At 58.4% G+C, this 98,451-nt stretch carries 97 protein-coding genes and 1 pseudogene (1 of these 98 only partly in view); 48 read left to right on the top strand and 50 right to left on the bottom strand.

Annotation, left to right across the window (positions count from 1 at the left end):
* Positions 1–784: porin (locus PVA19_RS18590; RefSeq protein WP_274103798.1), on the top strand; the 784-nt coding region annotated here is incomplete at its 5' end.
* A gap of 262 nt (positions 785–1,046) precedes the next feature.
* Complete coding sequence (locus PVA19_RS18585; protein ID WP_274103797.1) at positions 1,047–2,081, top strand: porin; 1,035 nt, start codon at positions 1,047–1,049, stop codon at positions 2,079–2,081.
* A 296-nt stretch (positions 2,082–2,377) separates the two neighbouring features.
* Here the strand turns inward: PVA19_RS18585 and PVA19_RS18580 are convergent, their stop codons facing one another.
* On the bottom strand, positions 2,378–4,453 hold the full coding sequence (locus PVA19_RS18580) for a lytic transglycosylase domain-containing protein (RefSeq protein ID WP_274103796.1): 2,076 nt from the start codon (positions 4,451–4,453) through the stop codon (positions 2,378–2,380).
* Between the two features lie 505 nt (positions 4,454–4,958).
* Here PVA19_RS18580 and dapA point away from each other — a divergent pair.
* From dapA to PVA19_RS18555, 5 genes and pseudogenes are all read left to right on the top strand, one after another.
* Positions 4,959–5,843, top strand: a complete 885-nt coding sequence (gene dapA, locus PVA19_RS18575) for a 4-hydroxy-tetrahydrodipicolinate synthase (RefSeq protein WP_062438982.1) — start codon at positions 4,959–4,961, stop codon at positions 5,841–5,843.
* 138 nt (positions 5,844–5,981) lie between these two features.
* Complete coding sequence (gene smpB, locus PVA19_RS18570; protein ID WP_062425680.1) at positions 5,982–6,461, top strand: SsrA-binding protein SmpB; 480 nt, start codon at positions 5,982–5,984, stop codon at positions 6,459–6,461.
* Positions 6,462–6,827: 366 nt separating this feature from the next.
* On the top strand, positions 6,828–7,334 hold the full coding sequence (locus PVA19_RS18565) for an oxidoreductase (RefSeq protein WP_274103795.1): 507 nt from the start codon (positions 6,828–6,830) through the stop codon (positions 7,332–7,334).
* Between the two features lie 9 nt (positions 7,335–7,343).
* Positions 7,344–9,279: pseudogene (locus PVA19_RS18560) on the top strand (putative bifunctional diguanylate cyclase/phosphodiesterase).
* A 72-nt stretch (positions 9,280–9,351) separates the two neighbouring features.
* Complete coding sequence (locus tag PVA19_RS18555; protein WP_112952318.1) at positions 9,352–10,047, top strand: FkbM family methyltransferase; 696 nt, start codon at positions 9,352–9,354, stop codon at positions 10,045–10,047.
* A 124-nt stretch (positions 10,048–10,171) separates the two neighbouring features.
* Here the strand turns inward: PVA19_RS18555 and PVA19_RS18550 are convergent, their stop codons facing one another.
* Positions 10,172–11,662 carry a globin-coupled sensor protein gene (locus PVA19_RS18550; protein WP_274103794.1) on the bottom strand — a complete coding sequence of 497 codons (1,491 nt, stop codon included), beginning with the start codon at positions 11,660–11,662 and terminating at the stop codon, positions 10,172–10,174.
* 182 nt (positions 11,663–11,844) lie between these two features.
* Complete coding sequence (locus PVA19_RS18545; RefSeq protein WP_144620989.1) at positions 11,845–12,420, bottom strand: LabA-like NYN domain-containing protein; 576 nt, start codon at positions 12,418–12,420, stop codon at positions 11,845–11,847.
* Between the two features lie 280 nt (positions 12,421–12,700).
* On the opposite strand from PVA19_RS18545, the gene rpoZ reads away from it, so the two are divergent.
* The 11 genes from rpoZ to recO all read left to right on the top strand — a co-directional run bounded on the left by rpoZ (position 12,701) and on the right by recO (position 22,295).
* Positions 12,701–13,093, top strand: a complete 393-nt coding sequence (gene rpoZ, locus PVA19_RS18540) for a DNA-directed RNA polymerase subunit omega (protein ID WP_062425674.1) — start codon at positions 12,701–12,703, stop codon at positions 13,091–13,093.
* A 146-nt stretch (positions 13,094–13,239) separates the two neighbouring features.
* Positions 13,240–15,474: a RelA/SpoT family protein gene (locus tag PVA19_RS18535; protein ID WP_274103793.1), complete on the top strand. Its 2,235-nt coding sequence runs from the start codon at positions 13,240–13,242 to the stop codon at positions 15,472–15,474.
* A gap of 191 nt (positions 15,475–15,665) precedes the next feature.
* On the top strand, positions 15,666–15,812 hold the full coding sequence (locus PVA19_RS18530; protein ID WP_082447229.1) for a DUF3563 domain-containing protein: 147 nt from the start codon (positions 15,666–15,668) through the stop codon (positions 15,810–15,812).
* Positions 15,813–16,031: 219 nt separating this feature from the next.
* Positions 16,032–16,610, top strand: a complete 579-nt coding sequence (locus tag PVA19_RS18525) for a DUF2062 domain-containing protein (protein ID WP_062425673.1) — start codon at positions 16,032–16,034, stop codon at positions 16,608–16,610.
* Entirely contained in the window at positions 16,607–17,011 is a 405-nt protein-coding gene (acpS, locus tag PVA19_RS18520) for a holo-ACP synthase (protein ID WP_274103792.1), read from the top strand. The genes PVA19_RS18525 and acpS overlap by 4 nt, the downstream gene beginning before the upstream one ends.
* A 138-nt stretch (positions 17,012–17,149) precedes the next feature.
* On the top strand, positions 17,150–17,896 hold the full coding sequence (lepB, locus tag PVA19_RS18515; protein WP_274103791.1) for a signal peptidase I: 747 nt from the start codon (positions 17,150–17,152) through the stop codon (positions 17,894–17,896).
* The gene (rnc, locus tag PVA19_RS18510) at positions 17,893–18,612 is read left to right on the top strand and encodes a ribonuclease III (RefSeq protein WP_062425670.1); all 720 of its coding nucleotides are present in this window, start codon (positions 17,893–17,895) and stop codon (positions 18,610–18,612) included. The genes lepB and rnc overlap by 4 nt, the downstream gene beginning before the upstream one ends.
* A gap of 10 nt (positions 18,613–18,622) precedes the next feature.
* Positions 18,623–19,582, top strand: a complete 960-nt coding sequence (gene era / locus PVA19_RS18505; RefSeq protein WP_062425669.1) for a GTPase Era — start codon at positions 18,623–18,625, stop codon at positions 19,580–19,582.
* A 209-nt stretch (positions 19,583–19,791) separates the two neighbouring features.
* Positions 19,792–20,544 (top strand): Crp/Fnr family transcriptional regulator, encoded by a 753-nt coding sequence (locus tag PVA19_RS18500; protein WP_062425668.1) that lies wholly within the window; start codon positions 19,792–19,794, stop codon positions 20,542–20,544.
* A 319-nt stretch (positions 20,545–20,863) separates the two neighbouring features.
* A complete protein-coding gene (locus PVA19_RS18495; RefSeq protein ID WP_062426149.1) occupies positions 20,864–21,217 on the top strand; it encodes a response regulator in 354 nt (117 codons plus the stop codon).
* 298 nt (positions 21,218–21,515) lie between these two features.
* Positions 21,516–22,295 carry a DNA repair protein RecO gene (gene recO / locus PVA19_RS18490; protein WP_112359575.1) on the top strand — a complete coding sequence of 260 codons (780 nt, stop codon included), beginning with the start codon at positions 21,516–21,518 and terminating at the stop codon, positions 22,293–22,295.
* An 18-nt stretch (positions 22,296–22,313) separates the two neighbouring features.
* On the opposite strand, the gene PVA19_RS18485 is transcribed toward recO, so the two are convergent.
* Positions 22,314–23,546 (bottom strand): MFS transporter, encoded by a 1,233-nt coding sequence (locus PVA19_RS18485; RefSeq protein WP_274103790.1) that lies wholly within the window; start codon positions 23,544–23,546, stop codon positions 22,314–22,316.
* 131 nt (positions 23,547–23,677) lie between these two features.
* Here PVA19_RS18485 and PVA19_RS18480 point away from each other — a divergent pair, with 131 nt between their 5' ends.
* Positions 23,678–24,412, top strand: coding sequence for a class I SAM-dependent methyltransferase (locus PVA19_RS18480; protein ID WP_274103789.1), 735 nt, complete (start codon positions 23,678–23,680; stop codon positions 24,410–24,412).
* On the opposite strand, the gene PVA19_RS18475 is transcribed toward PVA19_RS18480, so the two are convergent.
* The 4 genes from PVA19_RS18475 to PVA19_RS18460 all read right to left on the bottom strand — a co-directional run bounded on the left by PVA19_RS18475 (position 24,409) and on the right by PVA19_RS18460 (position 30,417).
* The gene (locus PVA19_RS18475) at positions 24,409–25,254 is read right to left on the bottom strand and encodes an MOSC domain-containing protein (RefSeq protein WP_274103788.1); all 846 of its coding nucleotides are present in this window, start codon (positions 25,252–25,254) and stop codon (positions 24,409–24,411) included. The genes PVA19_RS18480 and PVA19_RS18475 overlap by 4 nt on opposite strands.
* Positions 25,255–25,264: 10 nt before the next feature.
* Complete coding sequence (locus PVA19_RS18470; RefSeq protein ID WP_274103787.1) at positions 25,265–25,906, bottom strand: HD domain-containing protein; 642 nt, start codon at positions 25,904–25,906, stop codon at positions 25,265–25,267.
* Between the two features lie 57 nt (positions 25,907–25,963).
* Positions 25,964–28,753 carry a DUF2339 domain-containing protein gene (locus PVA19_RS18465; RefSeq protein ID WP_274103786.1) on the bottom strand — a complete coding sequence of 930 codons (2,790 nt, stop codon included), beginning with the start codon at positions 28,751–28,753 and terminating at the stop codon, positions 25,964–25,966.
* Positions 28,754–28,851: 98 nt separating this feature from the next.
* On the bottom strand, positions 28,852–30,417 hold the full coding sequence (locus tag PVA19_RS18460) for a VOC family protein (RefSeq protein ID WP_274103785.1): 1,566 nt from the start codon (positions 30,415–30,417) through the stop codon (positions 28,852–28,854).
* Positions 30,418–30,752: 335 nt separating this feature from the next.
* On the opposite strand from PVA19_RS18460, the gene PVA19_RS18455 reads away from it, so the two are divergent.
* From PVA19_RS18455 to PVA19_RS18445, 3 genes are all read left to right on the top strand, one after another.
* On the top strand, positions 30,753–31,742 hold the full coding sequence (locus PVA19_RS18455; RefSeq protein ID WP_440598709.1) for an ABC transporter substrate-binding protein: 990 nt from the start codon (positions 30,753–30,755) through the stop codon (positions 31,740–31,742).
* A gap of 249 nt (positions 31,743–31,991) precedes the next feature.
* The gene (locus PVA19_RS18450; RefSeq protein ID WP_165807482.1) at positions 31,992–32,780 is read left to right on the top strand and encodes an ABC transporter ATP-binding protein; all 789 of its coding nucleotides are present in this window, start codon (positions 31,992–31,994) and stop codon (positions 32,778–32,780) included.
* Complete coding sequence (locus PVA19_RS18445; RefSeq protein WP_062437994.1) at positions 32,777–33,595, top strand: ABC transporter permease; 819 nt, start codon at positions 32,777–32,779, stop codon at positions 33,593–33,595. Before PVA19_RS18450 ends, PVA19_RS18445 begins: the two co-directional genes overlap by 4 nt.
* Positions 33,596–33,634: 39 nt before the next feature.
* Here the strand turns inward: PVA19_RS18445 and PVA19_RS18440 are convergent, their stop codons facing one another.
* The 10 genes from PVA19_RS18440 to PVA19_RS18395 form a co-directional block, all read right to left on the bottom strand.
* Positions 33,635–34,576, bottom strand: coding sequence for a bifunctional helix-turn-helix transcriptional regulator/GNAT family N-acetyltransferase (locus PVA19_RS18440; RefSeq protein ID WP_274103783.1), 942 nt, complete (start codon positions 34,574–34,576; stop codon positions 33,635–33,637).
* Positions 34,577–34,640: 64 nt separating this feature from the next.
* Positions 34,641–35,477, bottom strand: coding sequence for a mechanosensitive ion channel family protein (locus tag PVA19_RS18435; protein WP_112359583.1), 837 nt, complete (start codon positions 35,475–35,477; stop codon positions 34,641–34,643).
* A 65-nt stretch (positions 35,478–35,542) separates the two neighbouring features.
* On the bottom strand, positions 35,543–36,073 hold the full coding sequence (locus PVA19_RS18430) for a tyrosine phosphatase family protein (RefSeq protein ID WP_112359584.1): 531 nt from the start codon (positions 36,071–36,073) through the stop codon (positions 35,543–35,545).
* Positions 36,070–36,681, bottom strand: a complete 612-nt coding sequence (locus PVA19_RS18425; RefSeq protein WP_112359585.1) for an HD domain-containing protein — start codon at positions 36,679–36,681, stop codon at positions 36,070–36,072. The genes PVA19_RS18430 and PVA19_RS18425 overlap by 4 nt, the downstream gene beginning before the upstream one ends.
* Positions 36,682–36,684: 3 nt before the next feature.
* Complete coding sequence (ygfZ, locus tag PVA19_RS18420) at positions 36,685–37,533, bottom strand: CAF17-like 4Fe-4S cluster assembly/insertion protein YgfZ (RefSeq protein WP_274103782.1); 849 nt, start codon at positions 37,531–37,533, stop codon at positions 36,685–36,687.
* Between the two features lie 191 nt (positions 37,534–37,724).
* On the bottom strand, positions 37,725–38,474 hold the full coding sequence (locus PVA19_RS18415; RefSeq protein WP_274103781.1) for a hypothetical protein: 750 nt from the start codon (positions 38,472–38,474) through the stop codon (positions 37,725–37,727).
* A 14-nt stretch (positions 38,475–38,488) separates the two neighbouring features.
* The gene (locus tag PVA19_RS18410) at positions 38,489–38,746 is read right to left on the bottom strand and encodes a hypothetical protein (RefSeq protein ID WP_062425653.1); all 258 of its coding nucleotides are present in this window, start codon (positions 38,744–38,746) and stop codon (positions 38,489–38,491) included.
* A gap of 105 nt (positions 38,747–38,851) precedes the next feature.
* Positions 38,852–39,277 (bottom strand): TIGR02301 family protein, encoded by a 426-nt coding sequence (locus PVA19_RS18405; RefSeq protein WP_274103780.1) that lies wholly within the window; start codon positions 39,275–39,277, stop codon positions 38,852–38,854.
* Positions 39,278–39,335: 58 nt separating this feature from the next.
* Positions 39,336–39,758, bottom strand: coding sequence for an NUDIX hydrolase (locus PVA19_RS18400; RefSeq protein WP_274103779.1), 423 nt, complete (start codon positions 39,756–39,758; stop codon positions 39,336–39,338).
* A gap of 36 nt (positions 39,759–39,794) precedes the next feature.
* Positions 39,795–40,475 carry a glutathione S-transferase family protein gene (locus PVA19_RS18395; protein WP_274103778.1) on the bottom strand — a complete coding sequence of 227 codons (681 nt, stop codon included), beginning with the start codon at positions 40,473–40,475 and terminating at the stop codon, positions 39,795–39,797.
* 148 nt (positions 40,476–40,623) lie between these two features.
* Here PVA19_RS18395 and PVA19_RS18390 point away from each other — a divergent pair, with 148 nt between their 5' ends.
* Together PVA19_RS18390 and PVA19_RS18385 are read left to right on the top strand one after the other, a co-directional pair.
* Positions 40,624–40,947 carry a YnfA family protein gene (locus PVA19_RS18390; RefSeq protein WP_274103777.1) on the top strand — a complete coding sequence of 108 codons (324 nt, stop codon included), beginning with the start codon at positions 40,624–40,626 and terminating at the stop codon, positions 40,945–40,947.
* Positions 40,948–40,951: 4 nt separating this feature from the next.
* Positions 40,952–41,707, top strand: a complete 756-nt coding sequence (locus tag PVA19_RS18385) for an SOS response-associated peptidase (RefSeq protein ID WP_274103776.1) — start codon at positions 40,952–40,954, stop codon at positions 41,705–41,707.
* A 113-nt stretch (positions 41,708–41,820) separates the two neighbouring features.
* On the opposite strand, the gene PVA19_RS18380 is transcribed toward PVA19_RS18385, so the two are convergent.
* The 5 genes from PVA19_RS18380 to PVA19_RS18360 form a co-directional block, all read right to left on the bottom strand.
* Positions 41,821–41,955, bottom strand: coding sequence for a hypothetical protein (locus PVA19_RS18380; RefSeq protein WP_272865808.1), 135 nt, complete (start codon positions 41,953–41,955; stop codon positions 41,821–41,823).
* Positions 41,956–42,159: 204 nt separating this feature from the next.
* Positions 42,160–43,020, bottom strand: coding sequence for a CDP-diacylglycerol--serine O-phosphatidyltransferase (gene pssA / locus PVA19_RS18375; protein WP_116494047.1), 861 nt, complete (start codon positions 43,018–43,020; stop codon positions 42,160–42,162).
* 23 nt (positions 43,021–43,043) lie between these two features.
* Positions 43,044–43,742 carry a phosphatidylserine decarboxylase gene (locus PVA19_RS18370; RefSeq protein ID WP_062437972.1) on the bottom strand — a complete coding sequence of 233 codons (699 nt, stop codon included), beginning with the start codon at positions 43,740–43,742 and terminating at the stop codon, positions 43,044–43,046.
* Between the two features lie 247 nt (positions 43,743–43,989).
* Complete coding sequence (locus tag PVA19_RS18365; protein WP_274103775.1) at positions 43,990–45,876, bottom strand: ABCB family ABC transporter ATP-binding protein/permease; 1,887 nt, start codon at positions 45,874–45,876, stop codon at positions 43,990–43,992.
* A 116-nt stretch (positions 45,877–45,992) separates the two neighbouring features.
* Positions 45,993–48,044 (bottom strand): LysM peptidoglycan-binding domain-containing protein, encoded by a 2,052-nt coding sequence (locus tag PVA19_RS18360; RefSeq protein ID WP_274103774.1) that lies wholly within the window; start codon positions 48,042–48,044, stop codon positions 45,993–45,995.
* Between the two features lie 155 nt (positions 48,045–48,199).
* On the opposite strand from PVA19_RS18360, the gene PVA19_RS18355 reads away from it, so the two are divergent.
* Positions 48,200–48,820: a TIGR00730 family Rossman fold protein gene (locus tag PVA19_RS18355; protein ID WP_112519243.1), complete on the top strand. Its 621-nt coding sequence runs from the start codon at positions 48,200–48,202 to the stop codon at positions 48,818–48,820.
* A gap of 16 nt (positions 48,821–48,836) precedes the next feature.
* Here PVA19_RS18355 and rarD read toward each other — a convergent pair whose 3' ends face one another.
* From rarD to cysS, 6 genes are all read right to left on the bottom strand, one after another.
* The gene (gene rarD / locus PVA19_RS18350; protein ID WP_112952340.1) at positions 48,837–49,751 is read right to left on the bottom strand and encodes an EamA family transporter RarD; all 915 of its coding nucleotides are present in this window, start codon (positions 49,749–49,751) and stop codon (positions 48,837–48,839) included.
* A 241-nt stretch (positions 49,752–49,992) separates the two neighbouring features.
* The gene (gene pip, locus PVA19_RS18345) at positions 49,993–50,949 is read right to left on the bottom strand and encodes a prolyl aminopeptidase (RefSeq protein WP_274103773.1); all 957 of its coding nucleotides are present in this window, start codon (positions 50,947–50,949) and stop codon (positions 49,993–49,995) included.
* 18 nt (positions 50,950–50,967) lie between these two features.
* Complete coding sequence (locus PVA19_RS18340) at positions 50,968–51,438, bottom strand: GFA family protein (RefSeq protein ID WP_062437963.1); 471 nt, start codon at positions 51,436–51,438, stop codon at positions 50,968–50,970.
* Entirely contained in the window at positions 51,438–51,911 is a 474-nt protein-coding gene (locus PVA19_RS18335) for a GFA family protein (protein WP_274103772.1), read from the bottom strand. Before PVA19_RS18335 ends, PVA19_RS18340 begins: the two co-directional genes overlap by 1 nt.
* Positions 51,908–52,276: an endonuclease domain-containing protein gene (locus PVA19_RS18330; RefSeq protein ID WP_274103771.1), complete on the bottom strand. Its 369-nt coding sequence runs from the start codon at positions 52,274–52,276 to the stop codon at positions 51,908–51,910. The genes PVA19_RS18335 and PVA19_RS18330 overlap by 4 nt, the downstream gene beginning before the upstream one ends.
* Positions 52,277–52,564: 288 nt before the next feature.
* Positions 52,565–53,950, bottom strand: coding sequence for a cysteine--tRNA ligase (cysS, locus tag PVA19_RS18325; protein ID WP_274103770.1), 1,386 nt, complete (start codon positions 53,948–53,950; stop codon positions 52,565–52,567).
* Between cysS and PVA19_RS18320 the strand changes: the two genes are divergently transcribed.
* Positions 53,949–54,182, top strand: a complete 234-nt coding sequence (locus PVA19_RS18320) for a hypothetical protein (RefSeq protein ID WP_274103769.1) — start codon at positions 53,949–53,951, stop codon at positions 54,180–54,182. The two genes, cysS and PVA19_RS18320, sit on opposite strands and share 2 nt — an antisense overlap.
* On the opposite strand, the gene PVA19_RS18315 is transcribed toward PVA19_RS18320, so the two are convergent.
* The 5 genes from PVA19_RS18315 to alr form a co-directional block, all read right to left on the bottom strand.
* On the bottom strand, positions 54,160–54,900 hold the full coding sequence (locus PVA19_RS18315) for an SDR family NAD(P)-dependent oxidoreductase (RefSeq protein WP_274103768.1): 741 nt from the start codon (positions 54,898–54,900) through the stop codon (positions 54,160–54,162). The two genes, PVA19_RS18320 and PVA19_RS18315, sit on opposite strands and share 23 nt — an antisense overlap.
* A gap of 127 nt (positions 54,901–55,027) precedes the next feature.
* Complete coding sequence (gene purF, locus PVA19_RS18310; protein WP_062425637.1) at positions 55,028–56,521, bottom strand: amidophosphoribosyltransferase; 1,494 nt, start codon at positions 56,519–56,521, stop codon at positions 55,028–55,030.
* Between the two features lie 138 nt (positions 56,522–56,659).
* The gene (locus PVA19_RS18305) at positions 56,660–57,247 is read right to left on the bottom strand and encodes a CvpA family protein (RefSeq protein ID WP_062437952.1); all 588 of its coding nucleotides are present in this window, start codon (positions 57,245–57,247) and stop codon (positions 56,660–56,662) included.
* A gap of 93 nt (positions 57,248–57,340) precedes the next feature.
* Positions 57,341–58,744, bottom strand: coding sequence for a DNA repair protein RadA (radA, locus tag PVA19_RS18300; protein WP_274103767.1), 1,404 nt, complete (start codon positions 58,742–58,744; stop codon positions 57,341–57,343).
* A 111-nt stretch (positions 58,745–58,855) separates the two neighbouring features.
* On the bottom strand, positions 58,856–60,031 hold the full coding sequence (alr, locus tag PVA19_RS18295; protein WP_274103766.1) for an alanine racemase: 1,176 nt from the start codon (positions 60,029–60,031) through the stop codon (positions 58,856–58,858).
* Between the two features lie 79 nt (positions 60,032–60,110).
* Here alr and PVA19_RS18290 point away from each other — a divergent pair, with 79 nt between their 5' ends.
* The 3 genes from PVA19_RS18290 (at position 60,111) to PVA19_RS18280 (ending at position 62,051) form a co-directional block, all read left to right on the top strand.
* Positions 60,111–60,968: an AraC family transcriptional regulator gene (locus tag PVA19_RS18290; protein ID WP_274103765.1), complete on the top strand. Its 858-nt coding sequence runs from the start codon at positions 60,111–60,113 to the stop codon at positions 60,966–60,968.
* 73 nt (positions 60,969–61,041) lie between these two features.
* A complete protein-coding gene (locus PVA19_RS18285; protein ID WP_274103764.1) occupies positions 61,042–61,752 on the top strand; it encodes an AzlC family ABC transporter permease in 711 nt (236 codons plus the stop codon).
* Entirely contained in the window at positions 61,749–62,051 is a 303-nt protein-coding gene (locus PVA19_RS18280) for an AzlD family protein (protein ID WP_113179442.1), read from the top strand. The genes PVA19_RS18285 and PVA19_RS18280 overlap by 4 nt, the downstream gene beginning before the upstream one ends.
* Before the next feature lie 67 nt (positions 62,052–62,118).
* Here PVA19_RS18280 and PVA19_RS18275 read toward each other — a convergent pair whose 3' ends face one another.
* The gene (locus PVA19_RS18275; protein WP_062425631.1) at positions 62,119–63,615 is read right to left on the bottom strand and encodes a replicative DNA helicase; all 1,497 of its coding nucleotides are present in this window, start codon (positions 63,613–63,615) and stop codon (positions 62,119–62,121) included.
* A gap of 320 nt (positions 63,616–63,935) precedes the next feature.
* Here PVA19_RS18275 and PVA19_RS18270 point away from each other — a divergent pair, with 320 nt between their 5' ends.
* The 3 genes from PVA19_RS18270 to PVA19_RS18260 all read left to right on the top strand — a co-directional run bounded on the left by PVA19_RS18270 (position 63,936) and on the right by PVA19_RS18260 (position 67,180).
* Positions 63,936–64,391, top strand: a complete 456-nt coding sequence (locus tag PVA19_RS18270) for a MarR family winged helix-turn-helix transcriptional regulator (protein WP_113179443.1) — start codon at positions 63,936–63,938, stop codon at positions 64,389–64,391.
* A 146-nt stretch (positions 64,392–64,537) separates the two neighbouring features.
* A complete protein-coding gene (locus PVA19_RS18265) occupies positions 64,538–66,094 on the top strand; it encodes an MFS transporter (protein WP_113179790.1) in 1,557 nt (518 codons plus the stop codon).
* Positions 66,095–66,112: 18 nt separating this feature from the next.
* Complete coding sequence (locus PVA19_RS18260) at positions 66,113–67,180, top strand: HlyD family secretion protein (protein ID WP_112359598.1); 1,068 nt, start codon at positions 66,113–66,115, stop codon at positions 67,178–67,180.
* 84 nt (positions 67,181–67,264) lie between these two features.
* On the opposite strand, the gene PVA19_RS18255 is transcribed toward PVA19_RS18260, so the two are convergent.
* A complete protein-coding gene (locus PVA19_RS18255) occupies positions 67,265–67,975 on the bottom strand; it encodes an ArsR/SmtB family transcription factor (RefSeq protein ID WP_274103763.1) in 711 nt (236 codons plus the stop codon).
* Between the two features lie 121 nt (positions 67,976–68,096).
* Between PVA19_RS18255 and PVA19_RS18250 the strand changes: the two genes are divergently transcribed.
* On the top strand, positions 68,097–69,020 hold the full coding sequence (locus tag PVA19_RS18250) for a DMT family transporter (RefSeq protein WP_274103762.1): 924 nt from the start codon (positions 68,097–68,099) through the stop codon (positions 69,018–69,020).
* Between the two features lie 76 nt (positions 69,021–69,096).
* On the opposite strand, the gene rplI is transcribed toward PVA19_RS18250, so the two are convergent.
* From rplI to PVA19_RS18225, 5 genes are all read right to left on the bottom strand, one after another.
* Entirely contained in the window at positions 69,097–69,672 is a 576-nt protein-coding gene (rplI, locus tag PVA19_RS18245) for a 50S ribosomal protein L9 (RefSeq protein WP_062425627.1), read from the bottom strand.
* A gap of 15 nt (positions 69,673–69,687) precedes the next feature.
* Positions 69,688–70,665, bottom strand: a complete 978-nt coding sequence (locus tag PVA19_RS18240) for a DUF2232 domain-containing protein (protein WP_274103761.1) — start codon at positions 70,663–70,665, stop codon at positions 69,688–69,690.
* Positions 70,666–70,854: 189 nt separating this feature from the next.
* Entirely contained in the window at positions 70,855–71,103 is a 249-nt protein-coding gene (gene rpsR / locus PVA19_RS18235; protein WP_274103760.1) for a 30S ribosomal protein S18, read from the bottom strand.
* 12 nt (positions 71,104–71,115) lie between these two features.
* Positions 71,116–71,553 carry a 30S ribosomal protein S6 gene (gene rpsF / locus PVA19_RS18230; RefSeq protein ID WP_274103759.1) on the bottom strand — a complete coding sequence of 146 codons (438 nt, stop codon included), beginning with the start codon at positions 71,551–71,553 and terminating at the stop codon, positions 71,116–71,118.
* 288 nt (positions 71,554–71,841) lie between these two features.
* Positions 71,842–72,885: an aldo/keto reductase gene (locus PVA19_RS18225; protein WP_274103758.1), complete on the bottom strand. Its 1,044-nt coding sequence runs from the start codon at positions 72,883–72,885 to the stop codon at positions 71,842–71,844.
* Between the two features lie 226 nt (positions 72,886–73,111).
* On the opposite strand from PVA19_RS18225, the gene fabD reads away from it, so the two are divergent.
* The 7 genes from fabD (at position 73,112) to gmk (ending at position 80,014) form a co-directional block, all read left to right on the top strand.
* On the top strand, positions 73,112–74,056 hold the full coding sequence (gene fabD / locus PVA19_RS18220) for an ACP S-malonyltransferase (RefSeq protein ID WP_113225465.1): 945 nt from the start codon (positions 73,112–73,114) through the stop codon (positions 74,054–74,056).
* 30 nt (positions 74,057–74,086) lie between these two features.
* The gene (gene fabG / locus PVA19_RS18215; RefSeq protein ID WP_274103757.1) at positions 74,087–74,824 is read left to right on the top strand and encodes a 3-oxoacyl-[acyl-carrier-protein] reductase; all 738 of its coding nucleotides are present in this window, start codon (positions 74,087–74,089) and stop codon (positions 74,822–74,824) included.
* 383 nt (positions 74,825–75,207) lie between these two features.
* Positions 75,208–75,444, top strand: coding sequence for an acyl carrier protein (locus tag PVA19_RS18210; protein ID WP_027675866.1), 237 nt, complete (start codon positions 75,208–75,210; stop codon positions 75,442–75,444).
* Between the two features lie 165 nt (positions 75,445–75,609).
* Positions 75,610–76,872, top strand: coding sequence for a beta-ketoacyl-ACP synthase II (fabF, locus tag PVA19_RS18205; RefSeq protein WP_062425622.1), 1,263 nt, complete (start codon positions 75,610–75,612; stop codon positions 76,870–76,872).
* 310 nt (positions 76,873–77,182) lie between these two features.
* Positions 77,183–78,400 (top strand): endolytic transglycosylase MltG, encoded by a 1,218-nt coding sequence (mltG, locus tag PVA19_RS18200; RefSeq protein ID WP_113225403.1) that lies wholly within the window; start codon positions 77,183–77,185, stop codon positions 78,398–78,400.
* A gap of 58 nt (positions 78,401–78,458) precedes the next feature.
* Complete coding sequence (locus tag PVA19_RS18195; RefSeq protein ID WP_274103756.1) at positions 78,459–79,346, top strand: YicC/YloC family endoribonuclease; 888 nt, start codon at positions 78,459–78,461, stop codon at positions 79,344–79,346.
* A gap of 5 nt (positions 79,347–79,351) precedes the next feature.
* Positions 79,352–80,014 (top strand): guanylate kinase, encoded by a 663-nt coding sequence (gene gmk, locus PVA19_RS18190; RefSeq protein ID WP_062425619.1) that lies wholly within the window; start codon positions 79,352–79,354, stop codon positions 80,012–80,014.
* Here the strand turns inward: gmk and PVA19_RS18185 are convergent, their stop codons facing one another.
* The 7 genes from PVA19_RS18185 to lptF form a co-directional block, all read right to left on the bottom strand.
* Complete coding sequence (locus tag PVA19_RS18185) at positions 80,015–80,638, bottom strand: alpha/beta hydrolase (protein ID WP_274103755.1); 624 nt, start codon at positions 80,636–80,638, stop codon at positions 80,015–80,017. It abuts the gene before it with no gap.
* Between the two features lie 63 nt (positions 80,639–80,701).
* Positions 80,702–81,532 carry a 16S rRNA (adenine(1518)-N(6)/adenine(1519)-N(6))-dimethyltransferase RsmA gene (rsmA, locus tag PVA19_RS18180; protein ID WP_113225406.1) on the bottom strand — a complete coding sequence of 277 codons (831 nt, stop codon included), beginning with the start codon at positions 81,530–81,532 and terminating at the stop codon, positions 80,702–80,704.
* Positions 81,532–82,548, bottom strand: a complete 1,017-nt coding sequence (gene pdxA, locus PVA19_RS18175; protein WP_274103806.1) for a 4-hydroxythreonine-4-phosphate dehydrogenase PdxA — start codon at positions 82,546–82,548, stop codon at positions 81,532–81,534. Before pdxA ends, rsmA begins: the two co-directional genes overlap by 1 nt.
* A gap of 115 nt (positions 82,549–82,663) precedes the next feature.
* Positions 82,664–83,605, bottom strand: coding sequence for a SurA N-terminal domain-containing protein (locus tag PVA19_RS18170; RefSeq protein WP_062598224.1), 942 nt, complete (start codon positions 83,603–83,605; stop codon positions 82,664–82,666).
* Positions 83,606–83,929: 324 nt separating this feature from the next.
* Positions 83,930–86,290: an LPS-assembly protein LptD gene (locus PVA19_RS18165; protein ID WP_274103754.1), complete on the bottom strand. Its 2,361-nt coding sequence runs from the start codon at positions 86,288–86,290 to the stop codon at positions 83,930–83,932.
* Positions 86,290–87,378, bottom strand: a complete 1,089-nt coding sequence (lptG, locus tag PVA19_RS18160) for an LPS export ABC transporter permease LptG (RefSeq protein WP_062425614.1) — start codon at positions 87,376–87,378, stop codon at positions 86,290–86,292. Before lptG ends, PVA19_RS18165 begins: the two co-directional genes overlap by 1 nt.
* Positions 87,375–88,544, bottom strand: coding sequence for an LPS export ABC transporter permease LptF (gene lptF, locus PVA19_RS18155; RefSeq protein WP_274103753.1), 1,170 nt, complete (start codon positions 88,542–88,544; stop codon positions 87,375–87,377). The genes lptG and lptF overlap by 4 nt, the downstream gene beginning before the upstream one ends.
* A 295-nt stretch (positions 88,545–88,839) precedes the next feature.
* Here lptF and PVA19_RS18150 point away from each other — a divergent pair, with 295 nt between their 5' ends.
* Together PVA19_RS18150 and PVA19_RS18145 are read left to right on the top strand one after the other, a co-directional pair.
* On the top strand, positions 88,840–90,330 hold the full coding sequence (locus PVA19_RS18150) for a leucyl aminopeptidase (protein ID WP_274103752.1): 1,491 nt from the start codon (positions 88,840–88,842) through the stop codon (positions 90,328–90,330).
* A 29-nt stretch (positions 90,331–90,359) separates the two neighbouring features.
* Entirely contained in the window at positions 90,360–90,809 is a 450-nt protein-coding gene (locus PVA19_RS18145; protein ID WP_062425612.1) for a DNA polymerase III subunit chi, read from the top strand.
* 12 nt (positions 90,810–90,821) lie between these two features.
* Here the strand turns inward: PVA19_RS18145 and PVA19_RS18140 are convergent, their stop codons facing one another.
* Positions 90,822–91,748 (bottom strand): SMP-30/gluconolactonase/LRE family protein, encoded by a 927-nt coding sequence (locus PVA19_RS18140; protein WP_111847821.1) that lies wholly within the window; start codon positions 91,746–91,748, stop codon positions 90,822–90,824.
* A gap of 33 nt (positions 91,749–91,781) precedes the next feature.
* Entirely contained in the window at positions 91,782–92,495 is a 714-nt protein-coding gene (locus PVA19_RS18135; protein WP_062425610.1) for a GntR family transcriptional regulator, read from the bottom strand.
* Between the two features lie 105 nt (positions 92,496–92,600).
* On the opposite strand from PVA19_RS18135, the gene PVA19_RS18130 reads away from it, so the two are divergent.
* From PVA19_RS18130 to PVA19_RS18105, 6 genes are all read left to right on the top strand, one after another.
* Positions 92,601–93,650: a Gfo/Idh/MocA family protein gene (locus PVA19_RS18130; protein WP_274103751.1), complete on the top strand. Its 1,050-nt coding sequence runs from the start codon at positions 92,601–92,603 to the stop codon at positions 93,648–93,650.
* Complete coding sequence (locus tag PVA19_RS18125) at positions 93,647–94,663, top strand: Gfo/Idh/MocA family protein (protein WP_274103750.1); 1,017 nt, start codon at positions 93,647–93,649, stop codon at positions 94,661–94,663. Before PVA19_RS18130 ends, PVA19_RS18125 begins: the two co-directional genes overlap by 4 nt.
* Complete coding sequence (locus PVA19_RS18120) at positions 94,660–95,739, top strand: Gfo/Idh/MocA family protein (RefSeq protein ID WP_274103749.1); 1,080 nt, start codon at positions 94,660–94,662, stop codon at positions 95,737–95,739. The genes PVA19_RS18125 and PVA19_RS18120 overlap by 4 nt, the downstream gene beginning before the upstream one ends.
* Before the next feature lie 117 nt (positions 95,740–95,856).
* Positions 95,857–97,131: an ABC transporter substrate-binding protein gene (locus PVA19_RS18115; protein WP_111847825.1), complete on the top strand. Its 1,275-nt coding sequence runs from the start codon at positions 95,857–95,859 to the stop codon at positions 97,129–97,131.
* A 57-nt stretch (positions 97,132–97,188) separates the two neighbouring features.
* Positions 97,189–98,157, top strand: coding sequence for a carbohydrate ABC transporter permease (locus PVA19_RS18110; RefSeq protein ID WP_274103748.1), 969 nt, complete (start codon positions 97,189–97,191; stop codon positions 98,155–98,157).
* Positions 98,150–98,451, top strand: partial view of a carbohydrate ABC transporter permease gene (locus PVA19_RS18105; protein ID WP_274103747.1) — the beginning only. 742 nt of this gene lie beyond the right edge of the window; the window shows 302 of its 1,044 coding nt (coding positions 1–302); the start codon lies at positions 98,150–98,152; its stop codon lies off the right edge, out of view. Before PVA19_RS18110 ends, PVA19_RS18105 begins: the two co-directional genes overlap by 8 nt.

The raw sequence follows: 98,451 nt of genomic DNA, 5'->3' as shown, positions 1-98,451 counted from the left end.
TGATACTCGCACAGACACCGAGCTCGGCGCTCTGCGCGGCTTCATCGGCTTCCGCGGCAATGCTGACAACGGTTCTTCCGCTTCTTCGTCGGTATTCGTTGATCAGGCCTTCATCGAACTTGGTGGCCTGAAGGTCGGTAAGTTCTACAACTGGTGGGACGACGATCTCTCCGGCGAGACCGATCTGCTTTCTTCTAACACCCTGTTCAACTCCATTCGTTACTCCTACGACACCGGTGCATTCGCAGTTGGTCTCTCGGTTGACGAGCTGGAAGGCATCTCCTTCGGCAACGATGTCGCTCTTGGCAACGTTGACAACAACGTTGGCATCTCGGGCAGCATCGCCGGCAAGATCGGTGGCGCAACGGCTTCGCTCATTGGCGGCTACGATGTTGACCGTGAAGAAGGCGCTGTCCGTCTGATCGCAACCGCCGACATCGGTCCTGGTACCCTGGGTCTTGCTGGCGTGTATGCTTCTGGCGTGAACTCCTACTACGCTCTGTCCGAGTGGGCAGTTGCTGTTGAGTACGCGATCAAGGCAACCGATCGTCTGACGATCACCCCCGGCGCGCAGTGGCTCGGCAATGTCGCCGTCAAGAACCCAGCTGACGGCTACTCGATCGTCAATGCTGATTGGTCTAACAACGATGCTTGGACTGCTGGCTTGACCGTTGACTACAAGATCACCGAAGGTCTTTCGACAAAGGTTACCGCGAACTACTACGACGAAGACAATCGTCCTGACTTCTGGACCGGTTTTGTTCGCCTACAGCGTTCGTTCTAATCTGACCTGACTAGGTCAATTATGAAAACCCGGCTTTCGAGCCGGGTTTTTTGTTTTGATTGGAGCTGTGCCGCCTATGCAATTAAGGATGATCACATTTTGTTGTGCGCGGGCCACAGTTCCAAAGGAAGCAGATCGTAAGGTTTCCGAATTAACTCAATGCTTGTTGCATGGCCGTACGTCTTTGCATCTAATCAAGCTCAAGAAGCAACGCATGTTTGCAATTTGCCCGCTGCTTCTCCTGATTCGCTTGGAGATCGATATGCACATCAAGAGCTTTTTGTTTGGTGCCGCTGCTGCACTAGCAACCATGTCTAACGCGCATGCCGCCGACGCCATCGTCGCTGCTGAGCCTGAGCCTCTGGAATACGTACGGGTTTGCGACGCCTTCGGCGCTGGTTTCTTCTACATTCCAGGCACAGAGACCTGCCTGAAGTTCGGCGGTTACATCCGCTTCGAAACAGATTTTGGCCCTAACGAATCGGGACCGTCGGATTGGGATAGCTTCACACGCGCTCAGTTTGAAATGGACGTGCGGTCGGATACCGAACTGGGGGCGCTGCGAGGCTTCATCGGCTTCCGAGGCAATGCTGACAACGGTTCTGCTGCCTCTTCGTCAGCCTTTGTCGATCAGGCTTTCATCGAACTCGGCGGCCTGAAGGTCGGTAAGTTCTACAGCTGGTGGGATGACGATCTCTCCGGCGAGACGGATCTTCTCTCATCCAACACGCTGTTCAACTCCATCCGCTATTCCTACGATGCCGGCGCCTTCACGGCTGGTATCTCGGTTGATGAGCTGGAAGGTATCACTTTTGTTGGTGACACCAACAGCGACAATAACGTCGGTATCGCTGGAAGCCTTGCTGGGAAATTTGGTGGTGGCAGCCTGTCGCTCATCGGCGGCTACGATACCGATCGCGAGGACGGCGCTGTCCGCCTGATCGGTGCTTTCGATGTCGGCCCCGGCGCATTTAGCTTTGCTGGCGTCTACGCTTCCGGCGTCAATGCCTATTACGCGCTTTCGGAGTGGGCGGTTGTTGCAGAATACGCATATAAAGTCACCGACAAGCTGACCATCACACCTGGCGTTCAATGGCTTGGCAACGTAGCGACGAAGGATGCGGCATTCGACATCGTCAACACCGGCTGGTCCAACAATGATGCCTGGACCGCAGGTCTGACGGTTGATTACAAGGTCGTGGAAGGCTTCACCACCAAGGTAACGGCAAACTACTACGACGAAGAAAACCGTCCGGAATTCTGGACAGGCTTCGTTCGTCTTCAGCGCGACTTCTAATTTTAGGTACGACGCTATGACAAAGCCCGGCCTCGCGCCGGGCTTTTTGTTTTGGGAGGCTTGAATAGTTGGCCATTAATGGCCGGGCGGCGGATCAGCGTGTGTTTGCGGATATGAAAGCCGTCACGCTCCTCTTCGTCATATTGCGCTGAATGGCTCACAGGTTCATCGATTTGACGGGCGCCAGAATACGAAGCTCGTGTGCGCATCACGAATTACAATTGCAATGCGCTTCATTCCCTACGCAAGCGGCGGAATCATCGTCGGATGATGCGCGGATCAGGAATCCTCCACCCTCAACCTGCTCGGCCGTTGCGCAAATCGTTGACGATGTCCGCTTGCTGACCAAGCCGAGTTTTATAGACCTGATAGTTTTCCATCACCCGCTGAACGTAGTTGCGCGTCTCGGGGAACGGGATGCGTTCGATCCAATCCACAACCTCATCGATCGGTTTTCCGCGCGGATCCCCGTAGCGGGCGATCCATTCCGGCACGCGCTTCGGCCCGGCATTATAGGCGATGAAGGTGAGGATGTAGGAGCCGCCGAAGCTATCGATCTGCTCACCGAGATAGTGAGCGCCGAGCGTGGCGTTATATCCGGCGTCCGTGGTCAGTTTCGCTTGTGTGTAGGCCATGCCGTGGCGGCTCGCGACACCCTTGGCCGTTCCCGGCAGAAGTTGAAGAAGACCGCGCGCATTGGCAGGCGAAACGGCCGCCGGGTTGAAGGCGCTTTCCTGTCTGGCAATGGCGTAGGCAAGGGCCTTGCCCGATCCGGAAATATTGGCGCTCACCGGTATGACGCCGATGGGGTAGGCGAGGGCGGCGGCATCAATGCCGCGGCTGAAAGCCGTTTTGCCGATCTGTAAAGAGACCTGGTGATTGTTGTTACGCTCGGCGCGTGACGCAAGGATTGCCAATTCACCGGGGCTGTCGATCTGCTCCGCGAGCGCGCGGTAAATCCCGTCTGCGCGCCAGCTATAGCCCGCCGCCTCCAGCCGCTCGATGGCACGCACCGCTTCGCGGCCAGCAAAGCGATCGCGATCGGCAGCACTTGGCGAGGGGTAGGTGACGTTGAGGGTCGTCACGCCGATGCGTGCGGCGGCAAGCTGGCCGTAAAAAGTACCGGGATGAGATGCGGCCTTGGAGAAATAGTCGCGCGCCTGGCCTGGTCCGCCGGCCTCGGCAGCACGTCCAAGCCAATAATAGGCGCGGGAGGCGGAAAGAGGTCGATTGGACGCGGCAAGAAGGGCGTTGAAGTGCCGTGCGGCAAGTGCCGGGTCGTGCATCGCGCGTAGAGCGTACCACCCAGCATGGAACTCCGCATCTGCAACATCGACGGGCGAGGCTGCGGAATGATTGGCCACCACACGATAAGCGCCTTGGAAATCACCGAGATCTGCAAGTCCCCGGGCAATGATCCGGCGTTCGTTCCACCACTCTCCAGGATTGACAAGCTTGCCGCTCTCCTTCGGCGCGCGCGCCAGAAGCTTTGCAGCATCGTCGTATTTTTGCTGATGACGGAGGTTTTCGATCTGGGCGAAGAGATAGACAGGATCGTTGCGCCAGGAGGCTTCGACGGCATTCAACAAGGCCGGCGCATTGTTGGCGCGTTGAAGAACGGCAGCCCAGGCTTTGTACAGCGACTGCGCCTTGCCGAGATCGCCAAACCGCTTGGCCTGGCTCACACGGCTGCGATACATGAGGTAGTCCATCCGGGCCTTATGATCGGCGGGCGACAGGACGCCACCGAATTCGGCGATCACCCGATCTTCCAGATCGGTATCCATGCCTTCGCTCACCCACAGCTGGCGAATGAGTTGCTGGGCACGCTGGGCGTTGCCGGATGAGGTGAGCGCCTGAGCCAGCGCAATTGTGCCCTCCGGCGTTTCGGGTCTGGACGAAGCAAATGCGGTCAGCACCTGCGCAGCGGAGGGATTTTCCCGCAGCATCGCGCGTTCAGAATTGGCTCTTAGCGTAAAAAGGCCCGGCCAGCCTTCAAGCTCCCGTTGAGCGGCCGTAATTTCCGCCGAGGAAACGTCCCTCTGGCCGGATATGGCGATAGCCCAGGTCAGGATGTGGCGATCAAGACTGGTGGCCGGCAGGCTGTTGCGAATAGCAATTGCCCCACTGGCGTTTCTGTTGGACAGCGCGTCGAGGCCCGCTTTCAGTTGGGAAACGTCAACCGGGTTCGCGGGCCGGATGATCGAGCCTGTTACCTCAGGCGAAGCGGGCAGGAAGGCCGGAACGGCAGGGGCGTTGGGACGCGCGAAGGGCAGGGGGACGACACCTTCTGACGCCGGTCCCGCCCACGCGCCCCAAACGGTTGCGACCACGCCCGCTGCCATCAAACCAAAAACTGCTGTTTTCTTCATCCCTTACTCACCAGCGGACCATACCGAACACGATTGCAGCTCTATCTCAAAAGACACGAAGCTGTGCCTCAGAGCGCCGTGCGTCCTTTTGTATGCACTAAGGACGCTCCAACTCTTCGAAACGACGCATCGTGTTTTTTGCGAAAAGCGATTCCGATTTTCGGGCCGATGCTGTAGCGCCATCCGCGTTTCCTATCGCCCATGCGCGTGAAGCTCCGCAGAATGTCGCCCTTGTATCCATTAGCTGCTTGCAGCCTTAACGAAACCTTAAGCGAAGGCCTCGCATTCGATCAAATTTCGGTAACGCTGCGCTCACCAAACGCTCCAAACCAATCATCTGTGTGATGACGCTGGATGCCGGTCCAGGCCAAGAAACTATTTACGTTTCCTAGACGAAAGCCTCGGTTAAACGCTTGTGGGGCGACTGGCTCCCAACTAATGTGACAACCGTTTTAACCACGGAATGCGGCTGAAGCATGGACTGGCTTACCGCAAGGAGTTTTGCATGTTCAAGGGATCTATTCCCGCCCTGATTACGCCGTTCACCGCCGATGGCGCAGTGGACGAAACGGCTTTCGCCGCCCATGTGGAGTGGCAGATTGCCGAAGGCAGCAGCGGCCTTGTGCCCGTCGGCACCACGGGAGAGTCACCGACCCTGTCGCATGACGAGCATAAACGTGTGGTCGAGCTGTGCGTCGAGGTCGCGGCGAAGAGGGTTCCGGTGATTGCCGGTGCTGGCTCCAACAATACCAGTGAGGCCATCGAGCTTGCACTGCACGCGCAGGAAGTCGGCGCAGATGCGCTTCTGGTCGTCACGCCCTATTACAACAAGCCGACGCAGAAGGGGCTCTTCGCGCACTTCTCCGCTGTCGCGGAAGCGGTCGATCTCCCGATCATCATCTATAACATCCCGCCACGCTCGGTGATCGATATGACGCCGGAGACGATGGGTGCGCTCGTCAAAGCGCACAAAAATATCGTGGGCGTCAAGGATGCCACCGGCAAGCTTGATCGCGTTTCCGAGCAGCGCATCCATTGCGGCAAAGACTTTGTTCAATTGTCGGGAGAAGATGGCACGGCGCTGGGTTTCAACGCCCATGGCGGCGTCGGCTGTATCTCGGTCACTGCCAACGTTGCGCCCCGCCTCTGTGCCGAGTTCCAGGCAGCCATGGCTGCTGGCGACTACGCACTGGCGCTCGACTATCAGGACCGTCTCATGCCGCTCCATAGGGCCATCTTCATGGAGCCCGGCGTCTGTGGCACCAAATATGCGATCTCCCGGACGCGCAATGGAAGCCGCAAGGTCCGCTCGCCACTGATGGACACGTTGGAGCCATCGACAGAAGCGGCAATCGATGCAGCCCTCAAGCATGCAGGCTTGTTGAACTGAGCACGGCAAAGCGCCTGTGTGGATGTGATAAGACTGATGCGCGCAAGCCGCGCATCTTCACTTTCGGCCCTGGTTTGATTACATAAGCGCCGAAAGCCGCACATTACTCAATGTGCGGGCAGAGAAGTGGATCAGGATATGGCCCCCAAAGGCAGCCAGCGCATCGTAAACAAGGTCGTCGCGGAAAACCGCAAGGCGCGCTTCAATTACGAGATACTCGACACCTATGAGGCGGGGCTGGTGCTGACCGGCACCGAGGTTAAGTCGCTGCGCGAGGGCAAGGCCAACATTGCCGAATCCTATGCGTCCGACGAAGGCGATGAGATCTGGCTGATCAACTCGCACCTGCCTGAGTATCTCCAGGCGAACCGCTTCAATCACGAGCCCCGCCGCCGTCGTAAGCTGCTCCTCAACAAGCGGGAGATCAATCGTCTGCGTGCCGGGATCAACCGTGATGGCATGACCCTTGTACCTTTGAAGATCTACTTCAACGACAAGGGGCGCGCGAAGCTCGAACTGGCCTTGGCGAAGGGCAAAAAGCTCCATGACAAGCGCGAGACGGAGAGGGAGCGCGACTGGAACCGGCAAAAATCCAGGCTGCTGAAAACAGGCGGTTGAGGACAGCGTGCGGCTAACGTTGAGGCCGCGCCGATCGAGTCGCAGCCTCGCAGCTCGGCGTCTGTTTGTTAATAGATCATTATCTATGGCCGAAAGTTTAAAGTCGGCTGATCAAATTCATTGTTACCATTGGAAAAGGAAACGCTAGGAGAGAGTGCCTCAAGGCTTCTCGCATAGGATGATTCTTTTCCCGGTGTCTAAGTAATGTAAAGACGCGTATTATGAGCCATACGACCATTCGCCTTGTCTCTATGGATCGAAACTGCGCGAAGATAGTTCAATACAATCTAATTTATAATCATCTAAAAACGGAGGCTGTGGAGCGGTCTCGCCTCCGTCTCAATCCGGCTAGAAGGGCGTGCTCCAATGACTATCATTCGCTTCATTCTCTGCCTCCTGCTGTTCGGTGTCTCCTCTGCGGGCGTATATGCCAAAGACTTTCCGGCGCCCAAGGGAAAGCCGATCCTCACCATCTCAGGCAATATCGCCAACACCAACGTCAACGGCACGGCGCAGTTCGATCGGGACGCTCTGGAAGAGATGGGGCTGGTTATCGTGGAAACACAGACTCCATGGTACGAGACGCGTGTTCGTTTTGAAGGTGTTTCCATGGCGAAGCTCATGGAGTTCGTAGGCGCCAAGGGAGAAACCGTCAAGGCCGTGGCGCTGAACGACTATGTCAGCACGATTCCTGTTAAGGATTTCACCCAGTACAATGTCATTCTTGCCATGAAGCGAGACGGGGAATATATGCAGGTCAGGGATAAGGGACCGCTCTTCATCATATATCCCTATGATAGCATGCAAGAACTTCAGTCACAGATCTACTACACGCGCTCCGCTTGGCAAGTGGCCAAACTCATAGTTGAATAAAGGTGACATTTGCGAAAGGCGCTGGCAGTCGTTGTTTGCTGCTTCATACTCGCCACCGGCTACATCGCTTATGTGATAGCTGAGCGGCAGAACGCGCTCCAGAAATTTGCTCGCTACAACGACTCATGGGCTGTCAGCCAGACCGTGGGGGAATATGTCCGTTTTGAAAGCCTGCTTGCCGAATATGCTCTTGGCATAGAGGGATTTGACAAGGACGAGCTGCGACTTCGCCTTGATATCGTGCTTGGCAGAATGAACTCTCTAAGGGAAGGGAGCCTAGCCGCCTTCATCGATGCAAAGCCGGACATGCGGAAGGTCATTGGAGAAGTTGACCAGCTCCTTGAGGACGTCGATAAAAGGCTGGACGACTTGAGCCCCACGGAGGCAAGGGCGCTGCTTCCGGTGATCAGCGGCCACGTTCCACAGCTTACGTCGGTTGCTGCGGAATCCGTCGCCAATGACGTCGAGATCATCGACGCCGCCCACGCAGAGGTCCGCAAGCTCCACATTATTTATACCGGACTTGCCGGAGGTTTGATCCTTTGCGGCATGGCGCTGATCTTTCTTCTCTTGCGGCACAACCAGTTGCTCGATCGCGCCCAGACAAAGCTCACACTTTTGACGGAAGAATTACAGACTGCAACGTTAGAGTTGCAGTCTAACAACCTTCGCCTTGAGTATGATGCCTACCATGACGCACTGACAAATCTTCCCAACCGCGCACTTTTCCGGCGTGAACTCGTGCGCCGGCTCGACCCCCCCATCCGGCATCGATAAGGTTGCGCTGCTTCTCCTCGATCTCGACGGGTTTAAGGAGATCAATGACACGCTCGGCCATGACGTCGGCGATAGCCTCCTCCAGGCCGTGGCTGCGCGCATACTACCGATCAGAAAAAACCACGAGCTGATCTGTCGGTTGGGGGGCGACGAGTTTGCCCTAGTGGCGGACAATCTTGACGAAGACCAAGCGCTCGATCTTGCTCGCTGCCTGGTCGAAAGGATCGCGAGCCCATACCATATCGGGGACATGGATATTAAGATCGGCACCTGTGTCGGCATTGCGATCTCCCACCGGCAATCCCATGCCGATGAGTTGCTGAAGCACGCGGATCTCGCGCTCTATGAGGCCAAACGCGAGGGGGCGGGCAGCCTCAGCGTTTACAGACCCTATATGCAGAGCCAGCTGGCAGAAAAGCGATCTTTCGAAGCTGACCTGCAGGCGGCTCTCCAGAACAACGAAATGGATGTGTTCTACCAGCCGCAAGTATCGACAGAGACGCGCGCTGTCTGCGGATTTGAAGCGCTCTTACGCTGGACGCACCCTGTGCGCGGACGCGTGCCACCGGCGGAATTCATTCCTGTTGCGGAAAGAACCGGCTTTATCAACGCGCTTGGAAAATGGGTCATGGAGACGGCCTGCAAAGAGGCGGCACTCTGGAAGCCGAATATCAAGATTGCCATCAACCTTTCGCCTGTCCAGCTTCACAGCAGCAATCTCATTCAAAACGTCGTCGAAGCCCTGGAAAAGAGCAATCTCGATCCCGCGCGTCTCGAGCTGGAAATCACCGAATCCGTGCTTCTCGGCAACAGCGACCAGACGCTTGCCATTCTCGACAACCTCAAGGCGGTCGGCATTAGCATGGCAATGGACGATTTTGGCACGGGTTACTCATCGCTTGGAAATCTGCGCCGCGTTCCATTTGACAAGCTTAAGATCGACCAGTCCTTTCTGTCTGATATCACCAGCAGTCAGGACGCGCTGGCCATCGTCGAATTCGTTGTGGGGCTCGGCCGTAAGTTGCGCATGACGATGATTGCCGAAGGTGTTGAGACGGAAGAACAGTTCGCCCACATGCGCCAACTCGGCTGCGACCAAATCCAAGGCTATCTGATCGGCAAGCCTGTTCCTGCAAGCGAACTCACGGCCTATGGCATCTATGCTTGAAAGTTCTCAAGCGGCCTGCCAATCCACTCCAACAAGCTGAGCTCTCCCTAAAGGACTATGAAAGGACGCAATATGGAAGCGTTTGAGATACACGGCGTCCTGTTACGTTTGTCGTCAGACGAAGTCTCGCCGGTAATCTGGCAGGCTCTCAAGGATGGCAGTTATGAAGCGAAGGAAGCCAGAAGCGTGGCGCGGGCTGTAAGACCCGGAGACCGTGTGCTGGAGCTTGGCTCAGGCATCGGTGTCATTACCTCTGTCATTGCCCGCATTCCGGACGTGTCGGTCTTTGCTTTCGAGGCAAACCCATCGACGGCACGTCTTGCCGAACGAATTCTGGAAGCCAATGGCGCAAGAAATGTGCGGTTCTCTCAGGGACTTTTGACCGCAGGGGATCCAGACACGCATATCTTCTACGTTCGGCGCGATCTGTGGATGTCATCCATGGACGAGAAGCAAGGCCCCTATGAAAGCCGCATCGAAATCGGCTCGGAGAATATCGACGCCTTCATCCAGCAGCATGACGTCAACGTACTGGTGATGGATATCGAAGGGGCGGAGCGCGATCTTTTGCGCGATGCCAAGCTTAAGGGCGTGGAGCGGATTTTCGTCGAGCTCCACGACCATCTCTATGGCCTTTCGGGTGTTCGCGATATCACCCAGGCGCTGGCGGAAAAAGGATTTGCCTATGATCCTCGGGGATCTCGCGGCCCCTGCGTCCTCTTCGCCAAGGACGATGGACCGCGCGAATATGATCCGGACGTGGACTGAAAAGCGGGCCTACAGCATCTGCCCGAAAATCGGAAGCGATTTTCAGAAAGCACGATGCCTCGATCAAAGAAGATCGAGCGCCGTGCGTCCAGTAGGACGCAGGGCGCTCTAAAGGCCTTCTGCGTTACGCGGCGCGATGCTGCTGATAGGTTATCGATTTTTCGACCTGGAAGCGCGAAATCAGCGCTGCCAGATTGCTGCTGATGTCGCTCAAGCCGTGCGTAGAGGCATTGGTCTCTTCCACCATCGCCGCGTTCTGTTGGGTCAGCTGGTCCATGCTGTTGATGGCCATGTTGATTTCCTGGATTCCGACGGCCTGTTCGCGCACCGCTTGGGTAATCGCGCCGATGTGTTCGTGAATATCGTCGACCTTGCCGCCAATGGAGTTCAGCGCCTCACCGGTGCGGTTGACGAGGGAAACGCCTTGAGCCACGTCCTGAGACGACTTGTCGATCAGTGTGCGAATCTCCCTGGCGGCGGAAGCCGAGCGCTGGGCCAATTCGCGAACTTCCTGTGCGACGACCGCAAAGCCCTTGCCCGCCTCACCAGCGCGTGCGGCCTCGACGCCGGCATTCAACGCCAGAAGGTTGGTCTGGAAAGAGATTTCATCGATCACGCTGATGATCTGCGTGATCTTCTGCGATGAGCCCTCGATTGCGCTCATCGCCTCGACAGCTTCGCTGACGATATGACGGGAGCGGGCGGCTTCGTCCGCCGAACTCTTGACGATCGCCTGCGCTTCTTCCGTCCTTGATGCCGATTGCTTGGAGATGGTGGTGATCTGGTCGATGGCAGCGGCTGTCTCTTCCAGCGAGGCAGCTTGCTGCTCGGTGCGGCGCGCCATATCGTCGGTTGCCGATGTCAATTCCCGCGTATTGTTGGCGATCTTGTGGGATTCGTCGACGATCTCGGCGAAAGCCCCAGAAAGACGGCTGATCGCAGCGTTGAAGTTTTCCTTGAGACCGGCGAATTCTGCGGGCAGGGCACCATCGATGCGCGAGGTAAGATCACCCTGCGCCATCCGGTCAAGTGCGCTGTTGAGCAGCGCCAGAACGTGGTCCTGCTCTGCCTTCATGCGCTTCTGCTCTGCTTCTATCTTCGCACGTTCGTCGGCGAGCACGTCGAGATAGACGGAGATCGAGTAATCCATGTCCAGCATCGCGGCCTTGACCGTTGCACTGATACCTTTGACAACCTTCTTGCCTTTTTTCTCGACCAGGAAGCCCTTCAGTTCGGATTCGACGATAGCCTTGATGATGCCTTCCAGCACAAGGGCGTAGCCGCCGATATACCAGCGCGGCTCAAGCCCCAATCGCGCGTGGGTGCGCCCGATGGCACTCACCGCCTTGGTATAATCAGCGTCGAAGACGCCAGATGATATGCGCGTCCAGTGGCTGACCTGCATGCTCTTGGCGTGCTGGATATGGGCTTCGCTGGAAAAGAACTTCGCTGTATCTGGAACGGCTCGCGCCTTCTTGTAGAAGGCATCGAGCGAGCTGCTGAGCGTACCGGTGATGGTTGTCTTCACAGAGGCGAGATCTTGCCTTTGCTCCGCGTTGAGACCGAGAAAATCGAGTCTCTCGGTCAATTGAGAATTGTTGTGCAGCCCCGTCATGTAAAACAGCCCCTACTGTTCGTGCGCGTTCCCCAACTGCACGTAAAAAATCAATAAGGACAGAAAAACACAACCATGGTTAATTATTTGCTAAAGTAATAAATCAACCTTTGGTAGGGGTAGTGTTAAGGCGCCAGGAGCGATCCTGAGCGCCTGGCACAAGCAAAACAACGCGTAAGTCTTCAGTCGACAGTTTCTGCGGTCTCGACCGGCGGGCGAGGCGCACGTTCGCTGGGATCACGCCCAATCTCTGCCTTGAGAGACAGGAGATCGATAAAATGGTCGGCTTGGCGGCGCAGATCGTCGGCAATCATAGGCGGCTGCGTCGACATGGTTGAAATGACGGAGACCTTGCGGCCCTTGCGCTGCAGAGCATCCACCAGTGTCGTGAAGTCGCCATCGCCTGAGAAGAGAACGAGATGGTCCACTGTCTCGGACTGTTCCATGGCATCGACGGCAAGCTCGATATCCATGTTGCCCTTGATCTTGCGGCGGCCCATCGCGTCGGTAAATTCCTTGGCAGGCTTGGTGACGACCTTGTAGCCATTATAGTCAAGCCAGTCGATCAACGGCCGAATGGAGGAATATTCCTGATCTTCGATGAGGGCAGTGTAATAATAGGCGCGCAACAGGTAGCCGCGCTTCTGAAAGGCCTTCAGCAGTTTGCGGTAATCAATGTCGAAACCAAGGCTTTTCGATGCAGCGTAGAGGTTCGCCCCATCAATAAAGAGCGCAATTTTCTCACGTGGGTCGAACATAAAGTGGGCTTCCTCCAAAGCGGCTCCCAGCCGCGAATATAATAAGAGTATCGGATATCAGCTAATATCTCGGTCTGCGATACATTATTAAGCATTCATATAAGCTCGTTCGGCCCGCAGTCCAGACCTGCCGCTACAATTTGCACTAACTAATAAAAGGGCGGGTGGTTGCGTCTCTTGTGAGACAAACCACGTGAAATGAGGAAAAACTTGAAATTCTCGGACAATGTCTGTATCGGGACCATTAATCAGCGACATCACGACCCGCAAAGGACAGGCAATGGCCCGTGTCACAGTAGAAGATTGCATTGACAAAGTAGACAACCGTTTCGAGCTCGTTCTCCTGGCAAGCCACCGCGCGCGCCAGATTTCGCAAGGCTCTCAGATCACGGTTGATCGCGACAACGACAAGAACCCGGTCGTTGCTCTGCGCGAGATTGCCGATGAAACGCTTTCGCCCGACGACCTGAAGGAAGATCTGATTCACTCGCTGCAGAAGCATGTGGAAGTGGATGAGCCGGAACCCGATCCGGTTACGATTGCCGCCAACGCGACAACCGAGAACGAAGACGACGACGCACCGGAAACCATCACTTTCGACCAGATGTCGGAAGAGGAGCTTCTGGCCGGTATCGAAGGTCTCGTTCCGCCGGAAAAGAACGACGACTACTAAGCTTAGCGTGAGACCGGCGTTTTTCCGGTTGCGCTTAGGAGTTGATTGTCGTCATAATCTGATCCTGGATTATGTATCATCGTGCGCCAGTCCGACGGGGTCGTCCCCGTCAGTTGGCGCGCTTTCTTTTTCGGGGCATCCCATTCATGATGCGACAATACGAACTCGTGGAGCGGGTTCAGACATACAAGCCTGATGTGAATGAGGCCTTGTTGAACAAGGCCTATGTTTACGCGATGCAGAAGCATGGCCAGCAAAAGCGGGCCAATGGCGACCCCTATATCTCCCATCCTCTGGAGGTCGCGGCCATTCTCACCGAAATGCATCTGGATGAGTCGACCATAGCCGTCGCTCTCCTGCATGACACGATCGAAGACACCAGCGCGACGCGTGCCGAAATCGACGAGATGTTCGGTGAAGATATCGGCCGGCTGGTCGAGGGCCTGACGAAGCTCAAGAAGCTCGATCTGGTCAGCAAGAAGGCCAAGCAGGCGGAGAATCTGCGCAAGCTGCTGCTTGCCATCTCAGACGACGTTCGTGTGCTTTTGGTCAAGCTTGCCGACCGCCTGCACAATATGCGCACCATGGAGCATATGCCGGCGGATAAGCGCAGCCGCATCTCCGAAGAGACGATGGAAATCTATGCACCGCTTGCCGGTCGCATGGGTATGCAGGATATGCGCGACGAGCTTGAGAATCTCTCGTTTCGCTATCTCAACCCCGATGCCTTCGAGACCGTCACCAAGCGACTGCAGGAGTTGGAAGAGCGCAATGAGGGCCTGATCAAGAAGATCGAGGACGAGCTGCGCGAATTGCTGCTGGCCAATGGCGTCGAAGGTGCCATGGTCAAGGGGCGGCAGAAGAAGCCCTATTCGGTTTTCCGTAAGATGCAGTCCAAGTCGCTGTCCTTCGAGCAATTGTCGGATGTCTATGGCTTCCGCCTTCTTGTGCAGGATATTCCCTCTTGCTACCGCGCGCTCGGTATCGTGCATACGCGTTGGCGTGTAGTACCCGGTCGCTTTAAGGACTATATCTCGACGCCGAAGCAGAACGATTATCGTTCGATCCACACGACCATCGTTGGCCCGTCTCGCCAGCGTATCGAGCTGCAGATCCGCACCCGCCGCATGCACGAGATTGCCGAATACGGTATTGCGGCGCATTCGCTCTACAAGGATGGCGAAACGGGCGACACGGAACAGCTTTCGACCGAAACCAACGCCTATTCCTGGCTGCGCCATACGATCGAATCGCTTGCCGAAGGCGACAACCCCGAAGAATTTCTCGAGCACACCAAGCTCGAGCTGTTTCAGGATCAGGTCTTCTGTTTCACGCCCAAGGGCAAGCTCATTGCCCTGCCGCGTGGTGCGACTCCCATCGACTTCGCCTACGCCGTACACACCAACATTGGCGATACCACCGTCGGTGCGAAGATCAACGGCCGCATCATGCCGCTCGTCACACGCCTCAACAATGGTGATGAAGTGGAAATCATTCGCTCCGGCGTCCAGGTGCCGCCTGCCGCCTGGGAAGAGGTCGTCGTCACCGGCAAGGCGCGCTCGGCGATCCGCCGTGCAACCCGCATGGCGATCCGCAAGCAATATGCGGGTCTGGGCTATCGCATTCTGGAGCGCACCTTCGAACGGGCCGGCAAGAGCTTCTCGCGAGAGGCGCTGAAGCCCGTGTTGCACCGTCTGGCTCAGAAGGATGCGGAGGATGCGATTGCGGCGGTCGGTCGCGGCGAGGTGTCGTCTCTCGATGTGCTGCGCGCAGTCTTCCCGGATTATCAGGACGAGCGCGTGACCGTGAAGATGACGGGCGACGATGGCTGGTTCAATATGCGCAGCGCTTCCGGCATGATCTTCAAGATCCCCGGAAAATCACGTTCCGCACTCGAAGATGATGGCGCCACCGAAGTGCTGGATGGCCCCGATCCGATGCCGATCCGCGGTCTTTCTGATAATGTCGAAGTCCATTTCGGCGCGACAGGGGCAGTGCCGGGTGACCGGATCGTCGGCATCATGGAAAAGGGTAAGGGGATTACCATCTACCCGATCCAATCTCCTGCGCTTCAACGGTTTGACGATGAACCGGAACGCTGGATCGATGTGCGCTGGGATCTCGATGAGGCGAACAAGTCCCGCTTCATGGCGCGGCTGTTGATCAACGCGCTGAATGAGCCGGGCACGCTGGCCTCCGTGGCTCAATCCATCGCGACGCTGGATGTGAACATACGGGCGCTCAACATGGTGCGGATCGGCACCGACTTTTCCGAACTGTCGCTCGACGTGGAAGTGTGGGATCTGCGCCAACTGAACCAGCTTCTGTCTCAATTGAAGGACCTCGACTGCGTTTCAACGGTGAAACGTGCCTTCGATTGATGCACCTATTGCTTAAATAAATGCCTTCGAGGCCGTTGCTATGCGTCCAATGCATGGCAGCGGCCTTGTCTTATCCGTAGTCATTGCGCGGCCATGCAGCTATCTTCAGTCCAGAAATAATGAGCAACAGAGGTTTCCTCCGGCAATCCTGTCGTTGAAGACAAAGCCTCACGTCTGGAAAGGAAATGCAAATGTTTGCACCGCTTCGTAAGATCGCCCGCGCCGTTCGTGGCAAGTCGGTTCAGGAACGCGAATTCGATTACCTCAGCGGCTCGGTCTCCACTGTGGATCTCGAACTGCGTCAGCGTGAAGTCGACCGCGGCATGTTCCGTAGATAAGACAGAAATGCATGGCGGCCATGCCGCCACGCTCATGCGGAGCCAAATGGGGCTCCGTTAACGCACGCCACGGAACATCGTTCATGGGTTCTGGATAACGCGTGCGAGAGAATTGATAGTTGAAGCGCAGGAAGCAAGTCCAACGGATCGTGATGCGCTTCCGGTACGGCGCCTTTTTCGCCACTTGGCGGAATGCAGGCGATGACATAAAGTCCGCACATGCCATTTCGCCGTCGCCGTCCTGCAAAACTCTCTGAAAGACTCCTCGCTGCGCTGTGGCCGCGTATGGGGCTGCGCCGTTCTCTTCGCTATATGAAGTTGAAGCTGGTCCGCCTTTCGGCGTCGCCCTATGCGGTGGCCGCAGGGGCGGCGACAGGCGTGGCTGTTGCCTGGACACCCTTTCTTGGCATCCATATTCTGATAGCCATGATGATCGGTTTTGTTCTGCGCGCAAATCTCGTTGCCGCAGCGCTCGGAACGACTTTTGCCAACCCACTGACGTTTCCGTTGATATGGGCGTCCACCTGGGAGCTTGGTCATTTCATCCTCGGTCGCAATGGCGGCGAGGTGGCGGCGCGCGTGGATTTCGTAGAAATATTCGCGCACATGAACTTCCTGCAGCTGTGGAAGCCGGTTTTGGAGCCGATGACGATCGGTTCGCTGATTCCCGCTGCTATTTCCGCCGTCGTTACCTACGCTGTGGTCTATGCAGTCATCAGTGGTTTTCGTCAGCGCAAGCATCAAAAGATTGCCGCGCGTGCCGCAAACCGTAACGCTATCATGGACGTGGTTGAATGATTATCGGGCTGGGCAGCGATCTCATCGATATCCGCAGGGTGGAGGCCTCCATCGAACGCTTTGGCGACAGATTCACCCACCGCTGTTTCACCGATATCGAGCGAGAAAAATCCGACCGGCGCAAGAACCGCGCCGCGTCCTATGCTAAGCGGTTCGCCGCCAAGGAAGCCTGCTCGAAGGCGCTGGGGACCGGTTTGGCACAGGGCGTGTTCTGGAAGGACATGGGCGTCATTAACCTGCCAAGTGGCAAGCCGACAATGCGTCTGACCAACGGCGCAGGTGAGCGGCTCCAGTCCATGCTGCCGGCTGGGCATGGGGCGGTGATCCACCTGACGATTACCGATGACTTTCCCTATGCGCAGGCCTTCGTCATAATCGAGGCGCTTCCCCTTTCCAGATGACGTCAGAGCAGCAACGGGCTGACCGGTACGCATGTCGATAGAAAAGCTTCCCTTTGGTCTTGAAAGGCACTAAAGCATCTCAGAAGACCGTTGAGCGGTTTTATGACAACGACGAAGAACGAGCAGACAGGTCTCTAAGTGTCCGAAAAAGCAGAAAAGAAGCAGAACGCCCTCTGGGAAAACGTCAAGGTCATCGTTCAGGCTCTTCTGCTGGCGATGGTTATTCGCACCGTGTTGTTTCAGCCTTTCACCATTCCGTCTGGCTCAATGATGCCGACGCTCTTGGTCGGGGACTATTTGTTCGTCAACAAGTTTTCCTACGGCTATTCCAAGTACTCGCTGCCTTTCTCGCCCGACCTGTTTTCCGGTCGTATTCTGGAGTTCAGCCAGCCGAAACGCGGCGACGTGGTGGTCTTCCGCCTGCCGCCGAACCCGGAGGTGGATTACATCAAGCGGCTCGTCGGTCTGCCCGGTGACCGCATTCAGGTGACGAACGGCGTGCTCTATATCAATGGCAATCCCGTTCCGAAGGAGCCGGACGGCTTCTTCACGTCGGATTACCGAGCTGATCCGGGCACCGATGTGCCAGTCTTCCGCGAAACACTCCCGGATGGCGTCAGCTATGACACGCTTGATCAGTCGCCGGATAGCCGTGGCGATAATACCCGCGAGTTCATCGTCCCTGAAGGTCACTACTTCATGATGGGCGATAACCGTGACAACTCGCTCGACAGCCGTTTCGACGTCGGTTACGTGCCCGCTGAAAACCTCATCGGTCGTGCCAACCTCATCTTCTTCTCGCTCGGCAACGACACGCCGTTCAGCCATATCTGGGAATGGCCCGCAAATATGCGCTGGGATCGCATCTTCAAGGTTGTTAAATGAGTAAGGCCAAGCCGCTCCAGACGGACGAGATCGCCCGTCTGGAAGCGTTGATCGGATATGAATTCAAGGAAAAGGCCCGGCTTGACCGGGCCTTGACACATGCAAGTGCCCGCTCCGCAAAAGCCGGTAACTATGAGCGTCTTGAGTTTCTGGGCGACCGGGTTCTCGGGCTCTGTGTCGCTGAGTTGCTGTTCTCCACCTTCCGCAACGCGACGGAAGGCGAGCTTTCCGTTCGCTTGAACCAGCTTGTCAGCGCCGATTCCTGTGCAGCAATTGCCGATGAAATGGGACTGCATCTCTTCATCCGCACGGGCTCCGACGTCAAGAAATTGACCGGCAAAGCCATGCTGAACGTGCGTGCCGATGTTGTAGAAAGTCTCATTGCTACCATCTATCTGGATGGCGGCCTGGAGGCTGCGCGCAGCTTCATTCTGAAGTACTGGCAAGGCCGCGCCAACGGTGCGGATGCCGGTCGTCGCGATGCAAAGACCGAACTACAGGAATGGGCGCACGCGAAGTTCGCTGCGACCCCCAACTACCGGGTTGACGATCGCTCCGGACCGGATCACGATCCGCGCTTTACAGTGACCGTGGAAATTCCAGGCGTTGCGCCGGAAACAGGCGTCGATCGCTCGAAACGTGCGGCAGAACAGGTCGCTGCGACAAAACTATTGGAACGCGAAGGCGTCTGGCAGAAACCATCTGCCGCAAACTGATTGGACACCCATGACTGAGAATGATTTCGCCGCAGCGCCCGGTGAGGGCAATGATGATGATGCCAAGGCAGTTGCCCCGACGCGCTCGGGTTTCGTTGCGCTGATCGGGCCGACCAATGCCGGTAAGTCGACGCTGGTCAATCGGCTGGTGGGCGCCAAGGTCTCGATCGTCAGCCACAAGGTGCAGACGACGCGTGCGGTAATGCGCGGGATCGCCATTCATGACAATGCGCAGATCGTCTTCATGGATACTCCAGGCATCTTTAAGCCACGCCGCAGGCTGGACCGCGCGATGGTCACCTCCGCTTGGGGTGGCGCCAAGGACGCAGACATTATTTTGCTGCTGATCGACAGCGAGCGCGGTCTAAAGGGTGACGCAGAAACCATTCTGCAAGGCCTGAAGGACGTTCGCCAGAAGAAGATCCTGTGCCTCAACAAGATCGACCAGGTGAAGCGCGAAGACCTGCTGAAGCTTGCGGCTGCAGCAAACGACATCGTTGCCTTCGATCGCACCTTCATGATTTCCGCCACCAACGGCTCCGGCTGCGATGACCTGATGAACTACCTGTCGAGCGAACTGCCGCAGGGCCCATGGTACTACCCGGAAGATCAGATTTCCGATCTGCCGATGCGCCAGCTCGCGGCGGAAATCACGCGTGAAAAGCTCTTCCTGCGTCTGCATCAGGAACTGCCCTACGCCTCCCATGTGGAGACGGAAAAATGGGAAGAGCGCAAGGATGGCTCTGTGCGTATCGAGCAGGTCATCTATGTCGAGCGCGACAGCCAGAAGAAGATTGCGCTTGGCAAGGGAGGGGAGGCGATCAAGGCCATCTCATCCGCATCGCGCAAGGAGCTTTCGGAAATTCTAGAACAGCCGGTTCACCTTTTCCTCTTCGTCAAGGTAAGAGAGAACTGGGGCGACGATCCGGAGCGCTTCCGCGAGATGGGCTTGGAATTCCCGCGCAATTGAGCGTAACGAAAGCGAAGCGGATAACCGCTTCGCGAATGAGACATGCATAAAAACAAGCAGTAAGGTGGGCAGGCGATGGATCAAGTCGCGAAAGCTCACCATCGTGTCATGCCTTTGTGAGACTGGTCGCAAGAATGCGGAAAGAGGTCTTGTGATAGGACTGATACGTCTGATACCTCGACCCCATTTCTTGCCTCTAACGGATTGTCATGTCTCCAAAAAAGCCGAGCGGCGTTTCCACTACGCCATGTGAAGAGTGCCCGCTTCGCGACATGCCGCATTTCCGTGATTTCACTCCGCCGGAGCTTGATTTCGTTTCGCACTTCAAGACGGGTGAACTGAGCGTCGAAAGCGGCGCACTGATCCTGATGGAGGGGTCGCACAGCGCCCATCTCTTCACGGTGTTGGAAGGCTGGGGCTTTCGCTACAAGACACTGGAGGACGGGCGGCGGCAGATCTTGAACTATCTGATGCCGGGAGACCTCGTCGGTCTGCAGGGCACTGTAATGGGAGAGATGCAGCACTCAGTAGAGGCCTTGTCGCCTGTAACGCTTTGCGTCTTCGAGCGCGGGCGCCTCCACAGCCTTTTCACCGATCACCCCTCGCTTGCCTTCGACCTCACCTGGATCGCTGCAAGCGAAGAGCGCATGCTCGATAGTCATCTGTTGAGTGTCGGCCGGCGAACGGCCATCGAACGCGCGGCCTATCTTCTGGCATTCCTGCATCAAAGGGCGACACGCGTCGGACTGCTGCAAAAGGGCGTGCCCATTCCCGTCACACAACAACATGTGGCAGATACGCTCGGGCTTTCCATCGTGCACACGAACAAGACGCTGAAAAAACTTGCGGAACGAAACTTCATCCGCTGGATCGACAAGGGCTGTCTCGTGCTGGATCAGGAGGGCCTTGCGAACCTTGCGAGATGGGATCTCGATTCGCGCAGCAAGCGCCCCTTCATCTAAAGCATGGTCCGAGCAAAACTGTGCCGCGGTTCTGCGATAGCAACATGCGATCAAACAAAGACTCAAAGCGTGGGGAGCGAATCTGAAACATCGCGACGCGCATTTGGGTGAAGAGACACACATCACACAAGGGTGTGCACGACGCTACGAGCGTGCTCTCACCGAGTTTTGAATCATGATTTCTGGGGCTTCACCCGGTATCCTGATATGTCTTTTTTAAATGACGCAGCGAAGCTGATCTGCGATGTCAGGAACACGTAAAGCTAATTTAATGAAATCGGCCTTCGATTTGAGGCCCGGCCCGGAGAATATAATAAACATGGTGCCTCAACGGGTTCTCATCATCGAGGACGAGTATCTGGTTGCGATGGACGCCGAAGCCTGCCTCCAGTCTATGGGGGTCGAAACTGTCGACATCGTGACCACTCTTGCCCAAGCCCAGGAAGCGCTGGAGCGTGCGCGTCCGGACTGCGTCCTGTTGGATGTGAATCTCTCGGACGGGATGAGCTATGAATTGGCGAGACGATTGAAAGATCACGCCATTCCGTTCGGTTTTGTCAGCGGATATGGGGATACCAGCGGGTTCCCCGAGGATTTCGTCGATACGCCGCTTCTCGACAAGCCTTTCGCTGAGCCTGAACTCAAGTCATTCGTCGCACGCCTGATGGCGTAAACATTGGACCTGAACCACTTGCGCAGACTATGGTGCTTTGATGCATGGTCGAAGCAAAAGTGTGCATCGGTTTTGCGACAACGACATGCGATAAAACAAAGACCTGGAGCGCCGTGCGTCCGTTGAACGCCCAAATGACGCTCTATCTTCTTTGATCTACGCATCGTGCTTTCCGAAAAACGATTCCGATTTTCGGGCCGATGCTGTAAAGCGTAAGGAGCGAATCTGAAAGATCGCGACACGCTTTAGTCATGCGACGATTATCTGTCGTGGCGTTTGAGCTCTGGGCGATATCTTCATGCAGTGGCAGGACGAGGCAATTATTCTTGGCGTCAAGCGCCATGGCGAGACGAGCGTCATTGCCGAGGTGATGACGAGCGCCCGCGGGCGCCATCTCGGAATGGTACGGGGTGGCCGGTCCAGATCCATGCAGCCCGTCCTACAGGCCGGCAATCGCGTCGATGTCACCTGGCGCGCCCGCCTTGATGATCACTTGGGTGAATACCGGATCGAGCCGCTTCAATTGCGCGCCGCGCAACTGATGGAAACGGCGACTGCCGTTTATGGCGTACAGGCCATGGGGGCGTTGCTGCGGCTCTTGCCGGAGCGCGATCCGCACCCGCATCTCTATCGAGCGCTCGATGTCATTCTCGACAATCTCTCCGACCCGGCTGATGCGGGCGAATTGTTCGTGCGCTTCGAACTGGCCGTGCTCAACGATCTCGGCTTCGGTCTCGATCTCACCGAGTGTGCAGCGACTGGAATTCGCAGCGACCTTGTCTATGTTTCTCCAAAGACAGGCAGAGCCGTCTCTCGTGCCGCTGGCGCGCCCTATGCGCAGCGTATGCTGGCGCTGCCTCCCTTTCTTGGCGAGGCACATGCACCGTCGGCGGATTGCCAAAGCCTGTCTGCGGCCTTTCGCCTGACGAATCATTTTCTCAACAGACACGTCTATGAGCCGAGAGGGATTCAAGAAAATGCCGCCCGCGACGGTTTCGTCCAGGCGGCTCTGAAGGCCTTGGAGCGGAAGTTGAATGAGCCGGCAGGCGGGGCAGGACCAGTCGGTCAACCCGGTTGATCAACTCGTCTCTTGGCTTTAAGCCGCCGCAGCCGCAGGCCGCGTGACGGGTCGTTCTTCAATCGGCCAATGCACGATGGCAGCAAATAGTCCCATCACAACACCCAGCCACCAGACGAGATCGTAAGAGCCAAGCTTGTCGTAGAGGAAGCCGCCGAGCCATACGCCAAGGAACGAGCCCACCTGATGCGACAGGAACACCACGCCACCCAGCATGCCGAGGTGACGGGTGCCGAACATGATCGCGACAAGGCCATTTGTAGGCGGCACCGTGGAAAGCCATAGGATTCCCATCACTGCGGCAAAGATGACGACGGAGACGGGTGTCTGCGGCAGAAGGAGAAAGGCGGTCACCGCAATCGAACGGCCGATATAGATATAGGCCAGAAAAGGCGGCTTCGAATAGCGCTGCCCGATGAAGCCGGCCGCAAGTGATCCGCCGATATTGAAGAAGCCGATCAGCGCCATGGCGATCACCGCATAGCGCGGTTCGATACCGATATCGCCGAGATAGGCGGGAAAATGTGCGGTGATGAAAGCTACCTGAAAGCCGCAAACAAAGAAGCCGGTGGTCAGTAACAGGTAGCTCTTGTGACCAAGCGCCTCCTTCAAAGCAGCACCGACGGTCTGCTGAAATTGGGCCTGCGACTGCGAGCCCGACGACGAGTCACCGCGCAGCGGAAATGCCAGAAGCGGTACCAAAAGCATCATGACGCTGAGAAAGACGAGACTGTCCGACCAGCCATAATTGGAAATCAATCCCTGGCTGATGGGCGCGAAGATGAACATGCCCGCCGATCCCGCAGCCGTGCCGATCCCGAAGGCCATTGAGCGCTGTTCAGGCGTCACATGCCGGGCAAAGGCCGACAGGATGACGCTGAAGGAACCTGCTGCAATGCCAAGCCCGACGAGAACGCCACCGCCGAAATGCAGCCAGAAGGGCGAGGTGCCGAAGGACATGCACAGGAGCCCCAGCGCATAGAGGATGCCAGAGAGAACAAGCACCCGCCCGGTGCCGTACTTGTCAGCCATTGCGCCGAAGAAAGGTTGTCCCAGACCCCAGAAGAGGTTCTGCAGCGCCATGGCGAGCCCGAATGTCGAGCGATCCCAGCCCGTATCTGCCAGCATCGGCAGCTGGAAAAAACCCATGGCCGAGCGCGGCCCAAAGGTCATCACGGCGATCAGCGATCCAGCCAGAATGATCAGCCACGGCATGGGCCGGCTGGTAGACGCGCTGGATAATGTGGCCATGATGTTCCTCCGGATAGGAGAATAACAGTATTCATCCGCACGTGAGGACACCAGCGACTTTTCTTGACAGGTGCATCAGCGAGGTTGATGGACCATCGCGATAAGCGATCATCGATAAACTGGAGCCTGCGATGAAACAGAACATTTATGACGATGAGGGTTTCTACGAAAGCTACAGCGCCATGCCCCGTTCGGAAGGCGGATTGGCACAAGCTGGCGAATGGCACGAGTTCCGTGCGCTCTTGCCGCCGCTGGAGGGGAAATTGGTTCTGGATCTCGGCTGCGGCTTTGGCTGGCATTGCCGCTACGCGGTTGAGCAAGGCGCGGCAAACGTCGTCGGCCTCGATCTGTCAGAGAAGATGCTGGAGAGGGCGGAACGGATCAATGCCCATCCCAGGATCAGCTACCGGCGCGAGGCGATCGAAGATGCGACCTTCGAAGCGGATAGCTTCGATGTCGTGTTGAGTTCGCTGGCTCTCCATTATGTCGCGTCGCTCGAGCCGGTCTTTGCGCGAGTCTTTAAGCTGCTGAAGACGGGGGGTTCCTTCGTCTTCTCGATCGAACATCCCGTGTTTACTGCACTTGAGCAGCAGGACTGGTTTTACGGAGAAGCCGGCGACATTCTTCATTGGCCGCTCGACAATTATCAACAGGAGGGCGAGCGCCATTCGAACTGGATGGCGGATGACGTCATCAAGTATCACCGCACCTTGTCGAGCATCATCAACTCGCTGATCGATGCGGGCTTTGCGGTCGAGCGGCTATCGGAACCGAAGCCGGATCCTGCTCTTCTCACCGAGCGCCCGGAACTCGTGCACGAGAACCGCCGCCCGATCTTCCTCATCGTGGCTGCGCGTAAGATCTAGCCGCGTCGCTTAATCGGCCAAGCCTCGTCGCGCCACTCCACGACCGTGGCGACATCCCCGAGGCTGATCGTCCCTGCACCGCGAGGGGTCAGGTTCCAGCCGAAGAGCACGCCGGGAACGCGACGATCTGCGGACATGCGGATACGGCCCATGGCCTTCATCGGGGAGGGAACATCACGTGAGCCCGTTTTCTGGTCTTGCGTGGTCATGATGCAGCGGGCGCATGGTTTTACGAGATCGAAGCGAATACCGTTGATATCGATCGCCGCCCAGCGATCTTCCGCCCATGCTTCATCCGTCTCCAGCACGATGTTGGGGCGGAAACGCTCCATGCCGATGCTGTCTTCGCCATTGGCCATCATGTCCGCGTTGAGAGCCTCAAGCGAGGCAGTGGTCGCAACGAGGATCTGGTAGCCATCTGCAAAGGTGACGGGCGTCTCGTTGCCGGTCCACTCCACATTGGCAAGGCGCGTTGAGCGGTCATCGAAGAAGGCGAGTTTCATCTCTTTCCCGAGCCACTGCGACAGCGTGCCGTTGACGTCATCCGTCGCCAGAGCGGCATCCACGTTTGATTTCCAGACGGTAACCTCGAGCCGCGCGGGCGACGGAACGGCGAGGATTTCGCCCTTGCCATCGATGGAAAGGCGATAGCCGCCGGCTTCAGGCACCACGTTCAAGCTGGCGATTGCAGGAAGTTCGCGTTGGGTGATGAAATAACCGGAGGGGTCAACCAGCATGGCGCGGCGGTCGCCTGGCAGGCCTTCAGCGGAAATGGCGCTCTGCGAAAGTGCAATGCCTCTGGCACTCTTCACAGGGTAGATATTCAATTGGGTGATCTGCATCGCCGTTCCCTCAGATTTCGTCCAGAAACATATCGAGCACCTGTTGAAGACGCTCATGTCGCTCTTTTGCAAGCTGTCGCCCGGTTTCGGTTTGAAAGCCATTGGCCAACTTGAAAAGCTTGTTTTCAAAATGGTCGATGGCAAAGCGGCGATCATCGAGCGGACGGTCTTTCGCCAGTGGGTCGGCTGGATCGTATAGTGCCGAGCCCAGGCGCCCGGCAATGTAGAAGCAGCGGGCTGCACCCACCATGCCGATGGCATCCAGCCTGTCCGCATCCTGCAGGATCTTCGCCTCAAGCGATTCCGGCGTCAGATTGGCGGAAAAGCTGTGCGTCAGAATGGCGTGGGCCACGGCTTCGATATCCGGTTCCGTCCAGCCGAGACCGCCAAGAATGACACTCGCCTTCTCGGCAGCCAGACGTGAGGCCTGTGAACGCAGTGGCGAATTCTTCTCCACCGCCACGCAATCATGCAGCAGCACGCTTGCGGCCAGCACCGTGCCGTTCCCGCCCTCTTGCGCATGAATACGCATGGCGTTGCGGAAGACGCGGTGAATATGCGCGAGATCATGCGATCCATCATCGCCTTCCGCCGCATGCGGTATCAGCGTTTCGGCAAGCGCTTCATACGGCGCTAAGGACCCAGCATGCATTCGCGATTCCCCACTCTCATGACATCGCGTTTTAGAGCGGGTGAGGCAGCGGCGCAATCACTGCTGCGCCGCGGCATCCTTCGGCTTGGCCGTCAGGATCTTCTGGTAGAAGAGGCCGATGCCGATCAGCACGACGCCAAGTCCGATGAAGGAGAGGGCGCGCAACACGCCTTCCAGATTGCTCATGTCGATGAGGAACGCCTTGGCGACGGCAAGCAGCACCAGCGCAGCGGAGGCGAGACGCAGGCTCTTGGCATCGAAGCGCGAGCCGAGCGCCAGGAGCAGCACGCCGATGGCGAGCCAGACGACGGAATAGCTGTAGGTCTCTCCCTGCAGGAAGCCTTTCCAGTCCGCAATGTTTTCTCCTTGCCAAAAGCGGCGCACCGATAACGTTGCCCAGGCAAAGCCAAGGACTGCGCCCGCAAGCGCGAGCAAGGCAACATAAGGCTGAGGGCGTTTGCCTCGGGCATAAAAAGCAAGTCCCGCATAGGCCGCGCCCGGCAGCAGGTAGCCGATGAGAAGCAGGTTGAAGAACGGCCAGCGTCCGGTGTTCTCGCCGGTAAAGTAGGGGTTCAGCACAAAGAAATGCGCAACCAGCACATTGACGATCGCAAGGCAGCCAGCGAGCATCGAGCCGTAACGGAAGATCGGGCTTGGGCTTTTCATGTCGAGCGTCATCAGCACACCGGACATGCCGATCGTCAGCAGCGTGTAGATCGACTGTTCGCCGAGTGTCGGCACCGCGTCGTTCAACACGCCGCCATTCATCGCGTGCCGCACGAGGATCGCCAGCGTCAACAACACCATCAGGCTTGCAAGAGCCTGCAGGAAGTTTCGGACGCGGAGATCGGGTGAGTGGCGCAACAGCCATGCCGAGACCACGGCAAGCAGGGCAGGAACGCCATAGCCTGCAAGAAGCGCATTGAAGACGGGCGTGGTACCGAGGTTCTGCGGACCGACGATCGTCGGCTCCCAGGCAATCCTGCCAAGCACGATCACAAGTGCAAGCGCCATGACCCAGGCGAGAGCCGGCCAGGAACGACGCCGCGTTCCAAGAACGTCGATAAAGCCGAGAAGCGGGATAAGGATGGTGGTCGCGAGCCCGTTTGTCAGGGCATGGATCGTCAACAGGAAGCCGAGGAACGAGCCGACAACGAGAATATTGACGGGCCGCTGGAAGGCAGGCTCAGAGCTTCTGTCGAAACGATAGGCAGCGCCAAAGAGAACAATACCGATCGCCAGGCCATAGGCCGCGTGCAGCCAGTCCCGCGTCAGATTGCCGTATTCCACGAAACTGATGACGCCGAGTCCGACGGGAACGATGGAGCCGATCAACGCCCAGAGTGTGCCAAAACCCGCGGCCCTCGGTGTTCTGCGCCGTATGGCTTCCACGGCAAACAGGAGGAAGACGATGCCCATGATGCGGGTGATCGAAGCCTGAAGGCTTTGATCGACGGCGATGGAGGCAGGTGTTGCGACGCTGCCAAAGGTCGACAGGAATTCGAGGTTGTTTTGCGCCAGGATATTGGCGCAGCCAAGTGCTGCGAGCGAAGCGAAGATGGCGGGCCACACCGCATTGAGGCGGCCGGCACCCAGCGCCGCAAGCCCGATGATGAGCACAGCAACGACGACAGCCGGGTGCATGCTGATGCCGGCGCTGCTGGCCAGCATGGCAAGTGCGGTGAGAACGATCGCAAGCGAGGCGGTGAGATTGATCGCGAGCGGCGGCCTTGCCAGGAATGCAAGAAGATGGTTTGCGGGTTTCGCAGCATCCCCCTCGGTCACAAGCGGTTTTTTATCTGCGACATGCTCGTAGACTTTGCCAGGCCAGATCCAGATCAAGCCCGCGATCATCGCGAGAAGCGCGAACATGACAGGCTCGGCAAGAACCGTGTTCGACGCCATGGTGTAGCCGACAGCCCAAAGGCCAAGGCCAATATCGGCGAGAGCGGGCACGACCTTCCATCGCTGGTACCGCGCTGCTAGCGCCGTTGCCACCCTTGAGACGGTGAGGAAGCCGAAGAGCGCCCAGATGTTCGGCGTCTCGGTAACAATAAGAGCGGGCGTGATCATCGAGCCGAAGAGCCCGAGCCCTGCGAGCGCTTGCCCGTGAAGCAGCGACAGTCCGAGTGTGGCGAAAGCCACCAGCGCAAGCAGGACGAAAGCCGTCGTCGGTCCGATATACTCGTAGATGCCATAGGCGGCAAAGACCACACCGAAGAGGGTCAGAGAGGCGGCGGCTGTCAATACGCCAGGGATCATGGCGTTGGAATAGGCGGCCGCAATGCCTGGAACGGCCCGGCGGCGGATGGCTTCGCCAGCAGCAGCAAGCAGAAGGCCGAAGAGGGCCGCCATGGCAAGCCGCACAGCGGGGCTCAGCAGGCCGTTTTCGATGGAGTATTTGACTAGCAATATGCCGCCGAGCCCAAGCGTGATGCCTCCGAGCCAGACAGCCCAACGCGCACCAAGTCTGCTTTCGAAGCTTTCCTTCGGGGTCGCCTGGGTGGTTGTAGCGTGGGCGGAAACAGCGTCTTCCTGTCTAAGGTCCTTTGTCTTTGACGGAATTGGCAGCGGCGGCGGTATGACGTTTTGCTCCGCTTCAGCAGCTTCAGTTTGCAAAGCTGGTGGCGCCGCGCTTTCAGCGGCCACGTCTACTGCTTCCTGCAGTTGCTCGTCAGCCTCGGCGGAACTGGCAACCGGCACGACACCCGCCGCCATCTGGGCCTTGAGGCTGGACATTTCCTTTTCAAGCTCTGCGAGGCGTCGGGAGTTCTTGATGCTGGCGCTCAGCGTGTAGAAAAACGCAACGACATAGCCGACGATAAGAAGCAGCAGGAAAGATGTCATAAGCACTCCGCGTATAGCTCTGTTTTTTAAAGCCTTTTATTGCGGCATCTGCAAGCGTCTTGGCGTCTTTTGGTTCCCACCGCGGTCGTTCTAGGCGCCTAATTGGCCGCGTGCGCCGCGATCCATTCCTTGGCCAGTTCGACGTCTTCAAATCCAAGGTCGTGATTGTTCGGCAGAACCCTGACCTCCACCTCGGCGCCGCTGCCTTTCAGAATGTCGGCAAGCGCATGGGCCTTGTCGCGATGGCGATCTGTCTCCCCGGCAGCCAGCAGGAAGTGTTTGGAGGCTAAATCCACGACAGGCCAATGTTCCAGAACCGGCATCGGTCTAAGCAGCAAGGCATCGGCCGCCCAATCGGGATGGAGGGCAAAGAAGGCGGCGAGGAAGTTTGCCCCGTTGGAATGGCCGATGAAGCGCAGCTTGGCGCGATCAATGCCATAAGACTTGGCCGCGCCTTCCATGAATGCGGCGAAGGCTTCGGCTTCAGCAGCAATATCTTTCTGGTCGAAGTTGAGATCGCCAAAGCGCCGGAACCAGCGTGCCACATCTTCTTCCGTGCTCCGGCCGCGAACGCCGAGCAGCGTGGCGTTGGGATTGGCCCGATGTGCCAGTGCCATCAAGCTGGTCTCGCTGCCGCCCGTACCGTGAAGCAGGACAATGGTGCTGCCATCAGGGTCCGCAGGCGTGTGAAAACGATGGATGAAGGGCAGGTCGCGGTAGATGACGCGCTCCTCTCCCGGCATGGAAAATTGCGGCAGCGCCACGCGCACGTCTTCCTCGTCGCGCATGAAAAGCGGCGGAATGAACAGTTCCTCGCCGAGCCTTTCCAGCGGCTCGTCGATGGTCATGCCCGGCGCGTCGGTCGCCATCTCGATCAGCACGCCGCCCGGCTCGCGGACATAGAGCGAGTGAAAATATTTTCGGTCATGCGCATTGGTGGTGGAAGAGTTCAGGGACTTCAGCCGCTTGAGCGTCTCGTCCAGTTCATCCATGTCCTTGGCACGAAAGGCGATGTGGTCCACGGTGCCTGTGCCCGGCGCACTGGACCAGAAGCCCGTTGCATCGCGGACGTCAATAATGTCGCCGGCTTCGGACGACATGCGGCGGATTGCGCCCTGTTTGTCCTGGCGCGCGTAGCCGAAATAGTTGGAGAGGAAGCTTTCGGTCTCTTCCGGTACCTCGCTCAGGACGGTAGCGCCACGAATGCGACGGATGGCGTGTTCCAGCGGAATGCCGGGCGCATCATGCGGCTGGGCTTCAGGAAAGGCGCCGGTGCCGACAAGCTTGATGATGATGCCGTCCGGATCCTTCAACCGGATGACAGGCTCGCCGAACTCCTCCATCGGTCCTTCGGTATGGACGCCCGCCTGCAAGGCGCGCGTGAGCCAGAAGCCGATGCTCGCGGGATCGATGGCCAGAGACACCTCCAGCGTCTGTCCGTAGCCGACGCGCCCCTGTCCGCCATCCTCCCAGACAAGGAAGGTCATCAGTGATCCGGGGGAGGCGGCATAGTCGCCGTAAAGCAGGTGGAGTTGCATGGCGTCTTCGAAGCCGGCTGTTCGCTTGACAAGTCGCAGTCCGAGGAAACCCGCATAGAAATCCACATTTGCCTGAACTTTCCGCGTGATCATGGTGATGTGGTGGATGCCAAGGGCCGATGTCATGCGTCTCTCCGGACTGTCGTTGATGCTGCCATTTTCATCGTCTCGGTGGATTCCGCAATCCATGAGCGGAAGAACGATGTGTTCATATCCTTAGCACTGCCAGTACGACATCTATGTTTCGCCTATTCAATCGGCGAGATGCCTCAAGCCCAAGCCTAAAAAGATTAAAAAATAGTCAGAATAAAATTTGCGCAATTTATAAGCTATTAGTTCTTGCCATTAGGAATGAAATTGGTTTGTATGACGGCAACGACACAAAAAAACCTCCAGAGGAAAATTTCTGAATGTTCACGCGAAGGCTGTTTTCAAAGACAGCGGCTTTAGCCGCTCTATCCATGTTCGCTGGCATCTCCGTCGCACCCATTGCAGCTTTCGCCGATACGCCGATCAAATTCACGCTCGACTGGAAATTCGAAGGCCCGTCCGCAGGCTTTCTGCTCGCGCTCGATAAGGGATATTTCAAGGCCGAGGGCCTGGATGTCACCATCGATAGCGGCAACGGCTCCGTCGAAGCCATTCCACGGGTTGCAACCGGCGCCTACCAGATGGGCTTCGGCGATATCAATTCCATCATGAAGTTTCTCGACGGAGATCCAACGCAGAAGGTGAAGGCCGTTTACATGGTCTATGAGCGGCCGACCTTCGCAGTTGTCGGGCGCAAGTCCTTGGGCGTCACGGAAGACCCGAAGTCGCTGGAAGGCAAGAAGCTTGGCGCACCACCGCCGGATGGCGCCTTCGCCCAGTGGAAGGCGTTCAAGGAAGTCGCCAAGATCGATGATAGCAAGATCACCATCCAGTCCATCGGCTTTCCGGTGCGCGAACCGATGTTGGCAAAGGGTGATGTCGATGCCGTCTTCGGTTTCGCCTTCTCGGTGATCCTGAACCTGAAGGCGCAAGGCATCTCCGACGACGATATCGCCACGATCCTGATGGCAGAGCATGGCTTGAATCTGTATGGCAACGCCGTGCTGGTAAACACTGATTTTGCAAAAGAAAATCCGGAAGCGGTGAAAGGCTTCCTCAAGGCGCTTGCCAAGGGCTTTGCCGATGCCGTCAAGAACCCGGAAGAAGGCGTTGCTGCAGTTCTGAAGCGCAACGAAACGCTGAACCCTGACATCGAATTGCAGCGCCTCAACATGGCAAATTCGATGAACATCAAGACGCCCTACGTGATCGAAAACGGCATGGGTGGCGTCGATCCGGCACGCCTTGCGGCATCCATGGAGACGCTGAAGGTTTCAATCGGCCTCAAGGGCAACGTCAAGGCTGAACAGGTTTTCGACGCAAGCTACCTGCCGCCCAAGGAAGAGCGCATGCTGCCATAACGGCGGCCTGATGCATAGCTTACGCAAAACTGTGCATCGGTTTTGCGATGACGACCGCGATAAACAAGGACCTAAAGCGCGAGCAGCGACTCTGAAAGATCGCGACGCGCTTTAGAATAAGACGACTTAACGTTCGTCATGCTCGGGCGCGCCCCGGAGCATCCATCCATGGGGCCGATCGCTCCATGGAGTTCGTCCCTCGCATGGGCGGCCATCACGCATTTTGAAATATAACAGGAACTTGGAGATATGGCTCATCTGGTGGAAATCGACGGCGTCGACATGCGCTATGGCGGCGCTTCGGGAACGCTCGCCGTTTCGAACCTGGCGCTGACGGTGGATCGCGGAGAATTCGCAGCCGTGGTCGGCCCATCGGGCTGCGGAAAATCGACGCTGATGAAACTCGTGACCGGGCTGCACATTCCCCAGCGTGGCAATGTGATCGTCGGCGGCAAACAGGTGACCGAACCCGTCTCCATCGTCGGCATGGCCTTCCAGAACCCCACCATGCTGCCGTGGCGCACCACGCTTGAAAACATCCTTCTGCCGCTTGAGATCGTCGAGAAGCACCGCCGCAGGCTGCGCGCCCATAAGGCGGAGTATGTCGCCAAAGCCGAACGGCTGCTAGAGATCGTCGGGCTGAAAGGCTTCGGATCGAAGTACCCGTGGCAGCTTTCCGGCGGTATGCAGCAGCGCGCCAATCTTTGCCGCGCGCTCATCCATGAGCCGGAACTTTTGATGTTGGACGAGCCGTTCGGCGCTCTCGATGCCTTCACCCGTGAGGAACTGTGGTGCGTCATCCGCGATCTTCATGCGGTCCAGCGCGTGACGATCATTCTCGTCACCCATGATTTGCGCGAGGCAGTCTTCCTGGCCGACAAGATTTTCGTGATGAGCGCAAGGCCGGGCAGGGTGCTGGCGGAACACCGCGTACCATTCGAGCGGCCGCGCCAACTGTCCCTCATGTATGAAAAAGGCTTCAACGACATGGTTCAGGAACTGCACGGCGAAATCGCTCAGGCGAGGGTAGCGGCATGAGTGCGGTTGTCGAAGGCCAGGTCGTAGCAACGCCACCAAAGCCATTGATCGCCCGCGTCAATTGGGTCAAGGCAGCGCCATGGCTCTATACGCTGGCGCTCTTCGTCGCCTGGGAACTGCTGGTCTATGCGCTGAAGATGCCGCAGACCGTGCTGCCATCACCCACCCGGGTGGGGCAGGCCGTGGTCCAATACTGGTCGCCGATCTGGAAAAACTCGCTGCAGACGCTCTATACGACGACGCTCGGCTTCGCCATTGCGGTGGTCGCGGGCCTTGGCATTGGCCTCTTCATAGGCTGGTCGAAAACCATCTATGCAGGTCTCTATCCATTGATGATCGGCTTCAATGCCATCCCCAAAGTGGCGCTTGTTCCAGTGCTCGTCATCTGGTTCGGCATCGGAACGGTGCCAGCCGTGCTGACGGCCTTTCTGATTTCCTTCTTCCCCATCGTCGTCAATGTCGCGACCGGTCTTGCCACCATCGAGCCGGAAACCGAGGATGTGCTGCGCGCGCTCGGTGCCAAGAAGATGGACATCATGCTGAAAGTCGGCATTCCGCGCTGCATGCCCTATTTCTTCGGCTCACTGAAGATCGCCATCACGCTTGCCTTCGTCGGCTCCGTCGTGTCCGAGACTGTGGCGTCCAACTATGGCCTCGGCAACATGATGAGTTCGGCCCAGAGCCAGTTCAACGTACCACTGGTGTTCGCCGGCCTGCTCATGCTCGCGGTCGAAGGCATCGTCATGTATGCCATCATGGCTTGGGTGGAAAAACGCATGACCGGATGGGCGCACCGCTCCACTATGGGGCAGTGAGGCAGGAAGAGAGAAGAGGCGCGGGCGGGCGGTGTTGGTTTACCGTCCCTCAGGTTTCGCTGGTCTGACGAACCTCTGCTCCAAAACCTTGCTGCCCCATTGCGATCCAGGGCGCTCCTCGGCAAGACTGAAGCTGCGGCTCTCATAGAGATGGCGGGCAGCCTCCAGGCCGGAAAAGGTCCAAAGATGCGTCTCTGTAAAGCTCTGAGCGTCCACAAAGGCGAGAGCGGTGTCGAGAAGCTGTTTTCCAACGCCGCTGCCTCGCGCTGAATCATCGACGATGAACCAGCGCAAATGCGCTTTTCCCGACCCCATATCGTCACCATCGATCGCGATGGAACCAATGATCTGGCCGTCTCGAACGGCCGTCCAGATAGCGTTTTTCGGATTGCCGAGACGATATCCGAATTCGGCCAGACCGGCGGCGACCACAGACTCGAATGCCTGTCCAAAGCCGGCTGTTCTGGCGTAAAAAAGCGCGTGCAATTCAGTGATGCGCGCCATGATCCCGGGCCTGTAGCCCGACTGGATGGAAATGGCGGCAGGCGTGTGTGTCTGGGCCAACGCTTCGCCATAAAGGCGCAAACCGTTCGAGACGATGTGGCGCTGCTCCGGGGTCAGTCGCTCGATTGCAGCTCGCACCTGTTGCCGGGCAAAATGATTGATCTGGCCAACCTGACGTTTTCCGGCGGATGTCAGAGAGAGACGTTTGACCCGATTGTCTGTCTCGCCGGGGTCTTCTGCCACCCAGCCCGCATCGATCAGCTTGCGAAGCATTCTGCTGACGCTCGATTTATCCATATGCAGAGCATCGCCAATGTCACGCGCTGCCACATCGCCTTTATCGATCTCCAGAAGAGCGTGAACGGATGACGGTGACAGGTCGGTACCTGCAAAGCCCCGACCGGTAAAACCAAGCTCCCGCACCATCTTGCGGGAGTGGATACGGATTTCATCAACAATCAGTTCGGATGACGCCATGACAGAAAACCGGGATTAGTTGCAATATGCAACCTTATTCTGATTGTCTGGACAGTGTCAAGGATCAGGGCGTAGGGGTAGATCCCTCTTCCGCCTGGACCTTTGCAGCGCGCTCATCGAAAGCGAGCTTCAATGCCTTCGTCATATCCCGTGTTGTCGCAAACCAGTTTGAGCTCTGCGCCCAATAACGCAATTTGACAGTCGCGCTATCGGCACTGGCTGTATCGACGAAGGTTGCGGGTGCCGGGTCTAGCAGCACGCGGCTGTCACCCCGAGCAATTTGCAGCAGCATGTCCTGCGTCTCGGCAATGCTCTCACCCTTTGGCACCGTCACGCTCAATTCGTGGCGACGGGTTGGGAAACGGCTGTGATTGGTGATTGGCACGTTCCAAAGCGTCGAATTTGGCGCAAGGCGATAGAGGCCGTCGCTGGTCTTGAGCTCAGTAGCAAAGAGACCGATTTCGATGATGCTGCCGGAGACAGCACTCGTTTCGATATACTCGCCGACGCGAAACGGACGAAGGACAAGCAGCATGATGCCAGCTGCGATATTCTGCAACGTGCCCTGCAGTGCCAGACCGATGGCAAGACCTGCGGCACCGAGTGCTGCGAGAATGGAAGCGGTCTGAACGCCGAACTGGCCAAGCACCATGACCATGACCAGAATGAGCACCACATAGCGGATGGCGCCAGCGAAGAAGCCGGCAAGCGTCGCGTCGAAGCCGCGAATGCGGGAAAGACCCTGGAACGCCCAGCGCTGAAGAAATGCCGCGGCCAGCCAGCCAATGATGAGAAGAATGAGTGCGCCGATGACGGAGAAGGAATATTGCACCGCCAAGGCGCTCGCCTGCCTGAGCGCGGCCTGTGATGCCACGATGATATCCGTTGCCTGTTGTTCCATGGATCGTCCCTTGATGATCTTTCCGTTTCAGGATTGGTAACGATGGGTCCCGGCTCGGGTTCCCGCTAAATCGAGCCCATGTCGGTCACCGGCAGGACGAAGGGGACGTTCCCATCGGTATCGGCACCACGGCCGATCGCCTTGATTGCGCTCACCAATCGACCCTTTCGGTCAAGCAGCCTGTCGCCGATTTCGATGATGCGGGCATTGGGCGTGGCATAAGGCGACACGGTTCGAAGCCGCCGTGCAAGCGCCGTTTCATCCTGATCCGGATAGAGCGCAAGTGCGGCAACAACCGCCGCTGCAGGCGACCGGGACACGCCCATCCAGCAATGGATCAGAAGCGGCACGGACTGATCCCATTCCCGGGCAAATTCGATCAGCCGCAGAACATGGGCGTCATCCGGCGCGATCAGCGTATCGTTCCCCTTGAAGGCGATGTCGTTCATCTGAAGCGTCAGATGCCGCTCGGCAGCTATCACGGCTGGGCGATGAAAGGCCTGCTCCTTCGCAATCAGAGTGATCATTTCACGCGCCTTGTGGCGCACGGCCATTTCTCCGATGCGGGAGAGGGGCGAGACGACGATTGCAGTCATGATGAAGCCTTGCGCAGTGCTTCGATGGCCTCGAAGCGTTCGATGAAACGGCGTTGCGCCTCAAGTGCCGGAACCGGATCGATCGCGATCATGTCACGGCTGATGCCGCGCGGCAGGCCGAAGAATTTCTGGGCTTCCGCGAGCGAAAAGCCAGCAAGCTCCGTCGCCTCGAAGAAGGCCGCGACCGTGTCCGCCTTCTTGATGCGGTCTTTCAGCTCTCGTGTGGGGTGAGGCGGCAGCGAAAAGCGCAGGTGGATGGCGGCTTCCAGCCGGGCTTCCACACTCTTGTAGCCGCCGCCGACAACGGATTTGAAAGGAGAGATCATGTCGCCGATCACATATTCCGGCGCATCGTGCAGCAGTGCCATCAGCATATCGTCCGGCGAAGCGGAGGCGTTCAGATGATAGAAAATCGCTTCGACGATGAGACTATGCTGCGCCACAGAGAACGCATGGTCGCCACGCGTCTGCCCGTTCCAACGCGCCACGCGCGCCAGACCATGAGCGATATCGGCAAGTTCGACATCGAGAGGAGAGGGATCGAGAAGGTCGAGACGCCTGCCGGACAGCATGCGTTGCCATGCACGCGGAGCCTTGGAAGGTGCCACCGCTTAATCCTCGGCGCCAGCAAGCGGATCGACGGAAGGAAAGCTCAGGCCGGTCCAGGCCGGCAGAGCGACGGTGACGGTCGTGTCTCCAGCGGTCATCACACTGCCTGATGCCATAGCGTCCGCAACCCGGTCGACACGGATGATGGCAAGGCCTTGGTTGCCGGTGACGGTGCCGAGGGCTCCCATCGGTTTGCCGCCTGCCATGATCTCGTTACCGGAAGGCGGAAGGGCGCTCGCTGCAGAGACAAGGACGACGCGCCGGCGCGCCGTGCCGCGATGTTTCATGCGCGAGACGACTTCCTGTCCGACAAAGCAGCCTTTTCTGAAGGACACACCGTCATTCACATCCATCAGCACATCATGCGGAAAGGCATCCTGAAGCGCGTAGTCGCACCCTGACTCGGCAATTCCGTTGGCGATGCGCAGGGCGTCATAATCAGAAACATCGCCATCGGCGGATTGTCCAGGCACGCGATAGAGCGTTACGCCAGCCTTGGCAAAGCGACCGTCGGTGACACCGTGCTTCGGTGCCTCTTCGTCCCAGTAGACACTGACACCGTCGATGTCTTCGGCTTTGAGATCGACTGCGGCGCGCAGCTTGTACATGGTGAGACGGCGCAGCAGTGCTTCCTGTTGGTCCACACTCGTTTCCAGGCGATAATCCGTCCCGTCGCGCGAAACCAGAAAGTCGAACAGGATCTTCCCCTGCGGAGTCAACAGGGCGCCTGCGCGCGCTTCTGTCGGTCCAAGCAATTCCAGATCTGTCGTGATCAGATTTTGCAGGAAGTCGGACGCGGCTTCGCCGCCGATGCGGATGAAACGACGGGTGGCTAAAAATGCGGAGGACATGGCACTACCGTTCGGCTGGGTTCACCCCACAGCATCGGCTTGAAATCGGGATCGATCTTCGGAAAAGCACGCTGCGTGGCTTTAAAAACTGAGAGCGTCCCCTGTTGGCCCGAAAGCACGAAAAGGGGACGCTCTAGAGTTAGGATTTTTGCTGCGCAAGGGCAAGCGCCTGAGTCTGGTCGGGTGCCCGATCAGTCGCCAGCGCCGAAAAACTTCCACTGTCCGTCGGGTGAGATGCCGATGCGATAGAAGCTGTAATTGCCGTATTCCTGCATGTCCGCCAGATCCCCGGCGGTGATGATGCGTAGCAGGTCCACCTTTTCCGGCTTGGTCAGTGTGGTGAGCGACTTGCCAGCGAAGTAGGGGAAGACATACATCTCGTCCGGCGTGCCGGCATCCACACGGGCGTAGCCGGTGGAGAGCAGGTCGAGGATGATCGCCAGCACTTCCAGGCCTTCCGGATCGCCAGAGAAGCTCTTCAGCGCAGCGATCGGATCGTTTCCTTCGCCGTCAACGCGTGTCTGGTTCGGACCGGCGTTGATCAGTGGGCGCAGCTTTTCGATGTCGCCGGTGGAGGCCGCGTCAATGATCAACTGACGCAGACGACGCACAGGCTCCGGCGCCTTGCTGATATCATGCTCGATCTGTGCGGAAATCTGCGGCGCATCGTTCTGCTCTGGTGCGGCCTGCTGTTGTCCGCCCTGGCGGTTCACCAACGGATCCGGCATCGGAATGCCATCGGGACCCTCGTCGACCTGCGCCGGTTCCGACGCCTTGGGCGCTTCGGATGCCTGGGCCTGTTCGGTCTGGCCGGATGGGCCAGGCTTCAACTCAGAGAGAGCAAAGGCCGAGTGCGGCAGGGCTGTGGCGGAAACCACGACAGAAAAAACAGCAGCAAACGCGGCGGAAGACCGCGCGGTGTCATGACGGAAAAACAGCATCGATAAACTCCCGCTTACTGGATGATCCGCTGCGGGGAAAATTCGCCGGCGAGCATGCGCTGGCGCAGTGATTCGAGCATGGCCTCTGCGCCGGCTTCGCCATGCATGCGAATGGTTTCGCGCATGGCCAAGGCAATAGCGGCATCTGCGATGATCTCCGGCTCGATGCCATCGGCCATACCATCGGCCCAGGCTTCGTTTTGATGTTCCAGAGCGACCTGCATCTTTTCATGCGCGATCATATCGTGGATTTCGTTACGGCTCGTTTGCATATTTCATCCTCGACAGGGCGTTCAAGTCGTTACCACCCTGTTAACAACTCTAACAGTCTTTTATCAAAACGGCACGCCCCACGGCGAAAAGAGGTTAACAATCCTCTAATTTCCGAAGCGGGACGTGATTTCTTGTGCGAGTGTTGCGCCTTCGTTACGGTATTTCTCTTCTGCCAAGAGTGCGGCAGGCGTGCAACTGGTATGGACGGCGGCAAAGGTGCGATATCCGCGGTTGAATGCGGCGGTCATTCGCTGCTTGCGCTGCGGCTCGTTTGCCGTATCCGCCGCCAGAATATCGCCCATCGCCTTGCGCCATTCCTGCGGCCCCGTGGAGGGGCAGAGCGTGCGCAGATATTGCACCGCACCCAGAATTTCCGACAGCCGCGCCAGCTTGTCGTCATAGGGCGCTGGCTTGCTTTCCTGAGGTGGCGGGGCAGGAGGCTGCGGCGGTTTTTGGCTGGCAGCATAGGAGGAAACGGGCATGGCCACGCTCACCAACAGTGCTGACAAAAAACAAATCCGTCGACCCATGACTTTACGCGCAACCCAATATCGACTCGTGACACACCTCGTCCAGATAGCTGTGATTCTACTGTTCATGCAACTGGCCTAAAAGGCGCTCGGCGCATTCGACGACAGTTTCGGGTGCGGGAAGGCGGCGTATTTCCTCCAGTGTAAACCACCCGGCATCGGCCGCATCGTCCGCAGCAAGGGCCGCAGCCTGCTCATCCGCTTCCACCAGGAATACCGAGAGCAGGAAGTGGCTCGTCAGCTGCCCCGCGCTGTCGCGCGACGGCAGATCATAGGTGGCGAAAAGCTTTGGATGACGGGCGACGATACCGGTCTCCTCCTGCAACTCGCGAAGGGCAGTATCCGCCGGTGTCTCGCCAGGCTCGCCGCGGCCGCCCGGAAAGGCGAACATATCCTGCGATGGGGGGTTGATACGACGCACCAGCAACAATCGGTCGCCACGCTTGATGATGGCGGAAGATGCGGGCTGGGGACGAAGCATGCGGTTTCCTTCAAGAATCTGCATCTTATTATGCAGTCAACCTTGCAGGAAACGTGGCGGCATCGTCTCCCGATAGGGAAAATACTGAAAATAAGGCCGCGCCTCATCAATGACCCGCTTGACGGAGAGCCGCGAAACCAGCCGCTCGAAGTAGTCATGGGTGTTTCCAAGGTCATCGTTGAACGGATGAACGATCGACCCGTAGAAGAGCGCCGGGACGGCTGCGCAATCCGCCATCGAAAACGTCGTGCTCGCAACCCATTGGCGGCCTGCGAGGTGTTGCTCGAGAACGCCGTAGGCCTTGTCGATGGTCGCATGCGCCTCTAACACGCCATGCGGGTCAAGAGAACCTTCGGGACGCAGACGTTCCCCAACAATACGTTGCATAGGCTGGTGGATGTAGAGGTCGAAAAACCGGTCCCAGAGCCGCACCTGGAGCTGTTTGTCCGCATCTTGCGGGAGGAGGCCGCAATCACTCGGATAATGGGTATCGATATACTCGATGATGATGCTGCTTTCCGGCAGCGTTACGTTGGATTTCATATCCTGCAGCACCGGCATCTTCCCCATCGGCGATTTCTCGAAGAACGCCGCTCTTGAATCAGAATTGGAGAAATCGACGATAACCGACTCAAAAGATGTGCCGTTTTCGTAAAGCGCCACAAGCACCTTGTGGCAGAAGGACGAGAGGGGATGCATATAGAGCTTCAGGGTCATGTAACCTCTTCTTGAGGTGAAGGAAACTGTGGCTGGATGCTCGGAAGGCTTAAGGAGAATGCACGAAGGTCGTGGTTTTCGCTATGATGCGCCGACGGATTCGAACAGTCCACCGTGATATTGCCGGAAGCAGGTGCAGGAAACAGGCATGAAACTCACCCTCGTTTACGCAATGGCAGCGCTTGCTGAAATTGCCGGCTGCTTCGCCTTTTGGGTGTGGCTGCGCATGGGCAAATCGGTGGCGTGGTTGATACCTGGGATGGTGTCGCTTGCGGCCTTCGCCTGGCTTTTGACGCTTGTGCCGACAGAGGCCGCCGGTCGGGCCTATGCTGCCTATGGCGGGATTTATATCGCGGCGTCTTTGCTATGGCTTTGGATCGTGGAACGTCATGCGCCGGATCGCTGGGATCTGGCGGGCGGCGTGGTTTGCCTGGCTGGCGCCTCGCTCATTCTGTTTGCGCCGAGAGGATAAGCTTATGTGCGGTCGCTTCGTTTTGAAGGCCACGCCGGAAGAGATTGCCGACCATCTCGACCTGATAGGGCTGGAGGACTTTCCGCCGCGTTTCAACATCGCACCGACGCAGCCGATCCTCATCATCGTCGAGGGTGAACGGCAGGAGTTGGGAAGCAATCTGCCCAACCGTCAGGCCATGCTCGTGCGCTGGGGCTTTATGCCGGGTTGGGTGAAAGACCCCAAGACCTTCCCGCTTCTGATCAATGCCCGCTCCGAAACAGCCATCGGCAAGGCCTCCTTCCGCGCTGCCATGCGCCACCGCCGCATCCTCATCCCGGCAAGCGGATTTTACGAATGGAAGCGACCGGCCAAAGAAGATGGCGGGAAGCCGCAGGCCTATTACATCAGACCAAGGCGCGGCGGCATTGTCGCCTTTGCCGGATTGATGGAAACATGGTCCTCTGCCGATGGATCGGAAGTCGACACGGGCGCGATCCTCACCACTGCCGCCAACGCGGCGATGTCGCGTGTCCATGACCGGATGCCGGTGGTGATTGCGCCGGAGGATTTCAGCCGCTGGCTGGATTGCAAGACGCAGGAGCCACGCCAGGTTTCGAGCCTGATGCGGGCAGCGGATGAGGACTTCTTCGAAATGATCCCGGTGTCGGATAAAGTGAACAAGGTCGCCAATGTCGGTCCTGATCTCATCGCACCGGTAGAGGAGGCGGCACCTCTTGCTCCGGTGAAGGAGAAGAGCGGGCAACTGTCGTTGTTTTAACGACGGACCCGCTTATTGCAGATGGCGTCCTGACGTCGAAAATGAAAATGGCGCCCAAAAGCGCCACTTGCAAAGTCGGCAGGCCCCACATTGCCTGCTTAACATGAACGAGATCAGGCAGTCTTTGCCTGCTTGGGTTTGCGCGCCACCATCATGGCGGCAGCTGCCACAGCCTTTAGGCCGAGCGGCTGATAGTGCGCCTTCAAATCCGGCTTTGCCGGCATCTCGATTTTCTTCGTTTCAGTCATTCCACCCTCCGCAGATCGCTCGTCAGGCCTGTGATTCGTCGGCCTTTCTGACAAGCTCTCTCGGGGTCAATCGTGACGAATTCGAGGCGGATTCACTCAATTGAAAATTGCAGACTGCGACATTTCGTGTTCGGGATGGCCTGAAAATAGACACACGTTAAACCAGCCGTTGTCACGACAGGAATGATCCCGTTTCGTCAAAAATCAGATGCCGCGGTCGAGACCGTCGCCGCTGTCACCATGGTCATGCTCTTCGATCGTCAACGTTCCATAGCGCTTGTGCCAGATACGAGCACTGAAGGGCAGGAAGGTCAAATAAGCCAGAACCGTGAGGATCAGGACTTCCCAGGTGAAGCTCATCAAGAGCGCCACATAGAGCACCACGATCAAAATGGCTGGAAGCACGAGATCGCGGCGGATACGGCTTTCCGATTTACCCGACCAGACGGGCAGGCGGCTGATCAGCAGATAACCGATCAGCACCGTGTAGGCGGCAGCGATGTGAGCGAATGTCCTGCTCGGCTCGACGCCGATGAAACCGATATAGACGGGAAGCAGTACCAGCATCGCACCCATGGGTGCGGGGACGCCGACAAAAAACTCGTTCTGCCAGGGCGCCTTGACCTCGCGCTCGATCATCACATTGAAGCGCGCCAGGCGCAGCCCGGCGGCGATGACGTAGATGAGGGCTGCAATCCAGCCAAGCGAGCGGGCCTGATCAAGGAGATAGGCGTAGACGACGAGGGCAGGGGCAACGCCGAAATTGACGATATCGGCCAGCGAGTCCATCTGCGCGCCGAACTTGGACGTCGCCTTCATCATGCGTGCCAGGCGTCCGTCGATGCCATCGAGGAAGGCGGCGAGCAGCACCATGGCAACTGCGAGCTCGAAGCGGCCCTCGAAGGCAAGGCGAACGCCGCTGAGGCCAGCGCAGATCGCAAGCACGGTGACAAGGTTTGGGATGACGAGACGAAGTGGAATTTCGCGAAGCCTCGGGCCTCGCCCACTATCCTGACTGACCTCGTGCTTACCGTTGATGCCTGGCTGTGGCGCTGGCTCGTCCATCGAACGCTCTCCCTGATGTGTCATCAGCCGCGGCGGCTGATGACGGCTCCCTTGGCAGAGCCGAATTCGGCGAGAACGGTTTCACCGGCAATCGCCGTCTGACCGACGGACACCCGCGGAGAGAAACCTTCCGGCAGGAAAATATCAAGGCGAGAACCGAAACGAATGAGACCGAAGCGCTCACCGGCATCGACCGGTTCGTTCGGCTTGACCCAGCAGACGATGCGACGCGCGACCATGCCGGCAATCTGCACGACGCCGACGCGGCCATGCGCGGTTTCAATCACGAGACCGTTGCGCTCATTGTCCTCGGATGCCTTGTCGAGATCGGCATTGAGGAAGAGGCCCGGGCGATAGGCGACATTGACGATGCGTCCACGCACCGGCGAGCGGTTCACGTGGCAGTTGAACACGTTCATGAACACCGAAACGCGCACCATCGGCTCTTTGCCGAGTTCCAGTTCCAGTGGCGGAACCACAGTCTGGATCGCCGATACCGTGCCATCGGCCGGGCTGATGATCAGCTCATCATCCTGAGGCGTGACGCGTTCAGGATCGCGGAAGAAGTAGGCGCACCAGGCGGTCAGAACCATGCCGATCCAGAACAGAGGTTCGGCGATCCAGCCGAGCACCAGCGATGCCACGAAGAAGGCGGCGACAAAAATGTAGCCTTCCTTGTGGATCGGAACGAGGGTGTTACGAATGGTATCGAACAGGTTCATTGGTCTTTCTTCTCCGAAGTTTCTTTACCGGCCTTTGCGATATGCGCCACGAAGGGCGCTCCCACTGGGACCTCGATTTGCCTGCACGCCCGAGGGCGAAAACTTGGCTCGTTCCTGCAAGACATGCACCATATAGTCGTTTCTCGACAATATTCACGTCTCAAGGCGACAAAACACGCATAGGTGACTACAGGCAAACCGCGTCACGAGCAATGGTGCGCAGCGGCTGGGCCGGTTTATACCGAGGTCAATGCGCGGGTTCGCCGCGATCCACGACGCCAAGATCGTCCTTCTCGCGAACTTCCCGCAGCCGTTCCTCGGCCTGGATCGCTTCGCGCTGACGGCTCCACATCGAGGCGTAGAGACCACCGGCCAGCATCAGGGACGAGTGGGTGCCCCGCTCGGCGATGTTTCCATCCTTCAGAACGATGATCTCATCTGCACCGATGACGGTGGAGAGGCGGTGAGCGATCACCAGCGTGGTACGGTTTTGCGAGACCACATCCAGCGCGCTTTGAATTTCCTGTTCCGTATGGGTATCGAGCGCCGATGTCGCCTCGTCGAGGATGAGGATGGGCGGAGCCTTCAGAATGGTGCGAGCAATCGCAACACGCTGTTTCTCGCCGCCGGAAAGCTTCAGGCCGCGCTCGCCGACCATGGTCTGAAAGCCGTCGGGCAACTTGCTGATGAAGCCGCTGATCTGCGCCGCATTGGCGGCAGCCGTGACATCGGCGTCGGGTGCGTCGGGCCGGCCGTAGCGAATGTTGTAGGCCAGCGTGTCGTTGAACAGCACCGTGTCCTGCGGGACCATGCCGACCACCGCGCGAAGGCTCTTCTGCGTCACGTCGCGAATGTCCTGGCCATCAACGGTGATCGAACCGCCTTGGATATCGTAGAAGCGATAGAGCAGGCGAGAGATCGTCGATTTGCCCGCTCCGGACGGTCCGACGATCGCGATCGTCTTACCCGCCGGCACATCGAAGGAGATGCCCTTGAGGATCGGACGCTCGGGATCGTAGGAAAACTGCACGTCCTTAAAGCTGACAGCGCCCGCACCGATTTGGAGCGGCTTGGCATCCGGTGCATCCACCACTTCAGCCTCGACTTCCAGAAGATCGAACATTTGCTCGATATCCGTCAGCCCCTGGCGGATTTCGCGATAGACGAAGCCAATGAAGTTGAGCGGCACGGAAAGCTGGAGAAGAAGCGCGTTGATGAAGACGAAGTCGCCGATGGTCTGTTCGCCGCGCTGAACCGCAAGCGCCGACATCACCATCATGACGAGCGAACCGAGGCCGAAGATCACACCCTGGCCGAAGTTGAGCCAGCCGAGCGACGTCCAAATGGCGACGGCGGATTTCTCATAGCGCGCCATGGAGGCATCGAAGCGCTGGGCTTCCATGCCCTCATTGCCGAAATATTTTACCGTTTCGAAGTTGAGAAGCGAGTCAATCGCCTTGGTGTTGGCGTCGGTATCGCTATCATTCATCGACCGGCGGATGGAAATGCGCCAATTGCTGGCTTTGACCGTAAACCAGATATAGGCCCAGACGGTCACGACGGTGACGAAGACATACCAGAAGCCGTAGGACACCCAGAAAATCGCCGCCGTCAGCAGGAATTCGATGAATGTCGGGGCGGTGTTGAGGATGGTGAAACGGACGATGGTTTCGATGCCCTTCGTGCCACGCTCGATGATGCGCGAAAGGCCGCCCGTCTTGCGCTCGAGATGAAAGCGCAGCGATAGCTGGTGCATGTGCACGAATGTCTTGTAGGCAAGCTGGCGCACCGCGTGCTGACCAACGCTGGCAAAGAGTGAATCCCGAAGCTGGTTGAAGCCGATCTGGATGATGCGGGTGATGTTATAGGCGATGACCAGCGCAACCGCACCCAGCAGGAAGACGGGCAGCAGCCCTGCCATATCGACCTTGCCATTCAGTGCATCGGTCGCCCATTTGAAGAAATAGGGAACGGAGATCAGCACCAGCTTGGCAACGAGCAGGAAGAAGGTTGCCCAGACCACCCGCATCTTCAGATCGGGTCTGCCCTCCGGCCACATATAGGGCCACAGGTTGACAATGGTCTGCATCGGATTGCTGGAATCCGCTGAAATCGTCTTCTTCTTGTCGGCCATGCTCTGCTCCGGCGTCTGCCGGGATGCAGACAGCAAGACGGCGGCCCTGATGAGCCGCCGTTGTCTAAATTAGATAGTACCCTCACAGGGCATTTGCAATGCCTTGGGTCCTATTCCTACCGCGTCTTCAACCGGTTGCGGTGGATCTCTTCAGCATTTGGCAGCGCGTTTTCCGGCACGTCGAAAATCTGGCCTGGCTCGATCAGATCCGGGTTCTGGATTTGCTGCTGATTGGCAAGGTAGATGGTGGTGTAACGCACGCCCTGACCATAGACGCGGCGCGAAATCTGCCACAGCGTATCGCCGCGACGAATGATCACCGCGCTGTCGCTATGCGCAAGCGGCGCCTGTTCGAAGGTCTTTGTGCCGGACGCATCGGTAGCCGGAGTGCCAGCATTCGCCGGCGCAGATGTTGTAGGGGCTGCTGCATTTAGCTCCTCAAAACGAGCTGTGAGGCCTGAAATTGCCTTACCGACAGCCGCGACATCGCTTGGCAGCGCTTCAACGAGCGAGAGTAGGGAACGCGCCTTGTGAGAGATGCCGGCAACGAATGCGGTAAAGGCCGGGTCGGCAGAAGCCGCAGTGCGAAACTCCGAAAGCGAGCGGAGCGCGATAACCGTTGCAGACTTTGCCGCCGCGACCTCGTCCAGCGTCGGTGTCCTGCCTTCCTTAAAGAGACCGGACAGGATACCAAAGGCCTTCGACACTTCCGTGCGCAGCGCTTCGAACGCAGCCTGATCGGTGACCGCGGCCGGAGCCTTGCCGGATGCCGTCGCGTTCTGCTGGGCGGCAGGTGCGCCGGATGGCTGCATGGCAACCGTGGCCTGATCCGTCTCCGGGCGGGAGAACGGTACGCGCACACGCACCGTCACCTTGCCGGACGCATCGAGCGCTTCCGCCGTGATGATGTGGCTGCCGACCGAAAGCTGGATGTCGCCTTCAACAACAAAGCTGCCGGAGGCTTCTGCCTTGCTTTCGCCAACACGGGTATCGTCCACCAGGGCGCGGATCGTCGTGCCCGCGGGCGCAGAGCCGGCGATATAAATTTTCGAGCCATCGAACTCGACGGCGGTGACGCGCACGGACGCAGTTTCAGGTGCGGCATTGGCCGGCGCTGCATTGCCGCTCTGCGCGGCGTTCGCAGGCGTTTGTGTGCCGTCTGCGGCCGGTGGTGTGACCTGCGCTTGCAGGGCAGGCGGAGCGGCTTCCGGCATGGTCAGAACGCGGCTGGCCTTGCCAGGCGTCGTGACCATGGCAAGCAGATCGCCGTTCTTCTGGGCGGGGACCGATACGGTCGCCACTTCACTGGACTCGGAGACTTTGCCGTCCTTTCCGGTTGCGCGCAGCACCAGTTCATGGTCGCCGGGGGGGAGTGGATTGTCGAGAACGGCTGCGAAATCGCCGCTGCCCTCAACCGGTGTCTTGGCGATAACCTCACCCTTGTTGACGATTTCAAGCTGCGAACCCGGTTGCGCCTTGCCGGCAATCACCGCCGAACCATCCGGCTCGACGCGCAAAACGTCGAATGTCGGAAGCTGGGCCGCATCGCCCGTGGTTGCCGGTGCCGATGGTGTTGCGGGCTGTGCAGGCGTCTGGGCCTGCTGAGGGGCGGCGGCAGGCACCTCTGTCCGAGGAGCGCCATCATCCGTGCCGGCGAACACGCCAGCAAGACGGCGGACTTGAGCTGCGGCCGCTGCGGCATCTGTCGGCAAGCTGCGAAGATAGGCCGTGGTCCGCTCGGCTGCCGTACGCGCAGTCGTGATCAGACGCGAGGTGGTTTCATCAAGCGATTCCGGAATGTCGATGTTTTCCAACTCGCGAAGCGAGTCTTCGACCTGCTTGCGGGCGGCAGCAAACTCTTCATTGGATGGCACCTTGCTGTCGGCAAAGAGGTTGCTCATGTCCTTGATGGACTTGTTGGCGGATTCCGCCAGGCGGCCAACCTTTTCGGCAATATTGGTCGTGTCCTTGGCGGCATCCGACAGAAGATCGCCCGCCTTTTCACTGCCCATCTCAACGCTGTTCTTGACGGCATTGCTGGCTTCGTTGATGGCGTCACCGATCGGCTTGTCATCACCGGACATGCGAGGAAGAACGAAGAAGACCATGAGCAGCGTGGCAATGCCGAGCACGACAAGCGCCAACAATCCAGCTCTTTTATTTTTCATTATGTGTCTCCAGATCATTCTTCGCAATATTATCGTGGATTGCTAGCGTTTTAGCGCTTTTCATACAAGCGTCACCTCCGCCAAAGCGCCGCGTTTGTCGTGTCTTCCCCCAAAATTTCTTGACGGAATCGACCCTGCGTAGTTCGGTGCCGGCTATGACACATGAAAACCATTCGATTCGATCCATCTGCGTCTATTGCGGCTCTCAGCCGGGGCGCGATCCCGCCTATATGGAAGCAGGCCGCAACCTTGGGAAATCCCTTGCCGAAAACGGCATTCGCCTCGTCTATGGTGGCGGCACCAAGGGCATCATGGGTGCGGTCGCGAGCGGCGTTCTATCAAGCGGCGGCGAAGTAACGGGCATCATACCCGAGTTTCTCGTGGATATGGAAGCGACACGCCATTCTCTTGGCCAATTGAACGAACTTGTGATCACCAAGGACATGCATGAGCGCAAGCACATGATGTTCGAGCGCGCGGATGCCTTCGTCACTTTGCCCGGCGGTATCGGCACCGTGGAAGAGATCGTCGAGATCATGACCTGGGCGCAGCTTGGTCGTCACGCCAAGCCCATGGTTTTTGCCAATATCAACGGTTTCTGGGACCCTATGCTGGAGCTGATCCGCCATATGCGCGACCAGGGCTTCATCCACCGCGCTCATTTGCTAAACCCGCTAGTGATCGACCGGATCGACGATATCGTACCAGCCATCATCGAGCGTGCCGTGTCACAGCAAAATCCGGAAGGCGACCCTTCGGTGATTGCGAAGCTTTAAAGCTTAAAGCTGCCGGTCATCCGGCAGCTCTGCCTTTCATCAGGCTCGGTAGGGTATAGACCGCCAGTGCCGCCCAGATCATCGTAAAGGCGATCATGCGCACCATGTCGAAGGGTTCCTTGAAGACGAAAACCGCGATGACGAAGATCATCGATGGTGCGATATACTGCATGATGCCGATGGTGGAGAGCTTCAAGAGCTTGGCGCCATTGCCATAGAAGATCAGAGGAACGGCGGTGATGAGTCCGCTTGCCGCCAGAAGCCAGCTATCCTGGGCTGTGCCCGTGAAAAAATGTCCTTCCCCGGTGAAGGCCAGATAGACGATGAAGGCAAGAGCGGGGGGAGTCAGCAGCAGTACCTCCAAGAGGAAGCCCTGTGTCGGCCCGATCGGCAGCGTCTTGCGGAAGAAGGCGTAAAAGCCCCAGGATACGGTCAGCGCGAGCGCCACCCACGGCAGGCCACCGGCGTTCCATGTCAAAAGCGCCACGGCAATCGCAACCAGCGAAATGGCTGCGATCTGCATGCGACTGAGCTTCTCCTTCAGGATCAAGGCGCCGAGAAGAATGCTGAAGAGCGGATTGATGAAGTAGCCGAGCGCTGCATCCAGCGCATGACCCGAGCCAATAGCCCAGATGTAGATGCCCCAGTTGACGCTGATCAGCGATGCGGTGAGGCAGGCCATGGCGAGCATGCGAGGCGTGGTCAGCGCCTGACGGATTTCGGCGGTTCGACCGAGAACGATCAGCACGATGGCTGCAATCGGCACCGACCAGACGACGCGGTGAACGATGACCTCGAGCGGCGAGATATGCGCCACGGCCTTCATGTAGAAGGGCAGGAAACCCCACAGAAGATAGGCCGTCAGTGCGTAGACGAAGCCACGGACGCTATCGCCCGCCTGGGGAGCCTGAATGGTGGGGTTCATTGCCATGGGAATACTGCCAATATGATCGGGGTCTCTTCGCAGTATTCCCCTTTGGCGTGATGTACCAATTCATTTCCGTGAAGCTTTGGTTAGAAAAGCTGCAAATGCTCAAACAGTAAGCCTATGCGAGATGAATCAGTCTGCGAGGTGATCGCCGTAAGAAGCTGAAACACCTCCGAATTTTGCTCAATTTTATCGCCGTCGCGTGACGCTCAAGGCTGAACATCAAGCGACGGCAGGGCTGGTCTCACTTTCCAGCGAAGCGATCTGTTGCCCGGATGAGTTGATCGAGAATACCGGGCTCGGTCATCGCGTGACCTGCGGCTTCGATGATGTGGAGGTCGGCCTTCGGCCACGCCTTGGACAAGTCCCACGCCGTCTTTGCCGGGCAGGGCATATCATAGCGACCGTGCACTATGACGCCCGGAATGTCTTTCAGCTTGTAGGCATCGCGCAGCAACTGTCCGTCGTCGAGCCAGCCGGCATTGACGAAGAAGTGGGTTTCGATGCGGGCAAAGGCGATGGCGTAGTGATCTTCGCCGAATTGATCCACGCGTGCCGGATCGGTCACCAGCGCGATCGTCGCACCTTCCCATTGGCTCCACGCCTTGGCACATTCCAGCTTCTTCTTTTCGTCCGTACCAGTGAGATAGCGATAATAGCTCGCCATCATCTGCCCGCGATCCGCCTCGGGGATAGGCGCGATAAAGGTTTCCCAGCGCTCGGGATACATTTCCGAAACGCCAAACTGGTAGTACCAGTCCAGTTCCCGCTTGGTCAGCAGATAGATGCCGCGCACGATCAACTCGCTGACATGCTCGGGATGGGTCTCGGCATAGGCGAGTGCAAGCGTCGAACCCCAGGAGCCACCGAAGACCTGCCATTTGTCATAGCCGAATTTCTGGCGCAGCTTATCGATGTCCGCGACCAGGTGCCAGGTTGTATTGGCTTCGAGGCTCGCATGCGGCGTCGAGCGTCCGCAGCCGCGCTGGTCGAACAACACCACGTCATAGAGAGCGGGATCGAAGACGCGGCGCTGCGTCGGGTTGACGCCACCGCCTGGGCCACCATGCAGGAAGACCGCAGGCTTGCCGCCTTTGGTGCCGACGCGCTCCCAGTAAATCGTGTGGCCATCGCCGACATCGAGAAAGCCGGTCTCATAGGGTTCGATCTCCGGATAGAGGCCACGCAGTATTTCAGTCATGGAATTCAGTCCTTGATGCTATGCCTTGTTTGCTTCGTCTTCGGGCGGCCAGACCGCGGTGTCGTGGTCTGGATGCTGATAGGATATGATCGTGCTTTCGTCGACGCTCTGCTTGATCTCCGGCTTGTCGAACAGCGCCTTGATCCATGGCATCTGCATATGCGCATTGACCTGCACCTGTGGCTCGATCTGATCGGGATGATCGAAGGCGCCAATGGCGATCTCGACGCCCCCCGGATAATGATAGGTCAGCGGTGTGCCGCACTTGTTGCAGAAGCCGCGATGGATCTTGGTGGAGGAGCGAAAAAGGCTGGGCTGGCCGCGGGTCCATGTGAGGTGCGCCTGATCAGCCGTGACGAGCGCGCCGAAGAAATTGCCGAAATGCTTCTGGCACATGCGGCAATGGCAAATCGACGGCCGGCCAAGCTTGCCCGCATGAAAGCGAACTGCCCCGCACTGGCACCCACCTGAATATCCTGCCTCGCTCATCAACCCTTCTCCTCTGGCCACTCCACCGTGTCGTGATCCGGATGCTGATAGGATACAAGGCCGGCGATGAAACTTGCAGACGTCAAATCCGCCTCGGTTTCTTCTTCCGGAAGAGTGTGAAGATGATCGACAAAGCCGATCTTGTTCTCGACGCCCCATTGGATGACGGGCGGTAGCGCCGCTGGATCATCGAAGGCACCCGCCGCAATCGCCATACCATCCGGCGCCTCATAGGTCAGCGGCGTCCCGCAGTCAGCACAAAAACCCCGCCTCACATGGTTGGAGGATTGGAACCGCTTCGGCTCACCGCGCGTCCATTCAAACTTTGCGCCTCGCACGGACACGAGTGGCGCATAATACGCTCCAAACGCCTTCTGGCACATGCGACAATGGCAGATCGAACTATCCTTCAAAATGCCTTCTGCTCGAAACCGTATCGCGCCGCATTGGCATCCGCCGGTGTGAGTGGTCATGATGGCTCCTTTGGTATCGATCGCAGGATGTTGAGGCAGACATCGTCTATCTGGTGGAGGACGTCATCGTTCCAGAAGCGGATGATGGTCCAGCCGTTTTGCTGGAGAGTTTCGGTTCTCTGCTGGTCATAATGAATTACCGCGTCATCGGCGTGCTGCGAGCCGTCGATCTCGATGATGAGTTTGTGCTCAGGGCATGCGAAATCGACGATGTAGCCGAGGATGGGTAGTTGTCTTCTGAAGCCGAGGCCGTCCAGCCTGTGAGCGCGCAGGCAGTTCCAGAGTTTTAACTCCGCATCCGTCAGCGCCTTTCGCATGCGCCGGGCATGTGTGCGGTGCTGTGGCTTGACGTCGTGGTGCGGCATGGGTGGCTCGTTGCGCTGAGAGTAACGAGAGGGTGGTGCAGTGGTCGAGAAAGATCAACAGAGAGCTGGAAATTTCTCGTAGCGCGAAGCGAGGCACCCCCCTCTGTCCTGCCGGACATCTCCCCCTCAAGGGGGGAGATCAGCTAGGCGCGACGTCTTAATTCAAGTTTGATGTCAGTGATGGGCGCAACAGCGCCACGAGTCGATCTCCCCCCTTGAGGGGGAGATGTCCGGCAGGACAGAGGGGGGTTAGGCCAAGCATTTAAAATGGGATTCTCGACACAGACCCTACCGCTTCAACTCCCAAGTCGTCACCCGTTCCCCCGTCGCCTTGTCCTTGCCGTCCTTCAACTGAATGCCCTTGGCCGACAACTCGTCCCTGATCCGATCCGCCTCGGCAAAATTCTTCGCCTTCAGCATCTCCAACCGCATAGCCACCAAAGAATCCACAGCAGCAGAAATTGCCTCATCCAGTTCCGTCTTCTTCGGCAGCACGCCAAGAAGTGCGGCACTCGCCGCAAATAAGGGAAGTTTTTCCGGATCGGCGTTGGCGGCCTGGGCCAGAGCATGCAGTGCCTGGACGGCGGCGACGGTATTGAGATCGTCGGCAAGCGCGTCGAGCACGCTCTGGTCGATATCGGCGTCGCCCGCTTCCGCAGCAGGCCACTTCGCCAGCAGCCGCTCGGCTTCCTCCAGACGCTTTACCGAGAAGTCGATCGGCTCGCGGTAATGCGTCATCAGCATTGCCAGCCGCAGAACCTCGCCTGGCCATTTGCGCCCGCCAAAGGCTTCTGTGTGCAGGAGATCATAAATGGTAACGAAATTGCCGTCGGACTTCGACATCTTGCGGCCTTCGACCTGTACGAAGCCGTTATGCATCCAGACGTTGGCCATCACATGCGTTCCGTGAGCGCAGCGTGACTGGGCGATTTCGTTTTCATGGTGGGGGAAGATCAGGTCGAGGCCGCCGCCGTGAATGTCGAAGACTTCGCCAAGATAGCGTCCCGACATGGCGGAGCACTCGATATGCCAGCCAGGGCGACCGCGACCCCACGGGCTTTCCCAGCCGGGTTCGTTATGGCTTGAAAGCTTCCACAGCACGAAGTCGCCGGGGTTTTTCTTGTGCGCATCTACCGCGATGCGTGCGCCGGCCTGTTGTTCGTCCAAAGGGCGCTTGGAAAGCTGGCCGTAGTCACTCATGGATTTGGTGTCGAACAGCACTTCGCCCGCTGCGACATAGGCATGGCCACGCGCAATCAGCTTCTCGATGATGTCGATCATCTGGGCAATGTTATCGGTTGCGCGCGGCTCCACCGTCGGCTCAAGGCAGCCAAGCGCTGCGACATCCTGATGAAACTGGTTGGCGGTCTTTTCCGTCACCGCGTGGATCGCGTCGTTCAGCGGCAGGTCCGGGTAATCGCGAAGCGCCCGCGCATTGATCTTGTCGTCCACATCGGTGATGTTGCGCGCATAGGTAACGCCGTTCTCGCCATAGACATGGCGCAACAGGCGATAAAGCGCGTCGAAAACGATGACAGGGCGCGCGTTACCAATATGGGCGTAGTCATAGACTGTCGGGCCGCAGACATACATGCGCACATTCTTCGCATCGATCGGCTGGAATTCGGCTTTTTCGCGGGTCAGCGTGTTGTAGAGCTTCAAGCGCAAGGACATGCGTATTTCCTTCGGGTATCGGAGATTGACCCCACCGGAGCGTTTGTCTGCTTTGACCTTTCAGGAGACGAAAACGATCTGGCCGGGGGTTAAGCCAGCAAAATTCAACTCAGCAGCAGCGGCAGATCGTTATTTTCATGGCTTGCTTTATGAAACGATGCCCGTTGTCGGTCAAGAGCATCGCTTTGAGATTCATGCCGGTTCGCAAGTCATTCCGGTGCGCGGTAGCTGACGAATTTCCGGTCGCGAACCACATAGATCTTGCCGGTCTCGGTAAGCTCCGGCGAGGCAAGCCGGACGATAGCCTGTGCGACTTCCGAAGGATGGGGGAGGATGTCGGGATCTTCGCCGGGCATCGCCTGAGCCCGCATCGCCGTGCGCGTCGCGCCCGGATTGATGCTGTTGATGCGCAGATGCGTCTGCTCGGTCTCGGCAGCCCATGTGCGTGCCAGCGCTTCGACGGCAGCCTTTGAGGTGGAGTAAACGCCCCAGAAAGGACGACAGGAATGGGCAGCGCCGGACGACAGGATCAGCGCACGCCCAGCATCGGATTTCAACAGAAGCGGCTCCACCGAACGGATCAGACGCCATGTCGCGGTGACGTTGATGTTCATCACCTTTTCAAACACCTTGGCCTCGATATGGCCGACAGGTGAAATGACGCCAAGCATCCCGGCATTGGCAACCAGAATATCCAGCTTGCCCCAACGTTCGTGGATAGAGGCGCCGAGAGCATCGATCGCCTTCATGTCGGCGAGATCGAAGGGAACGAGCGTTGCCGTCCCACCGACCGCCTTGATGGCATCGTCCAGATCTTCGAGGCCACCGACGGTGCGCGCGCAGGCAATGACATGGGCGCCGGCTTTCGCCAGTTCGACCGCGGTAAAATAGCCGATTCCGCGTGAAGCGCCGGTCACGAGTGCGATCCGGCCTTTAAGGTCGATGGTCATGGTCCCCCCTGAATGTCGTTCGGTCGTCCGCTCTCTCTTACTGAGGGAGGACATGTCCGGCAAGCGGCTTCAAGGTCGCAGGTGGCCGCAAACAAAAGCCCGCAGTTTCGATGCGGGCTTGAGGCGATCAGCCGTTGCTGGCGAGCATGGAAATCTTGCTGCCCATCGACTCGCCGTTCTTGTCCAGCAGTCGGGTCGGATATTCACCGGTGAAGTAATGGTCGGTGAACTGCGGACGGGCAGGGTTGCGGTCTTCGCCGCCAACAGCACGATAAAGTCCGTTGATAGACAGGAAGGCGAGCGAGTCCGCGCCAATATATTTCGCCATCGCATCCACGTCAGCACACTGGTTGGCGAGAAGCTTGTCGGCATCCGGCGTGTCGATACCGTAGAAATCGGGATGAAAAATCATCGGGCTCGCGACGCGGATGTGGACTTCCTTGGCGCCCGCTTCGCGGATCATCTGTACGATCTTGACCGATGTCGTGCCGCGAACGATCGAATCATCCACCAGAACGACACGCTTGCCCTCGATCATTGCCCGGTTGGCCGAATGCTTCAGCTTCACGCCGAAAGCGCGAATCTGCTGTGTCGGCTCGATGAAGGTGCGACCGACATAGTGGTTGCGGATGATGCCGTATTCAAACGGGATGCCGCTTTCCTGCGCAAAACCAAGCGCTGCAGGCGTGCCGCCATCCGGTACCGGCACGACGACGTCGGCCTCAAGCGGCGCTTCCTTGGCGAGGTTCATGCCCATGTTCTTGCGCGTCGTGTAGACGTTACGACCGCCGACGACCGAGTCGGGACGCGCGAAATAGACATATTCGAACAGGCAGAGCCGTTCGGGCTGCGGCTTGTTTGGCTTGCGCGCATCGATGCTGATCGATCCATCCGGCTGGATTTCGCAGATGATGACTTCGCCGTTCTCCACGTCGCGCACGAATTTCGCGCCGATAATGTCGAGCGCACAGGTCTCCGAACAGAAGATCGGCTTGCCGTCGAGGTCCCCCATGACGAGTGGGCGAATGCCCGTGGGGTCGCGCGCAGCAATCAGCTTGGTGCGGGTCATCGCAAGCATCGAATATCCGCCCTCCATCTGGCGGATCGCGTCGATGAAGCGGTCGGCGGTGGAGGAATGGCGTGAGCGTGCGATCAGATGCAGCACAACTTCGGTATCGGAGGTGGATTGGCAGATTGCACCGGTTGCGATGATCTGGCGGCGCAGTGTCAGGCCGTTGGTGAAGTTGCCGTTATGGGCAATGGCGATACCGCCTTCTTCCAATTCGGCAAACAGCGGCTGCACGTTGCGCATCGCCACTTCACCCGTGGTGGAGTAGCGGGTGTGACCAATAGAGATCGAGCCGGGCAGGCGGGCAAGTGTCATTGGGTTGGTGTAGTGATCGCCCACCAGACCCATGTGCCGCTCCTGATGGAAGCGCTTGCCATCGAAGGAAACGATACCGGCCGCTTCCTGACCGCGATGCTGGAGAGCATGCAGGCCGAGCGCCGTCAGGGCCGCCGCATCCGCGTGACCGAGGATGCCGAACACACCGCATTCCTCATGCAGCGTATCGCCATCGATAATGTCATTGAAGGTGGAATGCGAAAGCGGCTCATTCATCTGGCTTGCCTTTGCTTACTGCCAAAAACAAAAACCGCCCCGACGAATTGCTTTGCCGGTTTGGCCTGTCTGCTGCCTATGTCGAAGTATCTAGCACAAATAGCGCGCCTTGCATCTATTGCAAGGCGCGCTATCGCATCAATTCGCTGGTACCGGTGCCGTGGTCGCCGGTGCGTCTTCCGCGGGCGCCTGCTCAGGTGTCGTTTCTGTCTTTTTGCCGAGAATGCGAGCGCGGATTTGCGGCTCGATATCATCCGGCAGAACCGCCTCAAGCTTTCCGACCAAACCATCCAGGAACGGCTTGGACTTGGCCTGCGTCACCCATTCGGGCTGCGTTCTGACATCGACCAGCCAGTTCCAGAAGGCGACCGCGACGACGAGCAGAAGCAGGCCGCGCGCTGCACCGAAGAGAAAACCGAGCGTGCGATCCAGCGCACCAATGCGGCTGTCGATGATGAAGTCGGCAACGCGCGAGGTAATGAAGGAAATGATGATCAGCGCAACGAGAAAGACCAGACCGGCCGAACCGGCAATCGCGATCTTGTCGTCATCGGTATAGTTGCGCGCATAGGGAAGCAGCAGCGGGTAGAGATAATAAGCAGCTGCAACGGAGCCAACCCAACTTGCGATGGACAGAATTTCACGCGAGAACCCGCGCACCATGGCGAGAACGGCGGAGAAAAGCACAACGGCAAGAACGATACCGTCGAAAATCGTAATGGGCATTTACCAACTCCGGAGGTCGCAGCACCCAAACAGGGCGCCGCTGTGCCAATTTGCGATCCTCTTACACTAGCCGGGTAACCAGCGAAAGGATCATTATTCGTCTTCCTCAGCCTGTCTGAAGCGGTTGCCCGAGCCGGCAATGCGCGCCACGAGATCGGGGAGGCTTTCAATTTCCGTCCAGCGCCCCTTTGAGCCCTTCGGGAGTTCTGCTGATGCGGAAGGCAGAAATGCGGCGGAAAATCCAAGTTTCTCGGCTTCCTTCAACCGCTGCGCCGTTTGGGAAACCGGCCGCACTGCGCCCGACAGGCTGATTTCGCCGAAATAGACGCAATCGGCAGGCAGGGCAAGACCGGCAAGCGAGGAAACCAGTGCAGAAGCAATCGCCATGTCTGCTGCGGGCTCCGAAATCCGGTAGCCACCGGCGATGTTGAGATAGACATCGTGCTGGCCAAGCTTCACGCCGCAATGGGCCTCGAGCACGGCAAGAATCATGGCAAGGCGTGAGGAGTCCCACCCCACCACAGCACGACGCGGTGTGCCAAGCGAGGTGGCCGCCACCAGGGCCTGAACCTCCACCAGCACTGGCCGCGTGCCTTCCATACCGGCGAAAACAGCCGCACCTGGGGATTTTTCGTTGCGCTCTCCAAGGAAAAGCTCCGATGGATTGGAGACCTCGCGCAGACCCCTGTCCGACATTTCGAAGACACCGATTTCATCGGTCGGCCCGAAACGGTTTTTGACGGTACGAAGGATGCGGTAATGATGCCCACGATCGCCTTCGAAATAGAGCACGGCATCCACCATGTGTTCCACCACACGCGGACCGGCGATCTGGCCTTCCTTGGTTACATGGCCGACAAGCACCATGGTGGCACCCGTCTGCTTGGCAAAGCGGATCATCGCCTGAACGCCGGTGCGCACCTGCGTGACAGTTCCAGGCGCTGAATCGGTGGTGTCGCTCCACAGCGTCTGAATGGAATCGATGATGACGAGATCGGGCCGTTTGCCCTCGGAGATCGTCGCCAGAATATCTTCGACGTTGGTTTCAGCCGCCAGCAACACGTCGGTGTCCGCCGCACCAAGACGCTGCGCTCGCAAGCGCACCTGTGCCACAGCCTCTTCGCCCGATACGTAAACGACACGATGACCTTGGCGGGAGAGTGCCGCCGCAGCCTGCATCAGAAGGGTGGATTTTCCGATGCCCGGATCGCCACCGATCAACACCGCCGATCCGCGCACGAAGCCCCCGCCGGTCGCACGATCCAGTTCGCTCATACCGGTCGGAATGCGCGGTGCCTCTTCGATTTCACCGGAAAGCGAGGTGAGGGTGACGGGACGGCCCTTCTTCGGCGTCTTGCCCGGGCCGCCGCCAATTCCGCCCATCGGGTCTTCTTCGACGATGGTGTTCCACTCGCCGCAGCCCTCGCATTTTCCGGCCCAACGGGTGTGCACCGTGCCGCAGTTCTGGCAGACGAATTGTGTCTTGGCTTTGGCCATGAATGTCAGTCTTTTTCTTTAGAGAGTAACGAGCGGGGTCGCGAAGAATTTCGATCCCGTTTTGTTCTCATCTAGCACGGATCGCTCGAGCTTTCCAAGAGGTGGAAATCGTTACTCGTCGCCGATCAGATATTGCCGCTCATACCGAAGCCCGAGGCTTGTCAGCATCTCATAACCGATGGTGCCCGCGGCCCGCGCCACTTCATCGACTGGAACATTCGGCCCGAAGAGCTCGATATAGTCGCCTGCGCGAATGGCACGTTCCGGCACGTCAGTGACGTCGAAAATGGTGAGATCCATGGTGATGCGGCCGGCGACCGGAACGCGATAGCCATTGATGAACCCTTCCGCGCCGCCACGGCCCATCTCGCGCAGCGGAATGCCGGAGCCGGAGAGCGATCGCGAATAGCCATCGGCATAACCCACAGCCGCGATCGCCAGACGGCTCGCACGCTGCAACTGATAGGTGCCGCCATAACTCACCGTCTGCCCTTCACCGGCCTCGCGAATCTGAATGATCCGCGCCTCCGCCTTGGCGACGGGGCGCATGGGGTTCTTCATGTCATTGACCGCTTCGCCGCCGTAAAGCGAGATGCCTGGACGCGTCAGATCGAAGTGGTAGTCCGGGCCGAGGAAGATTCCGGCAGAGGCTGAAAGGCTTGATTCGATACCTTCGAAAGCAGCGCTAACTCTGCGAAATGATTCAAGCTGCGCCTTGTTCATTGGCGAAGAGGGGGTATCGGCGCTGGCAAGGTGGGACATGACCAACACGGGATCGAAGCTTGCCGGACGTGTCGGGTCATCGGCGAGATAAAGCGCGTCTTCGAGCGGAAGCCCAAGCCGGTTGAAGCCCGTATCGACATGCAGCGCAAACGGATGGTCGCCGCGCTCGGCCAGAGCGCCCGTCCAGAAGGAGAGCTGCTCTTCAGAGGCAATGACTGGCACGAGATCATGGGCGAAGACGTCGCGTTCCTGGCCCGGCCAGATGCCGGAAAGAACGAAGATGCGCGCTTCCGGCGCATGAGGACGAAGCGTCACGCCCTCCGACACACTGGCGACGAAGAAATCCCGGGCACCGGCGTGATAGAGCGTTGCGCCACAATCCTCAATCCCCATGCCATAGGCATCCGCCTTCACCACGGCGGCGGCGCGTGCCTTGCCGGAACGGCGCTGCATGTCGCGAAAGTTATCTGCAAGTGCGGCAAGATCTATGGTCAGCCGAAGTGGCGCGGTTTCGAATGCATCCGCATCCATCTCGGAGAAGCTGTCATCGAGGTCGTCTGTCATGGTCTGCACCTTTTGAATATCGCCGTGGTCTATCACTTTTGTTCAAGACGGTCATGACGGATTGGGTTAAACCCGAGCTATGCACAATGTTTCGCAGGAACAGGCCACCGACCACATGCCGCTTTCACGCGCAGAAACCACCAGGTTCTGGCGGGACAAGCGTTTCAAAGGCATGGAGTGCATGACCGCGACGTTCCTGACGCATGAGTTTTCGCCGCATGCGCATGATACATTTTCCATCGGCGCCATCGAAAACGGCTCGCAGATTTCAACCATCAAGGGCACGACGGAGCGCACCGGCCCCGGTCATCTCTACCTGATCGATCCCGGCCAGATACATGACGGTGCCCCCGGCGGTGACGGTTATCGATACCGCATGATCTATCCAGATATCGCGCTTTTGTCTGAGGTCATCGAAGACATGACGGGCCGCGCCTTTCACGGCACGCCATCCTTCCCAAGCTTCCTGCCGCATGATCCCAAGATGGCGCAGGCCTTCCAGATTGCCCATCGCAGGTTGGAAAACGGGGCAGGCGCACTGGAGGCAGATGAGGGCATGTTCTCGGTTCTGGCAGAACTGTTTTCCCGCCATGGCAGCACCATCATTCTGCCCGTCCAGACACGCGAGAAAACTGCGGTCTATCAGGCGCGTGAATATCTCAACGACAACTTCGACACGGATGTCGGGCTCGAAGAATTGGCGGGTATGGCGGGGCTCAGCCGTGCGCATTTGATCCGCGCCTTCCGCCGCGAATTCCACATCACGCCGCATGCCTATCTCACTGATATCCGCATCCGCCGAGCAAGGCATCTGTTGCGTCAGGGAGAAAGCCCGGCTTCGGTTGCGCTCGAATGCGGGTTTGCCGATCAGGCGCATTTTACGCGCCACTTCAAGGCCCGCACCGGCGTAACGCCGGGTCAATTCCGCGCCGCATGACCGGCAGATCATTTTCGTTCAATACGGCGGACCAGCTGTCTCCTAGATGCATCTCCTGAAGAAGGAGAATGACATGGTGAGCAAAGCCAAACCTGAAAGACGCCAGGAACTGATCTCCGGCCTCAAAGCCGCGTCCCCGCTGCTGGTTGCCATGGTGCCGATTGGCGTTGTCTTCGGCGCGATCGCTGTCAGCAAAGGTCTGTCGCCGGTGGAAGCCTGCCTGATGTCACTCCTCGTTTTCGCCGGCGGTTCGCAATTCGTCGCAATGGACTTGTGGACCCACCCGGCAAGCTGGGGAGCGCTCGGTTTTGCGGCACTCCTCGTCAATCTCAGACACATATTGATGAGCGCTTCCATCGGCGTGAAGATGGAGGGCTTCAAGCCCTGGCAGCGCTGGTTTGCCATGCCGGTCCTGACGGATGAATCCTGGGCGTTGGCGGAATTTCGCAGCATGACGAGCACGCTCCGTCCGGCATTTTTCGCTGCTGCTGCTCTCTCGATCTATGTCGTCTGGAACTTGTCAACGCTGGCAGGCGCTCTGCTCGGTTCGGTCATGGGCGACACGACCATCATCGGCCTCGATTTTGCATTCCCTGCGGTCTTTATCGTGCTTCTGATGGGGTTTTGGAAAGGCAGGCAAACGGGCTTCGTTCTTCTGGCGAGTGCGACCGCCGCCTTCGCCACCCATAGATACGTACCCGGCGCATGGTATATCGCTGCGGGTGCTCTTGCAGGACTGGCCGTTGCCGCCTTCGCCAAGGACGAGACGGAGATGCCCCAATGAGCATCGATGCCAACACGCTGCTGACCATCCTCGCCATGGCCGTCGCGACACTCGCAACACGCTTCGGCGGTCTCCTTCTCATCCGCCATGTCCAGATGACGGATCGAGCCAAACGCGCGCTCAACGCCGTACCGCCGGCAGTCCTGATGGCCGTCGTCACCCCAACAGCATTGACGAGCGGCCTTGCCGAAACCATCGGCTGCGCTGTCACCGCGCTCGCTGCGATGCGCCTTTCGCTTCTACCTGCCGCAGCTGCGGGTGTGGTAACCGTGGCGGTTTTACGCGGAATCGGTTTCTAAACCGCCGCCGCTATCCCCTTAAAAAGACTCCGCCTCATCTTTGCTGAAATATGAGGCGGAGGGACTGTTAGTGCTCTTCATACTGGCTGAAGGATGGATCGGCCAGATCCGCAAAGCGGGTGAACTCGGCCTGGAAGGCGAGCTTCACCGTACCGGTCGGTCCGTGACGCTGCTTGGCGATGATGACGTCGGCCGTGCCCTTGACCTTGTCGAACAGCGATTCCCACTCGGCATATTTCGGGTCTGCGGGATCGCGCGGCTCCATGTTCTTCACATAGTATTCCTCACGGAACACGAAGAGCACCACGTCGGCGTCCTGCTCGATGGAGCCCGATTCACGAAGGTCGGAGAGCTGCGGGCGCTTGTCTTCGCGGCTTTCCACCGCACGGGAGAGCTGTGAGAGCGCGATGATCGGAACGTTGAGTTCCTTGCCGAGCGCTTTCAGGCCGGTAGTAATCTGGGTGATTTCCTGCACGCGGTTTTCGCCGCCCTTGCCGGAGCCGGTCATCAGCTGAACGTAGTCGACCACCAGAACATCAAGGCCGCGCTGACGCTTCAGGCGGCGCGCGCGCGCGGCAAGCTGCGCAATCGAGATACCACCGGTCTGGTCGATATAAAGCGGTACCTTCTGCATCATCTGGCTGCAGGCGACGAGCTTTTCAAAGTCTGCTTCGGTGATGTCACCACGGCGGATTTTCGAGGACGAGACTTCCGTCTGCTCCGAAATGATACGGGTTGCGAGCTGTTCGGACGACATTTCGAGCGAGTAGAAGCCGACGACGCCGCCATTCTTGGCCTTGTAGGTGCCGTCCGGCTGCACTTCCTGCTCGTAGGCGGCTGCAATGTTATAGGCGATGTTGGTGGCAAGCGAGGTCTTGCCCATGCCTGGACGTCCGGCAAGCACGATCAAGTCCGACCGCTGAAGGCCACCCATGCGGGCATCGAGCGAATGGATGCCGGTGGAAATACCGGAGAGATTGCCGTCGCGCTCGAAGGCAGCGCCGGCCATGTCGATCGCGAGCGCCACCGCATCGTTGAACGACTGGAAGCCGCCATCATAGCGCCCGGTTTCGGCAAGTTCGAAAAGGCGGCGCTCGGTGTCTTCGATTTGCGCCTGCGGCGGCATGTCGAGCGGCGCGTCATAGGCGATGTTGACGACATCCTCACCGATTTGAATCAGCGCGCGGCGAAGCGCCAGGTCATAGATCGCCCGGCCGTAATCCTCGGCATTGATGATCGAAACCGCTTCGGCAGCAAGGCGTGCAAGATATTGGGCAACGGTCAGGTCGCCGACCTTATCGTCTGCCGGAAGGAAGGTCTTGATGGTGACCGGGTTGGCCGTCTTTCCCATGCGGATGATATCGCCCGCGACTTCAAAAATCTTGCGGTGCAGGGGCTCATAAAGATGCACCGGCTTCAAAAAGTCCGACACGCGATAATAGGCATCGTTGTTGACGAGGATGGCGCCCAGCAGCGCCTGCTCGGCCTCAATGTTGTTGGGCGCCTCGCGGTAAAGCGGTTCGGCAGCGGGCGCTGGGGTGATCTTTCTCACGGCGTCATTCATGGTCTCGTGATCTCCCTTTAGCCTTATCTTTTGTTCTGCAAGCCTGCCGGTTTGAAGCCTGGAGGCGTTGCCGTCAATGACCTGAAGGCAACACTTACAACTCACCTTACCTAAAGAGAGGCGGGGGACCCAACATAACGGGTTGTCCCCATTAATCCACAGGATGATTCGGCTGACGTCTCAGGTACCGAGCGAATCAGGCATGCTCCGCCATGATTTTAAGGCATGGCTCCAATCCACCAAAGACACTTGAAATTTAGCAAGGATCAAAATAGATAGGAACAAAATAAGTAGCTACCTAATTATAAGGTCTAATTACGTTGTCCCGCATTACCGAGAAAGAACAGCTTTTCGATGAGATGGCGGCCTTCAATCGCAAGCTCCGCTCGTTCTTCGACGCCCGCGTTGCTGAGAAAGGCTTGACGCTGGCGCGTGCGCGAACATTGTTTGCGCTGTCGAGAAGGGGTTCGTTGACGCAAAAGGAGCTTGCCGAGGAGTTGGAAATCGAAACGCCGACGCTCGTGCGGCTATTGGATGCCATGGAGAAACAAAAGCTCATCGAACGGCGTTCTGATGAGATCGACCGGAGGGCGAAACGAATTCACATGACACCCGCCGGACTGCAGACATTCGAAGATGTGGATGCGCAGGCAAAAGCCATGCGAGCCGAGATCGCGCTGGATATCTCTACAGATGAGATTCGCGTGGCGCTCAACGTGGTAAGACGCCTGACGGGCAATCTGCAAAAACTTTCGGAAAACGAGGTGACGCCGTGAGCAATGCCATAACGAGCACGCGCGATGCGCCTTTGGATGAGGCAGGCGAGCAAGCCGCTTCGCCCGCAGCGACAGCGCCTGCGCCGGAGGACGCTGCACCGGTGCCGCCAGCGCAGCCTGCGGAAAAGCCGCTTCGCGAAAAGCTTATGTATATCGCCGCTGGTCTTGCCTTCTTCATCACCCAAGGCATGGGCATGAACATCGTCATGGCCAATCTGTATCAGCTGCAGGGCGAGTTTTCCGGCACGGTGGCGGAGGTCGCGGGGCTGTCGGCCGCTTATATGGCGCCTTACGCCACCTTCTCGATTGCGCTGTTCAAGGTGCGCCAGCAATATGGCCTGCGGCCCTTTGCGGAAATCAGCATCATCGCTTTCGTCCTGGCGTCCTGTCTCAACCTCTTCGTCACGGATTTGCACTCCGCCATCGTCGTGCGCTTCGTCAGCGGCATGGCGGCCGCACCTTTGTCATCTCTCGGCTTCCTCTATATTCTCGAAGCCTTCCCCGTGCAGCGCAAGCTCACTCTAGGCCTCAGCATCGCGCTGACCGGAACGCTTTTGGCGGCACCCCTTGCTCGTATCGTCTCGCCACCTCTCTTGCAGATTGACGGCTGGCACGCGCTCTACAGCATGGAAGTGGGTTTAGCGCTCGCGGTTCTGCCCATCATCTATCTTCTGCCATTGACAGCACCTCCCCGGGTCAAGGTCATAGAGCGCCTGGATATCTTGAGCTACCTGCTTTTCGCCGGTGGCCTAGGTTGCCTTGCCGTGTTCCTGACGCTTGGCCGTTTTTACTGGTGGTTCGAGACCTGGTGGCTCGGCGTTCTGCTGGCAACCTCGATCACCCTGTTGACCGTGATGACAATGATCGAATTGCCACGCAAGAACCCGATGCTCGATCTGCGCTGGATCTTCTCGCGCACCAATCTGCATCTTATCGCAGTCCTGCTGGTCTATCGCGCCGTCTCGTCGGAACAGTCCTCCACAGCTGTCAGCCTCTATCAGCAACTCGGCATCCTCAATGACCAGACCACGGGCCTTTACGGTCTTATCATTCTGGCAACCGTCCTTGGCGGCGCGACCTGTGCTTTGCTGATGCTGACGAAATATGTCGAGACTGCGCACGTTATCGCGCTGTCCTGTATAGCGGTTGGCGCCTTCATGGACAGCACATCGACGAACCTGACGCGTCCCGAACAAATGTATCTGAGCCAGGCGATGATCGCCTTTGGCGCTGCCATGTTCCTGCCGCCGGTGATGGCGAAGGGCTTTGGTGCCGCATTGGCGAAAGGCCCGCCCTATCTCGTCAATTTCATCACCATCTTCCTGTTCACCCAGATTACCGGATCGATGCTGACGACAGGGCTACTGGGCTCCTTCGTGACGCTGAGGGAAAAATTCCACTCCAACATCCTGGTGGAAAGCATCCTTCTGCAAAATCCGCAGGTCGCGCAGCGCATCAGCCAGCTCTCCGGTGCCTACAGCCATGTGCTCACCGATCCGACGCTTCTGCGAGCGGAAGGCGTGACCCTTCTTGCCCAGCAGGTGTCGAGAGAGGCCTATATCCTGGCTTACAACGACACATTCCTGCTGATCGCCGTCTGCGCCGCCGCCGCTCTCGTGATGCTGCTCCTTCACCTGGCGTGGCTGCGCATCAAACCATTGATGACGGGCGGCGAGAGCGCCGCCGCCGTTTCCCAATCCTGATCCTTCAGAGACCCCAAAATGCTAAAAAAGATTTTCACACCCGTTACTCTTATCGTTCTTCTCGGCGGCATCGCCGGGGTCGCGCTGGTTCTCTATGCCTGGCGCCTGCCACCCTTTTCCAGCCATGTCGAAATGACCGACAATGCCTATGTACGCGGTTATGTCACCACGATGAGCCCACAGGTCAGCGGCTACGTCGTGGATGTGCCGGTCAAGGATTATCAGGAGGTCAAGCAGGGTGACCTGCTGGTCAAGATCGATGACCGCATCTTCCGCCAAAGACTGGCCCAGGCCGAAGCCACACTCGCCGGCCAGACGGCAGCCTCGGATAATTCCCGCCAGCAGGAAAACGCTGCCCGCGCCAATATCGCGTCCAGCCAGGCCGCGGTGGATAGTGCCGAAGCGTCCTTGAAACAGGCGCAGCTTGCTGCCGACCGTCAGGACAACCTGATCCGCAGCGGTGTCGGCACTTCAAGTCTTCAGGAAGAAGCGCAAGCCAATCTCGAAAAGTCCCGTGCCGGGCTGTCGCAGGCCAAGGCAGCACTCGAAGTCGCGCGTCAGGATTTACAGACCATCATCGTCAACCGCAGCTCGCTTCAGGCCGCCGTCGCCAATGCGCAAGCCGCAGTCGAACTCGCCCGGATCGATCTGCAAAATACGGAGATCAAGGCGCCGCGCGATGGCGAACTGGGCGAGGTTGGCGCGCGTGTGGGCCAATATGTCGCCGCTGGCAGCCAATTGATGGCGGTCGTGCCGCACGAGGTCTGGGTCGTTGCCAACTTCAAGGAAACCCAGCTTGCGGGTATGGAAGTCGGGCAGCCTGTCTCGATTTCTGTCGATGCGCTGCATCATCGCAAATTGAAGGGCAGGGTCGAGCGTTTCTCGCCCGCCGCGGGTTCAGAATTTGCGGTAATCAAGCCGGACAATGCCACGGGCAATTTCGTCAAGATCGCGCAGAGAATCGGCGTACGCGTGTCGATCGATCCGGATCAGCCGGCCGCGACGGAACTGTCTCCCGGACTGTCCGTGGTGGTGCGCGTCGATACGAGCAAGCCGCCGGTGGCTGAACAAACGGCGGCCAAGTAGTCTTAGGCAAGCCTTTCACGTTCAAGCCTTTCAGCTCAAATCGAGAGTTGGAGGGCTTTATCTTGTTTATCTGGTCGCGTCCGCTCAGCCTTCCCGCCACTCAGCGGGCAGACAGAAGATGTCTCGAAATCCTTTGTCGCCAGCAGGCGTGATCCTCAACGCGCGGCTATCGGTCCGGCGCGTCACCCAGCCAAGATCCAGCGTGCGCTGAAAAAGCGCAGTACCGACGCGTCCCGCAATGTGGTGCCGTCTCTCGCTCCAGTCCAGGCACGTGCGGCAAAGCGGTCGCTTCGACCGGGTGCCATCGTTGAGATCGATGCCGAAATCCACCAGGAAGGCCTTGCCCTGTTCCGTCACCAGTGCACCTTCGTCGGAAAGCAGAATGTGTCCCCTGCCGCTGAGACTGTCGGCCATCGCCACCGCAAGCCGGCCTGCGATGTGGTCGTAGCAACTGCGGGCAAGCCGCATGTCCTTTTCCTTCGGCCCGACGGGATGATGCCGTTTCGGCCCGGCTGCGGCAATCGACATCAGCGCATCGATACCATGGGCAACCTGCGCAGAAGCAAGCCGGTAGTAGCGATGGCGGCCCTGTTTCACCGTCGTCAGCAGATTGGCGTCCACCATTTTCGCCAGATGTTCGCTGCCCGTCTGCGGCGTTACACCCGCACCCCGGGACAACTCACCTGCTGTCAGCGCTTGCCCACCCATAAGCGCGCAGAGCATGTTTGCGCGCGTGGTATCGCCAATCAGGTTGGCGATGGCGGCAATGGTGTTGGGGGAGGCGATACCGGTCATGGGAGAAATACTATCATCCGAGTATGCCTTCGTCAGCGGGCCATTGTTCGGCCGATACCGAAGCTTCCCATCCTAGCGCAACTCTATAAAGAGGGATCGCTTCGACAGAGAGACTGACAGAATGACCGACAAAAAGCTGCTGCCCGAACTTGCCCTGCTTGTATTGCTGGGGTGCCTGTGGGGCAGCTCCTACACTTTCATCAAGATCGGCATCGAGACGATCCCGCCGCTGACGCTGATTGCGGCTCGCACCGCGATAGCCGGCAGCATCCTCACCGTCATCATTCTCTGGCGAGGCTTGCGGCTACCGAAGGATCCAGCGCTGTGGAAGATGTTTGCCATCCAGGCCGTGCTGAACAGCGTCCTTCCATTCACGCTGATCGCCTGGGCCGAGCATTACATCGATGCCGGGCTTGCCGTCATTCTCAACTCGCTGACACCGGTCTTCACCTTTCTGCTGACGGCGATCATCACCCGGCATGAGGTGGTGAATGGCCGGAAGCTCTTCGGCGTCATGATCGGTCTCGTTGGGACAGTGGTCATGATCGGCGTTCAGGCACTGAATGGTCTGGGCGATGTGGTGCTGGCGCAAATGGCGGTCATTCTTGCCACCGCCTTTTATGCAGGCGCGGCAATCTTTGGGAAGAATTTCAAGGGCATCGATTCGATGATCCCTGCTGCAGCCTCGCTGATCTGCGGGGCGATCATTCTCATTCCTGTCAGCCTGGTGGTGGACCGCCCGTGGGAGCTTGCACCCTCAACGCGCTCGATTGCGGCCCTGATCGGGCTCTCGATATTTTCCACCGCGCTCGCTTTCACCATCTACTTCCGCCTCGTCCGCACGCTTGGATCTCTCGGAACGACGGCGCAGGCCTATGTGCGCGTGCCCGTAGGCGTGGCGATCGGCGTGGTTTTCCTTGGTGAGCAACTGCAGGTGAGCACGATGATCGGGCTTGTGTGCATTCTGGCTGGCGTCATTGCCATGACGCTGCCGTCACGGATGCCGACTAGAGTAAGGACAGCGGCGAAAGCCATAGGCGAATAGTTTTCGCAACGCCCAAACAAAAACCCCGGATGTCGCCATCCGGGGTTTTGTCTTTGAGCCAAAAGGCCTCAAGATATTAGTCGTCGTCGCCGTCGCGGTCAGCTTCTGGATCGAAGAAGTCTTCCGGACGAAGCGCATCTTCGTCAACGCCGTAGATGGCGTCAGCGGAGGTGAGGTTTTCACCCTTGGCCTGACGCTCAGCTTCTTCAGCCGAACGGGCAACGTTCAGTTCAACCTGAAGCTCGACTTCCGAGTGCAGGTGAAGCGTGACGTTGTGCAGACCGATGGTCTTGATCGGCGTGTTGAGTTCGACCTGGTTACGGCCAACGTTGAAGCCTTCAGCGCCGAGGATTTCAACGACGTCACGGGCAGCAACGGAACCGTAGAGCTGACCGGTTTCGCCAGCGGAACGAACAACGATGAAGCTCTTGCCTTCGAGTGCGTCGGCAACCTTCTGGGCTTCGGACTTGCGCTCAAGGTTACGGGCTTCGAGCGTTGCGCGCTCGGTTTCAAAACGGGTCTTGTTGGCAGCGTTGGCGCGCAGTGCCTTGCCCTGCGGCAGCAGGAAATTACGTGCGTAGCCGTCGCGAACCTTTACGGTTTCGCCCATCTGGCCAAGCTTTGCGATACGCTCGAGAAGAATGACTTCCATCTTCTTGATCCTTTCTTATTTGGAGTTGGTTTCGTTCGATTTATCGGAGCTCCGCGCAGGTGTCAGAGAGATCGTGCTGCGCACGTCGCTGAGACCTAGGAGGAGGATGAGGAACAGCGGAAACATGAAGATCGCTGAAAGGTATGCGAGGATAAGAACCGGCAGCCGCCAGTCCTTGCCCTTGGAACGGTGATGCAGCGAGGCGTAACCCGCCATGATGAATCCCGCGCCGAATGTACCGCAGAGAACCGCACCGACCATGGCGGGAACACCGCCAAAGAAGGTCAGGACGATGCCTCCAAGGAAAATGAAGATCGCGTTGCGATGCATGCGAAGTGCGGCTGCGATATCTTCGCGTGGGCGAAGACCCTTACCGAAGGAGCGCACCATGCGGCTTGCGAAATAATAGGCCGCAAACAAAAGCATAACCCAGAGGCCGCCCTGGATCATCGGCAGCATCAGAACCAGAAGCGACTTTGTTTGCGAAAGGGCTGCCGGATCTGGCTTGAAGGTCGATTCGCTTGCCTGGACCGACGCCATCATCAGGTCGACCATCTGCGAAACGAGTTCGTGACCATAGCCGATCATCGTGCCGAGAATGATGACCGAGACCGTGATCAGGCCGCACAGATGCAGAACGATGCCGGACAGCGGGTACCAGGCCATCAGGTCTTCCGGGCCGCCGATCTCGGCGGCAGGCCGTGCGAGGTTTGCGAGGTGAGACAGCCAGCCAGCCGGGATCAGCGTAAAGATCGCGATCGTCACGGCAAAAAGCGGGGAGACGGCAAGGGCGCCGAGGAAGCCTGCGGAGAGAACGGCAACGATGGCCGCGGCATTGCCCCAGCCGAGACCGGCAACGAGAACCGGCATGGCGGAAGCTGCATAGAGCAGGAAGGACATCGACGACTGTGCCGTTGCGCCAAGCGTTAGAAACGCGGCGCATATGCCGGCAAGAATGCCGGCGATCAGCACTGTCTGGTTCAATTGTCTCAACGTCGCTGTCCTGCTTGTCTTAGCAGTTAGAGGACCGTTCGTTTGAACGTCGTCCCCAACATGGGGTTTGCTGTCATTCGATCCGCGCCCAACGCGGAAGGAATTGGCGCTCTTGAAGAAGCTGACCGAGAGTCGGCTGCTTCGAGAGGGAGAACGAGGTCGCGTGAAACCGCGACCTCGAAACTTGAATTACGCTACGACGTAAGGCAGCAGGCCGAGGAAGCGTGCACGCTTGATCGCCTGAGCGAGTTCGCGCTGCTTCTTCTGGGAAACGGCGGTGATGCGCGAAGGAACGATCTTGCCGCGCTCGGAAATGTAGCGCTGCAGCAGACGAACGTCCTTGTAGTCGATCTTCGGAGCGTTTGCGCCGGAGAAGGGGCACGTCTTGCGACGGCGGGGGAAGGGGCGGCGTGCCTGGGAAGAGGATGCGTCAGCCATTATTGTTTCTCCTTATGCACGGTCTTCGCGCGGACGGCGCGGACGGTCTTCGCGCGGTGCGCCATCACGGGGACCACGGTCGCCACGGTCAGGACGGTCGCCGTCGCGGCGCGGGCGGTCGTCACGGTCGCGCTTCTGCAACATGGCAGACGGGCCTTCTTCGTGAGCTTCCACAGCGATGGTCATGTAACGAAGAACGTCTTCGTTGATGCGCATCTGGCGCTCGATTTCGTGGATAGCAGCCGCCGGAGCGTCGATGTCCATCAGAGCGTAGTGAGCCTTGCGGTTCTTCTTGATGCGGTAGGTGAGGGACTTCAGACCCCAGTTCTCGATGCGTCCGACGTTGCCGCCGAACGATTCGATAACGCCCTTGTACTGTTCGACAAGTGCGTCGACCTGCTGGGCAGTGATATCCTGCCGGGCAAGGAAGATGTGTTCGTAAAGAGCCATTTAAGCTTTGCCTTTCTTGCGTTTCATTCATCACCCGGCAATGGCGCTAAGCCTCAACGACTGCTCTTGATCGGAAAACCGGAGGCAAGAAAAGCGTTGTTCGAGACGGTCGAGAGCGGAGACACGGGAGGCCGGAAAAACCTTATGGTTCCTGCTGTTTCGAGATCGAAACCAGCCCTCCGTTCAGCCACCAGCCATAAGACCGGGTGTTGTGAACAGCGCGCTTATACTGAATTTTGCTGCGAATGCAAGCGCGCTGCCCGAAAAAGCCTGGTTTAAGGGCCTCGATCAGATTGCCATCGGATACTGACGATGGATATCGGCTATGCCCTTCAGCACCTCGTCGGAGAGCGTGACATCGGCCGCGGTAATATCCGTCTTCAACTGCTCCATCGTTGTTGCACCGATAATGACCGACGCCATGAAGGGGCGCGTAAGACAAAAGGCAATCGCGAGCTGGGCCGGATCGATACCAGCCTCATAGGCCAGTTCCAGATAGGCCTTCACCGGCGCTTCCTGCAGAGGCTGAAGCCGTCCGCCGATGTCGTGATTGATCGACCCGCGCGATCCTTCCGGGCGCGCGCCGTTCTGATACTTGCCGGTCAGGATGCCACCTGCAAGCGGCGAATAGGCAAGCAGGCCGACATCTTCGTGGTGGGCCACTTCGGCCAGATCGAGGTCGAAGCTGCGATAGAGTAGATTGTACTCGTTTTGAATGGAGGCAACGCGTGGGAGCCCCTTTGCTTCGGCGATATCGATATATTTCTGCGTGCCCCAGGCGCTTTCATTGGAAAGGCCGATGGCGCGGATCTTTCCGGCCTTTACCAGCTCGCCCAGTGTTTCGAGCTTTTCGTTGAACTCTTCGAGCGTCTTTTCCTTATTCTGCTTGGACGCGTCGAAGCTCCAGGCCCCGCGGAAATGATAGGTACCGCGGTTCGGCCAGTGGATCTGGTAGAGGTCGATGTAATCGGTCTTCAGGCGATTGAGGCTGGTATCGACTGCTTCGCGAATGGCTGCGGCATCGATATCGCGCCCACCGCGAATGTAATCGCGGCCGGAGCCGGCAACCTTGGTGGCAAGAACCACGTCGCTGCGCTTGCCGGTCTTCTCGAACCATGTCCCGATATAGTCTTCCGTGCGCCCTTGCGTTTCGGCAGAGACCGGCGTCGTCGGGTAGAGCTCGGCTGTGTCGAAGAAATTGACGCCGTTCTCGAGTGCGTAGTCCATCTGCTCATGGGCCTCGGCCTCGGTGTTCTGCGTGCCCCATGTCATCGTGCCAAGGCAGATTTCCGACACGGAAATGCCCGTGCGTCCCAACGTGTTCTGTTTCATGGAAATGTCTCGTTTTGCTTGGAAGGTGGGCAGAAAGTAATGCGGAATTGCCGCAGCGCAAGAAAAAACATTCCGTCTCAATCTCTGTGGAAGAGGGCGGCGAAACAGATGGCAAAGGCGTCGCAAGCGGCGCAAAGCCTTGACTTTGCGGGCCGGAATGTGAATGGAAAGCCCCACAATGGAAGGGAAGGCCCGAGAACAGGCCCAAAAAGAAGGACCGCATTCCATGGCTATCGCATTCACATTTCCCGGTCAGGGCAGCCAGGCTGTCGGCATGGGCAAGGATCTGGCGGAGAATTTTGCAGAAGCCCGCGCCGTTTTCGAGGAAGTCGATGAAGCACTGGGACAGAAACTGTCCGACATCATGTGGAATGGTCCGGAAGAGACGCTGACGCTGACCGCCAATGCACAGCCGGCCCTGATGGCGGTTTCTGTCGCCGTGATGCGCGTCTTGGAAGCGCGTGGCCTGAAGCTCGCTGAAAAAGTATCCTACGTTGCGGGTCATTCGCTTGGCGAATATTCGGCGCTTTGTGCAGCCGGTACCTTCTCGCTGGCCGATACCGCCCGTCTTTTGCGCATCCGTGGCAATGCCATGCAGGCTGCCGTTCCCGTAGGCCAGGGCGCCATGGCGGCGATCATCGGCCTCGAGCATGGCGATGTAGAGGCCATTTGCGCCGAAGCGGCTGCCGGGGGCGTCTGCCAGATTGCCAATGACAATGGCGGCGGCCAGTTGGTCATTTCCGGCGCTAAGGCACCGGTGGAAAAGGCAGCAGCTCTTGCTTCAGAGAAGGGCGCCAAGCGCGCCATCATGCTGCCGGTCTCCGCACCCTTCCACTCGGCGCTGATGGCACCTGCTGCAGAGGCGATGCGCGAGGCGCTGGCTTCTGTCAAGAAGAACAATCCGGTCGTTCCGGTTGTCGCCAATGTGCGCGCAGCACCCGTGTCGGATGCCGAGGAGATTGCCGCCCTGCTGGTCGAGCAGGTGACAGGCCAGGTTCGCTGGCGCGAAACGGTCGAGTGGTTTGCCGCCAATGACGTGACGACACTTTACGAGATCGGCTCCGGCAAGGTTCTGACGGGTCTCGCTCGCCGCATCGACAAGACCGTCAACGGCGTTGCCGTCAATTCCCCTGCGGATATCGAAGCCGCACTTCAGACGCTTCTCGGCTGAGTTCAAGAGAAAAATAAAAGGACGAACAGCATGTTTGATCTGACTGGCCGCAAGGCTCTCATTACCGGCGCGACCGGCGGCATCGGCGAAGAAATCGCCCGTATTCTCCACGCGCAGGGCGCAACCGTTGGCCTTCACGGCACCCGCGTCGAAAAGCTCGAGGCATTGGCCTCCGAGCTTGGCGAGCGCGTCAAGATTTTTCCGGCCAACCTGGCTGACCGCGCAGAGGTAAAGGCACTTGGCGAGAAGGCGGAAGCCGAACTCGAAGGCGTCGACATCCTCGTCAACAATGCGGGCATCACCAAGGATGGCCTTTTCGTTCGCATGAGCGATGAAGACTGGGACAATGTCATCGAGGTCAATCTGACGTCCATGTTCCGCCTGACACGTGAGCTGACCCACCCGATGATGCGCCGCCGTTTCGGCCGCATCATCAACATCACCTCCATCGTCGGCGTCACCGGCAATGCGGGCCAGACGAATTACTGCGCCTCGAAGGCCGGCATGATCGGCTTCTCCAAGTCGCTGGCACAGGAAATTGCTTTGCGCAACGTGACCGTCAACTGCGTGGCACCGGGCTTCATCGAAAGCGCGATGACTGGCAAGCTGAACGACAAGCAGAAGGAAGGCATCATGGGGGCGATCCCGATGAAGCGCATGGGTACGGGCGCTGAAATCGCTTCTGCCGTGCTTTATCTTGCCTCTAACGAGGCCGGTTACATGACCGGTCAGACTCTTCACGTAAATGGCGGCATGGCCATGATCTAATCCATCCTGCATGAAAATCCGCTGCGATTTTCGTGAGGGGTGATTGGACGATCCAACAGGTGAAAGCGCCTTGCATCTTGCTGTGGTGGCGCTTGCACACTTCGACTTCTGACATGTATCGAAAAGAAAATTGCCTGTAGAGCGCGTGTGTTAGCGCTATTTTAAGGCTTTTTTCCCGCAGGAAAGCATGTTAAGCGGGCGAAGACTGTGAACAGTCGTCCCGGAGTGACAGGCGACCGTTGCGATTTCTTGCGACGATGTTAGCTTGACCGGGTTGAACGGGTTTGCCCACGGTGCTTGCCTTAAAGGGGCGCTTGGGGGTTTTAACAGGGCAGGGTGCCTGAAGGGGCATTCCTTTCAAAGTAAAGGTCGAGGAAACCGACATGAGCGATATCGCAGAACGCGTAAAGAAAATTGTAGTTGATCATCTTGGCGTTGACGCCGACAAAGTCGTTGAAGGCGCAAGCTTCATCGACGACCTGGGCGCTGACTCGCTCGACACCGTTGAACTGGTTATGGCGTTCGAAGAAGAATTCGGCGTTGAAATTCCAGACGACGCAGCTGACTCGATCCTGACTGTTGGCGACGCTGTCAAGTTCATCGAAAAGGCTCAGGCCTAATCTTTGAATGGATCAAGGGAAGGCCTAAAAGCCTTCCCGATGTGGCCCGGCCTGTCCGGGCCAATATTTTATCATGCGGTCTCTTTGGGCCGGATGACGCTTGTCGCACGCAAGATGACATATACCAAACACCTATGATTGGACTATGAGGGCGCACAATTGACTTTGAGACGTGTCGTTATCACGGGTACCGGCATGGTATCTCCCCTTGGCTGTGGAACGGAAGTGACCTGGGAGCGGCTTTTGGCCGGTCAGAATGGCGCCCGTCTCGTCACGGAATTCGAAGTCGAAGATCTGCCCGCGAAAATTGCCTGCCGCATTCCTGTCGGTGACGGCACCGATGGCACCTTCAATGCCGATGACTGGATGGAGCCGAAGGAACAGCGCAAGGTCGATCCCTTCATCATCTATGGCATGGCCGCCGCCGAGATGGCGCTGAACGACGCCAACTGGCATCCTGCAACTGACGAAGACCAGATCATGACTGGTGTGCTGATCGGCTCCGGTATCGGTGGCCTCGAAGGCATCGTGGAAGCAGGATACACGCTTCGCGATAAAGGCCCGCGCCGCGTCTCGCCCTTTTTCATTCCCGGTCGTTTGATCAATCTCGTTTCCGGCCAGGTGTCCATCAGGCACAAGCTGCGCGGCCCGAACCATTCGGTCGTCACGGCATGCTCCACCGGTGCGCACGCGATTGGTGATGCTTCCCGTCTGATCGCGCTTGGAGACGCCGATGTGATGGTTGCAGGTGGTGCTGAATCGCCCGTCTGCCGTATTTCACTCGCTGGCTTTGCCGCCTGCAAGGCGCTGTCCACCCAGCACAATGACGATCCGCAGAAGGCATCGCGCCCCTATGACCGCGACCGTGACGGTTTCGTCATGGGCGAGGGCGCCGGCATTGTCGTTCTCGAAGAGCTGGAACATGCAAAGGCACGTGGCGCGAAGATCTATGCCGAAGTCGTCGGCTATGGTCTCTCCGGCGATGCTTACCACATCACCGCTCCGTCCGAAGATGGCGAAGGTGCCTATCGCTGCATGGCCATGGCGCTCAAGCGTGCCGGCCTGACGCCAGCCGACATAGATTACATCAACGCCCACGGCACCTCCACAATGGCCGACACGATCGAGCTTGGCGCGGTCGAGCGTCTGGTGGGTGACTCTGCCTCGAAGATTTCCATGTCGTCGACCAAGTCGGCGACAGGCCATCTTCTCGGTGCAGCAGGCGCGATCGAAGCGATCTTCGCGACGCTTGCCATCCGCGACAACATCGTCCCGCCGACGCTCAATCTCGACAATCCCGATGTCGAGACCGCGATCGATCTGGTGCCGCACAAGGCGCGCAAGCGCGACGTCAATGTGGCGCTTTCGAACTCCTTCGGCTTTGGCGGCACGAATGCATCTCTGGTCCTGCGCCGTTACGAAGGCTGAGTGTCTGGACTGACGCTCTAAGTCTGCCAGCATGGGGCGGCCACTTGCCGCCCTTCCAAGAATCGATCAGAACGTTTTTCAGCTTTCCCGGCGAGTTGCCGGGATTGCCTGATCTGCCAGCTCTTCGAAACCAAGGATGCGAGCGCGTCCGTTTTCGATGAACTGGAACGGTGGAGGAACCTCGCTTCGTCAACGAAGATGTGTTTGATCCGTCAGCCGGTTGAGAGTGCAGAATAGCCTGCCGAACCTGTTTTTGCCGCATTGCCTGCTCAAATAAGCCGTTGTAATGCCGAACTGAAAAGGACCGCCGGTGAGCGATAACAGAGAGAACAATCAGCCGCCCTACGACCGCAACAGCTCCTATGAGAGCAAGGGTGGACCGATCATTCCCAAATCGCCGACCGAGGCTCTGAGACCTGAAAAAGTGCCTGAGCCGCCGAAGCGCTCGCGCAAGGCCCACAGCCAGACAGTGATCTTCCTGAATTTTTTGATGACGCTGATCGTGGCCGTCACCGTGGTAGGTATCGCGGGCTTCTACTACATGATCCACTCGTTCCATGAGCCGGGCCCGCTGCCGACCAACACGACCATTACGGTGCGCAATGGCGCCGGTCTGGCGGAAATCGCCAACACGCTGGAGCGAAGCGACGCCATTTCCAACGGACGCATCTTCCGCCTGATGGCAGATCGTTACATGGAGGCCGGTCAGACGCCGAAACCGGGCGAATATGAGATCAAGGCCCATGCATCGATGAAGGATATTCTGTCCTTGCTGGAATCGGGCAAGTCGATCCTCTACACAGTTGCTTTCCCGGAAGGCCTGACGGTCAAACAGATGTTCGCGCGCCTTGAATCCGACCCTGTGCTCGAAGGTGATCTTCCGACCGAATTGCCACCGGAAGGCAGCCTGCGTCCGGACACCTATCCCTTTACCCGCGGTACCAAGCGGGAAGAAATCGTGCGCCAGATGCGCGCAGCGCAGACAAAGCTCGTCGACATGCTGTGGCAGCGGCGCGACCCGGACCTGCCGCTGAAGACCGTCGAGGAATTCATCACACTTGCTTCCATCGTCGAGAAGGAAACCGGCAAGGATGATGAGCGTGGGCACGTCGCGTCCGTCTTCTATAACCGGATGAAAAAGAATATGCGTCTGCAATCCGATCCGACGATCATCTACGGTCTGTTTGGCGGTGAGGGCAAACCATCCGACCGGCCGATCTATCAGTCGGACCTGCAAAAAGAGACGCCGTTCAACACCTATATCATCCGCGGCCTGCCGCCGCACCCGATCGCCAATCCCGGCCGGGCAGCGCTTGAGGCAACGGCCAATCCCTGGCGGACAGACGATCTCTACTTTGTAGCCGATGGCACAGGCGGCCATGTCTTTGCCAAGACGCTGGACGAGCACAACGCCAATGTCCGTCGCTGGAGAAAGATCGAAGCCGAAAAGGCTGCTAGCGGCGGAAACTCCGAAACCGTTGTCGACGGTCAGCCAGGCGGTAATCAGGCAGAGAAACCGGCGAATTAATAGAGGGCTGGCTGCGGCTGCGTGGCCGCACGCACGCAAGCGTCTGGGGGACATTCGAATGACATTGCAATCCATGACGGGCTTCGCGCGCAGCGAAGGCTCCTCCGGACGATATCGCTGGGCCTGGGAGTTGCGCTCCGTCAATGGCAAGGGGCTGGATCTAAGGCTGCGCCTGCCATCGGGCATGGAGGCACTGGAGACGGCGCTCCGTGACATCGCATCGAAAAGCCTGTCGCGCGGTAACATTCAGGCCGGGCTCTCGGTCTCTGCATCAGAGACCAAGCTTGAGGCCGTCGTCAACCGTGACGCGCTGGATGCGGTCCTTGCCTTGAAGCAGGAACTGGGAAATGCGGTCAGCGACGCGCCGCTCAGCTTTGATACGTTGCTGTCGGTGCGCGGTCTCGTTGAGTTTCGCGAGCCAGAGGAAACGGAAGATGCGCAAGCTGCCCGCAACGCCGATATCGTTGACGGATTCTCCGCGGCCGTCGCTTCGTTGAAAGCCATGCGTGAAAGGGAAGGTGCATCGCTCTACACGCTGCTTTCCACCCATATCGACCGTATCGAACAGCTGACATCTATCATCGAAGCCGATCCCTCCCGCCAGCCGGAGCACATCCGGGCGAGGCTGGAAGCGCAGATCGCCTTGATCGGCGATGGCAATGGAGGTCTTGATCGCGAGCGCCTTTATGCGGAAGCCGCATTGCTGGCCACCAAGGCGGATCTGCGCGAGGAGATTGACCGGCTGACCTCGCATGTGTCAGCGGCGCGTGAACTTCTCGCCACCGGCGGGCCTGTCGGGCGCAAGCTCGATTTTCTTGCACAGGAATTTAACCGGGAGTCGAATACGATCTGTTCCAAATCCAATGCCAGTGCTGTAACCGCTGCTGGTATCGAATTGAAAGTCGTGATCGACCAATTCCGCGAACAGGTTCAAAATCTGGAGTAGGCTCCATGGTACCAGCAGATAGCTCTCCCGTTCATATCGCCCGTAGAGGGTTGATGCTGGTCATGTCCTCGCCGTCAGGTGCGGGCAAGTCCACCATCGCCAGAAACCTGCTGGATCGGGACAAGAATATCAGCCTGTCGGTGAGTGTCACGACGCGGCAGCGTCGGCAGAGCGAGATCGAAGGCATTCATTATCACTTCATCACCAAGCGTGAATTCGAGGTGCTGCGAGACAGCGATCAACTGCTGGAATGGGCGGAAGTGCACGGCAATTTCTACGGAACGCCGCGCGCGCCGGTAGAGCAGGCCATGTCTGAAGGTCGCGACATGCTGTTCGATATCGACTGGCAGGGCGCAGAACAGCTTCAGGACAAGATGCAGGCAGACGTGGTGTCGATCTTCATTTTGCCGCCGACCATGACCGAACTGCAGTCGCGCCTGCATCGCCGCGCCGAAGACACCGAAGAAGTGATCCGCACACGCCTCGCCAATTCGCGCGCCGAGATCGAGCACTGGCGGGACTATGACTATGTGATCCTCAATGACGATCTTCAGGCAGCTTTTTCGGCCGTCGAAGCCATCGTCAAGGCCGAACGTGTCCGCCGCAACCGTCGCCACGGCATGTTCGATTTCGTCAGGGGATTGTTGGAGGAAGAGCCGCAGCTTTAATCAGCCCGGTTCTTTAATTGCCAGCCACTTACGAGACAGCTTTTCATCGGCTGCGTCTTCCGCCCAGCCGTGACCACCCTCGAGCATTTCGAGACGAACATCCGCTCCAGCACTAGTGAACTGGTCTGCCAGATCACGCGCGTCGTTCTCCGCGCGCCGTTCATCGTGCTTGGCAGCAAGCAGCAGGACGGGAAAGCCGGTGAGGCTAGGGAGTTCTTCATGTCTTCTAGGTGAAAGCGGCCGCAAGAGGATGGCTCCTCGCGCCATGCTGCCATTCTGGCACAGCACCTCAGCCGCCATGATTGCACCATTTGAGTAGCCGACGAGAAACGGCATCTCGCCTGTCTGACGGATGACAAAATCCATGAACATGCAGAGCCTGGTCGCCTGCGCTCTCAGATCGTCCACGTTGATTTGCCGGTCGGGCTTTCTGCGGAAAAATGCGTAACCATTTTCCCAGGGCACCGCGCCGCGTAGGGCATAAAGAACGGCATTGGGAAACACCGCCCTGCCGAATGCCAGGAGGTCGTTCTCATCCCGTCCTGAGCCATGGAGAAGCACCACGACGCAGTCTGCGGTTCCTGATGGGACAGCAAGCTCGTATTGGAAACCGGCATCGTTCATGGCGGCCCTCTCGGCAGGGTCTAAAACAAGATGAATGTCGGCTTGGTAATACCCCTGACAGGATTACAAACTGTTCGCCAGCCGCACGAACTCTTCGACCGAGAGCGTTTCAGCGCGTCTTGTTGGGTCGATGTCCGCCTTTTCAAGCAGGGCTTCTCCGCCGATGCTTTTCACGCTCTGGCGCAGCATCTTGCGGCGTTGGCCGAAGGCCGCTTCCGTGACCTTCTCAAGCTTCTCAACATCGCAGGCCAGCGGCTTTTCCTTGGGCAGGAGATGCACGACGGTCGAGGTGACTTTGGGCGGTGGGCTGAAGGCTTGTGGCGGAACATCGAAAGCCATTTCCGGCACGGTGCGCCAGCCCGTGAGTACACCGAGGCGGCCATAGTGGTTATCGCCTTCTTCGGCAACAATGCGCTGTCCGACTTCCTTCTGGAACATCAGCGTCATGGACAGCCAGAATGGCGGCCATTCCTTCGGCAGAAGCCAGTTGACCAGAAGCTGGGTGCCGACATTATAGGGGAGGTTGGCGATGATGCGGACCGGTTCGCCCTTGGGAACAAGGGCTTCGAAATCGGTCTTGAGCGCGTCGCCTTCGATCACGTCCAGCCGTCCGGGATAGTGATCGGCAATTTCCGCCAGTGCTGGAAGACAGCGGCTGTCTCGCTCTACGGCAATCACCTTTTTTGCGCCAAGCGAGAGAATGGCGCGGGTCAAGCCACCTGGGCCAGGCCCGACCTCGAAAACTGTAACACCGTCTAGAGGACCGGCGGTACGCGCGATCTTCTGCGTCAGATTAAGGTCGAAAAGGAAGTTCTGACCGAGCGACTTCTTCGCATCAAGGCCGTGGCGCTGGATGACGTCGCGCAGCGGCGGAAGACCATCGATTGCTGCCATCACGAAACCTGCCGCGCAGCGATCTCGGCCGCCATCTTCAACGACGCCACAAGGCTTGAGCAGTTGGCGATACCCTGTCCGGCAATACCGAAGGCGGTGCCATGATCGGGTGACGTGCGGATGAAGGGCAGGCCGAGCGTCACATTGACCGAGTCATCGAAGCCGAGTGCCTTAGCCGGAATCAGGCCCTGATCGTGATACATGCAGATCGCAACGTCATAACGCTTGCGCGCGGCATCATGGAACATGGTGTCGGCCGGCAGAGGGCCGAATGCGTCGATGCCATCCTTGCGCAACTGCATGGTCGCCGGATGGATGATATCGCGATCTTCCGTGCCGATCGCACCGTCTTCGCCCGCATGTGGGTTTAGCCCAGCGACTGCCAGTCTTGGCGCATCCATGCCGAACTTGCTCGTCAGGTCGTTGGCAACGATCCGGCATGTATCGATGATGAGCTCCTCCGTCAGAGCAGATGCCACATCCTTGATGGGAATGTGGATCGTCACAGGCACGACACGCAGCTTTGGCCCGGCGATCATCATGACCGGTCGCGCTGCCTGGCCTGTGTGCTTGAGCGCGAGATCCGCAAGGAATTCTGTGTGGCCGGGGAAGCCGAAGCCGGCTTCGTAAAGCACGGCTTTGGCGATCGGATTGGTAACGACGGCAGCCGCCTTTCTCGCCATCGTCAACGAGGCAGCGGTCTCGATGGCCTTGATGGTGGAGATGGCTGTGCCGACATGAGGTTGGCCTGCCTGTACGTCAAAACCGACAGGAACAGGCAAAACGGGCAGGCCGGTGGTGAATGCAGAAACTGCTTCTTCAGCCTCGCAGGTGACGATGTTGACCGGAATGTCAAGAATATTTGCCCGGCTCGTCAGCACGTCTGGATCACCGACGAAGAGAAATGGCGGAACACTGAGTTCATCACGTCTTGCCCAGGCTGCAAGCGCGATATCGGGACCGATGCCGGCGGGATCGCCCTGTGTCAAAGCGAGAGGCAGTTCAAGCGACGTCACGACGTTCGGATCTTTCACCTGTTGCGCTGGTCTCGAAAGGTGCGACCCTGCCGATCAGCGGCATTTTGATATCTTGGAAACCATAGCGGCACCGCATCAGGGTGCCGCACCAGGATCAGGTTTGAGTGATCTGTGCCTTGCTGCGAAGCTCGTCCAGATACTTCTTCTCGTTCGGGTTCTCACCCTTTTCCGCCTTGCTCAGGTCTTCGGCACGAAAGACAACTTCCGCCGCATAGTCATCGGAAACCTGCTGCTTCTTGCAGACAGCCAGGTACTCGACGCCCTTCTCGGTCACGCGCGTGGCGGTGGTGCCGCCCTCAGGCGTCTTGGTAACCAGGTCCTTCCACTCCGTGGGAAGTTCCGGTTCGAGAATCCGGCCAAGGTCCTTGATCGAAACATCCAGCATCGTGGCTGCGAAGGTCTTTGCCTGCTCGCAGCCGGGATAGCGCTTACGGGACGCTTCCGCTTCGCTCTTGCGTTTGCCGATGATGGACTTCTTCGATTCCGGTACGACGAAAATTATCTGCTGCAGGAAGTATTCCGACGTCACAGGCTTCTGGCCGCGCTCCTTGAGACGCGTGATGAAGTCCTGTGTCGACATGCGGTTCTTGCCGCCGTAGCGCGCATTGACCAGGCGTGGCCAGCTCATCTGCACGGCGATGAAGGATTTGAAGTGGTCGGCACCCACGCCAGCCTGGGTCAGCACCTTGGTCAGTTGGTCTTTCGTCAACTTGTTGCTGGCAGCAAAGCGGCCGAAGGCGGCATCGACATCTGCGGTGCTGACCGAAGCCTTGACGCGGGCGATTTCCTCGCGCTTCAAAGCCTCCTCGATCAGCTGTTCGCGGGCCTTCTCGTTGAGATTGCCCGACTGCCGCTGCAGCTTCAAGAAAGCCACGCGGCGTGCAATATCGTCAGAGGTGATCGGTGTCTTGTTGACGACGATCTTCACCGCGCTGTCGGCAAAAGCGACATTCGCCTGCGGCGCGACAATCATGGGAACTGCGAAGATCGCAAAGGCAAACGCGACGCTGCGCATCGCCTTCTTTCCGAAGTTCATCCTGGTCTCTCCCTCTCGGCAAGCCATTGGACCGGTTCCACGGCATTGCTTTTGAAACTCTCGCGGCATGAAGTTTATATGCTCACCTCACGGTGATGCTTCGCCTTCTTCCGCGATCCTAAATATGAACGCGCCCGTGTATATCACTGGAATGATTACCACCGCAATCGTCCGTCACAACCAGATCGTCGATATCTACGGCAAAAGCGTGACCTTAACTGCAGTCTGTCGATGACATGATATCGAGCGCCACACCCGGTGGAGGTGTCGCTACAAATGAAAACGGCGGGAAAATCCCGCCGTTGTTTTGTAAGGTCTAGGCTATCAGTAGTTGTTTGGCTGCCAGCCAATATCGGCCTTGTCCCAGTCTTCCGCAGCCGAGCCGACGCTGATGTCGCCGAGTGTGCGGAAGGCGAGGCGGGCATTGATCGACCAGTCATTTGCCGCCTCGCGCACGGTGCTGAGGTTACCCTCATCCGAGTAGCTGACGGTAAAGATGGTGCACTCGTCCTGATAGAGAACACCGATACGGCGCTCGCTCGAGAACTTGTTGTTCAAGTCGTAGTTGATCGCGCCGAACAGAGCCCAATTGTCGTCGAGGCGGATCTTGCCCGACGTCTGGATGATGTCACGATCACGGTCATAGCCGTAATTCGGCTGTGCCTTGACCTGCGTATAGCTGACCTTGCCGGTAAAACGGTTGTCCGTGTAGTGGACGCTGTTCTCCATCCGGTTGATCTCGAAGTTATCCTTGTCCAGACGCAAGCTGTTGGAGAAGGACAGACCGATCGGCGCATCGATCGCCGCCATCGTCACGTAGTCGGAGCGGTCCGATTCCAGACCGGAATCGGCACCGGCATTGACCAGATCCGGGGAGGCGAAAGAATTCTCGCCGGCCAGATGGAAGGACTGACCCGCAATCGCGCGGATGCCGTAGCCATTGTCGAACGTGCCGTTATAGCGGAAGCCGAGATTGGCACGCGTGCCGCCTTCGACACGGTCGAAGCCCGTGAACTTGTCGCGTTCGAACAGGTTGGTCGCATCGAAGACGAAGGCCTGCGAATCTTCGTTTGGAAGGCGACCGGCAAATTGCTCATCCGGACGCACGAATACCTGAGCGATCGGCTCAATCACGTGGCTGCTGTTCTGCGCCGTGAACAAAATCGGATATCGTGCTTCGAGACCAAGCGTTGCCATGCCGCGGAAGGCCGCGTCATCGTCAATCGAACTGCCATAGGCGAGACCCTGTGTCGCCATATCGGTGGAGAAGATGTCTCCACGAAGGGCGCCGAGCGGTGTCAGTTGAAGGCCGCTGTCGAAGGTGTAGGTTCTCTTCCACTCGGCTTCCGTCGTCAGGCGCGTATAGGTGCCTTCAAGACCCGGGAAGCGGTTGGAGGTTCCGAGCGCGTAGGCATCCTGATTGCGGCGCGTCAGGCTCGTGAGGTTCGTCGTCAGCGAAAGCTCGCCGCCATAGACGGGATCGGGAAGGAAGTAACGATAGTCAACGGCTGGATGGACAATCGCCTGCCTGCGCTCTTCCAACTCGAAGTCGTCCTTGTCCTGGACGTTGAAGTAGTAGGCATTGGCATCGAAGCTGTTACGATCACCGAGGCCGGTGAGGTAAAGCTTGTTGGTCTGGGTTTCGCTCTTATAGCCCTTGAGGTCATAGGTGCGGGCGAAGTTGTTGTCGGACTGCACCATGACGTCCCAGCCGAATGACCAGCGAGGATTGATCTTGAAGTCACCCTTGCTGGCAACCATGCCGCGACGGTCGTTCAGCGCGTCGCTGGTGCCAGAGTCGAATCGTTCCGGGTCGCGCTGGTCGATGCCGGCAAATGTCAGCGTGTGCGTTCCCATCTCGAAACGGTTGCGCAGTTCACCGTGAAGCAGAAGGCCCTGGGCAGTGTAGAAGGTCGGTGTGACCGTCAGATCCGCGCTATCGCCAAGCACCTGATAATAGGGCACGCCGATACCGAAACCGAGCTTGTCGGTTATGCTCATCTGCGGGAACAAAAAGCCCGATTTGCGCTTTACCCGGTTGTCGGGAACGGTGAGGAACGGAAGATAGGCGATCGGCTTGCCGAACAGCTCGAAACGAGCCTTCTCCAATCGAACCGTCTGGCTCTTGCCGTCCTGAATGACGCGCTCTGCCTTGACCTGCCAAAGTGGCGGCTTGTCGGGACGTTCGGCGCAGGGAAGGCAGGCCGTATAAACGCCGTTGTTGAGGATCATAACATCCTCATTGACGCGTTCAGCACTTTCGCCGGCAATGCGCGTGTTGTCGGTCGTTTCCACGCGCAGAGCATTCACGAAGCCCTGCGAGAAATTGTCGGTCACGTCCAACTCATCGGCATAGATGCGGTTGCCGCTTGGCTCGATGAGTTCGATGTTTCCACGGGCAACGACGCGACCGGTGCCCTGATTATATTCAATGCGTTGGGCCACCATGCGGTAGCCGGAATATTTCAAGCGCACGCCACCCGTCGCGATCACTTCTTGTGCGTCACGATTATAGGTGAGTTCATTTGCTGTAAGCAGGAGTTTTGATTGGTCTTGAGCGTCGCCCACAATCACCCCGTCATCAGCGAAAGCGCTGGATGCGGTAGCTACGTATGCGCACACAGAAGCCCCTGTCAGAAGGGCTGCCGCAAGCCGTCTGATATTCCCGCGGTCAAATACCGCCACTAGCCGTCCTCCTGATGAAGCAGAATGGTTGCCCCCAATGCCAACGCTACGACGACTGGAATCCAGACCGCAACGAAGGGCGGAACAACGCCGCTACTCCCGAATGCCCTTACGAGCACGGTTACCACATAAAGCACGAAGCCGGAAAGGATTCCACCCAGAATCACTGAACGGGACTGTGCAAAACGGCTGAACTTTAGAGAAACAGTTGCCGCAATGAACGTCATCGCCACCAGTAGAAATGGCATGGAGAGTAGGAAGTGATATTGCGTCTCGAGTGCCTTGGATGACAGGCCGAAGGATTTCGCCACTTCGATTTTTCGAGAAAGATCAAAGAAAGCAACGGTTTCCGGCTGAGTCAGACGCTCTTGAACGAATTCCTGTCTCAAATTGGTACTGATTCTGGCCGTCGCCTGATGGGTGGGGACGTGACCCGGCCGAATCTCCGAAACGTTGTTAAGAAGCCAGTAACCATCTTCCAACTTCGCCGAGGCGGCGTCCTGTCGGAAAAGGATGTTGCCGTTCTTGTCGAGGTGGATCAGCACCACATCTTTCAGCAGCGCGCCGTTATCCTCGAAGCTCTTGGCTCCGATGATCGTGTCCTCTCCACCGCTGCTTTGGCGCAGCCATGGAATTACCTGCTGCTGACGCGGGCCGCTGCCATCATTACGCCATCCCGCCTCAACGGAGAGCGACTTGCTTTCGCCCCAGGCGGCGAGCGGATTGAGCGCCGCGACGCAGAGGATGCCGAGCAGGATTGCGCCGGTGATGAAGGGCAGCATGAACTGCCAGACGGAAATGCCCGCCGCGCGCGTCACCACAAGCTCGTAGCGGCGGTTCAGCGAGATCAGCGTCGTCATGCCGACGAAGAGGGCAACGAAAGGAACAGTCTGCTGTAGGATAAGCGGCAGTCGAAGCGCCGTTAGCCCCAGTGCGGCCGGCACGGAATACCCGGGAAGACCGGACATGCGTCGTGCGGTTTCGCTAAAATCGGCCAGAAAGATGATCGACGAGACGCCGAGCAGAAACCAGAAGGTGGTCATGGCGTAGCGACGAAGAAAATAGCGGGCGAGTGTACCGAAGATCATGCGCTCTGTCCCCCGTTACCGTTCACCTTTGGCCGGCTGACGCGACGCTGGAGCGCCTGGGTTGCGGTATGAAGGAAGGACGGCATATGCAGCTTGCGGCCGGTCGCCAGCAGATAGGCGGCAATGAGGCCGCTGACCACCGGAACGGCATAGACGAAGGGAATGAAGGCAGCGCTCTGCTTCACCTGATTGGTGAAATAGAAGCCCAGCCAGCGCAGCATGAAGGCCGTGACCAGCGCAACCACCATGGGATGTAGCCGTGCCTCGCGGTGAGAGCGCGCGTCCCCTGCGACGACCAGCGAGATCAAAGCAAACACGAAGGGAAACATCCAGTCGACGAGACGCCGGTGCAGTTCCGAACGGAAGCTTCCAGGATTTTTCTTGTAGCTTTCCAGGTTCTCGTCGGGAGACAGCAGGAAGGCCAGGCTGGCATCGCTGGCAGACAGCGACGGCTCATTGTCGGACTTCTCCGACATGGTCGAGAGATCGAAGGCGTAGGACAGGAACTTGACGACCGAAACCTTGCCGTCCGGCGTCTTCTGCTGAACCTCACCGTCACGCATGGTGAGTGAGGTACCACCTTCATCGATCATGCCTTCCTTGGCATAATAAATAAGGTCGTAATTCGGATCGCGACGGTCGGCAACGAAGAGCCCACGAAGGATTCGGCCCTGACGCTGGCCGATTTGCACATAAAGTCCATCCTGAATGGTGCGGAAAGTCTTCTCTTCGATCACCGAGGAGAGGAGGTCGGCATAGGCTGCAGCGACCATCTGGCGCGCAGCGGCACGTGCCGGCGGCTCGGCAAAATTGGTGATGCCGAAGGAGACGAGGCTCAGCACCGCGCCGAGAAAGAGGACAGGCTTGTAGATGATCGTGCGGCGCGCGCCCGACGCATCGATAATGGCGAGCTCCGAGTCGGTGTTCATCGCGGTGAGCGTCTGCGTCACGCCAATGACAAGCGCGAAGGGTAGAACGACGGGAATGAGCGTCGGCAACAGCATGGTCGCGAGCGTCATGAACGAGCCCATCGACTGGCCGCTATCCGTGACGAGGTTGATTCTTTGCAGAACCTGGATCGTCCAGATGATTGCCAGCACGGGCATCAGCGCGACGAGAACCATCTGCGTCGTGCGTCGCAATATGTACCGTTCGAGAAGCGCCATTTAGTCCCTGGTAACGTTTTTCATTCTTTTTTCCCGTGCAGGGAACCGGCCCTATGTAATCGCATCGATCCCGCTTGGCGACTCTCGATGGACCACAAATTTCTTTCACGCAGTCATTTTTCCTGTGGCTGTGGCTTTTTGTGGAGAGCTGGCGAAAAAACTTTTCGTCGAACCTCAGTCGTTACCGCGACCATCCACAAATTTGACACTGCGAGTCGCCATGCCGGGGTTGCGTCACGGGCGGAAAGGCCCATGATCCGCACACCCTTTAAAAAACAGCAAGATGAGCATCAAGATGTCCGCCAGTTTCGATATTTCCTTCGCCGCTTCCGCCTCATGTGAAAATGCCACGGCAATTCTTCTGCGCGCTTCCGGCGACGAAGGGGCGGCGGGTCAGGCGCATGTGGATCCGGCTGGCGTGCTGGAAAAGGCCGCCAAGGTGGCAGGCTTTTCAGCAAAGTCGATGAGCGTTCTCGATGTTCTGACGCCCCAGGGTTCTGAGGCAGATCGCATCACCGTGATCGGCCTTGGCAAGGCCACGAAGCTCACCGCGCATGATTGGCTGAGGGCAGGCGGCACTGCTGCTGCCAATTTCAAGAAGGCGGAAAAGGTCGTCGTCTATGTCGATGTTCCGGGCCTCGATGTGAATGGCAAGGCCGCCGCCGACTTCGCCCTTGGGCTTCTGCTGCGCGCCTATAGCTTCGATGCCTACAAGACCAAGAAGCCGTCCGACGAAGAGAAGAAGCCGAAGCGCGTCGATGTGACGATTGTGACGGTTGTCCACAAGGAGGCAGAAAAGGCGTTCGAGGCTGCTCAGGCCGTCGCCGATGGCGTCATTCTGGCGCGCGATCTCGTCAATCTGCCGCCGAATGTGCTTGGTCCGGTCGAATTTGCCGAGAAGGCGGAAGGCTTGAAGAAACTCGGCGTAGAGGTTGAAATCCTTGGCGAAAAGGAAATGAAGAAGCTCGGCATGGGCGCACTTCTCGGCGTGGCGCAAGGCTCTGTTCGCCCGCCACGGCTTGCCATCATGCAATGGAATGGCGGCTCCAAGAAAGACGAGCCGATCGCCTTCATCGGCAAGGGCGTGGTGTTCGACACCGGCGGTATTTCTCTGAAGCCAGGTGCCGGCATGGAAGACATGAAGGGCGACATGGGCGGCGCTGCTGCCGTGACCGGTCTCATGCACACGCTTGCGGCCCGCAAGGCAAAGGCCAATGTGATCGGCGTTATCGGGCTCGTCGAAAACATGCCGGATGGCAATGCCCAGCGGCCTGGCGATATCGTCACCTCCATGTCCGGCCAGACCATCGAGATCATCAATACCGACGCCGAAGGCCGCCTCGTTCTGGCGGATGCGCTCTGGTACACGAACGATCGCTTCAAGCCGAAATTCATAATCAATCTTGCCACGCTCACCGGTGCAATCACAGTTGCGCTTGGTAATCTTCAGGCAGGCCTCTTCTCCAATGACGATGAACTGGCCGGTCAATTGGTCGAGGCGGGCGACACGACACAGGAGAAGCTGTGGCGCATGCCGCTTGGCAAGGACTACGACAAGATCATCGATTCGAAGTTTGCCGATATGAAGAACAGCGCTGGCCGCTTGGCGGGCTCGGTCACAGCGGCCCAGTTCCTCAAGCGCTTCGTCGGTGAGACGCCATGGGCGCATTTGGATATTGCCGGTACGGCCATGGGCTCGCCGCTGACTGAGATCAACCAGTCCTGGGGCTCCGGCTATGGCGTGCGCCTTCTGGACGAGTTGGTCCGCGCGCACTACGAGGATTGAGATAGAAGCATGAAGGTGGCAATCCCCCGATGACGGAAGTTCTGTTTTATCATCTGACGGAATCCAAGCTGGAGGATGCCTTGCCGCCGCTGCTGGAAAAATCGCTGGAGCGCGGCTGGAAGGTCGCGGTCCAAACGGGAAGTGATGAGAAGCGCGATGCGCTCGACGTGCTTCTCTGGACGTTCCGCGACGATAGCTTTCTGCCGCACGCCACCGATGCCGCCGCAACATCTGCGCAACAGCCGGTGTTGCTCACCTCAAGTGATGGCAATGCCAATCAGGCGACAGTACGCTTTCTTGTCGATGGTGCGGAGCCGCCGGCACTGGACGCCTATGAGCGCATCGTCTTCATGTTCGATGGCTATGACGCAGAGCAGCTGGAAGCGGCACGCGCGCAGTGGAAGAAGCTGAAAGGCGAGGGCCATGCACTCACCTATTGGCAGCAATCGCCTGAAGGCCGCTGGCAGAAAAAGGCGTGAGCCTCCAGCGCATCAACGACGAAAACGAAAACCGGCAAAGCCGGTCGTCTTGGTCGGGATCATCCACACACCGCCCGATGATGGCGCCTTCTGCAACCGCTCGTCGGACATGTTGTGACGGTGGGACGTCAGAAAAAGCGTACTGAAGTCCGGCCCACCGAAGCAGCCCATGGTGGGGTGCGGGACGGGCGCCTCAGTCGCACCAAGATGCGTACCGTTGGGCGAAAACGCATTGATCAGTCCGGCAGAAACGCCAGCGCTCCAATAAACGCCAGAACGATCGACGCAGCCGCCATCGGGCCTGCCCGTTTCCTCTGTCATCTGCGCAACCAGAATGCCTTCATCGAAAGTGCCGCGGCTCTTGTCGAAGGCGCGGCGACGGATCCATCTTTGGACGGAATCGCTCTGCCACATGACCGAACCATCTTGCGAGAAGGCAAGCCCATTGGGGCAGGTGAGGCCGGTCTGCATCCGTTCGGCGCCACTCGCCGTGACGCGCCAAAGTTCGCCGCGCGGCTCCATCTGCGCCAGTGGCACGTTATGCATCGTGCCGACCCAGAATGCACCGTCTGGCCCGATCCGTCCGTCATTCAGGCGGAAAGCTGCGCCTTCCGGCGCCGGAATGCTGCAAAGCGTTTGGGTGGCGCCACTTTCCGGATCGAGGAAAACAATATCCATGCCGCAGGCAATGATGAGGTCACCATTGTCGCAAAGCCCAAGGCTGGACACCGTGCTTGGGAAAGACCATTCACGGTACTGGCCGGGCGTTAGCGCGGCAGAGCGCACCGTCTTGCCGAGAATATCGCACCAGAACAGCACTTGGCGCTTTTCGTCCCAAACGGGCGATTCGGCGAGAGTGCTGATTGTGTCGCAGAGAAGCTCTGCCTCTGACATGCCAAGCGTTTCGGCAGGCAGCGATCCGGAGTGTGCAGTCGTCATGATGGGGTATCCAGTGTCGGTGGTGCCGCGGATTTACTCGAAATAATCCTGATGGTTGGCGAAGACCTGCGCCAGAATGCCAAGAACGCGGCGAAGATGTTTGCGCAGTTCATCCGCCGCAAGAGTTTCATTGCCATCCTGGATCGCTGCATAGACTGCCTCGTGTTCGGCAAGCAGGCCAGCCATGTGCGCCTCATCGGTAATGGCAAGAGCCCGCAGGCGATCAAGTCCTGCTTTTTCGCGGATGAGCAGCGTTTCCAGCCTGTCCATCCCTGTGGCGGCAGCAAGAGCACTGTGAAACTGGTCGTCATGCATACGAAAGGCCTTGCGATCTCCACGCTGCATTGCCTTGCGCTGACCGTTCAGCGCATGCTCGATCTCCTGCTCCGCTTCCGCCGAAAGACCGATCTCGCACAGCTTCTCGACCGCTGCGACCTCAAGCGCTTCACGGATGAACTGCGAACTGCGGATACTTTTTTCAGAAAGCTTGGAGACATAGGTGCCGCGGCTGGGAAGGGTCACGATCAGGCCGTCGTCTCGCAGACGGCTCAAGGCTTCACGCACCGGCGTGCGACTGGAATTGAATGATAGCCCGATCTCATTTTCAGACACCGCCTGCCCGGGAAAAAGCTCTCGCGACAAAATGGCGGATTTCAACGCCGAATAAATCTGATCCACTACCGGGCGGTTCAGATCCAGCCGTTCCATAGTCGGGACAGAGCCGCCTGTCATCGGGATTTTTGGCATTTGCACTCCAGCAATTTTAAACCGGTATACCGGAACACGAGTCAGTTGACAACCGGCATACCGGTATGCAATTTACGTCGCATTGGGAAGGGAGGCTCCCCGAAAATGCAGAATTTCAAGACCTGCGTCATTATAGGCGCCGGAATGGTGGCGAAGACCCACGTGCGCGCTTGTGCAGCAAGCCCCGAGAAAATTAGATTGAAGGGTATCGTCGACAGCGGTTCCGGACGCGCCAAGGCGCTGGCCGAGGAAGCGTCGAAGCATGCAGGATATGACGTTACGGTCTATTCCTCGGTGGAAGCGGCGGCGCATGATAAGGATGTCGATTTCGCCATCATCGCCACGCCGCCGAACGCCCGCCTCGATATCGTCGAAGCTTTCGCCCGCGCCGGCAAAGATATTCTGATGGAAAAGCCGGTTGCTCGCAACACCGATGAGGCGGAGCATCTGGTTGCTCTCTGTCGGGACGCTGGCGTCACGCTCGGTATCATCTTTCAGCACCGCATGCGGGCTGCATCACAGAAGGCGCGTGCACTTGTTGATGGCGGAACGCTTGGAGAGCTCGGTCTCTGCGAGATTTCCGTGCCGTGGTGGCGTGCCCAGTCCTATTATGACGAGCCCGGTCGCGGCACTTTGGCGCGTGACGGTGGCGGCGTTCTGATTTCCCAGGCCATTCACACCATCGATCTTGCCCTCAGCCTCACAGGTCCTGTGTCGCGCGTTCAAGCTATGGCGGCAACGACTCGTTTCCATCGTATGGAAACCGAAGATTACGTTGCTGCGGGCCTTCGCTTTGCAAATGGCGCGGTCGGCTCGCTTGTCGCGAGCACGGCAAGTTTTCCAGGCTCGGCGGAATCGATCGTCCTGCACTTCGACAATGCCAGCCTCCGGATCGCTTCCGGTCTCCTGCATGTCGATTGGCGCGACGGACGCCAGGAGGTCTTTGGTGGGGCGGCTTCCGGCACCGGTGGCGGCGCCGATCCGATGGCTTTTACCCATGAATGGCACCAAGGCGTCTTCGAGGATTTCGCCGATAGCATAACCGCCCGACGTCCACCGGTTGTCACGGGCGAAGCGGCTCTTTTGTCTCACAGATTGATCGACGCGATCATTAACTCGGCCGAAACCGGCAAGGAAGTGGAACTGCAACAATGACTAAAGCAATTAAGTTCGTCGCTCTGGGCATAGAGCACCGCCACATTTTTGGCATGGCACAGAACCTGATGGATGCCGGTGCGGAGTTCGTCGGCTGGTGGACCGAAGGCGAGCCCGACGTGGTCGAAGGCTTCGTCAAGCGTTTTCCCGAGGTGCCGCGTTCGGCCACCAAGGAAGCGCTTCTGGCGGATCACAGCGTCGATCTCGTCGTCATTGCCGATATCCCATCCAAGCGCGCAGACCTTGCGGTCGCCTCGATGGAGGCCGGCAAGGATGTCATGACCGACAAGCCGGGCTGCACCACATTTGAACAGCTTGAGCGCATTCGCCAGACGGTCAAGAAGACCAACCGCATCTGGACAGTCGACTTCTCGGAGCGCTTCGAAGTGCCGAGCGTCACCAAGGCTGCGGAACTGGTCGCAGCCGGCGCCATCGGCCGCATCGTGCAGACCATCGGCATGGGTCCGCATCGCCTCAACCGCCAGATCCGTCCAAAGTGGTTCTTCGAGCGTGAAGCATACGGCGGCATCATCACCGACATCGCCAGCCACCAGATCGACCAGTTCATGTTCTTCACCGGCTCCACCGAGGTGGAAATTGTGTCTGCTTCGGTTGCCAATTACGCCAACCCGGGAGATCCGGGCCTGCAGGATTTTGGCGAAGTGCTGCTGCGCGGTGACAAGGGCCATGGCTACATCCGCGTCGATTGGTATACGCCGGATGCGCTGCCCACCTGGGGTGATGGCCGCCTGACGATCCTCGGCACCGAGGGCTATATCGAACTGCGCAAATATGTCGATGTCGGCAACAGCGAGGGCACAGATCGCCTGATCCTCGTCAATGGCGATCGCTGCGAGTACATCGATGCCTCCGACGCTGGCCTCCCATATTTCGGACGCGTATGCGACGACATCCGCAACCGCACCCAAACGGCGATGGCGCAGGAACATGTCTTCAAGGTTTGCGATCTGTCGCTTCAGGCACAGGCCAAGGCTGAAGGAGCAAAGGCATGATTGGCGTCGCCATTGTCGGTGCCGGTATTGGTGCCGAGCATCTGAAGGGGTATCTCGCTTTGCCGGAGCGTTTCTCCGTCAAGGCGATCTGCGATCTCGACGTGGAACGTGCGCGTGGCGTTGCCAATGGCACGTCCATCCACGTCACAGCCCATCTGGATGAGGTCCTGGCGGATCCGAGCATCCAGCTCATCGACGTCTGCCTGCCGCCGCACTTGCATTTTCCGATCACGCTGAAGGCGCATGCCGCCGGCAAGGACGTGGTCTGCGAGAAACCGCTCGTGCGTTCGCTGGAAGAGGCAAATGCGCTTCTCGAATCCGTCAAGACAACCGGCCGCAGCATCTTCCCCGTTTTCCAGTATCGCTTTGGTCCGGCCATGCGCCAGCTTCGTGCGCTGATCGATGCCGGGCTTGCTGGTAAGGCCTATGTTGCAAGCTCGGAGGTCCACTGGAACCGTGGCAAGGGTTATTACGACATTCCATGGCGCGGCACCTGGAAGGGCGAATGCGGTGGCGCGATCCTCGGTCATGCGATCCATGCGCATGATCTGATCTGCTACGTGCTTGGCCCGGTCGATGAAGTCTTCACCATGGCCGATACCCGGGTCAACACGATCGAAACCGAAGACTGCGCGGCCCTCAGCTTCCGCATGAAGAATGGCGCGTTGGCAACAAGTTCTGTCACGCTCGGTGCTGCCGAAGATACGTCGCGTCTACGCTTCTGCTTTGAAGGTTTCACTGCCGAAAGCGGTTCGCTGCCCTATCGTCCTGCGGAAGACAAATGGCGCTTTATCGCCCGTGCGCCAACGACTCAAGCTCAGATCGACGCGGTTCTTGCGACGGTTGGCGACGGCGAAAACGGTTTCACCGGTTTTGTCGAGGCGATCGCCGACGCCATGGAGGGACGCGGCGGCAAGGAAGTCACCGTAACGGACGGTCTGCAATCGATCGAACTCGTCACGGCCATCTATCGCTCGGCGCGGGAAGGCAAGCCGGTGCGTCTGGCAGAAGCGGCGGAAGGTCAGTGGATCAAGGGTTGGGCTCCACAGCCAGCACCAGCTGCAGCATCGGCCTGAGAATCGGAGCGATTTTCGGAATGCACGATGCGTAAATCTGAAGCGTAGAGCGTCCTTTGTGCGTCCCAAAGGACGCTCGGCGCTCTAAAGCATAATCATCGAACGGGAGGAAACCAGATGATCAGTCAATACAAAATCGCATTCGCGGCGTTGGCCTTGGGCACAGCGTCTTTCGCGGGTGGCGCTCAGGCTGCCCAGGAAGTTCGCTTCACCTGCGCCTATGACGGCAATGGCTGCGAAATCCTGAAGGACATTCTCGCACGCTATGAAAAGCAGCATCCCGACGTGAAGATCGTGACCGACGTGGTTCCTTACAAGGCACTGCTGGAAGGTCTGCCCGTTCAGCTCGCTGGTGGCAGCGGCCCTGACTTCGCCACCGTCACCGACCTTGGCGGCCTGAACCGTTATTACCTCGATCTCACGCCCTATGTGGACGCGAAGAACTGGGAAGACAATTTCTCCAACGTGCTGAAATGGTACCGCAGCGGCCCTGAAGACAAGGGCATCTACGGCATGCATACGCAGTTGACCATCACAGGCGCCTTCATCAATCGCACGCTCTTCGATCAGGCCAATGTTGCCGTACCCGGCAAGGACGCGACGATGGACGATTGGGCAAAGGCTGCGACTGCCGTTGCCAAGGCCACCAGCACGCCTTACCCGATGGCGATCGACCGTTCCGGCCACCGTATTGCCGGCCCGGCCATTTCCTACGGCGCCAAGATTTTCGACGCGGAAGGCAAACCGATCCTGGTCGATGAAGGCTTTACGACTTTCGTGAAGAAGTTCGTCGAGTGGAACAAGAACGGTACCATGGCGCGTGACGTCTGGGCCGGGCAGGGCGGCAACACCTATCGCGACGCCGCGCAGGAATTCATCAACGGCCAGCTTGCCTACTACTATTCCGGCAGCTGGCAGACCGCGCGCTTCGACAGCCAGGTGGGCGATGCCTTCGACTGGGAAGTCGTACCACAGCCATGCGGTGGTGCTGCCTGCACCGGCATGCCAGGTGGTACCGGTATTGTCGGTTTCAAGCAGACCAAGAACCCGAAAATCGTTGCCGATATCCTGAACTTCCTCGCTGAAGACGAGAACTATCTCGATTTCACGGTTCGCACCCGCAACGTTCCGGCCAAGAAGTCCATCGCGGAAAAGGGCGTGACCTATACCGGTGCGACCCCTGCCACGCAGAAGGCCATGAATGCCTGGCTCGACCAGATCCCCGGCATCAGCCCGATTGCTTACGCCTACCAGGGTTACAAGAATAATCGCGCCATGTTCAACATCTCTGTCCAGCGTATCACGCAGGCCATCGTCGGCGAACTCACGGTCGATGAAGCGATGGCACGCGCCAAGACGGACGTTGAGGAAATGTTGAAACAGGCGAAGTGATCCATCGCCTTCCGGCGCGGCGCATCCCGCGCCGCGCCGGATCGAAGGAGGAGCCCCATGTATAAATTTATTGCGCCAGTGATGGGCATCGTCGAACTGCCATTCGCCTTCCTGCAGAAGGTTCTCGGCCATCGACGGATTGCCTGGGTGTTTCTCACCCCTAACCTGTTACTCTTTGCTGTTTTCGCATTTCTGCCGATCCTGCTGAACGTCGCCTATTCGGTGACCGGCACCGAGCAGATCATGCTTGCCGATCGCCCCTTCGTCGGCGGTGGTAATTTCTCGGCGCTGATGTCCTGCGGCAATTATCTCGACCCGAATTCCTGTCAGCAGGATCTCTTCTGGCGCTCGGTATGGAACACGCTGCTCTTCGTCGTGCTGCAGGTGGGCTTCATGGTCGGCTTCTCGCTGATCACCGCCATCATCCTCAACCGCGATATCCGCGCCCGTGGTTTCTTCCGCGCCGTGTTCTTCTTCCCCGTGCTTCTGTCGCCCGTCGTCGTGGCGCTGATCTGGAAGTGGATCTTGCAGCGCTTCGGCGTGCTGAATGCCGCGATGGAAGGGATGGGCTTGAGCTCTGTCGACTGGATGCTGGAAGCAAACCTTGCCTTCGGCTGGTCGGTCTTTCTCTCGGTCTGGGCGCATATGGGCTTTTACACGCTCATCCTGCTTGCCGGTCTGCAGGCGATCCCGCGCGACGTCTACGAGGCCGCAGAACTCGACAGGGCCAACCCCTGGCGCATCTTCCGCCGCATCACCATGCCGCTTCTGGCGCCGACCATGCTCGTCGTGCTGGTTCTGTCGCTGATCAAGGGCGTACAGACCTTCGACGAAATCTTCGCCTTCACCGGCGGTGGTCCAGGCTCGGCAACGACCTTCATCATTCAATACATCTATCAGACCGGTTTTGCCGGAACGCCCCGCAATTTCGGCCTTGCAGCCGCAGCCTCGCTGCTTCTCGCTGTCGTTCTCGTGGTGCTGACCGCGCTACAATTCCGGGCAAACAGGAGCAAGGTCGATGGCTAGGATTGGTGCATTTCTGACCCGCACGCGCGGCCGCAATGGCAAGCTGCACTGGACCGACTGGCTGTCCTACGCCTATCTTGGCATGGCCGTTCTGATCATGTTCGGCCCGGTCGTCTGGCTTGTTCTGTCGTCCTTCAAGACGGAAGCGGACCTTCAGCGCTTTCCTCCGCGTTTTCTGCCCTATTCGCAGGAGACGGTCGTGGTGGAGGGACAGCAAGCGCCGCTTCCCGCCTACACCACCAAGGACGGCCAGACGGTGGGCATGGTGCGGCGCATCGGCCTGGTAGCGCAGGT

Source organism: Agrobacterium sp. CNPSo 3708 (assembly GCF_028674915.1).
GTDB classification, from domain to species: Bacteria; Pseudomonadota; Alphaproteobacteria; order Rhizobiales; family Rhizobiaceae; genus Agrobacterium; species Agrobacterium cavarae.
The sequence above is the reverse complement of the archived record's forward strand: the minus strand, read 5'-3'. Positions and strand labels throughout refer to the sequence as shown.

Bases quoted from the DNA above. Each gene is read 5' to 3' on its own strand.
- PVA19_RS18525 (WP_062425673.1), top strand. From the start codon at position 16,032: ATGCCATTTCGCCGTCGCCGTCCTGCAAAACTCTCTGAAAGACTCCTC.
- PVA19_RS18125 (WP_274103750.1), top strand. From the start codon at position 93,647: ATGACTAAAGCAATTAAGTTCGTCGCTCTGGGCATAGAGCACCGCCAC.
- alr (WP_274103766.1), bottom strand. From the start codon at position 60,031: ATGACAGACGACCTCGATGACAGCTTCTCCGAGATGGATGCGGATGCA.
- PVA19_RS18135 (WP_062425610.1), bottom strand. From the start codon at position 92,495: ATGCCAAAAATCCCGATGACAGGCGGCTCTGTCCCGACTATGGAACGG.
- dapA (WP_062438982.1), top strand. From the start codon at position 4,959: ATGTTCAAGGGATCTATTCCCGCCCTGATTACGCCGTTCACCGCCGAT.
- PVA19_RS18440 (WP_274103783.1), bottom strand. From the start codon at position 34,576: ATGGCGTCATCCGAACTGATTGTTGATGAAATCCGTATCCACTCCCGC.
- PVA19_RS18580 (WP_274103796.1), bottom strand. From the start codon at position 4,453: ATGAAGAAAACAGCAGTTTTTGGTTTGATGGCAGCGGGCGTGGTCGCA.
- PVA19_RS18320 (WP_274103769.1), top strand. From the start codon at position 53,949: ATGCGTATTTCCTTCGGGTATCGGAGATTGACCCCACCGGAGCGTTTG.
- PVA19_RS18265 (WP_113179790.1), top strand. From the start codon at position 64,538: ATGTATATCGCCGCTGGTCTTGCCTTCTTCATCACCCAAGGCATGGGC.
- PVA19_RS18455 (WP_440598709.1), top strand. From the start codon at position 30,753: ATGTTCGCTGGCATCTCCGTCGCACCCATTGCAGCTTTCGCCGATACG.
- PVA19_RS18275 (WP_062425631.1), bottom strand. From the start codon at position 63,615: ATGAATGACGCCGTGAGAAAGATCACCCCAGCGCCCGCTGCCGAACCG.
- PVA19_RS18555 (WP_112952318.1), top strand. From the start codon at position 9,352: ATGGAAGCGTTTGAGATACACGGCGTCCTGTTACGTTTGTCGTCAGAC.
- PVA19_RS18315 (WP_274103768.1), bottom strand. From the start codon at position 54,900: ATGACCATCGACCTTAAAGGCCGGATCGCACTCGTGACCGGCGCTTCA.
- pssA (WP_116494047.1), bottom strand. From the start codon at position 43,020: ATGGACGAGCCAGCGCCACAGCCAGGCATCAACGGTAAGCACGAGGTC.
- PVA19_RS18255 (WP_274103763.1), bottom strand. From the start codon at position 67,975: ATGACCGGTATCGCCTCCCCCAACACCATTGCCGCCATCGCCAACCTG.
- fabD (WP_113225465.1), top strand. From the start codon at position 73,112: ATGGCTATCGCATTCACATTTCCCGGTCAGGGCAGCCAGGCTGTCGGC.
- PVA19_RS18450 (WP_165807482.1), top strand. From the start codon at position 31,992: ATGGCTCATCTGGTGGAAATCGACGGCGTCGACATGCGCTATGGCGGC.
- pip (WP_274103773.1), bottom strand. From the start codon at position 50,949: ATGACTGAAATACTGCGTGGCCTCTATCCGGAGATCGAACCCTATGAG.
- PVA19_RS18335 (WP_274103772.1), bottom strand. From the start codon at position 51,911: ATGACCACTCACACCGGCGGATGCCAATGCGGCGCGATACGGTTTCGA.
- cysS (WP_274103770.1), bottom strand. From the start codon at position 53,950: ATGTCCTTGCGCTTGAAGCTCTACAACACGCTGACCCGCGAAAAAGCC.
- PVA19_RS18535 (WP_274103793.1), top strand. From the start codon at position 13,240: ATGATGCGACAATACGAACTCGTGGAGCGGGTTCAGACATACAAGCCT.
- PVA19_RS18195 (WP_274103756.1), top strand. From the start codon at position 78,459: ATGACATTGCAATCCATGACGGGCTTCGCGCGCAGCGAAGGCTCCTCC.
- PVA19_RS18460 (WP_274103785.1), bottom strand. From the start codon at position 30,417: ATGACATCGGCCCTTGGCATCCACCACATCACCATGATCACGCGGAAA.
- lptG (WP_062425614.1), bottom strand. From the start codon at position 87,378: ATGATCTTCGGTACACTCGCCCGCTATTTTCTTCGTCGCTACGCCATG.
- PVA19_RS18465 (WP_274103786.1), bottom strand. From the start codon at position 28,753: ATGACATCTTTCCTGCTGCTTCTTATCGTCGGCTATGTCGTTGCGTTT.
- smpB (WP_062425680.1), top strand. From the start codon at position 5,982: ATGGCCCCCAAAGGCAGCCAGCGCATCGTAAACAAGGTCGTCGCGGAA.
- rpoZ (WP_062425674.1), top strand. From the start codon at position 12,701: ATGGCCCGTGTCACAGTAGAAGATTGCATTGACAAAGTAGACAACCGT.
- PVA19_RS18185 (WP_274103755.1), bottom strand. From the start codon at position 80,638: ATGAACGATGCCGGTTTCCAATACGAGCTTGCTGTCCCATCAGGAACC.
- fabG (WP_274103757.1), top strand. From the start codon at position 74,087: ATGTTTGATCTGACTGGCCGCAAGGCTCTCATTACCGGCGCGACCGGC.
- gmk (WP_062425619.1), top strand. From the start codon at position 79,352: ATGGTACCAGCAGATAGCTCTCCCGTTCATATCGCCCGTAGAGGGTTG.
- rpsF (WP_274103759.1), bottom strand. From the start codon at position 71,553: ATGGCTCTTTACGAACACATCTTCCTTGCCCGGCAGGATATCACTGCC.
- PVA19_RS18170 (WP_062598224.1), bottom strand. From the start codon at position 83,605: ATGAACTTCGGAAAGAAGGCGATGCGCAGCGTCGCGTTTGCCTTTGCG.
- PVA19_RS18120 (WP_274103749.1), top strand. From the start codon at position 94,660: ATGATTGGCGTCGCCATTGTCGGTGCCGGTATTGGTGCCGAGCATCTG.
- PVA19_RS18410 (WP_062425653.1), bottom strand. From the start codon at position 38,746: ATGCAAACGAGCCGTAACGAAATCCACGATATGATCGCGCATGAAAAG.
- radA (WP_274103767.1), bottom strand. From the start codon at position 58,744: ATGGCCAAAGCCAAGACACAATTCGTCTGCCAGAACTGCGGCACGGTG.
- rpsR (WP_274103760.1), bottom strand. From the start codon at position 71,103: ATGGCTGACGCATCCTCTTCCCAGGCACGCCGCCCCTTCCCCCGCCGT.
- PVA19_RS18365 (WP_274103775.1), bottom strand. From the start codon at position 45,876: ATGGCCGACAAGAAGAAGACGATTTCAGCGGATTCCAGCAATCCGATG.
- PVA19_RS18130 (WP_274103751.1), top strand. From the start codon at position 92,601: ATGCAGAATTTCAAGACCTGCGTCATTATAGGCGCCGGAATGGTGGCG.
- rplI (WP_062425627.1), bottom strand. From the start codon at position 69,672: ATGGAAGTCATTCTTCTCGAGCGTATCGCAAAGCTTGGCCAGATGGGC.
- rarD (WP_112952340.1), bottom strand. From the start codon at position 49,751: ATGGCAATGAACCCCACCATTCAGGCTCCCCAGGCGGGCGATAGCGTC.
- purF (WP_062425637.1), bottom strand. From the start codon at position 56,521: ATGAATGAGCCGCTTTCGCATTCCACCTTCAATGACATTATCGATGGC.
- recO (WP_112359575.1), top strand. From the start codon at position 21,516: ATGCAGTGGCAGGACGAGGCAATTATTCTTGGCGTCAAGCGCCATGGC.
- PVA19_RS18390 (WP_274103777.1), top strand. From the start codon at position 40,624: ATGAAACTCACCCTCGTTTACGCAATGGCAGCGCTTGCTGAAATTGCC.
- PVA19_RS18370 (WP_062437972.1), bottom strand. From the start codon at position 43,742: ATGAACCTGTTCGATACCATTCGTAACACCCTCGTTCCGATCCACAAG.
- PVA19_RS18290 (WP_274103765.1), top strand. From the start codon at position 60,111: ATGCACAATGTTTCGCAGGAACAGGCCACCGACCACATGCCGCTTTCA.
- PVA19_RS18395 (WP_274103778.1), bottom strand. From the start codon at position 40,475: ATGACCCTGAAGCTCTATATGCATCCCCTCTCGTCCTTCTGCCACAAG.
- PVA19_RS18415 (WP_274103781.1), bottom strand. From the start codon at position 38,474: ATGCTGTTTTTCCGTCATGACACCGCGCGGTCTTCCGCCGCGTTTGCT.
- PVA19_RS18380 (WP_272865808.1), bottom strand. From the start codon at position 41,955: ATGACTGAAACGAAGAAAATCGAGATGCCGGCAAAGCCGGATTTGAAG.
- rnc (WP_062425670.1), top strand. From the start codon at position 17,893: ATGAGTAAGGCCAAGCCGCTCCAGACGGACGAGATCGCCCGTCTGGAA.
- PVA19_RS18430 (WP_112359584.1), bottom strand. From the start codon at position 36,073: ATGACTGCAATCGTCGTCTCGCCCCTCTCCCGCATCGGAGAAATGGCC.
- PVA19_RS18400 (WP_274103779.1), bottom strand. From the start codon at position 39,758: ATGCTTCGTCCCCAGCCCGCATCTTCCGCCATCATCAAGCGTGGCGAC.
- PVA19_RS18565 (WP_274103795.1), top strand. From the start codon at position 6,828: ATGACTATCATTCGCTTCATTCTCTGCCTCCTGCTGTTCGGTGTCTCC.
- PVA19_RS18340 (WP_062437963.1), bottom strand. From the start codon at position 51,438: ATGAGCGAGGCAGGATATTCAGGTGGGTGCCAGTGCGGGGCAGTTCGC.
- PVA19_RS18495 (WP_062426149.1), top strand. From the start codon at position 20,864: ATGGTGCCTCAACGGGTTCTCATCATCGAGGACGAGTATCTGGTTGCG.
- ygfZ (WP_274103782.1), bottom strand. From the start codon at position 37,533: ATGTCCTCCGCATTTTTAGCCACCCGTCGTTTCATCCGCATCGGCGGC.
- PVA19_RS18355 (WP_112519243.1), top strand. From the start codon at position 48,200: ATGACACATGAAAACCATTCGATTCGATCCATCTGCGTCTATTGCGGC.
- PVA19_RS18360 (WP_274103774.1), bottom strand. From the start codon at position 48,044: ATGAAAAATAAAAGAGCTGGATTGTTGGCGCTTGTCGTGCTCGGCATT.
- PVA19_RS18470 (WP_274103787.1), bottom strand. From the start codon at position 25,906: ATGCATGCTGGGTCCTTAGCGCCGTATGAAGCGCTTGCCGAAACGCTG.
- PVA19_RS18545 (WP_144620989.1), bottom strand. From the start codon at position 12,420: ATGTTCGACCCACGTGAGAAAATTGCGCTCTTTATTGATGGGGCGAAC.
- PVA19_RS18405 (WP_274103780.1), bottom strand. From the start codon at position 39,277: ATGGGTCGACGGATTTGTTTTTTGTCAGCACTGTTGGTGAGCGTGGCC.
- era (WP_062425669.1), top strand. From the start codon at position 18,623: ATGACTGAGAATGATTTCGCCGCAGCGCCCGGTGAGGGCAATGATGAT.
- PVA19_RS18285 (WP_274103764.1), top strand. From the start codon at position 61,042: ATGGTGAGCAAAGCCAAACCTGAAAGACGCCAGGAACTGATCTCCGGC.
- PVA19_RS18280 (WP_113179442.1), top strand. From the start codon at position 61,749: ATGAGCATCGATGCCAACACGCTGCTGACCATCCTCGCCATGGCCGTC.
- PVA19_RS18485 (WP_274103790.1), bottom strand. From the start codon at position 23,546: ATGGCCACATTATCCAGCGCGTCTACCAGCCGGCCCATGCCGTGGCTG.
- PVA19_RS18385 (WP_274103776.1), top strand. From the start codon at position 40,952: ATGTGCGGTCGCTTCGTTTTGAAGGCCACGCCGGAAGAGATTGCCGAC.
- PVA19_RS18500 (WP_062425668.1), top strand. From the start codon at position 19,792: ATGTCTCCAAAAAAGCCGAGCGGCGTTTCCACTACGCCATGTGAAGAG.
- PVA19_RS18530 (WP_082447229.1), top strand. From the start codon at position 15,666: ATGTTTGCACCGCTTCGTAAGATCGCCCGCGCCGTTCGTGGCAAGTCG.
- PVA19_RS18585 (WP_274103797.1), top strand. From the start codon at position 1,047: ATGCACATCAAGAGCTTTTTGTTTGGTGCCGCTGCTGCACTAGCAACC.
- rsmA (WP_113225406.1), bottom strand. From the start codon at position 81,532: ATGGCAGCAATCGATGGTCTTCCGCCGCTGCGCGACGTCATCCAGCGC.
- PVA19_RS18250 (WP_274103762.1), top strand. From the start codon at position 68,097: ATGACCGACAAAAAGCTGCTGCCCGAACTTGCCCTGCTTGTATTGCTG.
- PVA19_RS18330 (WP_274103771.1), bottom strand. From the start codon at position 52,276: ATGCCGCACCACGACGTCAAGCCACAGCACCGCACACATGCCCGGCGC.
- PVA19_RS18115 (WP_111847825.1), top strand. From the start codon at position 95,857: ATGATCAGTCAATACAAAATCGCATTCGCGGCGTTGGCCTTGGGCACA.
- PVA19_RS18145 (WP_062425612.1), top strand. From the start codon at position 90,360: ATGACGGAAGTTCTGTTTTATCATCTGACGGAATCCAAGCTGGAGGAT.
- PVA19_RS18435 (WP_112359583.1), bottom strand. From the start codon at position 35,477: ATGGAACAACAGGCAACGGATATCATCGTGGCATCACAGGCCGCGCTC.
- PVA19_RS18480 (WP_274103789.1), top strand. From the start codon at position 23,678: ATGAAACAGAACATTTATGACGATGAGGGTTTCTACGAAAGCTACAGC.
- PVA19_RS18110 (WP_274103748.1), top strand. From the start codon at position 97,189: ATGTATAAATTTATTGCGCCAGTGATGGGCATCGTCGAACTGCCATTC.
- PVA19_RS18150 (WP_274103752.1), top strand. From the start codon at position 88,840: ATGTCCGCCAGTTTCGATATTTCCTTCGCCGCTTCCGCCTCATGTGAA.
- PVA19_RS18260 (WP_112359598.1), top strand. From the start codon at position 66,113: ATGCTAAAAAAGATTTTCACACCCGTTACTCTTATCGTTCTTCTCGGC.
- PVA19_RS18210 (WP_027675866.1), top strand. From the start codon at position 75,208: ATGAGCGATATCGCAGAACGCGTAAAGAAAATTGTAGTTGATCATCTT.
- lptF (WP_274103753.1), bottom strand. From the start codon at position 88,544: ATGGCGCTTCTCGAACGGTACATATTGCGACGCACGACGCAGATGGTT.
- PVA19_RS18225 (WP_274103758.1), bottom strand. From the start codon at position 72,885: ATGAAACAGAACACGTTGGGACGCACGGGCATTTCCGTGTCGGAAATC.
- PVA19_RS18550 (WP_274103794.1), bottom strand. From the start codon at position 11,662: ATGACGGGGCTGCACAACAATTCTCAATTGACCGAGAGACTCGATTTT.
- PVA19_RS18305 (WP_062437952.1), bottom strand. From the start codon at position 57,247: ATGCCCATTACGATTTTCGACGGTATCGTTCTTGCCGTTGTGCTTTTC.
- PVA19_RS18445 (WP_062437994.1), top strand. From the start codon at position 32,777: ATGAGTGCGGTTGTCGAAGGCCAGGTCGTAGCAACGCCACCAAAGCCA.
- acpS (WP_274103792.1), top strand. From the start codon at position 16,607: ATGATTATCGGGCTGGGCAGCGATCTCATCGATATCCGCAGGGTGGAG.
- PVA19_RS18475 (WP_274103788.1), bottom strand. From the start codon at position 25,254: ATGCAGATCACCCAATTGAATATCTACCCTGTGAAGAGTGCCAGAGGC.
- PVA19_RS18140 (WP_111847821.1), bottom strand. From the start codon at position 91,748: ATGACGACTGCACACTCCGGATCGCTGCCTGCCGAAACGCTTGGCATG.